This is a genomic window from Thermorudis peleae (genome assembly GCF_000744775.1).
GTDB classification, from domain to species: Bacteria; Chloroflexota; Chloroflexia; order Thermomicrobiales; family Thermomicrobiaceae; genus Thermorudis; species Thermorudis peleae.
In genome coordinates this window covers 517,872-633,214 of sequence record NZ_JQMP01000001.1, presented here as the reverse complement: position 1 = coordinate 633,214, position 115,343 = coordinate 517,872, and the positions used below count along the sequence as shown (strand labels likewise).

Annotated in this window: 95 protein-coding genes and 1 tRNA gene (1 of these 96 only partly in view); 65 read left to right on the top strand and 31 right to left on the bottom strand. The window is 59.4% G+C overall.

Features of this window, described 5'->3' with window-relative positions:
- The 6 genes from N675_RS02855 to fdh all read right to left on the bottom strand — a co-directional run.
- Positions 1–224, bottom strand: the 5' portion of a protein-coding gene (locus N675_RS02855; protein ID WP_197066254.1) for a type III secretion fhipep protein. It extends 196 nt beyond the left edge of the window; 224 of the gene's 420 nt are visible here — the first part of the coding sequence; the start codon lies at positions 222–224; its stop codon lies beyond the left edge, outside the window.
- An 18-nt stretch (positions 225–242) separates the two neighbouring features.
- Entirely contained in the window at positions 243–1,103 is an 861-nt protein-coding gene (locus tag N675_RS02850) for a formate dehydrogenase accessory protein FdhE (protein WP_038037755.1), read from the bottom strand.
- Positions 1,100–1,327, bottom strand: coding sequence for a hypothetical protein (locus N675_RS02845; RefSeq protein ID WP_038037754.1), 228 nt, complete (start codon positions 1,325–1,327; stop codon positions 1,100–1,102). The genes N675_RS02850 and N675_RS02845 overlap by 4 nt, the downstream gene beginning before the upstream one ends.
- A 2-nt stretch (positions 1,328–1,329) precedes the next feature.
- Positions 1,330–2,211, bottom strand: coding sequence for an NrfD/PsrC family molybdoenzyme membrane anchor subunit (gene nrfD, locus N675_RS02840; protein WP_038037753.1), 882 nt, complete (start codon positions 2,209–2,211; stop codon positions 1,330–1,332).
- Positions 2,201–3,034 carry a 4Fe-4S dicluster domain-containing protein gene (locus tag N675_RS02835; protein ID WP_038037752.1) on the bottom strand — a complete coding sequence of 278 codons (834 nt, stop codon included), beginning with the start codon at positions 3,032–3,034 and terminating at the stop codon, positions 2,201–2,203. The genes nrfD and N675_RS02835 overlap by 11 nt, the downstream gene beginning before the upstream one ends.
- Positions 3,035–3,096: 62 nt before the next feature.
- A complete protein-coding gene (gene fdh, locus N675_RS02830; protein ID WP_081886791.1) occupies positions 3,097–6,279 on the bottom strand; it encodes a formate dehydrogenase in 3,183 nt (1,060 codons plus the stop codon).
- A 219-nt stretch (positions 6,280–6,498) separates the two neighbouring features.
- On the opposite strand from fdh, the gene N675_RS02820 reads away from it, so the two are divergent.
- Both N675_RS02820 and N675_RS02815 read left to right on the top strand, forming a co-directional pair.
- A complete protein-coding gene (locus N675_RS02820; protein WP_038037748.1) occupies positions 6,499–6,984 on the top strand; it encodes a nuclear transport factor 2 family protein in 486 nt (161 codons plus the stop codon).
- A 38-nt stretch (positions 6,985–7,022) separates the two neighbouring features.
- The gene (locus N675_RS02815) at positions 7,023–7,511 is read left to right on the top strand and encodes an NUDIX domain-containing protein (protein ID WP_051913939.1); all 489 of its coding nucleotides are present in this window, start codon (positions 7,023–7,025) and stop codon (positions 7,509–7,511) included.
- Positions 7,512–7,690: 179 nt separating this feature from the next.
- On the opposite strand, the gene N675_RS02810 is transcribed toward N675_RS02815, so the two are convergent.
- Positions 7,691–9,301 (bottom strand): thiamine pyrophosphate-binding protein, encoded by a 1,611-nt coding sequence (locus tag N675_RS02810; RefSeq protein ID WP_038037747.1) that lies wholly within the window; start codon positions 9,299–9,301, stop codon positions 7,691–7,693.
- 334 nt (positions 9,302–9,635) lie between these two features.
- Here N675_RS02810 and N675_RS02805 point away from each other — a divergent pair, with 334 nt between their 5' ends.
- From N675_RS02805 to N675_RS02765, 9 genes are all read left to right on the top strand, one after another.
- Positions 9,636–10,295: a MarR family winged helix-turn-helix transcriptional regulator gene (locus tag N675_RS02805; protein WP_038037746.1), complete on the top strand. Its 660-nt coding sequence runs from the start codon at positions 9,636–9,638 to the stop codon at positions 10,293–10,295.
- A 103-nt stretch (positions 10,296–10,398) separates the two neighbouring features.
- Positions 10,399–10,989 carry a protoglobin domain-containing protein gene (locus tag N675_RS02800; RefSeq protein WP_038037745.1) on the top strand — a complete coding sequence of 197 codons (591 nt, stop codon included), beginning with the start codon at positions 10,399–10,401 and terminating at the stop codon, positions 10,987–10,989.
- Positions 10,990–11,107: 118 nt separating this feature from the next.
- The gene (locus N675_RS02795; RefSeq protein ID WP_038037744.1) at positions 11,108–11,998 is read left to right on the top strand and encodes an NAD(P)-dependent oxidoreductase; all 891 of its coding nucleotides are present in this window, start codon (positions 11,108–11,110) and stop codon (positions 11,996–11,998) included.
- Between the two features lie 131 nt (positions 11,999–12,129).
- Entirely contained in the window at positions 12,130–13,431 is a 1,302-nt protein-coding gene (locus N675_RS02790; RefSeq protein WP_038037743.1) for an MFS transporter, read from the top strand.
- A gap of 33 nt (positions 13,432–13,464) precedes the next feature.
- Positions 13,465–14,742, top strand: a complete 1,278-nt coding sequence (locus N675_RS02785) for a hydroxyacid-oxoacid transhydrogenase (RefSeq protein WP_038037741.1) — start codon at positions 13,465–13,467, stop codon at positions 14,740–14,742.
- A 312-nt stretch (positions 14,743–15,054) separates the two neighbouring features.
- Positions 15,055–15,798, top strand: coding sequence for a response regulator transcription factor (locus tag N675_RS02780; protein WP_051913937.1), 744 nt, complete (start codon positions 15,055–15,057; stop codon positions 15,796–15,798).
- Entirely contained in the window at positions 15,788–16,918 is a 1,131-nt protein-coding gene (locus N675_RS02775) for a sensor histidine kinase (protein ID WP_038037739.1), read from the top strand. The genes N675_RS02780 and N675_RS02775 overlap by 11 nt, the downstream gene beginning before the upstream one ends.
- Before the next feature lie 138 nt (positions 16,919–17,056).
- Positions 17,057–17,818 (top strand): ABC transporter ATP-binding protein, encoded by a 762-nt coding sequence (locus N675_RS02770; protein WP_038037738.1) that lies wholly within the window; start codon positions 17,057–17,059, stop codon positions 17,816–17,818.
- Positions 17,815–20,037 carry an FtsX-like permease family protein gene (locus N675_RS02765; protein ID WP_038037737.1) on the top strand — a complete coding sequence of 741 codons (2,223 nt, stop codon included), beginning with the start codon at positions 17,815–17,817 and terminating at the stop codon, positions 20,035–20,037. Before N675_RS02770 ends, N675_RS02765 begins: the two co-directional genes overlap by 4 nt.
- A gap of 116 nt (positions 20,038–20,153) precedes the next feature.
- Here N675_RS02765 and N675_RS13440 read toward each other — a convergent pair whose 3' ends face one another.
- Positions 20,154–20,651 (bottom strand): DUF6917 domain-containing protein, encoded by a 498-nt coding sequence (locus N675_RS13440; RefSeq protein WP_051913935.1) that lies wholly within the window; start codon positions 20,649–20,651, stop codon positions 20,154–20,156.
- Between the two features lie 122 nt (positions 20,652–20,773).
- Here N675_RS13440 and N675_RS02755 point away from each other — a divergent pair, with 122 nt between their 5' ends.
- The 4 genes from N675_RS02755 (at position 20,774) to N675_RS02740 (ending at position 27,308) form a co-directional block, all read left to right on the top strand.
- Entirely contained in the window at positions 20,774–21,817 is a 1,044-nt protein-coding gene (locus N675_RS02755; RefSeq protein ID WP_038037736.1) for a proline racemase family protein, read from the top strand.
- Positions 21,818–22,299: 482 nt separating this feature from the next.
- Complete coding sequence (locus N675_RS13435; RefSeq protein WP_051913933.1) at positions 22,300–24,819, top strand: response regulator; 2,520 nt, start codon at positions 22,300–22,302, stop codon at positions 24,817–24,819.
- Positions 24,820–24,861: 42 nt separating this feature from the next.
- Positions 24,862–26,304 carry an alanine racemase gene (gene alr / locus N675_RS02745; protein ID WP_051913931.1) on the top strand — a complete coding sequence of 481 codons (1,443 nt, stop codon included), beginning with the start codon at positions 24,862–24,864 and terminating at the stop codon, positions 26,302–26,304.
- 239 nt (positions 26,305–26,543) lie between these two features.
- On the top strand, positions 26,544–27,308 hold the full coding sequence (locus tag N675_RS02740) for a FadR/GntR family transcriptional regulator (protein WP_051913929.1): 765 nt from the start codon (positions 26,544–26,546) through the stop codon (positions 27,306–27,308).
- Positions 27,309–27,366: 58 nt separating this feature from the next.
- Here N675_RS02740 and N675_RS02735 read toward each other — a convergent pair whose 3' ends face one another.
- The 4 genes from N675_RS02735 to N675_RS02720 all read right to left on the bottom strand — a co-directional run bounded on the left by N675_RS02735 (position 27,367) and on the right by N675_RS02720 (position 30,837).
- Complete coding sequence (locus tag N675_RS02735) at positions 27,367–27,852, bottom strand: DinB family protein (protein ID WP_038037735.1); 486 nt, start codon at positions 27,850–27,852, stop codon at positions 27,367–27,369.
- Between the two features lie 24 nt (positions 27,853–27,876).
- Complete coding sequence (gene rsgA, locus N675_RS02730; protein ID WP_051914000.1) at positions 27,877–28,848, bottom strand: ribosome small subunit-dependent GTPase A; 972 nt, start codon at positions 28,846–28,848, stop codon at positions 27,877–27,879.
- A 193-nt stretch (positions 28,849–29,041) separates the two neighbouring features.
- On the bottom strand, positions 29,042–30,025 hold the full coding sequence (locus N675_RS02725; RefSeq protein ID WP_051913928.1) for a COX15/CtaA family protein: 984 nt from the start codon (positions 30,023–30,025) through the stop codon (positions 29,042–29,044).
- 89 nt (positions 30,026–30,114) lie between these two features.
- On the bottom strand, positions 30,115–30,837 hold the full coding sequence (locus tag N675_RS02720) for a helix-turn-helix domain-containing protein (protein ID WP_038037734.1): 723 nt from the start codon (positions 30,835–30,837) through the stop codon (positions 30,115–30,117).
- Positions 30,838–31,344: 507 nt separating this feature from the next.
- Between N675_RS02720 and N675_RS02715 the strand changes: the two genes are divergently transcribed.
- Positions 31,345–33,399, top strand: a complete 2,055-nt coding sequence (locus tag N675_RS02715) for a DnaA N-terminal domain-containing protein (RefSeq protein ID WP_038037733.1) — start codon at positions 31,345–31,347, stop codon at positions 33,397–33,399.
- Positions 33,400–33,482: 83 nt separating this feature from the next.
- On the opposite strand, the gene N675_RS02710 is transcribed toward N675_RS02715, so the two are convergent.
- On the bottom strand, positions 33,483–34,730 hold the full coding sequence (locus N675_RS02710) for an MFS transporter (RefSeq protein WP_038037732.1): 1,248 nt from the start codon (positions 34,728–34,730) through the stop codon (positions 33,483–33,485).
- A 304-nt stretch (positions 34,731–35,034) separates the two neighbouring features.
- Here N675_RS02710 and N675_RS02705 point away from each other — a divergent pair, with 304 nt between their 5' ends.
- Positions 35,035–37,035: a S8 family serine peptidase gene (locus tag N675_RS02705; RefSeq protein WP_156100785.1), complete on the top strand. Its 2,001-nt coding sequence runs from the start codon at positions 35,035–35,037 to the stop codon at positions 37,033–37,035.
- Between the two features lie 18 nt (positions 37,036–37,053).
- On the opposite strand, the gene upp is transcribed toward N675_RS02705, so the two are convergent.
- Positions 37,054–37,773 (bottom strand): uracil phosphoribosyltransferase, encoded by a 720-nt coding sequence (upp, locus tag N675_RS02700; RefSeq protein ID WP_231577901.1) that lies wholly within the window; start codon positions 37,771–37,773, stop codon positions 37,054–37,056.
- A gap of 173 nt (positions 37,774–37,946) precedes the next feature.
- Here upp and N675_RS02695 point away from each other — a divergent pair, with 173 nt between their 5' ends.
- The 4 genes from N675_RS02695 (at position 37,947) to N675_RS02680 (ending at position 44,486) form a co-directional block, all read left to right on the top strand.
- A complete protein-coding gene (locus tag N675_RS02695; protein ID WP_038037731.1) occupies positions 37,947–38,939 on the top strand; it encodes a hypothetical protein in 993 nt (330 codons plus the stop codon).
- A complete protein-coding gene (locus tag N675_RS02690) occupies positions 38,936–42,442 on the top strand; it encodes an ATP-dependent helicase (protein WP_038037730.1) in 3,507 nt (1,168 codons plus the stop codon). The genes N675_RS02695 and N675_RS02690 overlap by 4 nt, the downstream gene beginning before the upstream one ends.
- The gene (locus N675_RS02685; RefSeq protein WP_038037729.1) at positions 42,439–43,062 is read left to right on the top strand and encodes a hypothetical protein; all 624 of its coding nucleotides are present in this window, start codon (positions 42,439–42,441) and stop codon (positions 43,060–43,062) included. The genes N675_RS02690 and N675_RS02685 overlap by 4 nt, the downstream gene beginning before the upstream one ends.
- 98 nt (positions 43,063–43,160) lie before the next feature.
- Complete coding sequence (locus N675_RS02680; protein ID WP_038037727.1) at positions 43,161–44,486, top strand: L-fuconate dehydratase; 1,326 nt, start codon at positions 43,161–43,163, stop codon at positions 44,484–44,486.
- On the opposite strand, the gene N675_RS02675 is transcribed toward N675_RS02680, so the two are convergent.
- Positions 44,487–45,281, bottom strand: coding sequence for a PhzF family phenazine biosynthesis protein (locus tag N675_RS02675; RefSeq protein ID WP_038037726.1), 795 nt, complete (start codon positions 45,279–45,281; stop codon positions 44,487–44,489).
- Between the two features lie 138 nt (positions 45,282–45,419).
- Here N675_RS02675 and N675_RS02670 point away from each other — a divergent pair, with 138 nt between their 5' ends.
- The 3 genes from N675_RS02670 to N675_RS13430 all read left to right on the top strand — a co-directional run bounded on the left by N675_RS02670 (position 45,420) and on the right by N675_RS13430 (position 47,863).
- Complete coding sequence (locus N675_RS02670; RefSeq protein WP_038037725.1) at positions 45,420–46,625, top strand: EAL and HDOD domain-containing protein; 1,206 nt, start codon at positions 45,420–45,422, stop codon at positions 46,623–46,625.
- A 62-nt stretch (positions 46,626–46,687) separates the two neighbouring features.
- Complete coding sequence (locus N675_RS02665) at positions 46,688–47,173, top strand: flavin reductase family protein (RefSeq protein WP_038037723.1); 486 nt, start codon at positions 46,688–46,690, stop codon at positions 47,171–47,173.
- A gap of 66 nt (positions 47,174–47,239) precedes the next feature.
- Complete coding sequence (locus tag N675_RS13430; protein ID WP_051913925.1) at positions 47,240–47,863, top strand: peroxiredoxin family protein; 624 nt, start codon at positions 47,240–47,242, stop codon at positions 47,861–47,863.
- Between the two features lie 11 nt (positions 47,864–47,874).
- On the opposite strand, the gene solA is transcribed toward N675_RS13430, so the two are convergent.
- Positions 47,875–49,020, bottom strand: coding sequence for an N-methyl-L-tryptophan oxidase (solA, locus tag N675_RS02655; RefSeq protein WP_038037722.1), 1,146 nt, complete (start codon positions 49,018–49,020; stop codon positions 47,875–47,877).
- Positions 49,021–49,030: 10 nt separating this feature from the next.
- Complete coding sequence (locus N675_RS02650) at positions 49,031–49,633, bottom strand: O-methyltransferase (protein ID WP_038037721.1); 603 nt, start codon at positions 49,631–49,633, stop codon at positions 49,031–49,033.
- A gap of 112 nt (positions 49,634–49,745) precedes the next feature.
- Between N675_RS02650 and N675_RS02645 the strand changes: the two genes are divergently transcribed.
- Entirely contained in the window at positions 49,746–51,284 is a 1,539-nt protein-coding gene (locus tag N675_RS02645; protein ID WP_051913922.1) for an MDR family MFS transporter, read from the top strand.
- Here the strand turns inward: N675_RS02645 and N675_RS02640 are convergent.
- Complete coding sequence (locus N675_RS02640; RefSeq protein WP_051913920.1) at positions 51,268–52,521, bottom strand: alkaline phosphatase family protein; 1,254 nt, start codon at positions 52,519–52,521, stop codon at positions 51,268–51,270. The genes N675_RS02645 and N675_RS02640 overlap by 17 nt on opposite strands.
- Positions 52,522–52,674: 153 nt before the next feature.
- Here N675_RS02640 and N675_RS02635 point away from each other — a divergent pair, with 153 nt between their 5' ends.
- From N675_RS02635 to N675_RS13425, 6 genes are all read left to right on the top strand, one after another.
- Positions 52,675–53,037 carry a hypothetical protein gene (locus N675_RS02635; RefSeq protein ID WP_156100784.1) on the top strand — a complete coding sequence of 121 codons (363 nt, stop codon included), beginning with the start codon at positions 52,675–52,677 and terminating at the stop codon, positions 53,035–53,037.
- Between the two features lie 156 nt (positions 53,038–53,193).
- Complete coding sequence (locus N675_RS02630) at positions 53,194–53,766, top strand: Lrp/AsnC family transcriptional regulator (RefSeq protein WP_081886786.1); 573 nt, start codon at positions 53,194–53,196, stop codon at positions 53,764–53,766.
- Positions 53,759–55,069, top strand: a complete 1,311-nt coding sequence (locus tag N675_RS02625) for an aspartate aminotransferase family protein (RefSeq protein WP_038037718.1) — start codon at positions 53,759–53,761, stop codon at positions 55,067–55,069. The genes N675_RS02630 and N675_RS02625 overlap by 8 nt, the downstream gene beginning before the upstream one ends.
- Before the next feature lie 119 nt (positions 55,070–55,188).
- Positions 55,189–56,214 (top strand): zinc-binding dehydrogenase, encoded by a 1,026-nt coding sequence (locus tag N675_RS02620; RefSeq protein ID WP_051913918.1) that lies wholly within the window; start codon positions 55,189–55,191, stop codon positions 56,212–56,214.
- 78 nt (positions 56,215–56,292) lie between these two features.
- Positions 56,293–57,075 carry a ParA family protein gene (locus N675_RS02615; protein ID WP_038037716.1) on the top strand — a complete coding sequence of 261 codons (783 nt, stop codon included), beginning with the start codon at positions 56,293–56,295 and terminating at the stop codon, positions 57,073–57,075.
- Positions 57,068–58,102 (top strand): ParB/RepB/Spo0J family partition protein, encoded by a 1,035-nt coding sequence (locus N675_RS13425; protein ID WP_051913916.1) that lies wholly within the window; start codon positions 57,068–57,070, stop codon positions 58,100–58,102. The genes N675_RS02615 and N675_RS13425 overlap by 8 nt, the downstream gene beginning before the upstream one ends.
- Here the strand turns inward: N675_RS13425 and N675_RS02605 are convergent.
- Positions 58,099–58,698: a biotin transporter BioY gene (locus N675_RS02605; RefSeq protein ID WP_038037714.1), complete on the bottom strand. Its 600-nt coding sequence runs from the start codon at positions 58,696–58,698 to the stop codon at positions 58,099–58,101. The two genes, N675_RS13425 and N675_RS02605, sit on opposite strands and share 4 nt — an antisense overlap.
- Positions 58,699–58,793: 95 nt before the next feature.
- On the bottom strand, positions 58,794–59,027 hold the full coding sequence (locus tag N675_RS02600) for an Lrp/AsnC ligand binding domain-containing protein (RefSeq protein WP_038037713.1): 234 nt from the start codon (positions 59,025–59,027) through the stop codon (positions 58,794–58,796).
- A 148-nt stretch (positions 59,028–59,175) separates the two neighbouring features.
- On the opposite strand from N675_RS02600, the gene N675_RS02595 reads away from it, so the two are divergent.
- The 8 genes from N675_RS02595 to N675_RS02560 all read left to right on the top strand — a co-directional run bounded on the left by N675_RS02595 (position 59,176) and on the right by N675_RS02560 (position 68,513).
- The gene (locus tag N675_RS02595) at positions 59,176–59,988 is read left to right on the top strand and encodes a sortase (protein ID WP_081886785.1); all 813 of its coding nucleotides are present in this window, start codon (positions 59,176–59,178) and stop codon (positions 59,986–59,988) included.
- A 38-nt stretch (positions 59,989–60,026) separates the two neighbouring features.
- Positions 60,027–60,944, top strand: coding sequence for a Rossmann-like and DUF2520 domain-containing protein (locus N675_RS02590; protein ID WP_081886784.1), 918 nt, complete (start codon positions 60,027–60,029; stop codon positions 60,942–60,944).
- Complete coding sequence (gene panB / locus N675_RS02585) at positions 60,925–61,818, top strand: 3-methyl-2-oxobutanoate hydroxymethyltransferase (RefSeq protein WP_051913913.1); 894 nt, start codon at positions 60,925–60,927, stop codon at positions 61,816–61,818. Before N675_RS02590 ends, panB begins: the two co-directional genes overlap by 20 nt.
- Positions 61,805–62,659 carry a pantoate--beta-alanine ligase gene (panC, locus tag N675_RS02580; RefSeq protein ID WP_038037711.1) on the top strand — a complete coding sequence of 285 codons (855 nt, stop codon included), beginning with the start codon at positions 61,805–61,807 and terminating at the stop codon, positions 62,657–62,659. The genes panB and panC overlap by 14 nt, the downstream gene beginning before the upstream one ends.
- A gap of 85 nt (positions 62,660–62,744) precedes the next feature.
- Positions 62,745–64,439, top strand: a complete 1,695-nt coding sequence (locus tag N675_RS13420) for a serine/threonine-protein kinase (RefSeq protein WP_051913910.1) — start codon at positions 62,745–62,747, stop codon at positions 64,437–64,439.
- A 38-nt stretch (positions 64,440–64,477) separates the two neighbouring features.
- Positions 64,478–65,287, top strand: a complete 810-nt coding sequence (gene lgt, locus N675_RS02570) for a prolipoprotein diacylglyceryl transferase (protein WP_038037710.1) — start codon at positions 64,478–64,480, stop codon at positions 65,285–65,287.
- Positions 65,288–65,618: 331 nt separating this feature from the next.
- A complete protein-coding gene (locus tag N675_RS02565; RefSeq protein ID WP_038037709.1) occupies positions 65,619–67,253 on the top strand; it encodes a thiamine pyrophosphate-requiring protein in 1,635 nt (544 codons plus the stop codon).
- Positions 67,254–67,271: 18 nt separating this feature from the next.
- The gene (locus N675_RS02560) at positions 67,272–68,513 is read left to right on the top strand and encodes an enolase C-terminal domain-like protein (protein WP_038037708.1); all 1,242 of its coding nucleotides are present in this window, start codon (positions 67,272–67,274) and stop codon (positions 68,511–68,513) included.
- An 857-nt stretch (positions 68,514–69,370) separates the two neighbouring features.
- Here N675_RS02560 and N675_RS02555 read toward each other — a convergent pair.
- Positions 69,371–69,446, bottom strand: a tRNA-Lys gene (locus N675_RS02555).
- A 354-nt stretch (positions 69,447–69,800) separates the two neighbouring features.
- Between N675_RS02555 and N675_RS02550 the strand changes: the two genes are divergently transcribed.
- On the top strand, positions 69,801–70,058 hold the full coding sequence (locus N675_RS02550) for a hypothetical protein (RefSeq protein ID WP_038037707.1): 258 nt from the start codon (positions 69,801–69,803) through the stop codon (positions 70,056–70,058).
- 3 nt (positions 70,059–70,061) lie between these two features.
- Positions 70,062–70,949 carry a DUF92 domain-containing protein gene (locus N675_RS02545; RefSeq protein WP_081886783.1) on the top strand — a complete coding sequence of 296 codons (888 nt, stop codon included), beginning with the start codon at positions 70,062–70,064 and terminating at the stop codon, positions 70,947–70,949.
- Here the strand turns inward: N675_RS02545 and N675_RS02540 are convergent.
- The 4 genes from N675_RS02540 to N675_RS02525 form a co-directional block, all read right to left on the bottom strand.
- Positions 70,946–71,614: a chlorite dismutase family protein gene (locus N675_RS02540; protein WP_038037705.1), complete on the bottom strand. Its 669-nt coding sequence runs from the start codon at positions 71,612–71,614 to the stop codon at positions 70,946–70,948. The two genes, N675_RS02545 and N675_RS02540, sit on opposite strands and share 4 nt — an antisense overlap.
- Positions 71,615–71,723: 109 nt before the next feature.
- A complete protein-coding gene (locus N675_RS02535) occupies positions 71,724–74,393 on the bottom strand; it encodes a M16 family metallopeptidase (RefSeq protein WP_038037703.1) in 2,670 nt (889 codons plus the stop codon).
- Positions 74,394–74,459: 66 nt separating this feature from the next.
- Complete coding sequence (gene acnA / locus N675_RS02530; RefSeq protein ID WP_038037702.1) at positions 74,460–77,252, bottom strand: aconitate hydratase AcnA; 2,793 nt, start codon at positions 77,250–77,252, stop codon at positions 74,460–74,462.
- 455 nt (positions 77,253–77,707) lie between these two features.
- The gene (locus tag N675_RS02525; protein WP_051913905.1) at positions 77,708–78,418 is read right to left on the bottom strand and encodes a YjbE family putative metal transport protein; all 711 of its coding nucleotides are present in this window, start codon (positions 78,416–78,418) and stop codon (positions 77,708–77,710) included.
- Between the two features lie 138 nt (positions 78,419–78,556).
- Here N675_RS02525 and N675_RS02520 point away from each other — a divergent pair, with 138 nt between their 5' ends.
- The 4 genes from N675_RS02520 (at position 78,557) to N675_RS02505 (ending at position 82,692) form a co-directional block, all read left to right on the top strand.
- Positions 78,557–79,249 carry an LmeA family phospholipid-binding protein gene (locus N675_RS02520; protein WP_156100783.1) on the top strand — a complete coding sequence of 231 codons (693 nt, stop codon included), beginning with the start codon at positions 78,557–78,559 and terminating at the stop codon, positions 79,247–79,249.
- A gap of 3 nt (positions 79,250–79,252) precedes the next feature.
- Positions 79,253–79,663 (top strand): nuclear transport factor 2 family protein, encoded by a 411-nt coding sequence (locus tag N675_RS02515; protein ID WP_038037699.1) that lies wholly within the window; start codon positions 79,253–79,255, stop codon positions 79,661–79,663.
- Between the two features lie 292 nt (positions 79,664–79,955).
- Positions 79,956–81,965, top strand: a complete 2,010-nt coding sequence (gene ftsH, locus N675_RS02510; protein ID WP_231577900.1) for an ATP-dependent zinc metalloprotease FtsH — start codon at positions 79,956–79,958, stop codon at positions 81,963–81,965.
- Positions 81,955–82,692 (top strand): queuosine precursor transporter, encoded by a 738-nt coding sequence (locus N675_RS02505; RefSeq protein WP_081886782.1) that lies wholly within the window; start codon positions 81,955–81,957, stop codon positions 82,690–82,692. Before ftsH ends, N675_RS02505 begins: the two co-directional genes overlap by 11 nt.
- A gap of 381 nt (positions 82,693–83,073) precedes the next feature.
- On the opposite strand, the gene N675_RS02500 is transcribed toward N675_RS02505, so the two are convergent.
- The gene (locus N675_RS02500; protein ID WP_038037698.1) at positions 83,074–83,394 is read right to left on the bottom strand and encodes a hypothetical protein; all 321 of its coding nucleotides are present in this window, start codon (positions 83,392–83,394) and stop codon (positions 83,074–83,076) included.
- 639 nt (positions 83,395–84,033) lie between these two features.
- Here N675_RS02500 and fabD point away from each other — a divergent pair.
- Together fabD and fabF are read left to right on the top strand one after the other, a co-directional pair.
- Positions 84,034–85,044 (top strand): ACP S-malonyltransferase, encoded by a 1,011-nt coding sequence (gene fabD, locus N675_RS02495; protein ID WP_081886781.1) that lies wholly within the window; start codon positions 84,034–84,036, stop codon positions 85,042–85,044.
- A 24-nt stretch (positions 85,045–85,068) separates the two neighbouring features.
- Positions 85,069–86,307, top strand: coding sequence for a beta-ketoacyl-ACP synthase II (gene fabF, locus N675_RS02490; protein ID WP_038037697.1), 1,239 nt, complete (start codon positions 85,069–85,071; stop codon positions 86,305–86,307).
- An 867-nt stretch (positions 86,308–87,174) separates the two neighbouring features.
- Here the strand turns inward: fabF and N675_RS14210 are convergent.
- Positions 87,175–87,726 carry a hypothetical protein gene (locus tag N675_RS14210; RefSeq protein WP_156100782.1) on the bottom strand — a complete coding sequence of 184 codons (552 nt, stop codon included), beginning with the start codon at positions 87,724–87,726 and terminating at the stop codon, positions 87,175–87,177.
- 721 nt (positions 87,727–88,447) lie between these two features.
- Entirely contained in the window at positions 88,448–89,359 is a 912-nt protein-coding gene (locus tag N675_RS02485) for an alpha/beta hydrolase (protein WP_038037696.1), read from the bottom strand.
- 566 nt (positions 89,360–89,925) lie between these two features.
- Between N675_RS02485 and N675_RS02480 the strand changes: the two genes are divergently transcribed.
- The 7 genes from N675_RS02480 to N675_RS02450 all read left to right on the top strand — a co-directional run bounded on the left by N675_RS02480 (position 89,926) and on the right by N675_RS02450 (position 99,187).
- Positions 89,926–91,125, top strand: coding sequence for an ABC transporter substrate-binding protein (locus N675_RS02480; protein ID WP_038037695.1), 1,200 nt, complete (start codon positions 89,926–89,928; stop codon positions 91,123–91,125).
- A gap of 25 nt (positions 91,126–91,150) precedes the next feature.
- The gene (locus N675_RS02475) at positions 91,151–92,476 is read left to right on the top strand and encodes an FAD-dependent oxidoreductase (protein ID WP_038037694.1); all 1,326 of its coding nucleotides are present in this window, start codon (positions 91,151–91,153) and stop codon (positions 92,474–92,476) included.
- Positions 92,477–93,003: 527 nt separating this feature from the next.
- Positions 93,004–93,879, top strand: a complete 876-nt coding sequence (locus N675_RS02470; protein ID WP_038037693.1) for an FAD binding domain-containing protein — start codon at positions 93,004–93,006, stop codon at positions 93,877–93,879.
- Between the two features lie 4 nt (positions 93,880–93,883).
- A complete protein-coding gene (locus N675_RS02465; RefSeq protein ID WP_038037692.1) occupies positions 93,884–94,369 on the top strand; it encodes a (2Fe-2S)-binding protein in 486 nt (161 codons plus the stop codon).
- A 9-nt stretch (positions 94,370–94,378) separates the two neighbouring features.
- Positions 94,379–96,814: a xanthine dehydrogenase family protein molybdopterin-binding subunit gene (locus tag N675_RS02460; RefSeq protein ID WP_038037691.1), complete on the top strand. Its 2,436-nt coding sequence runs from the start codon at positions 94,379–94,381 to the stop codon at positions 96,812–96,814.
- 21 nt (positions 96,815–96,835) lie between these two features.
- Complete coding sequence (locus N675_RS02455; protein WP_038037690.1) at positions 96,836–97,990, top strand: M24 family metallopeptidase; 1,155 nt, start codon at positions 96,836–96,838, stop codon at positions 97,988–97,990.
- 15 nt (positions 97,991–98,005) lie between these two features.
- Positions 98,006–99,187: an FAD binding domain-containing protein gene (locus N675_RS02450; protein WP_038037689.1), complete on the top strand. Its 1,182-nt coding sequence runs from the start codon at positions 98,006–98,008 to the stop codon at positions 99,185–99,187.
- A 236-nt stretch (positions 99,188–99,423) separates the two neighbouring features.
- On the opposite strand, the gene N675_RS14205 is transcribed toward N675_RS02450, so the two are convergent.
- On the bottom strand, positions 99,424–100,209 hold the full coding sequence (locus N675_RS14205; protein WP_051913903.1) for a FadR/GntR family transcriptional regulator: 786 nt from the start codon (positions 100,207–100,209) through the stop codon (positions 99,424–99,426).
- A 163-nt stretch (positions 100,210–100,372) separates the two neighbouring features.
- Between N675_RS14205 and N675_RS02440 the strand changes: the two genes are divergently transcribed.
- Positions 100,373–101,572: a mandelate racemase/muconate lactonizing enzyme family protein gene (locus N675_RS02440; protein WP_038037688.1), complete on the top strand. Its 1,200-nt coding sequence runs from the start codon at positions 100,373–100,375 to the stop codon at positions 101,570–101,572.
- Between the two features lie 249 nt (positions 101,573–101,821).
- On the top strand, positions 101,822–102,229 hold the full coding sequence (locus N675_RS02435) for a (R)-mandelonitrile lyase (protein WP_038037687.1): 408 nt from the start codon (positions 101,822–101,824) through the stop codon (positions 102,227–102,229).
- Positions 102,230–102,665: 436 nt separating this feature from the next.
- Here the strand turns inward: N675_RS02435 and N675_RS13415 are convergent, their stop codons facing one another.
- Complete coding sequence (locus N675_RS13415) at positions 102,666–104,000, bottom strand: hypothetical protein (protein WP_051913901.1); 1,335 nt, start codon at positions 103,998–104,000, stop codon at positions 102,666–102,668.
- A gap of 381 nt (positions 104,001–104,381) precedes the next feature.
- Between N675_RS13415 and N675_RS02420 the strand changes: the two genes are divergently transcribed.
- From N675_RS02420 to N675_RS02410, 3 genes are all read left to right on the top strand, one after another.
- Positions 104,382–105,116 carry an SDR family NAD(P)-dependent oxidoreductase gene (locus N675_RS02420; RefSeq protein WP_038037685.1) on the top strand — a complete coding sequence of 245 codons (735 nt, stop codon included), beginning with the start codon at positions 104,382–104,384 and terminating at the stop codon, positions 105,114–105,116.
- Positions 105,117–105,475: 359 nt separating this feature from the next.
- The gene (locus N675_RS02415; RefSeq protein ID WP_038037683.1) at positions 105,476–107,713 is read left to right on the top strand and encodes an amylo-alpha-1,6-glucosidase; all 2,238 of its coding nucleotides are present in this window, start codon (positions 105,476–105,478) and stop codon (positions 107,711–107,713) included.
- On the top strand, positions 107,703–108,419 hold the full coding sequence (locus N675_RS02410) for a hypothetical protein (protein WP_038037681.1): 717 nt from the start codon (positions 107,703–107,705) through the stop codon (positions 108,417–108,419). The genes N675_RS02415 and N675_RS02410 overlap by 11 nt, the downstream gene beginning before the upstream one ends.
- Before the next feature lie 11 nt (positions 108,420–108,430).
- Here the strand turns inward: N675_RS02410 and N675_RS02405 are convergent, their stop codons facing one another.
- The gene (locus N675_RS02405; protein ID WP_051913899.1) at positions 108,431–108,694 is read right to left on the bottom strand and encodes a hypothetical protein; all 264 of its coding nucleotides are present in this window, start codon (positions 108,692–108,694) and stop codon (positions 108,431–108,433) included.
- 262 nt (positions 108,695–108,956) lie between these two features.
- Between N675_RS02405 and cofD the strand changes: the two genes are divergently transcribed.
- The 6 genes from cofD (at position 108,957) to N675_RS02375 (ending at position 115,210) form a co-directional block, all read left to right on the top strand.
- Complete coding sequence (gene cofD / locus N675_RS02400) at positions 108,957–109,937, top strand: 2-phospho-L-lactate transferase (RefSeq protein WP_038037680.1); 981 nt, start codon at positions 108,957–108,959, stop codon at positions 109,935–109,937.
- 2 nt (positions 109,938–109,939) lie between these two features.
- Positions 109,940–110,554: a 2-phospho-L-lactate guanylyltransferase gene (gene cofC / locus N675_RS02395; RefSeq protein WP_051913897.1), complete on the top strand. Its 615-nt coding sequence runs from the start codon at positions 109,940–109,942 to the stop codon at positions 110,552–110,554.
- A gap of 96 nt (positions 110,555–110,650) precedes the next feature.
- Entirely contained in the window at positions 110,651–111,601 is a 951-nt protein-coding gene (locus N675_RS02390) for a DMT family transporter (RefSeq protein WP_051913895.1), read from the top strand.
- 8 nt (positions 111,602–111,609) lie between these two features.
- Positions 111,610–112,254, top strand: a complete 645-nt coding sequence (locus N675_RS02385; RefSeq protein ID WP_051913893.1) for a nitroreductase family protein — start codon at positions 111,610–111,612, stop codon at positions 112,252–112,254.
- 25 nt (positions 112,255–112,279) lie between these two features.
- The gene (locus N675_RS13410) at positions 112,280–113,275 is read left to right on the top strand and encodes a thermonuclease family protein (protein WP_051913892.1); all 996 of its coding nucleotides are present in this window, start codon (positions 112,280–112,282) and stop codon (positions 113,273–113,275) included.
- A gap of 171 nt (positions 113,276–113,446) precedes the next feature.
- Complete coding sequence (locus N675_RS02375) at positions 113,447–115,210, top strand: thiamine pyrophosphate-requiring protein (protein WP_051913890.1); 1,764 nt, start codon at positions 113,447–113,449, stop codon at positions 115,208–115,210.
- The last annotated feature ends 133 nt before the right edge of the window (positions 115,211–115,343 follow it).

Here is a 115,343-nt window from a genome sequence, read left to right as displayed (position 1 = left end):
TGCAAGACAAGATCAAGCAACCACGCCTCAAACGCCTCAGGCTCGGGATCTTCAGCGATAATCTTCTCAAGCACATCACGCTTGAGGCTCAGACCAATGCTATCAGGCGTCTGATCCCGCTTGCGACGCCGGCGACGCCCCTCGGAAGCATCGAGGGCATGGAGCAAGGCTCGGCTAAACTCAGCGGGCCGAATGAGCGATGCAACCGGATTTTGCAAGGACATGGGTAACCCTCCTGCGCGTCAATCCCGCGCGACCAGATGCACAACGAGAGGAAATCCGAGGACGCGCGTTCGCTGATACTGCTGGTCAAGCGCCGCGAGATCAAGCTCAAGTGTTGTAAGATCGCGTACAAGTACCGCCTCATGGGAGAGTGCACCGAGCGTAGCAACTGTCTTGAGATAGCCACGACACCGCTGACAGCATTCAGCACGTAGCGCGTCTTGCTGTCCTTCCGGCGCAAGGTAATGAAGCGAGCGGAAGTCGTCATTGCCGCAGAACACACAGCGCTGATGGGGAAACTTCCAGGCACTGCCACAACGACCACACCGCAGCCAGCGCTCGCGCTCCAGCCCGCGAAGCTCAGCAAGTGCCGGCCAGGCACCACAGACCGGGCAATAGCCAACCGCCCAGTCACGCGTTGCAGCGCGTGAAGCGAGCATTTCGCCACAGGCATGGAGAAGCGGGAGCGCAAGCACTTGCCCAAGCGTTGTCAGGAGTTCAGGTGCAACCGCAGCGCGCCGGGCAAGCCGAGTCAACTGGGGCGAATCGACGACCACGCCGGCCTGGAGGAGTGCGAGCGGATCAAACGCGCCAGTGTGCAGCGCATCACGTACTGCCAGGACCTCGCCGATCTCAGCCTGGATCGCAACGTCAAGCAGCGCATGCAGGGCGGCAACAACCATATGTGAGTCAAGCGCGAGACGCTGACGATGGAGCAAGGGCTCGTCAGGGATAGCTAGCACCTGTTCGGGCGAGAGAGCCTGACTCCACTGGGGATCCAGAGCGATCTGCAATGCCTCAGCCTGGAGACGCGCGAGCGGCGCCACAACGGCGTCCGCCCGCGCAAGCGCTTCAAGACGGTCAACTTGTGCGCCACTCATTGAATCGTCAGCCCTGCAACATGCGATGCTGTTCCTTGCATCGGCGTTTCAAAGTAAATTGTCCGAGGTCCAGTCGGGTGCAACTCAACCGTTGCACCATGATTGCCAATGTCAGCTCCAGGGCCGCCGCCGCGGGTACGCTTCGCCTCGGGGCTGCACGCAACGGTTGCAGCCAGGAGTAGGCCAGCGAGAACATACCGCACTGCTTTCCCTTGCCACCGCACGGCTAGACCGCCTCCGATGCGAACAAGATGACGATCCGCAGCAAGAATCCGCCAATCAAGACCAGCACTGCCGCACTTGGCACACTAATCCGGCCAAGAAGCGGCCGCCAGCGTAGGGCGAGCGGGAGCAAAATACCGGCGAGGACAACGAGGCCAAGCAACACCCCCCAGACGTTGAAAAGCACGAGGCGCGTGACGGTTGTGCCAAGTGAGAGCACGGTGATTACAAGGACGACAAGTTCAAGCACCAATGCCACTGTATCGATTTGCTCGACCCAGTGGAGGGTACTGGGCTGCGCCCGCCAGCCCAAGAGCAGGAGCAACGCGCCAGCAGTCGAGAACCCGGAGAGTAAGAAGAGCAGCCCAAGCCACACGGTGTCGCTCCAGAGCGGACGATTTGTCACCGCCAAGAGCACGCCGGTATAGCCAGCAAGGAAGAAACCAGCAAGCATGCCAATGATGTTGACAACCCAGCCAAGCGGGCCATTGACCAGGGCGTGCAGCCCGCGTGGGAGATAGCCTGCCTCGGCTAGCGTGCCAACCGTTGCCAGGAAGGAGAAGAGGCCAAACGTTAAGAGGCCCCATGAACCAAAGGACATCGGCGACCAATACTTGAATGCCGGGAGAAACGTCTTGGACTGGATCAACATGTGCCAAAAGCGCAACGGTTGACGCAAATCAATCGTTAAGATGAGGCCGCTGAGCACGCTGCCAAGAAAACCGATGATGTATCCCGCACGCACTAACGGGCGGTCGGCGCGATTGCCAAAGAGTTGCAGCAATGCCGCGATGACGAAACTTCCGCCAGCAATGCCACCGACGAAGAAATAGATGGCGATCCACCAGAGCCATTCAGGTGCTTTTGTGACAAAGCTATCGGGCATCGCCGTTCTCCTCCTGGCCGTTGTTGCGCCGCGCCTCAGCCGCTAGTTGATCCATCCGCCGTTTGCGCAAGCTGACGAGGCCAATGACTCCCATAGCAATCGCGCCAGCCGTCGAGAGCCCGGCCGCTGCCGGCAAATTCCGCGAGGGAAGCTTGGGATTCCTCGGCAGGCCGTAGACCTCTGGATCATCAAGCAGGAGATAGAAAGAGTTGAGCCCGCCAAGGATCGATTCGTCAGCGCCGTAAAGTTGCGCCTTGGTCTCACCCTGCGCTTGCAACTGCTGAAGCCGGGCTTGAGCGCGCTGACGTAACTCGGAGATCGGTCCAAACTGGATCGACTGCGTTGGGCACGCCTGGGCACAAGCTGGCACCATACCGGCCTGCAATCGGTCATAGCAGAGCGTGCACTTCATTGCTGTGTTTGTCTCAGGGTTGATGTCGATAACGCCGAAGGGGCAAGCAGCAATGCAGGCACGGCAGCCGTTGCAGACGTCTTGCTGGATCACGACCGTATCGAATTCGGTTCGGATAATCGCTCCAGTCGGACAGACCTCAAGGCATGCAGCCTGCACGCAGTGCTTGCAAACATCGCTCATCATCAACCAGCGCGCCTGCTTGCGGTCAGGGCTAAACTGCTCGATGAACTTGACATGACGCCAGTTCATGCCATCGAGCTTGGTCGTGTTGTCATAGCTATTCCCACTGAGGACGTTAGCCCCGCCGTTAATCGCCGGGAGCTGATTCCATTCCTTGCACGCAACTTGACAAGCCTTACAGCCGATACAAACGGATGTGTCGGTGAAGAACCCCATCGGTTCCGGCATAGTTTGGCTCCTCCGTGCCAATCCCGCGGGGGATGGTTACCCCGCGGGACACTCCGCTCTTCCTACGCCTTCTTGATATTGCAGACCAACGCCTTACTTTCGTGAATTGACACGTTCGGATCGCCGACCATAGCGGTGAGGTCGTTGACCACATCGCCGGTCACGATACCCATGAACCCCCAGTGCCACGGCATGCCAATTTGATGCACCACCTGACCATTGACCATCAGCGGGCGCAGGCGTGGGGTCACCAAGGCCTTTGCACGGATCGTGCCACGCTTCGTCGAAATCTCAACAACGTCGAGATTCTTGATCCCCTTCTCCTGCGCCAGCTCGGGACTGAGTTCGACGAAGAGTTCCGGCTGGAGCTCAGCTAACCAAGGTAGCCAGCGGCTCATCACGCCCGAGAGGTGGTGCTCAGTCAAGCGATAGGTCGTCAGCACGATCGGGAAGTTGGGATCAAGATCAGCCAGTTGGTTCCGCTCGTGCTGCCAGTACTTGGCGATCGGGTTCTTGGGCCACTTCGGATAGAGCAGATTGACAACCGGCGATTCCATAGGCTCATAGTGCGTCGGGAGCGGGCCATCGACAAGACCAGTTGGCACGAAGAGCCAGCCCTTGCCGTCAGGCATCATGATGAACGGGCTCTTCCCGTCATGTGCATCAAGGCCGGTTGCACCAGGCTTGGCTGGCGTGTCCGGCGCCTTCGTCACGGCAAAGTCAGGGACATCATAGCCTGTCCACTGCTTCTTCTCGGGATCCCACCAGACCCACTTCTTGCGTTCACTCCAGGGCTGGCCATCAGGACGCGCCGAGGCGCGGTTGTAGAGAATACGCCGGTTCGCTGGCCAGGCAAAGCCCCAGCCAAGATTGCTCCCAGGCTTGTTGTCAGGATCAGGGTTACGGCTCGCCGCGCGATTTTGTCCTTCCTTCGGATAGATGCCGCTGTAAATCCAGGATGCGCAGGTGGTTGAGCCGTCATCCTTAAGGTCAGCAAAGCCAGAGAGCAATTCCTTGGTGTCAGTCTTGTAGCCGTTGATTTCGCGCAAGATCTTCAGCGGATCAGGCTCACCCTGAATGCGTGTATTCGTTGGATACTTGCCTGGATCGTAGTCGAAGTCCCAGAGCAAGTTCTTGATTCCCTGATCACGCGGCAGCGTGCTGTCGGCATAGAGCTTCTTGAGGCGCAGGGCTAGCTGGTGCGTGAACCAGGCGTCTGAGCGGCAATCGCCAGGCGGATCAACCGCTTTCTCATGCCATTGCACAAGTCGCTGGGTATTGGTGAAACTGCCCTCAGTCTCAGCGACCTGTGCCGACGGGAAGAGGAAGACTTCTGTCTTAATCTGCTCCGGCTTAATCTCGCCGCTCTTCACTTCTGGTGCGGTGTACCAGAAGGACGCCGTCTCAGTCTCAAAGTTGTCTTTGACAACCAGCCAATCAAGTTGCATTAAGGCACGCCGCTGCAAGCTGCCGTTGATTGAGGTGGCGGGATTCTGGCCAAAGATCAAGGCGCCTTTCACCTTGCCATTGGCCATGTCGACCATCGTGGCCATGTGGGAGTAATCGCCAGCGATCTTGGGGTGCCAGTCGTAGCCAAAGTCATTCTCCGGCTTGGCGGCATCGCCGTACATTGACTTGAGATAGCTGACCATGAACTTGGGCAAGTTCGCCCAATACCCGGTCGGCTTTGTCTCCGTCAGGATGTAGTCCTTCAGCGTATCGTGCGCCTTGCGCGCATCAGGATGGGACATGTAGCCATGGATGGAGTGGTAAAGCGTAGGAATATCTGTCGACCCTTGGATCGTGGCGTGGCCACGCAAGGCCATAATGCCACCACCGGGCCGCCCCATATTCCCCATAAGGAGCTGAAGGAGGGCGGTGCAGCTAATCGTCTGTACGCCATAGGTATGCTGCGTCCAGCCCATAGCGTAAACGAAGCTGGTCGTCCGATCGGGGCCAGAATTTTCGGCAATCATCTCAGCAACTTTGAGGAAGAGGTCTTGCGGGCAGCCCGTGATCCGCTCGACCATCTCCGGCGTGTACCGCGAGAAATGGCGCCGAACGATCTGGAATACACAGCGTGGATCTTGGAGCGTCGGATCCTTGGCAGCTGGCGGCGGTACCATCTTCTGGATCATCTCGGCAAAGGTTGCTGCCTTGAGCGCCTCCTGACGCGCCTGGTTCGCGTCCCAGGGAGCGGTGCGCTTGTACTGCCAGCTTGTGTTGTCATAGACATACTTCTGATCGCCGCCTGGGGGCGCCTCCTTCAGTCCAGAGAAGACCCCTTCGAGATCTTCGGTGTCTTTGTAGTCATCGCTGATAATTGTCGGCGCGTTTGTGTAGTTGACAACGTACTCTTTGAAGTACTTCTCATTTTCGATCATATAGCGGATAAGGCCACCAATGAAGGCGATATCAGTGCCGGAGCGGATCGGCACATAGAGGTCGGCCATCGCCGAGGTGCGCGTAAAGCGCGGGTCGACGTGGATGAGTTTCGCGCCCTTCAGCTTTGCCTGAGCCACCCAGCGGAAGGCCACGGGGTGGTTCTCAGCCATGTTCGATCCCATGATCACAATGCAATCGGCATCAGCCAGGCTGCCGGGATAGAGCGTAGCACCACCACGCCCGAGCCGCGCCCCCAGACCGGGGACGGTCGAGCTGTGTCATATCCGGGCCTGGTTTTCGATGCGGACAACCCCCAGGCCGCGCATCAACTTTTGCTGGAGATGGTTCCACTCGTTATCAATCGTCGCCCCACCGAGTGAGAAAATCGCCGTGGTATGCATGACCTTCTTGCCATTGGGCAAGGTCTCAACGAACGTCTCATCGCGCGTCTGCTTGACCAGCTGAGCCACGCGATCCATCGCCCACTCGAGATCGACGACTTCCCACTGCGTGCTATATGGCTTGCGGTGGAGCACCTTAGTCAATCGGTTTGGATTCACATGCAACTGGTAGGTTGCCGCCCCCTTTGGGCAAAGGTTGCCCATGTTGATCGGACTCTTCGGGTTCCCCTCAATATTGACGATTTTGCCGTCGACAACGTGGACGAGCGTTCCACAGCCGACGGCACAGTAGGGACAAATGCTGGGGAATACCTGCGCGTTTTTAATGCGCAACTCCTGCGCCCGTGCTTGTTTCGGGCGAAGATCGACACCGAGACCAAGCAATGCGCCTGCTGCTGTCCCGGCAGCTGCTGCACCGCCAATCTTGAGCAACTGCCGCCGCGAGACCGTGAGACTCATCCCATCCGCTCCTTCACGGTGCCCTGTCGCCAAAGATCCTCCGATTGACGTAGCAAGGTCGGATACAGTTGTTACCATAGAATAATCGGAACAGTTTAAGATCGTCAAGAGTATCCCAGGAGCGCAATATTTTTGCCATTTCGGCATTATCTGACAGGTCTGGCTCGTTGTACACTCGTGTCATCTGACCATCTGCACCGAAAGCGAGGGAAACACGGAATGAAGCCGCCAACGTGCCGCCGACAATCGATGCTCGTCGCTCTCTTTGCGCTGGCTCTCGTCCTGAGCAGTTGCCGGCTGAACCTGCATCTGTTCAGCCAAGGGCAAGCGGCAACACCACCAACAGCGACTGTCTCGGCGCAGAGCAAAGCAATCCAAGACACCGTCCGGCGCTATCTTGATGCTATCTACCACGGTCGAGCTGGCGAGGCGTGGCTCATGCACTCCGATGAGACCAACCTCGGAGAATCGTTTGACGACTTTATGGAAGCCGTTCAAGTCGCAGCAACATTAGGCAACCGCATTACGATTGAGCGGATCGGCGTGCCGAAGATCGAGGGTAATCACGCGACGGTCGATGTAACCCAGCGCCTCGACGATCGTGTGTCAACTTACACGTTTACTCTGATCTATGAGAAGGGGCAGTGGAAAATTCACAACCCACGGCTCTTCGCCCCGAATCCCTTGGCAACGCCATCACGTTGAATGATGGTGCCTCCGTGTGCAGTGAGAGGAGCACGAGCATGGGCCAGACAGCGCAGCACGTTGTTGCCGTTGGCGGCATTGTCGTCCGTGATCAGGCGGTCTTGCTTGTTCGCCAAACGTATGGACCAGCACGCGGGCGATATCTCTTCCCAGGTGGACACGTCGACCCAGGAGAAACACTCGACCAGGCTGTCATCCGAGAAGTACACGAAGAGACCGGACTAGCAACGCGCGTCCTTGGCCTCGTCGGTATTCGTACACGCTGTGACGGCACGCGTGCTGACACCTACGTGATGTTCTTGCTCGAGCCGTTGGGCGGGACGCTCCAGCCTGACGGCCACGAACATGACGACGCGCGCTTCTTTACCAGAGAAGAGTTAGGAGACCCCGCAACACCAATCACCGACCTCTCACGCTACGTCGCGCTACGAATCGTCGACGGTCGCTTTTGCCTACAGCCATTGGCCGAGGACTTCGACTACGCTGCCGCTGGACGCGATCCACAGTATTGGCGCCTGTTCTGCTAGGACTTGTCTGCCGAACCTGATGAATCATAGGGTACCGTAGAGAGCGTATCGGCTATGCCGACCAAGCATGACATCGCATCTCCGCGTCCTCGACCCAGTGCGAGGCGGCTAGTCCATGACAAGCAGAGCAGCTACGACACCAAAGAACACCGTGCCCCACCAGCCTCGCGATTCTCTATCTAGACAATTGGCCGATATGCTTCTGGATCAAGTGGGACTTCGATGACATACGGGACGGCCATGTCAAGCGCCCGCCGGGCAGCCGCACTGATGGCCTCAGGCGTGGCCGCGCGTTCGCCATCGCCACCGCAGGCACGTGCCACCGCAACGCTGTCGATTGGGCCAAAATCGACGCCATAGCGGGGAAGACCCCGGTTGCTCTGGCTGATCTGGATAAGTGAGTAGGACTGGTCGGCAATAACGACAACGATGACCGGCGCACCGAGCCGCCGCGCCGTCTCGAGTTCCTGGCCGTTCATGGCGAATCCGCCATCGCCAACGACCGCAAGCACTGGCGCATCTGGTCGAGCAAGTTTGGCACCAATCGCTGCAGGCAGTCCGTAGCCCATCCCAGAGAGCCCGTTGCTCATCCAAAAGGTTTGGGGGAAGCGACTAGGCCAGAATTGACCGAACAGGTATTTATGTGAGCCGACGTCCGTGGTGACAATGGTCTCGGGCGGGAGAACACGGGCCAGCGCTTGCACCAGCGCGACTGGAGCAAGCCCATGTTGTGGCACTCGGCTGTGCCCTGCGGCAATCGCCTGGCGCTCGGCCTGAACAGCGGCAAAGGGACGGCCGAAGGTACGAGGCGGCTCTAGTGCCACTAACCGCTCGAGCACCTGGCCATGATCGCAATAGTAGGCGTTGGAACGGGGCAGCTGACCGGTTGCCTGGGCCGACTCTAATACCCAGAGAATCGGCAGGCGAGCATGCCAGCTTTTGTCAACCTCGACCGGGTCAAAGCCAAACCCGATGAGGCAGTCGGCTGCCTCAAGAGCCTGAAGCATCAAATCATCGATAGCCATGCCACCAATGACACCGACGAAGTACGGGGCAGTCTCGTCAACGATTCCCTTTACTTTCGGCGTGACCGCGACCGGCAGCCCCCACGTATCAAGCCAACGGCGAAGCAGCGTCGCTCTGGTCGGACGCACCCCAAGCCCAACGAGCACCAGCGGTCGCTCGGCCTGGGCTAACGCGGCGACGATTGCCTGGGCAGCAGCATCAGGATCGCCCAACTGGCTGGCCTCAGGTTGGGGCGCTGCAGCCTGGCCATCGGGCAACTGTTCTGCCGCTGGCAACTGTGCGTCTTCAGCCGAGAGCGTCAGGTAGCTTGGTCCCAGCGGCTCGGTACAACAGGCTGCAAGCGCCCGACGCACGGCACTCGCAGCGTTCAGCGGCGTAACCGCTTCCGCATGCTTAGTAATAGGGCGGTAGAGCTCGAGGAGTGGGAGCCGCTGATGCGTGTGGCTCGGGGGCCAACTGGTTGGCAGATCAGCCGTGATGGCCAGCAGCGGCTCACGGTCGAGCCAGGCGGTGGCGAGGGCGAGCATCAGGTTGGCTGCTCCTGGGCCAAGCGTGGCGACGGCGACACCCGCCGTACCACGCAGCTTTCCATAGACGCTGGCCATGATGCCGGCACTCGCTTCATGACGACAGAGGGCAAACGGCACGCCAGCCTGACGCAGGGCATCGATGAGATAGAGCACTTCACCCCCTGGCAAACCAAACGCTCGGTCAATTCCTGCCCGCCGTAGTTCGCTTGCAACTGCCTGCGCAACCGTTACCATCAGTGTCCCCCTTGACCGTGCTCACATCGGGCGGATTGTAAGGGCAGCGCTGAGAGCAGGCAAGCATTGGCCTCCTGGCATTCCCGTACCCAGCAGGTCGTGTTACCCTGCACTGCCCTCATCCCCTACTGCCGCCGAGCATGGCCTGGTACTCCACCGTAGTGGGGGCTGTCCAGAATAGGCAGCATTGTCTGCACGCTTTACACGGAGCACCGGTCCAGTACGACACGTTGCGCATGCACCACAGCACGTGTGCCGTATGACAGCGCTTGACAGCAGCAGTCTGGGCCATTATCATGTACTTAGGAGTTCTAAGTAAATCGAAAGGGACACCATGGATCCAAGCGGCTGGAATGCGCAGGATGAACCGCTTCCTGAGCGGATTGCCCACGGTCTGGCTCGCATCAGCATTGCCTTGCGGCACCGAGCCTGGCAGGAGGGCAACCAGCAGGGACTGACGCCGACGCAGGGACAAGTGCTGGCTTTTCTGCGATTTCGGCCAGGAAATATGGCAAGCGTCGCAGCGATTGCCGACGCCCTCGCGGTAACGCTGCCGACAGCCAGCGACGTGGTGAGCGCACTCGAGGCGAAAGGACTCATCACACGCAGGCGGTCAACGACTGATCGCCGCCAGCGCATTGTCGCCCTCACACCAGCGGGCCAGCAGGCTGCCGAAGTAGTTGCCAGCTGGCCCGATTTCCTCAGCACCGCGATTACTGAACTCGCACCAGACGAGCAGCAGGTACTCTGGCGCCTGCTGCTGAAGGTGATTCGCACGCTACAAGAACGCGGTGAAATCCCAGTCGCGCAGATGTGTTTGACCTGCCGCTACTTCCACCCGTTCGTTCACGCCGATCCGAAACGGCCCCACCACTGTGCCTATGTTGACGCCCCGTTTGGCGACGGCTCGCTTCGGCTTGACTGCCCTGATTACCAGCGGGCCGATCCCGATCTGGCTGAACTGAACTGGCAGACCTTTAGTCGAAGGAGGTGAAACACGCCAGGTTGTTACACACATTGAGGCCCCCTTGGGTTTTGGCTGTTGCGGTATCCAGCGCTGCCTCCTGTTTGGTCGTTCGCCATCCGGAAGGAGTGACATGATGAGCCAGATCCCGGGATACACCTATGGCACGACAGCCGTACCTCGATCCCCGATCAGCCTCGAGGAGTTCGAACTGCTCAAGAAGACGGTGCTCTTTACGGATGAGGACATCGCGGCCTTGCGTCAGGCTCACGACGTGCTTGCTGATCAGGTCGACGCAATCCTCGACGTCTGGTATGGCTTCGTTGGAGCGAACCCACACCTACTCTACTATTTCACCCGCCGAAGCGACGGCCAGCCTGACACCACTTACCTTGATCGAGTCCGGCAACGCTTTGGCCAGTGGATCCGCGACCTGACGGCAGCCAACTACAACCAGGCCTGGCTGGACTACCAGTATGAGATTGGCCTGCGCCATCACCGCAGCAAGAAGAACCAGACCGACCACGTCGAAGCGCCTGAACACATCCCGTTGCGTTACGTGCTCGCACTGACTTATCCGATCTACGCAACAATCAAGCCATTCCTCGCCAAGAAGGGGCATAGCGCCGAGGAAGTCGAGCGCATGCATCAGGCTTGGCTCAAGGCCGTGCTGCTGTCGGTCATCCTCTGGAGCCAACCCTACGTCCGTGATGGCGACTTTTAGGCCGTAGACGTAGATTCAGCCCGCCGCCCAGCACCCTGTCCGGCCTGGTCTAACGGTGCTAGAGTTAGGGCAGCGGCATCATTCAGCGTATGGGTAGGACAGCAGCCGGAGGTGTGCCATGGCCACGATAGGGTTCATCGGCCTGGGTAACATGGGATTCCCCATGAGCCGCAACCTGCTGCGCGGCGGGCATCGCGTCATTGGCTATGACATTGCGCCGAGTGCCCGCGAACGTTTCGCCAATGCGGGTGGCGAAGTGCGCAACAGCGTAGCCGACGTTGTGCGAGAAGCCGAGGTGCTCTGCACCAGCTTGCCCGGCCCTGCAGAAGTCGAGCAGGTGTACCTGGGATCGGGCGGCATTGCTGAGCATGGCCACGAAGGGCAATTAGCAATCGAGCTGAGCACTATCGGTCCCACGCTCGGCCGCAAGGTCGCAGCAGCGCTGGCGGAGCGCGGCATCGGCTTCATCGGCGCGCCGGTCTCGGGCGGGGTGGAAGGTGCAGAAGTCGCCACGTTGACAGTCATGGCTGGCGGGAGAACGGCTGATTTCGAGCGCGCCAAACCATTCTTTGACCTCATCGGCAAGAACATCTTCCACGTCGACGAAGATCCAGGATCTGGCTACATTGTCAAGTTGATCAATAACTTTTTTATTGGCTTCTATACTGAAGCGGTCGCCGAAGCGATGACGCTTGCTGATCTCGTCGGTTTTGACAAAGCCAAACTCTTCCCGATCTTGAACGTCAGCTACGGTCGGAGCGGCATCTACCAGCGCAACTATGAGCTCTTCATCGCGAAGGACCGCTATGATCCAGGATTTGCCCTAGGTCTTCTGCTCAAAGACCTCACACTGGCGAAAGCGATGGCTGATGAGCACCGGGCACGTTTGCCGATCTTCGAACAGCTGCTCGAGGTCTATCACCAGGCAGCTGAGGCAAGTTTCGCACCGAAAGACATGGCTGCCCAATACCTCTTCATTAAAGGGCTACAGTCGGGCAGCACAAGCTGAGGGGATCAGCAGCTGAGTTAGTCGAAAGAAAGGAGGCGAGACGGCAAGCCTTGAGCTTGACACGTGCGTAGCGTCACTGCCCAGCGCTACGGGATATGCGGGAAGGCACAGAGCGAGATGGAGGTGACACCATGGCTGAAGCGGGATTTGCGCTGCCAGCGGAAGAATATGCACGCCAACTCCGGCGTGCCGCAATCGCGAGTGTGATCGGCACGACAATTGAGTGGTACGACTTCTTCCTTTACGGCACCATGGCCGCTCTGATCTTCCCAAAGCTGCTGTTCCCCAAAGAAGATCCGTACGTTGCACTTCTTCAGTCCTTTGCTACCTACGCTGTTGGCTTCGTCGCTCGCCCCATTGGTGGCGCTCTCTTCGGGCATTTTGGCGACCGCCTCGGACGTAAAGCGACGCTGATTACGACGCTCTTGCTTATGGGTATTGGCACAGCGGTTATTGGGCTATTGCCGCCCTACAGTGTCATTGGCATTTGGGCAGCGGTACTGGCGACGCTCATGCGCATCCTGCAGGGACTTGGCGTCGGCGGTGAATGGGGCGGCGCGATTCTGCTGGCAATGGAGTGGAGCAAGCGCGAACAGCGTGGCTTTATCACCAGTCTGCCACAACTCGGCGTCCCATTCGGCCTGATCTTGTCTTCGTTGGTCACAACGTTGTTCATCAATATCTCAGGGAACGGATTCGAGAGTTGGGGATGGCGTGTTCCATTCCTGCTTAGTCTCATCCTGGTTGCCATTGGCCTCTATGTACGACTGACCGTCTTTGAGACACCGCTTTTCCAGCAGGCACTGGAGCGAGGCGAACTTGCCCGAGCGCCACTGGTTGAGGTCTTCCGCACGCATCTTGGCCCGATGATTTGGTCAATGCTCGCGCGTGTTGTTGAGAACGGCGGCTACTATATCATTTCCACCTTCTTGATCGCCTATGGCACAACGTTCTTGAAACTGGATCGCAGCCTTCTGGTCAACGCCACGATACCTGGGGCACTAGCTGGGATCGTTGGGGTATTCATTGGCGGGTACCTTGCTGACCGAATTGGCCGCAAGCGTGTCTACCTCGTTGCAACAGTACTCATGGCCCTCTACGCTTTCCCCTACTACGCCCTGCTCAATACCAAGCAGTCAGCGCTAATCGTACTGGCTGTGATGATCGGCTTATTTATCTGGGGGCTTCTCTATGGACCACAGGCGGCATTCATTGCCGAAAACTTTCCGACTCGCGTGCGCTATAGCGGCGCCTCACTCGGCTACCAGCTGACCGCAATCATCGCCGGTGGACCAGCCCCATACATCAGCACAGCGCTGCTCTCGCGTTACAAGAACTCGACGCCGCTTTCGCTCTATATCATTCTCATGGCCGTGGTGTCATTCATTGGAGCATTCTTCTTGCACGACCGAACGGGCGAAGAGCTTGGCTAACCGCACCGTCAGCCACACACGAGAGGAGCATGTATGCCATTCGAGTACGCGTTTACGATGGATACTTCAAGTATTAAGTTCGGTGTCGGCGCAACACGTGAGGTCGGCTATGACATGCGCCAGCTTGGCGCACGACGGGTGATGGTCCTGACCGATCCCCGGCTAGCGCACAGCGCACCGGTCGAAACGGTCATGGAAAACTTGCGCCACCATGGCATCGATGCCGTGTTATACGACCAGGTTCAGGTTGAGCCAACCGACCAATCTTTTAAAGACGCAAGCCGCTTTGCCAGCGAGGGCAAGTTCGACGGTTTCGTCGCTGTTGGCGGCGGATCAACAATGGACACGGCCAAAGCTGCCAACCTCTACGCGACCTATCCCGCCGACTTTCTTGATTATGTCAATCCTCCTATCGGAAAAGGGAAGCCGGTTCCTGGTCCGCTCAAGCCCTTGATTGCGATCCCCACGACGGCCGGAACCGGCAGTGAGACAACCGGCGTTGCGATCTTCGACTTTGTCGAAATGGGAGCGAAAACTGGGATTCGCCATCGGGCTCTTCGTCCAACGATGGGGATCCTCGACCCGGAAAATACCCGGACGATGCCGCCGATGGTTGCCGCATGTACCGGACTCGACGTGCTTAGTCATGCCATCGAGTCATTTACGGCGCTACCGTATCACCGACGGGAAGCACCGCCCGAACCAGGACTACGCCCCGCCTATCAGGGATCGAACCCGATCAGCGATATCTGGGCAGCTGAGGCGATCCGGCGTGTAGCGATGTACCTTGTCCGCGAGGTCGAGGATCCGGAAGATGAAGAAGCCCGCAGTCAGATGCTTCTTGCAGCCTCGATGGCTGGAGTCGGTTTTGGCAACGCTGGTGTCCACCTGCCACACGGTATGTCCTACGCTGTCTCAGGCCTCGTTCGCACCTATCGTGCTGAGGGCTATCCAGCCGATCACCCGCTGATCCCACACGGGATGTCGGTGATTTTGAACGCACCGGCGGTATTCCGCTGGACAGCCCAGGCAGCACCGGAACGCCACCTGAAAGCAGCGGAACTGCTGGGGGCAGACGTCCGAGGAGCAGGGCCTGAGGATGCTGGTGAGATCCTGGCGAACGCGCTGATCGCCCTCATGCGGCGATTGAACATCCCCAATGGTCTAAGCGGGGTCGGCTATAGTGAGGCAGACCTCGATGCTCTTGTTGCTGGCACGCTGCCTCAGAAGGCCGTCATTGGGTTGTCGCCGCGGCCAGTGACAGCCGAAGACTTGCGCGAATTGTTCCGTTCAGCGTTACGCTACTGGTAGATAACTGACCGGCGGCGAGATGTTCAATCATCTCGCCGCCTTGCATACCCAGTTCAGCCCTAGATGTTGCCGACGTGCTGAGATCGGCGCAGTGTGTCACCTCTCCACCAACGGCCTATCATGTAATATCCGTCACGAGAGCATGGTAGGCGACCGATGCCATCACATCGCTCATCGCCGGAACCCACTCGCAAGGACATGCCCCCGAATGGTTCCCTGCCAGAGCCAAACGTACGCTGATGAACGCAGGAGAGACTGCTTCTCGTACACTTGCAACCAGATGACAGGCAGGAGGCGTTTTGGTTCAGCGATATGTACGTGCTTTATCTCGTCGAAGACGATGTCGCCCTGCGGACCTTGCTTAGCCAAGCATTGCAACGCTATGGATTCACTGTCCATGTCGCTGACGGTAGCGCGTTTCACGACCTTGCACGCGATATCGCCACGCTGCAACCGCATCTGATTCTGCTCGACATTAACCTTCCGGCCTACGACGGCTTCTTTTGGGCCCGGCGCATCCGGACGCTCACCAAAGCGCCGATTCTGTTCATTTCAGCACGTGGTGAACCTCTTGACCTTATTCGCGGCCTTGAGCAAGGCGGCGACGATTACCTCGTTAAGCCGTTTCACCTCGAGGTACTTATCGCCAAAGTCCAAGCGCTCCTTCGCCGCGCCTACGGCGAACTCGCTGGCACGGATGCAACCCTACCAACCTACGCTGGACTTTGTGCTGACCTCACGCGCAGCGAGCTACGGTACGGTGAGCAGCATGTCGCTGTCACCCCAACTGAGCTGCGGCTCGCTGTGGCCTTAATTGAAGCCCGAGGAAAGCCCGTGACACGCGAAACGTTGCAGACTGTTGGCTGGCATAGTGACGCCTTTCTCGATGACAACACTCTCACCGTCACCATGGCACGGCTGCGGCGAAAGCTCGCCGCTCTTGGTCTCGCCAGCGCCATTGAAACGGTTCGTGGCGTTGGCTATCGGCTTGCCCTTGACGACAGTGCATTTATCTCACCCCGCAATCACGACGAAGGAGCGCCAGATGCATCGTGACGATGCCCTGAAGTCCTGGCCTCGCTACCTCAGCAACTACGCGCTTGACCACTGGCGACTGTTGCTTGGTGCGCTTACCGGCCTTGGCTTGGCGATCGTAACGCTTTGGCTTGCCGGCATGGTCAGTGGCTATGCCGTTCATGGCGCTGATCTTGCCTATGCCTTTGGCCTCGGTGTTGGCGCACTCATACTTGGCCTCTTCTGGGATGGTTTGATTCGGCGGGAATCGTGGACAACGATCCACCGCCTTTCAGTCATCCCCAGCACTGAACGGCTAACGTTTACCACCCCAGACGACGCGCCGACTGCCGACGCTCGCGCGTGCTTTTCTGCACTCCGCGCCCTTGAAACAGCATGGCGTGATCATCAAGCGCGGACGGAAGAAAAAGTCCTCTTCTACATTGCCTTGACAACGCGACTTGTTCACCACATGAAAACGCCGCTGCAAGCCCTGTGGCTACTCATGCAGCTGGCTGACCAAGCAGCAAAAGATGGGGCAATTGGGCAGCGGTGGCCCGAGATTTCCCGACACTACTGGGCTGAGCTCCGCCGTCTTGATAGCTTAGTGCGGCAAGCCCTACAAACCGTGCGCCTGGAAGACCTTTCGCGCGACTTTCGTCCCCAACGCGTCTCACTGCCTTCACTGGTACGCGCTATTATCGCCGACTATCACAACGACTGGACAATTCGCATGATGACGCCACAAATTGTGGTTGAGGGGGACGAAGTAGATTACGTTGCATTCACAGACGAACCCTGGCTGCGGCTGTTGATCGAGCAAATCGTGAAGAATGCACTGCAGTACGGCCGCTCAACGTTGACCATTACCTTTCGACACGACGTCTCGACAATTACCCTCGATTTCCGCGACGATGGCGAAGGGATGACCGCCGAAGACCAAGCCCGTGCTTTTGAGCCTTTCTACACCGGCCAGGCTGGTCGCAAAGCGGCGACTGCCACTGGATTAGGGCTCTACCTCGCGCACCAGATCGCTCAACGCCTTGGCTACCAACTCACCCTTGCCTCCGAGCCAGGCCAGGGGACAACGGTGACACTCCGGATCCCGCGAGCAACCTTCCTTGCCCCAGCCCAGCACCACGGAGAACAGAACCGTAAGTGACAGGATTGTAAGCATTCGCTGCCAAACTGTCACCCGCAGTTAAGGCAAGCTCCTGCGTTGATTCGGCACAGTGAGAGTAGGCAGCGCTGCCTGGGCGCCTAGGACAGTGACCGATCAACGAACTGAAAGGGGCAGGACATGACTACGCTTGTTCACGTCGATCATTTACAGAAGATCTATCATGCACGCGGTGGTGTTGCGCACACCGCACTTGCTGGCGTGAGCTTCACGCTTGACGCTGGGACTTTCGTGGCAGTTATGGGGCCATCTGGGTGTGGCAAGACTACCCTGCTGAACCTGATTGCCGGTCTTGATACTCCAACAGCTGGGAGCATCACACTCAAAGGGCAACGACTCGACACTCTGTCAGAAGCAGCACGTGCCCAGCTACGCCGGACAGTACTTGGCTTTGTCTTTCAAGACTACAACCTGTTAGATCCACTGACCGTCGAAGAGAATGTGCTGCTGCCATTGACACTCGAGCATACAGTTGGCAAAGCCGACCTCGCGCGTGTCCATGAGGTCTTGACGCAGCTCGGATTGTTCGAGTATCGCCAGCGTTTTCCCTTCGAACTCTCCGGCGGCCAGCAACAGCGCGTCGCTATTGCCCGGGCGATTGTGCATCGCCCCCTGTTGTTGTTAGCGGATGAGCCTACTGGCAACCTCGACTCAGGCTCGAGCCGGATGGTTCTCGAAACATTTGCAGGTCTGCACGCGACCGAACAGACGACAGTTTTCATGGTCACCCACGATCCATTTGCCGCGAGCTATGCCGAGCGCGTGCTGCTCATGAAAGACGGCCAACTCTACGCTGAGCTGCGGCGTGGGACAGACGAACGCGCGGTCTTTTACCAACGAGTGATCGATGCCTTGTCATCGTTGGAAGGAGCACTGGCATGACATGGCGACGACTCTGGTTTCAACTGATTCGGCGAACGTTTAGTGCCTATCTTGGCTATCCACTTGTCGTGGCGATTTCCACTGCGATCTTTCTGATGAGCCTCGCACTGATGCAAGGGGTGAAAACGCAGTTGAGCGTGTACTCCCAGCGCATCCACTCGAACTTCGATAACTTCATCCCAAACGTCCTCTTTGTCCTCCTCGGCATCATCCTTGTCTTCGCATTCTTTTTCATCGTCTACTTCCACCGGCTGCTCCTACGACGCGAGAGTCCAGCACTTGGCCTGCTCAGCACCCTTGGGATGGCACCTTCTTCACGCTACGCGCTCGTCTGTTGGGAAAGCGTGTGGCTGGGAGGAATCGGCATTGCGCTTGGCCTTGCACTTGGTATTGTGCTCTTGCCTTTGTTCCTGATGATCGCGAGCGTTATGCTGCTTCTCCCAGAGCGGGTGACTATCTCATTGCATGCCTCTACGCTCGTCACAACGGCGATGCTCTTTGGAATCCTCATTCTGCTTGAAGGGATCTTCTCGGCATGGCAAGTTGGACGACGCTGGCCCCGGCAGCTACTTGCAGCAACCCGAACCGTTGAGGTTGTACGTCGTCCGCAAGCGAAGCAAGCAATCCTTGGCATCCTCTCACTGGTGATTGCGTATAGCCTTGCAGGGCTCATTCACCCGTGGGTGCTGCACCATATCGCACCTTCGCTGGCCGTTATCCTCTGGCCTGCGCTTATGGCAGCCATTGTGGTGCTGTGCTGTCTTGGCACCTATTGGCTCATTGCTGAAAGCCTGCGATGGTGGATTCGACGGAACACGACGGCAAGAGGATACGACGCCGTAGGTTTGGTAAGCCGTGCCCGGCTGGCTGCTCGGCTTCAGAGTCATGCAGGTTCCGGCACCTTGATCGCCGCGCTGGTAGCCGCGGTCGTTGGCACCGCGAGCATGCTGGTAAGCACCCAGGTGCAAGCGTTCACCCAGGCCTTGCAACAAAACCCGGTTACCGTTGAATTTGTTACGCAAGGAATCGACAGTCAGAAACTTGACCAGGTTACCAACCAGTTTGTTGCGATGCTCCAGCAAAAGGGGTTTGGGCCAGTCCGGAGCATACGCTACCAGACCGTGCTTGCCGCCGCGCCGCTCCAAGGCATTGATGAACGTGGACTTGCCGCCTACCAAGAAGATGGAGGCTGGTATGGTGACCGCATTCGTGGGGTAACGTTGATGTCACGGAGTGCTTATCTGGCACTGGTTCAGGAAATCCAGCGCACGCACGGTCGACGTGCCGGCATATTCCCCATGGTACCAGTATTGCGACCTGGCCAGACGTTTGCCATTCGCACCGATATGGGGACCAAGGCTACAGTCCCACTAAGCACGCAGGATCTTGAACGCTCTGAGACGACACGATGGCTTACACCTGGCCACACCTATCCAGTGTATCCAGTCGATCTCACAGAACCGGCCCCAGAGCCTTCCGTTCTCGCCAACCTGCCCGCGCTGCAACTCTCAATTGTCGGTGCAGGAGCTACACCCGGAGCCATTGTTGACTCGTTCGGCGTTAACCAAACCTTCTTCATCGTCGATGATCAAACGTTCGCCACTTTCGCCACGCAGGCGGCGACGATCTCACCCGCGCTCGTCGCGACCTACAACGGGCTCTTCTACGACCGCTGGCAGCAAAGCGCACCGGTGATCATGCGTTGGCTTGATCAACAAGAGCCGCCGGTTGGTGCAAACCTGGGGTTCTCATCCTTACCAACACAAATCCAAGAGATCACGCGCTATATTAGCGCACTGCTCTTCACGCTTGGACTGTTCGCAATCCTTTCGCTACTGGCTGCCGGCGCGGTCATCGTGTTCAAGCTAACTGAGCACGTGTCGGCCGACACCCGGCAGGTCGCAACGTTGCGCCAGCTTGGCATTGGGGTTAGAGACATCCAACGGATCTTGCGCCGCGAAGCGTTCACCTTGCTGCTCGCGCCATTTGTGCCCGGGTTATTGCACGCCACATTCGCGCTCCTCGACTGGTTCGGCACCATGAGATCAGTCGGCGCTGATCCTGATCAACTGACCCAACTGACCGCCGCCGAAGTTATTGGTGCGATCGGCTTGGCAATGCTCGTGATCGTGTTTGTGTTGAGCAGTATCGTAACCCATCATTATGGGCGACGGCTCTGGGTCAACGCGCAACGACGCGGGTTACAACTCACTGGGTAACCACGCAAATGAACGAAGCAGGCAGGGGTGCATCCGCCTTGCGCGGACTCCCCCTGCCCTCCTGCCTCTAGACCTGTGATGCTGTCGCCTGGCGTCCCAGAGACGTGGTAGCAGGTTCATCCTCCTCCTGCATGCGTTGTCGAACCAAACGTCAGCAAGAAAGCCACACGGTGACCAAGCTGCACTCCACGCTCAGCGCCATGCTGCAATGATCCACGGACGACAATGCTGTAGTGATTTGGCTCGTGGCTCGCATCGAAGCCGACGACTGGTCCGAGCGGCTGGCCAGCAAGCACACACCGCTCACCAACAACGACGACACCACCCCGGCTAATACGCAGGAAGCCAAGATAGGCGGCTTGCCGAACACGCACGCCCGGCCGTGCCTCGGGCTCGTCAGTTACGACAAGCTCGGCGATCGCCCCCTCAGGAAACGCCCGCGAGCCATAGTGCTCGAGCTGGAGATTTCGCTCTGGAATTGTGACCTGCATGACGGCAACAAACTCACCCTCAACCGGAGCAACGGCAGCAAACGGTTGTGGTGGCACCACGCCACGGGCATACGGATCACGCGGCACTACGGCCCGTACATCTGCTTCTTCCTGAAACGCCATCGCGTCTCCTCCCGCAATCGACGTCACCTCTTGGGCAGGCTACTGTGCACGGCAGAACATGACAAGCATTGCACTGTTACGACAGCTGGCATACGATCCGGCCCGAGGAAAGGGAGGAATCGATGTTTGGCCACGCACGACATGTACTGCATGTGTGGGACTATCACCACGGGCAAGCGACGCGAGTTGTCGTCGCTGGCTGCCCACCCTTGCCTGGGCGCACCATGGCAGAGAAACAGGCATACCTCGCTGAACATTATGACAACCTACGCGCGCTCGTCTGCCGCGAACCGCGTGGGCATCGCAACATGCTTGGCGCATTCGTTACTGATCCGGTGACACCTGGCAGCCACGCCGGCGTGATCTTCATTCATCCTGATGGCTATTTCGACGCATGTGGCGACTCAACGTTTAGTGTCGCAGTTGCGCTCGTTGAAAGTGGCCTGGTACCGCGGGAGATCGAGGATGGAGATCTGACGCTACGGCTTGACACGGTGCTTGGGGTAGTGCCCGTGCGAGTAACGCTCGGTAGCGGCCGCGTTCGTGCTGTCACAATGGAAAGCGGGCGGACATTTGCGCTTGGCCAGGCCTCTCTTCAGGCCGAAGCATTCGGTAATCTTGCCGTCGAATTGGCCTGGGGTGGGTTGCTCTATGCCTTCGTGCCCGCCGCTGCGCTCGGCATCGCCCTTCACCCACTTGACGATCCAACAACACGACAGCAGCTGCTCGACGCTGGCACAGCGCTGTGGCAAGCTGCACGTCGCCAATTGCGAGCTGACATTCCCGGCATTGAACAAGGACGACCAGTTGACCTCGTCACGATCTTCGAGGACGTTGACGCGCATGGCCAGCCACTACCACCCAATGCTACAACCCCGCCAGCAGGAGCACGGGTCGCGAACTTCTACGCCCCACAGACAATGGGACGGACGCCTTCCGGGACTGGCACTGCAGCCCACGTTGCGCTCTTGACAACAAAGGGCCAGCTGCCACTTGGAACCCCGTACTATCACGAGAGCCCGCTCGGTTTGCGCTTTACTGCGCGCGCGATTGCAGCTGGCGATGACGGCGTTGTCTCCGAAATTTCGACGATGTCCTACTGTATGGGCATCGGCACGCTCGTCTTGCGCGATGACGACCCGTTTCCCGCTGGTTTTACGCTCTAGCGCTCTCTTCCTGCCGACGACTGCGCGTTGTGGAGCCACCTGCCCTGGCCACCGATCGGGCGAGCGCCGGTACCGGATGGACACTCAAGGGACTTCTACTGTCTGTGACGCTGAGCATGCTCGACCTCGTAGCATGGAACACTACTGGGGGACTGACCAGAGCCGCTGTGGCTCATACGCTCACTCCGATGCGGTGGCCCAAGGCTCTAGTCATGAGACAACACCCTCTTCTGGCCAACCCAGTGCGATTGTGCAGTTGGCCTAGCCTATGGAGCGGCAGCAAACGCTGCCTACGGTTTTCCAGTTTATATTTTGCTCCTGTCATCGATGAGGCATGACGGGGTCTGGGCGACCTAGGATGTTCACTCCTCTGCCCTCGCTTGCCCCTGCCCAGGATCAACAGGACATGCGAGAATACACGGTACCCAGTACCTGAGAGGGCCGCTACGTGAGGCATATCCTCCTGGCTAGGCTGAGGAACCATGGCGAGCAACCAGCAGACTCTAGCGCACCAGCACCAATCCGCGCCTCCTGACCCGAATGACCGGCGGATTCGTGTTCTTATCGTCGATGACCACGACCTGTTCCGCGAAGGATTGCGCCAACTGCTCCAGTCTGATCACCGGCTCGAAGTCGTTGGTGAGGCAGCCACCGGGCAGGAAGCACTTAGCCAGGTACGGGTGCTTCAGCCCGATGTCGTCCTGATGGACATTACCATGCCAGGAATGGATGGCATACGGGCAACAGAGCAGATTCATGAACTCTTTCCGTCCGTCCACGTCATCATGTTGACGATGCATGACAATGCTTTCTTGGAACGCCAGGCACGAGACGCAGGAGCACGGAACTATTTCGTCAAACATGCCCGCTCTGAGGAGCTCTTTCAAGCAATTCACCATGCCGCCGCCGATGGCTCCGCGCTGCCTTCGTCTCCGCCAATAACCGATGAGCCTGTACCTCCGAATAACGCAACACTGCATTCCCCTAGCAAGCTCCCAGAGCCTGCAAATTCTTCTCTTGATTCGGTTACCCAACCGATGGTTTCAGCACCAACACCGCCTGCGATCACGTTCCACCAGACCGACAACACGTTGCCGCTCCTCACGCTAACCGAGCAGGAAATTGAGCAAATGCTCAATGAGCAACTTCAGTTGCTCGAAGTCCAACTCGAGCGTGTGCTCGCAAAGCGCGGGCTTCTCGGGAGCGGGCCCAATAACAGCGCGCCAACGGCAGCCGTTGAAGCACTCTCCTCACCAAGCCAGGCCATCGAGTCTATGCAATCCCCACCGGTTTCAGGAATCCGTGACATGGCATCGCGAGGAGTTGCTTCTCCGCATGCACGCTCCGAGCAGCTACGGCACTGGATAACGTGGGTGCGCTGGATCGACTTGCTCTTCGTGGCCCTAGCAGGCGGAATGCTGGGAATAGCATTGGGGTGGCCAGCGATTCCCCCGCTGACGCAACTCGCACTCGGGCTTACGGCTGCCGGGTTGGTACTCGCCGGTGGCATTGCGACAGCATCCGTGCATCGGGCGATGCGGAGCACGGTAGAAATCGCACTTGGCTTGCTTGTTGGGGCAGCATGGGTCGCTACTGGCATGCGCTTGACAGGGCTCCTCCTACCAGCAACTGGACTGCTCCTCCTCTGGGGATTTGCCGCTCTTGCGCTTAGCACTGGTCTCTGGAAAAACCACGAGCCCCTTGCTGGCGCTGGACTTGCTGCACTGCTGCTCACTCCGGCAACCCTTCCAGGTCCACCCCTGAGCGTGCTTGCACTCGCAGCACTGTTTGGAGCGCTGGTGATTGGCATCCTGATAAGCTGGCGTCGGCGATGGTCATGGGTTGGGCTCCTCGCCTTGCTCGCTATTGTTTCCCAACTGAGCTGGGCAACATACACTGGACAGGCGGCAAAGCATGTGCTGGCAGTCCTCGCTGCATTTTGGCTTACAGAAGCCCTCGTTATCCTCGGCAGCAGCTCGACAGCACCGCAACGCAATGCTGCGAGCACGCTGCTGGTTAGCGTTGCCACTCCACTTTTGGTTGCGCTGATCGGGATGACAGCACTTGTCAACAACCCAACTGCTGCCCGCGGCACGTTCCTTGCTGTCCTCGGGCTTGCCCAATGCGGACTTTGCGGCATGCTCATTCGACACGAAGACTTGGCGAGCTCCCGTACCATACTTCCCGGCGCACTCGGTATTGGCATGCTCGCCTTCAGTTTTGCGCTCGCTGTTCCTGGACCGTTGGCCACCATCGGTTGGGCAGCCTTAGCGGTGCTCTTAGCCTGGAACTATGGCACATATCACCACCGGCCGAGCGGTTGGGGAAGCCTTGTTCTCGGGGCTCTTGCACTCGGGCATTTGCTTCTCTTTGACCTGTCGCACGTTCTCCTGACCGGCACACCCGCTTCATCACTCGTTCTTGCTGAAGGGGTCGCGATCATCGCCGCGCTCTGCACAGTGAGCCTCCTCGTGGATGCCGCCAACATCCAGGCCGCAACAGCGACGCTCGCATTTTTCGTCGCAATTTTGGTGTCATCTACCGCCTTAAATGGTCTCTCGCTGCTCGCCGTGCGAGCTGGGCTTGCCTTCCTCGCTACTGCCGTAGCCTGCCGGAGTTGGTTAGGAAGAGCGGCTTGGCCATTAGGACGCAGACGCCTTGTTCGCATCTCATCATTGTGGATTCCAGCAGCCCTTGCAGGTGGACTGGCGCTTGTCCAAGCGTTTCGCACTGTACTCGCCCCTACACAGCTTGGCCTGACGCTCTTGCCCGCACACGTGGCAGTGAGTGACCCCTCAATCGCAGCGGCAATCCTGGCTACCACAGTACTCGCAATTGGTCGGATAACGGGTAGCGCACGGGGGCGCCAGGCAGCCATCATCGTGGCAACGCTCATCATTGCCTACACTGCAGCAGGTGAATTACCAAATGCGCCCATCGTTCTCGGCTGGTGTGCGCTGGTTATCGCACTCCTCGCACTCTTCCGGCCAACGCGCGCATAATGGCACGCAGGAACAGGGCCAGGGGAAGGGGAGAAGCAGCTTGTGGATGAATTGACCCCGGAGGCACGCGTGGCTGCCGCGAGAACTGGCACGCATGCGGTCATCGATCTTGATCGTCTTGCAGCAAACGCTGCTACGTTCCGCGCTCGCCTTCCAGCCGATACCGCACTGATGGCCGTCGTTAAGGCGAATGCCTATGGGCACGGACTGGTGCCATGTGCACGAGCGTTTCTCGATGGTGGGGCAACCTGGCTCGGTGTCGCGCGGATCGAAGAGGGCTTGGTGCTCCGTGAAGCGGGAATCACAGCGCCCATTGTCGTCCTCGGTCCGCCAAACTATGCCCGGGTTGCATCAGCGCTCCAGGCCAATGTGCAGCTCGCTGTCGGATCGCTTGAAGACGTGCACGTCGTGCAAGCTGCTGCGCGACAGGTAGGCCGGCAAGCTGCGGTCCACCTCAAAGTTGACACGGGAATGCATCGCTTTGGCGTGGAACCTGCCATCGCCCTTGATGTTGCGCATGCTATCGTTTCCACGCCAGAGACAAGACTGGCCGGGCTCTTTACGCATTTTGCGTCAGCCGATGCCCCTGGCTCGTCGTTACTCCGCAAACAAGTCGAGCGATTCAGGACTGTCCGGCAGCAACTTGCTGATGCTGGCATTGTGCCTGAGACGGTTCACCAAGCAAATAGTGCCGCAACGATCCAGGGATTACTTGGCGATGCAAGTCTGCCAGGACAACGACTAGCTCGCTGCGGTATAGCACTTTATGGCTTGTCGCCGTCACCTGACGTCCCCGTGCCAGAGGGCGTGCGTCCAGCGCTGCAGCTTTGGAGTCGTGTTGCCCGTGTATTCCGCGTGCAACCAGGAGAAGGGATTTCCTACGGTCCAGCATTCATCGCTGATCGGCCGATGTTATGTGCACTTGTCCCAATCGGCTATGGTGACGGACTACTCCGGGCGCTCTCAAATCGTGGCTGGATGGCAACCCATGGGCAACGCTGCCCCATCCGCGGCCGCATCTGCATGGACCAGACGATTATTGAGCTGCCTGCTCCCTTGCAGCACCTGGACGATTTGGATACAGCTGGTTCCCTTGCGTTTGAGGCAACCCAGCACGCAACACGACTGCCTCAGTCTTCGGCCCCACACCCAGACCGCAACGAGAGCGTGTCACAAGACATGCCGGAACCTGAACGTAGCCACGCATCACGAGACGGGAAGCAGGGTCCGGCACAGGCTATGACAGCAGCATGTGGTGTACGGATTGGCGACGACGTACTCGTCCTCGGGGATGGCAGAGCAGGAGCAATGACAGCCGAGGACGCAGCTATCCTGGCTGACACGATTCCGTACGAAATCGTCACCGCGCTCGCAGCACGAGTTCCCCGCCTCTTTATCCGTAATGGCCTCGTCGTTGCCCTCAGCGATATGCATGGCACTGTTGCATTCACTGCTGATCCAGTACCGCTTCCCCCATCGTCATAGCAAGTCAACGCAGTCAGCGTTTCGTCATTGAGCGCAGAGGCCAGACCGAAGCGCAACGGACATCGCTTGCCTCCGTGGCCCCTAATACGTATCATGCTCTCCTGATGACCATATCAATGGCGTAGCAGCTTCGCACTCTGCACGCCGTCCACGATTTCGGACGCCCTCAGGCATACTCTCAGAGAGGCTTTCCCGAATTTTGGCCAGCGGGAACCAGTGGAGAGATGGAGGTACAACTGATGGAACTGACATCGTCGGGCACGGTGCGTCCAGTTCGCCAGCAGCGTCTGCACGAGCGTGTTGTCCAGCAACTCACACAGCTTATCACTAGCGGCACACTCCCACCGGGGACAAGCCTGCCAACGGAGCCAGAGTTGGCTCGCCAGTTCGGTGTAAGCCGAACGGTGATCCGCGAAGCGGTGCGAGTGCTCGCGGCCAAGCGGCTCGTTACAGTGCGTCATGGTAGCGGTATGTGGATTCAACCTCCTGAGCAATGGGACTACCTCGACCCCCTTGTCCTGTTCGAGTCGCTTCGCGCAGGGCAAGGTCGCGAGGTCCTGCAAGAAATTCTCGAGCTTCGTCGCATTCTAGAAACCAACGCCGCAGAACTTGCCGCGCTCCGCCGTGATGAGCACGACCAACAGACGCTCACTGAGCTCATTACTGCCATGCGGCAAGCGTTGGACAACGCTGCACAGTATATCGAGCTCGACCTTGCCTTTCATGAGGCAATCATGCAGGCTGCGCACAATCGCCTCTTACGTGAAGCTCGCCGCCCTCTTGTCGCTGTCCTCCGTCACGGCTGGCAACTCACCAGTCAGATCCCCAATCGTGGCCGACTTTCCCATCGTGGTCATGAGGATGTGTACGCTGCCATCATGGCTGGCGACCCGGTAGCGGCACGAGAGGCGATGAGCAGACATCTCGAGCGCTTTGAGACTGATGTCCGTGAGCTCTTCTTTACGATGCCGCCGGAATCACTCGACGAAGCTGCGTCCAGTTGAGTGACACCAGCGTGAGCGACCTCAATACAGAGCACGCCGGTAGCACTGTCCGATGTGCTTATTCGGATCGTGCCGCAGCGTGCTGTTCGTAAAGCTGACGGGTCAGGAGCGCTTGACCAATATGCTCACGGTTGTGCTCAACTGCGCGCAACGCCCACCACACGCCCTGCCCGCGACGGCCGAGTCGGTCTGCCGCTGGGGCGCGCTCCGCGACCAGGTCATCCTCGCTCAACCGATCGATCAGGGACAAAACTGTCGCTTCTCCCTGATCGATCATGGCACGGAGTGCAGCAGCATCTGGTGCACGATACTGAAACGCTGCCTCTCGGTCGCGGGGATACTCTTCACCGCACGCCGTCGAAAGTAAGAATCGCTCAGCTTCCAGGAGATGAGCACAGAGGACCGACAGGGAATTGGTCATTGGCCCCGGTGTCCAGTTGAGCGCGTCGCTATCCAAGCCGTCAATGACCTCACGGAGCGCTTGGTGCTGATCCTGTAAGATGCGCCGCAACGCCGCCCGAAACGCTTCAACGCTCGTGCTCATCTTCCACCATCCCTCTCTCACACGCTACCGTGCACGCCAGCTAACTCGCTCTGTCTCTGTTAGCTCATCAAGCACATCGAGATAACGCGTATAGCGGCCCCGGTCAATTTTCCCTGCCTCGACCGCCTCACGAACAGCACAACCAGGTTCAGCCCGGTGCCGACAGTCAGGATAGTAACACGCCTCACGATACGGGCGAAACTCCGGAAAGCACCGGTCAAGCTCAGCTGCACGCACGCCCCACAAGCCAAGCGTGCCAATACCAGGAGTATCGGCGATGAACGTCTCGTCATCAAGCTGAATCAGTGTCGTTGTGGTCGTGGTGTGCCGACCGCGGCCCGTAACTTCACTGACGGCACCGATTCGAATCGTCAAGTCAGGGCGAAAGACTTTGACCAAGCTCGACTTCCCGACTCCCGATGGCCCGGCAAAAGCCGACAGCTTGCCACGGAGCATGGACCAGAGCACATCAGTACCCTGACCCGTTTGCGCGCTCGTCTCAACAATCGGATAGCCCGCCGTTCTATACGGCGCAAAGAGGCGTCGCCGCGTACCATCTGGATCGAGATCGATTTTGTTGAGGCAGATCATCGCTGGGATATCCTGTGCCTCAGCAATGATCAGGAAGCGATCAAGTATGCCCAGGACAGGATCAGGCTGCGCCACAGCAAAGACGGCAACCAACTGATCGATGTTTGCGACGATAACCTGTTCTGCATCATCGCTCCCACGAGCCCGTCGAGATAAGACGCGCTGACGTGGCGCAACCGCCTCAATCACCCCTTCACCAGGCGCTACTTGACGAACAACAACACGGTCACCGACGGCGACAAGGTCAGTTCGAGCACGGGTGCGTTTGAGACTGCCGCGAACAACGCACCGCACAATTCCACTCGGCGTCAACACGTCAAAGTACGGCCCGTGTTGCGCAAGCACCAGGTTCGGTGGCCAACACTGATCATCAGATGCGACCTGATGGCGCGTCTTCGACGACAAGCGCACTCCCTCCCTGCTTCTGGACATTTTGACTGAGCGTTTTGACACGACTACCACACCACGCCGGCATCGGCGTAGACAGTTGGGAAGCCCTTAGCCAGAGTCTACCGGAAACTGCAGCAGCTTGACAGCACCAGGGAGAAGCACATTGTTTGCACGGACAACGTTACCGCGCCTACACTGCGCACACTTGCTACGGCTCGCCCCCCGCTGCAGGCGCCACCACGTGCTGGAGCGTCCGCTCCATTCGGGACACCGCTGGACGCGGTAGCGTATGAAGAAGCAAGTAGGACAGGAATCCAAAGAGCAGCGTCACAATTGCGCTGTGGGATAACGTCGAGAACAGTTGCATACGCGAGAAGACGACAAACGCCCCACTCGCCGACTGAGCGAGGATGCTGATCAACGCAAGCAGGCTGCCAAGCCAGATATCAGGCCGCGTCGTCCGCAAGCGCCATGCCCACGCAACCATTAGCGCAATCAGAATCGTATCGATAAACGCCGCCCCGCGGTGGAGCACCACCGCACCGACTGCGCCGTGCAAGCTGGGCAACAGCGAGCCGTGACAAAGCGGCCAATCGAGGCAGGCGAGGCTCGCGTTACTATGCCGGACATACGCACCGAGATAGACGACCAGATATGTGAAGAGGAAGACACCCCAGATAAGCGCCGTCATACCTGAAGGGAGCGGGCGATCGCGATACGCATCTCCACTCACCTGATCCCACAATACGACAGACAGCAGGAGCACGCTTGCGAACGCTGTGAGCGAAACACCGAAGTGCAATGCCATCACCAGCGGGTGCTGGGGGCGCAACACTGCCCAGGCTCCGAGGCCAGACTGCAAGACCAAGGTGAACAGCGTTAGCGGAACGAGCACTTGCACTTCCCGACGCTGCCGAGCTACGAGAAGTGCACCAACAGAGAGCACGAGAAGCAGAATTCCCTCAATTCCCGTGACAAAGCGATGACTAAACTCAATCAACGTCGCCACGGCAAACGTGGGGATAAAACGCCCATGACAAAGCGGCCATGAGCGGCCACATCCTTCGCCTGATCCGGTATTCGTCACGGTTGCCCCCATGACGATAACGAGGAACATGCCAATGGTAGCTGCAAGGGCAAGATACCGCACCCATCGTAGTCGCCGCTCACGTGCTGCCGTCTGATTCGACATATCAGAGCCTCCTCGCTCGGTGGGCACCGTACGCACAACAGCGCCCACGTTACAAGCATAGCGAAGAGCCTTTTCGTCCAACAGCGGCACTAGCGCAAAGGCAGCAACCCCACCATGCGCAGAAACGCCTCGATCTTCTCCAGTTCCCAGGTGCTCATATCGACGGTAATCGTAAGTGCAATCGGCGAACTGCCAGGAAGCATGATCGCTGGAGAGAGCATCGGCTGTTCTGGCTTCTCAGCTTGGTCGGCGCGTGCTGTGGTCGCCGAGGACTCCGCCAGCAACTCCCGGGCAGCGGCAAGCTGGTCAGCAAAGTCAGGAGAAAGAACGAGACGGGAGGGTTGCCCACGCACACCACGACGGAACGTGCCAAACCCGGCCTCCTCAGCGAGACGGAAGAAGAGGGTGCGCGCTTCCTCCACACGGTTGCGTGGCTGACCAAGGCGCAAGTCAACTTGCCAGATCCGTTCAAGCCAAGCCGACTCAATCGCCGACCATCCTTCTGCTGCAGCGCGTTCAAGTGGCACGCCATACGGGGGATAGCGAAGCAACACAGCGCGAAGCTTGCGCTGTCGTTCCTCGGGGCTTTCGGCATAAGCCAACCGGTTACCAGCATCGGTCAAGCGAATTTCTGCGCCATCGCCACGTTCAATGAGTCCGAGTTGCTCCAGAGCATTCAACGCCTCACGCAACGCCTCACCGCTTCCAAGGCGAGCCTCAAGCGTATCACGATCAACCCCTTTCCCCTTGGCATACTCCAGCACTTGCCACAAGAGCCGCGGCTCAGTTCGGTAAGGCAAGACAATAGCCACTTCTCCACCCCCACAAAGCTAATAGCATCACGCCCGTCTTTCTCCAAATATACCCCACGGAAATGATCAAGCAAAATTATCACGTGATACTTCAACCAATTCTATACTCGATATTCCACTTTTCACCCTGCACGAAGAACGGCTTTTGGCGCCCTTACGTTTTCGAGAGCTTCTCGCGCCAAAATAGACCTGCAGCCACGAAAGCGAGCAAAACGACAGGGCGTACAAACCACCGAGAAACACACAAAGCAGCGCCGACACCGCTGCAAGCCACGCCCCGCACGGACCGTAACACCTCCTCATGAGGGCACCACTCCACGACAACTCCAACAGCCGGCACAACAGGGCAACCTCAAAGCATGCCAATTCATCACATTATTTTCCACAATAAACATTGAACAAATTGATTCACTTTCTTCCGTCATCGTATTGACGAGATCACGAAAACCCGCTACACTGCAGAGCAGCGGACGGCAATGGGCCCAGCCGCCCGAAGGGAGTGCCAGGGTGCGCGCACCGCACGAATCTGGTTCACCGCAAGCTCGCGAGCCTGAGCAGTCGCGATCGTCACCTGTCCGGACAGGTGACGATCAGCGCCGGCGCGGTTGGTTTTGGCACTGGAACACCATCATTACGCAATTTGCCCCACTCATCGGCTTAAAAGGGGTGGGGTTGCTGAATTCCTATACCGTCTGGACCGATCAGCGTGCTGACTCGCCTTATCGAGGCTACGCTTTTCCAAGCCAGCAGGCGGAAGCTGCCTTCTACGGCGAAGATCGAGCGGAACTCATCACCATCAATAAGCTCTTGGTTGCCCTCGACCTCATCGAGATTCGCAAAGAGATGATAACGCGCGTCGATGAGGCTGGACGGCGTTGGCGTGTGCCACACAACTTTTACCGGGTCAAAGATCGTGGCGAGGGTTTTACCCTCACCATCGACGCGGTTATCCGTGTATTAGAACTTGCGGCTACTGACGAAGCAGTCTATCGCTACATTCGGCATATTTTCTCGCCCCGCTTTGCACCGATCGACCGTGATAACGTCTGGCATCGGCTCTTACCAGCGCTTCGCACTCATCCGCTATGGCAGCAGTTAGCTGCACGTGCCGCCGCAGACGAGGCGCGCACCTCGGCGCGAACCAAAGCTGGCCATCACCGTCGACGCAACGGGACAACACGAACGGCAGCGGAGGACCCCCGTGCCCTGCCAGCGCCAGACCGAGACAGGCACGACTCGCCGATCGATGACCAAGCCCAACCAAGCAGTGTTGACCAATGCAACAACGCTTCAGAGACCGTTGTTGCTCAATACAACAGTGCAGCGTCGACCACTGTTGCTCCATACAACCATGGTTTACCGCTGACACAGCCACCCATTGTTGCTTCTGCCAACAGCGAAGAGGCAACCATTGTTGCTCCCGAGAACAGAACGTATGAACAATACCCGGTAACAACAACGAGGAGTAAAGGGGTGACAAACTATGATCAAAAGGCTACGGCATTGGATGGATTGGGTGGCAAATTGGACGAGGCCGTCGGTATGGAATCCTCGGCACATAAAGTCTTCACGGCATGGGATGGGCAAGCGGAAGAGACAACAGTGGAACCTGCGTTGTCAAGCAGTCTCACCGACCCAGTTGCCTCACAGGACGACCATGACGCATCGAATGGTGAACCGGCGGTGTCCTTCGACGCGGTCGTGGCGTGTTACGAGGCAGCGAATGGTCGGGCTGCCACGCCACTCGAGCGTGAACTGCTGGCAGAGTTGGTCGAATTCTTCTCCCCAGCGGCATTGGCCATCGGTGAATCTGGTGAACGCTGGGTCATCGCGGCGATCCGTGAAGCAGTCAGCAGTGGCTCAGCATTTGTGGCGCCTAAACGAATTCGTGAAATCCTTAACCGCTGGTCAGCGCGGAGGAGCTCGCCCATTCGGCCGGGCGCTGCGTCGTCCGTAGGCGGACGTGGACGGGGAGCAACTGATCGTGGTAGACGGCAGCAGGCAAGTGGGTGGACACCAGCGATGGCTGAACATGAGCAAACGCCTGCCTGGCCTGAGGGGGCTGCTCCCGGACAGCATTTCGCTGCTGATGAGTTAGCGGCTCGTCTGAGCGCTGCCCTTTCAGCAGCTCTTGGCACTCCGCTACGGGTGACGCTTGGCCAGGCTGATGACCCCGCGGCCGAAGATGACGTACGTGCCCGGGCTTCGCCAGCGCCTCCTGTAACCCCAACCCCTGCAACATTCGCGGACCGCGCTCCTGATCCACCGCCACGGGTTCCTGAGGGGTTGACACTGCCACAATTGTGGGCGATGGCGCTTGAGGTGCTGCGCGATCGCCTTTCGCCGCTTCAGTTCGATGTGCTGATTCGTCCTGCCGCGCTAATCGGGATCGAGTCCGATGGCACGCTGGTGCTTGGTGCGCCGAACCAAGTGCTCTGCCGGAGGTTGCAGCAGCAGGCGGTGAAGGTTGTTCAGGCGGTTCTCGAAGAGTTGCTTGGTCGCCCCGTGGCGTTAAGGGTAGTTGTAGCGCAAGAGTGGCGAGAACGCCGTGCAGGACACTAACCTCATTTCCCTTCGTACACGTTCGTGTAACCTCACGTATACTCTTGGAATTCTATGCTGATCCCCCTCATTCAACCGTGTTCTTAGGGTGATGATCGCGTCTGCTTTCTCGCCTCAGCTGGGGCTAGGTCAGCTGTGCGGGGCAAGGCAAGTGCGAGCCAGAGGCTCGTGGCAAGTAAGAGTGATCCGATACTGAGGAACATTGCACGAAGACTGATTGTGGCGGCGAGTGTCGTCCCTGCGAGCGGACCAATAAAGCCGCCGAGCGCTGTTGCTGTTGTTGTGAACCCGTAGATCGCGCCGCGGCGCTCTGGAGGGGTGAGTTGGGCGATGAGGGCGTTGGCAGTTGGCAAGATACCACCAAGAGCAATCCCGAATATCCCTTGGAGCACGACAAGGTGCGTGATTGAGGTAGTGAATGCTAAGGGGAGGTAGCTCAAGCCGCCAAGGATGCTAGCGCCAAGCAAGAGCGGACGAGGGCCGATTCGGTCGCCCGTTCGGCCGAGCACGACTGAGGCAATGGCGCTCGTGAGTCCGGCAATCCCAAGCGTTAGACCGGCGATGGTGTTCACCGCGTGAGCATTTGGTGTCAAGATCGCGATGAAGATGGGCAGGATTGGTTGAAGAGCAGTATTGGCGCAGCGGGCAACGAAGAGGACTCCGACCAGCGCACCCATCGTCGCGTTCATGAGAAGTTGGAGTGTTGCCTGCGAATTCTCACGGGCGGTGCTTTGGACGGCACTTTCTGGGTGGAAATCTTCATGAACAAGGAACAAAACGATCCCTGCGGAGAGCAACAGGAGTGAACCGGCAAGCGCGAAGCTTAACCGGTATCCCACCGTATCGGCCAGTGCACCACCAATGAGCGGGCCAATAGCGCTGCCTGAGAAAACTGCCATTTGCATGAGCCCGAGGCTAAACCCGAGACGCTCGCGCGGTGAGATGCTCGCTGCAAGGGTCGTTGATGCGGTAACGGTGCCAGTAAATGCCCCTTCAATCAGGCGCAGGACAAAGAGTTGCCAAGGGGCTGTAGCAAGTGCCATGAGGGTGATCGTGATTGATCCAGCGGCCATGGCACGGAGCACCATGAGCTTCCTCCCATGGCGGTCGGCGAGTGTACCCCAGATTGGGGCTGCAACAGCCATGATGGCTGCGCCCCCCGCGTTAATTGCCCCAGCCCAGAGTTCTTGTTCTCGGAGATCGGTTGCGCCAAGCTGGGCGAGAAAGAGTGGAAGAAAAGGTGTGCGCAAATTGAAGCCGATAATTGTCAACGTCTGCGCGAACCAGAGAGCGTAAAGCGTACGTTGCCAAGGAGCGAGGCGGCGTAACATCCAAGGAAATTCCTTTCCGTCACGGTTGCCTACGAGTTGCTCCCCGTATTGTCTTAGGTGCAGTCTAGACGAAGACAGACAAGGGTGACGAGAGGGAGCGTGAGCAAGTCGGTATCCGGTGGTATCCTCTCCCGACGTGAGGCAGTGATTTGACGGTGGGTCGTTCCGTGCAAGGGCAGATCATCAGGAGTGACAAGGAGGACTGGCTGGGGTGAGGGGGTGCCAGGAGGGTCGATACCTGGGGCAGTCTGTTGTGTGGCTGCGTTGTGCGTGGCTTGTTGCTGTGTGGTGCCTTGTGTTCGGCATGATTGCATCCGTACCGCCGGCCGCAGCGCAACAGGCGAATGCGACGGGGGTACAACCAGTCCATTGGATTGTCTGGCTTGCCTCACCGACGCATCATACTGCTGCCCAGCGGTCACCCTCTAACCCATTCCTCTCTTTTGCACAGGTGGACGATCCGCTTTCGCAGTTGCGTGCCCATGCACAGGTTCAGCCAATTACGCCACATGGCGACCAGCTCTCCATCACATTTGCTTCGCCCGCACAAGCCGCTGATGCCGTAAGCCGCCTTTGGCAATCGCCCGATGTGGCGTACGTCGAACCAGATGTCCTGCTCCACTGGCTGTATACGCCGAATGATCCGCTACTGAGCCAGCAAACATGGGCGACAACGGTTCATGCGCCGCAAGCCTGGGATTTGACAACCGGACGGCCGGATATTGTCGTCGCGGTCATCGATTCGGGGGTAGCACTTAATCATCCGGACCTCGCCAACCGGTTGTTGCCTGGCTACGACTTCCTGCGTGGCGATGCAACTCCCGAAGATGAAGTTGGGCATGGCACTGAAGTAGCAGGAATTATTGCTGCCGAAGGGAACAATCACCTGGGGATTGCTGGGATCGCGATGGACACGAAAATCTTGCCCTACAAGGTAGGAGATGCCAATGGTGCCTTCTCCAGCACAATCGCCCGGGCGATCTATGCTGCCGTCGATGCAGGAGCGGCTGTCATCAATTTGAGCCTTGGTGCTGATGGGCCGAGCGCTACCCTCTCGCAAGCAATTGATTATGCCTATGCTCATCAGGTTGTTGTCGTTGCTGCTGCGGGAAACACACCCGATTCGGTGACGTTCCCTGCGACATCGCCTCATGTCATTTCTGTTGGCGGCACGACGGCTGATGGGAGCAAGCTGGCGAGCTTTACCTCGCGGGTAACGCGTGTGGATGTCGTCGCGCCAGCTGTCGATAATCTGACGACAACATGGGATGGACACGCGGTAAGTTGGGGAACAGCGTCAGGAACGTCGTTTGCCGCGCCAATTGTCTCAGGAATTGTGGCCCTGATGCGTTCCGTCCAGCCAACGCTGACGGTTGAACAAGTCCGTGCAATCTTGACGCAGACAGCTCATCCGCTTTCACCCCCGCAGCAACCAGGCGCTGGCGCAGGGGTTGTTGATGCCCAAGCAGCAGTGATCCAAGCGATGCTGCTGAGCTTCCTGCGGACATGGCAGACAGCGGATCAACCAGTTGAGAATGGCCAGGTGCAGCGGACCTGGCTCTGGGGGCCGACGCTCTTCTTCGCCACCGAGGAGTCGTACGCTGACGCACCGCACGGTGTTCGCCTCGTGGCCTATTTCGACAAGGCGCGGATGGAGATTACCCGGCCAACGGCAGATCAGTCCAGCCCCTGGTATGTGACCACCGGCCTCCTCGCAAAGGAACTGATTACTGGCCTCGAGCAAACTGGTGATGCAACATTCGAGGCGCGCGTGCCAGCGCAGATTCCCGTTGCCGGTGATCCAGACGATCCGATTGGGCCAACGTATGCGAGTTTCCGCGGTGTACTGACTGCTCCGCCTCTTGGTGAGGGTGCACCAGTCACGCAGACGCTGTCACGCGATGCCACGGTTGGCAATGATCCGCGTCTGGCATCCTATGGCGTAACAGCCGGTCCGCTGATCACAGAGACGGGGCATCGTGTCGCCAGCGTTTTTTGGTCATATCTCAACAGTCAAGGGTTGCTTGACCAGAATGGACGGCTCGTCAACGGTCCGCTCTTCTCTCCGCTGTTCTACGCGACCGGCCTGCCGATTACCGAGCCCTACTGGGTGCGGGCTACGGTTGGCGGCCAAGTGAAAGATGTCCTTATCCAGTGCTTTGAGCGACGGTGTCTGACCTACACGCCGAGTAACCCGGCTGGCTGGCAGGTGGAGATGGGCAACGTTGGCCAGCACTACGCTCGCTGGCGGTATGGACAAGTGCCGTATCAGCCGGTCTCCTTTGATCAACTCCCTACTGGATAGTGGCGCCTCGCTGAGGCGCTAAATGGGAATCGTTGCGAAGAGCCGGTCACCAGCGTCGCCGAGCCCTGGAAGGATGAAGCCCTGGTCGTTAAGTCGATCGTCGAGTGCGGCAAGCACGATACGAACAGTCGCGTCGGCATTCAAGACCTGTTGGACGCCATAGGGTGCTCCGATAATTCCGAGATAGGTGATAGCGCCACTGAAAGCCTGACGAAGATGTCGCAGCGCTGCAACGGCTGAGCCTCCAGTAGCGAGCATTGGATCGAGGAGCAAAATATGCCGGAGTCCTTGATAAGACGGCGGTAGGCTCGTAAAGAGAATCGTTGGCTCGAGCGTCTGTTCATCTCGATGAGCACCGATGATGTAGAAAGGTGCCTCTGGGAGCAGCGCACGGGCCGCGACAAGCATGCCAAGTCCTGCTCGTGCAATGGCCACCAGGGCGAGGCCGTTAGCCAGCCGACCGCCTGGCGCCTCAAGTCCGGTTGGTGAGGGAACACGGACAGTCTCAAGAGGTTCGTTCGCAAGCGCTGCCCAGAGCGTGAAGCGGGTAAGCTCGTTCAACGCATGAGCAAACGCGTCGGCTGGAGTCGCTTGATGGCGGAGAGTCGTGAGCAGCGTTGTCACTAGCGGGTGGTCAAGAACAGTTAGGCGTGGGTTATGCACCACGGCATCGCGTGGCGGCTGTTCGCGTCCGGCCATCGGCCTAGGTCGTTCGTGCCCTTGCTGCACTACCATCATGTCGCTATCCCTTCCGCTCCCGGCATGTCGCGGCAACTCTGGCCGCGGATTATAACCCGGCCTCAGCACGCTGGAACTCTCTTGATGTTCCCGAGTACCCCGATGGCGCGGTATAGTGAGACTGTCGTACGGACGATGTAAGGCGTGGGGGATCCCGCAGTGAGGCGAAACGTATGACAATGCCGACCTCGGAGACGCAGGGACTCGGACCTGGCAACGATGTCTTTGCTCATGAGGAGGAAACGTGGCGCGTCCTCGAACTGGTCCGTGAGCGTGTCCAGGCATTGAACGCGGCACGGTTTAGCGGCGAGGATCCGGTTGTCAGGCCGAAGGGGCGTGGTGGGCCGATCGAAGTCGCGGTCGCGACGCTCGCCGCCGAGCGGTCTCGTGGCCTGTTAGAGCTGAAAGGGAGCGTTATTAGTCCAACGGAAGACTTGGCGATTGCTGCCCTCGATGCTGGGCTACGAGCGCTGACGACCTGGGATGTAACAGAGGCAAACTGGTACTTAGCCACTGCCGTTCAGTATGCTCGCTTGCCTGAAACCCAGCAGCGCGTTGGGCTTGCCCAGGAACTCTCCCTCTTTCTCGCGAGTCTGCTCGATACGGATCCGGAAAAACTCTCAAGTCGCCCACCCGTTGAACGCCGGGTGCTTGCTCTGCTTGACACGCTCGATCGCCTTCCGGAAGAAGAGCGACTCTTCTATCGTGTGGAGGTTCAGCGACTTGTCGATCTCTGGTGGAGCATCCGCGCCGGAAGCAGCCAAGACAGCGCTGATCGTGAGGCAGCTATCGCGTGGACTGCGTGGCAGTTCCTGCAAGCGCGGCTTGCCATCCGCAATGGTGCGCGACTCGATGCGCTGGTCACGTTACTCCGCATTGCTCAGCGCCACCTGCATATCATTGGGACGTCCGAGTACGTCGTCGATCTCATTAACCGGGTGCGGCAGTTCATCCAATTGCTGCTGTTCCCATTCTTCCCGGAAGCGCAACCCCAAAGCGGGCATTCTGAGGAAGGAGCAGTGTATCCGGGTGAATTGCAGGAGGCGTTGCTGACGCTGTTGAGCCAGTATTACGAGCGTGACCTGACGATGCAGATCAACCGGTTCTCACTAGCGCTCTACCAGCGTAGCGATCTCGGACGCTGGAGGCAGGGAGAGACACGATGACCATGGCGGCGATGTCCGACCGCTGTGCAGTGCTTAGCGAGCGTGCTCGGCAGGCGTGGGCGCGCTTGCACGATTCACCTGGCGTTCCGCAGTGGCTCGATGTCCCCGTCCTGGTAACGCTGGATGGCGAGCTTCCCGATAGGGGCGGTATCCCCCTGACGGTGAAGGCCGAAGATGGAACAACCCTCGGTCGGGCTATGGTCTATACTCACGAGTGGTATCCGAGCTGCCAGCAGCAATCGCCATTCTCTCACTACTATCCAACACTGCGTGCTGTTCTTCGTGCTCGCCAACTTCGGGCTGCGCAAGGGGATGAGACGATGAAGGAACCGCTACGCTTGCAGTTGTTGCAAGCGGTCGCTGCCGATACCCCGCGTGGCCAGCGTATCGTTGTGCTGCTCAAATTCATTATTGCTCCAGAGTACACCCTTACTGGACGACAACTGGAAACAGTCTATTCTTGCCCGCTCCAAATGCTCTTCACAAACTTCTTGGGCGTGAGCCATGATACGCGAAAGGCGCGCTCGGCCAGTAACCAAGTGCGAGGGCAGGTTATCCACGAGGCTTATCGTCGCGTCGCGGCTGCCCTGATCGATGGTGCTGACCCTGATGGTATCGATGCGATATACCATGTTGCTCTCTTTCGGGAACTCGCCGAACAGCTCGTCTTGCTCTGCAACCCGCTAGCGAATGTGCCCGAGGCAGACCTGCGGCATGCCTTTAATGCTCGCTCGACAGTCATTGAGCATTGCCAGACAGCCTGGCAGGACGACAAGAAGCCTCGGCGGTTGTATCTGGAGCGCCTACTATACTCACCATCACGCGGGATTTCAGGTCGGGTGGATCGGATTGAGGAGCCTGCGAGCGAGGGGCATCCCTGGTGTGTTGTTGAAGTCAAGACGACAAATCTGAGTGCGCAGCGTGACCCGACGTCCGGTGAGCGCCACCCAGGTGGACTCCAGGCAATGGCGTACTGGGAGATTCTGCGCAGTCTGGGTGTGCAGCCAGCGGATGCGCGAGTCGAGCTCATCGAGTCAAGTGGGGCCGTTCGGCCGTTTTCATTGGCACAGCATGCGCTGACCATTCGCGCCAAGATCTCCTGGGGAAAGTCTGACGATCCACACAGTATTGACCTCATCGCCCAAGCGCGCAACATCGGCTATTGCATCGCCAGTGGACTGTTCACCGGATATGACCGGCAACGGCTTGACCGTGTGATGGCTGGCGAAGGCGCCGGCTTTCGTCTACGGGAGCTGCAAGGTCGTTTCGATTTGATGGCCGATGCCCCTCCCTGTTCGATTTGTCCAGCACGATCGCGTGGCCTTTGCGGCCGTGGCTGGAAGGCGACCAACTTCACTGAGGCTGAAGTGCCACCACTGCGCAACCTTTTCTCAACAGTGCCAGACCGTCTCTTTCGCTACTGGTCGTGGTTCCATCGTCAGCTCAAGGAAGAAGAGCGTCAGAGCCGTGAGGCGCTGTTCCATCTCATCGCGACGCCAGCGACCACGCTTGAACTACAGGACGGTATTACCCTTCAGGGGCTGCGCATCGCGGATCGCACTGAGCATCTTGTATGTTTCGAGCGCGAGCAGCCGCTTGATACGCGCATTCGCGAGGATGACACAGTGCTTGTTACCCCAGAGCAGTATTTGCCGGGCCAACTCCTGTCCGTCGAGGGACACGTCCGGGCAGTAGAAGAGCGTCGCATTACGGTTGTGCTTGAGGATGACCGGTTGCCAGAGGATGCCCACACCTTCCGCCTTGACCTGATTACTGGGCATGATATGCGTCAGTGGCAGCTTGAAGGACTCACTGATTTCTTGCTGATGACCATGGAAAGCGCTCCTGTGCGCGGGCGGAAGCTGCTTCTCTCGGAATTGCCAGCGCTCGCTCAAACCTTGCTCGGCGTCCGTCCACCAGTAACGCCCGCCACGGTCGAGACCAAGGCGTTGCCCCCGACGCTTATTGCTGGCTTGAATGACGAGCAACGGACAATCCTTGCGACTGCTCTCGCGATGAAGCCGGGAGATCTGTTGCTGATTCAAGGGCCACCAGGTACAGGTAAGACGCAACTGATTGCGGCGATTGCTCGCGCAGTATTCATGCAGCAACTGTTTCAGCCCGTATCCGATCGTCGGCCAGTGCTGGTGCTTGCCAATACCCATCGCGCGGCAAACGAAGTCGTCTTAAAGCTCCGTCGTCTCGATGCCAGGCTTTCGCCATTCCTCGTGCGCTTTGGGGCGGGTCGACAGAGTCGTCTAGAAGAAGGAGTCAAAGAACATGTTCTCTCGGAGCGTCTCCAGCTTACCCAGGTGCTGGAACAGATCGCGCGGTCGCTGAATGGTCAGGAGCATGACACGGCGGCAGTCAATATGGCAGTCCGACAGCTATGGGAGACGATTCGTCGAGGGCAGACGATCCTTGAGCATGCTGGGATTTTTGTCGGTACGCTCGGCTCAGCGGCATCAGCCGAGGTGCGTGGACTCAGCTTCGACACGGTGATTGTCGATGAGGCAGGGCAGGCGACTGAGCCAGCGATGCTGCAAGCGCTCCGCCGTTTGCCGCCTGGCTACCAGGGGCGGTTAATCTTGGTAGGCGACCATTTCCAGTTGCCACCAGTCGTAACACAGGAGATTAAGCCACCGCCATATCCAGGGCTCGCAGTACTGGGTCTGCGCGATACTGATTCTCTCCGGACCTCGGCTTTTGAGCGCCTTGCTCGCCTCTATCCTGATGCGCTGCAGACATTGCACAAGCAATACCGCATGAATGCGCCAATTTGCCAGCTGGTCAGTGAAACGTTCTACGCTGGGCAACTGGTTCCAGGTACGGAGCAGGTTGCACGTCAACGGTTAGCCGACTGGCTGAGAATGAACGGTCTTTCGCCAGTACCTGGTCTGCTGAGTGGTGATCCGCCAATCATTCTCATTGAGACGACAGATGATCCAACTGCTCGCGATACTGGTGCAGGGGCAAGTGGGCTGCGTGAAGAATCGTGGGCGAATCCCCGCGAGGCAGAGATTATCGCTCGACTCCTCAGTGATTGGATTGCAGCGTTTCCCGAGGACGCTCGGCCAATGCTGGTACAGGGAATTGGTGTGATTTCACCCTATCGTCGGCAGAACGCCCTGATCCGCTACACGCTTGCCCAGCGTGATCCGGCGCTCAAGCATGTGCGCGTCGATACCGTTGACCGCTTTCAAGGTGGTGAGCGGCCAATCATCGTGCTGAGCCTGGTCAACAGCAACCCGCAACACAATATCGGCTCATTGCATGCTGATTGGCGGCGGATGAACGTTGCGCTTTCCCGTGCGCAATATCTGCTTGTCATCGTTGGGGATCCAGCAACGTTTACTGCTGAGCCTTCCGAGCAGGCATCGGCCGAGGAACGCGAGGCGCGCCAGCGCTATCGTGCGCTGTTCGCTTGCTTGCGGCGCTTGGCTGCTGCGAACCACGCGCGTATTGTGCCGAGCCTGTCGCTTACGGCAGAGGACATGCGATGAGCGCTGATGCACGGATTGCCATGGTCTTGCAACAGATTGGTGAAGACGTTGCCTGTATCCATTATTGGGAGCCGCAGCAGGTTTCGCTCTTGCTCCTGATGCGGCTTGGCCTTCTCTCGCCAATAAGACAGCGAATTCCGTCGTGCTCGGCGCATCACTGTCCGCGTTGTGGACAGTGTGCATACCAAGCGGACTTTGAGCGGGATGAGACTGGGAATTTCCAGCGTGACGGTGTCTCGCGCGGATATCGCAAGTTTAAGCTGAGTGACAACGGCAAGCGATTCTTGGCACAACGTCTCAAGCTTGAGCGCCTGGTTCGCGATCACCCTCTCTTCCCTCTCATTGCGAGTGTGTTTCGGCAGAGCGGTGGTCAGCAAGCGAGCACGCTCGCGTTGGCTGAAGCGGTGCTCAATGCAGCATTAGCATGGTCATCGAGTGCCAATGGTCGTACAGAGCCGCCGCCGTATACGCGCTTTGAGCTTGGTGCTTACCTCCAGGTGCTTGAGGACCTCGGCTGGCTTACCCGCTCAGATGACGGCTTCACGCTGTCGTGGCATGCCCCGCTAGCATTGCTTCAGGAACGGTTCGGTGCTCCAGCAGTGACCCCTTCGACAGCGTAACGTTCGCCGTTCCCTCTTGTCAGCAGGCGCCATGAGCGGCAGAGTAGTGGCGCTGAGGCGTTTTAGGCTGGACATCGCATGCTGAGAGGAGAAGCGCAATGTCGCTAACGATTACGGGGGTAACAGTTGAGGACATCCGTTTCCCAACGTCGCGCACCCTGACTGGATCTGATGCGATGCATCCCGATCCAGATTACTCTGCTGCCTACGTTGTGCTGTCGACTAATCAGCCGGGACTGGAAGGGCATGGTCTCACCTTCACGATCGGACGAGGCAATGAACTCTGCGTCGCTGCTGTGCAGAGTCTGGCTCCGCTGGTGATTGGAACACAGCTCGAGGCGATTACCCGCGACTTTGCCCGTTTCTGGTATCGCTTAACCTCTGATGGTCAGCTGCGCTGGGTTGGGCCCGAGAAGGGTGTCATTCACCTAGCAACGGCGGCAATTGTGAATGCAATCTGGGATCTATGGGCGAAGGCGGAGGGGAAGCCGCTTTGGAAGCTCTTGGTCGACCTTTCACCGGAGGAACTGGTTGCATGTATTCCCTTCCGCCACATTACTGATGCCCTGACACCAGAGGAAGCGCTTGATCTCTTGCGGCGCCAGCAACCAGGTCGGGCAGAGCGAGAACAGCACGTGCGGGCTGAGGGCTATCCAGCCTACACCACTTCGGCTGGCTGGCTCGGCTATTCAGACGAGCAAGTTGTGGCACTCACGCGTGAGGCACTGGCTCAGGGCTTCACTGCCATCAAGATGAAAGTCGGTGATGACCTCGAAGCTGATCGGCGGCGTGCCGCGCTGATCCGTTCAGTTATTGGCCCGGAACGCAAGCTGATGATGGATGCGAACCAGCGCTGGGACGTACCTGAGGCGATTGCGTGGATGCGCGAGCTGGCAGCATTCGAGCCATGGTGGATTGAGGAGCCAACGCACCCCGACGATGTTCTCGGTCATGCCGCAATTGCACGAGCCCTGGCTCCGATTCGCGTTGCGACAGGTGAGCACTGTGCCAACCGGATTCTGTTCAAGCAATATTTGCAAGCCCAGGGGCTACAGATCTGTCAGATCGATGCGTGCCGGCTTGGTGGGGTCAACGAAGTGCTCGCGGTGCTGCTCCTCGCGGCCAAGTTTGGCGTACCCGTGTGTCCGCATGCTGGTGGTGTTGGTTTGTGTGAGTATGTGCAGCACCTCTCTATCTTCGACTTCATCGCTGTCAGTGGCAGCATGGAGGACCGCGTGATCGAGTATGTCGATCACCTGCACGAGCATTTCGTTGACCCGGTGGTTGTACGCAATGCGCGCTATCAGGTTCCGGAGCGTCCTGGGTACAGCATTGAGATGAAGCCCGAGTCTCGAGCACAGTATCGCTTCCCAGATGGTCCCGTCTGGCGTGAGCTCGTAGCTGCGCAAGCCGAAGGACGGTAGCTATGCCAGGAGTTCACCGAGCAGCACGGTCACAGCTTGGCCGCTAAGGAAGACCCGCGAGTCAGTGACCTGGACCCGGAGTAGACCACCTCGTGGCGAGGCTTGGTAGGCCGTGATGGTGTTGCGGCCGAGCCGTGCACTCCAAAACGGGCCGAGACAGCAATGTGCCGAGCCCGTTACAGGGTCTTCCGGAATCCCAAGCTGGGGTGCGAAGAAGCGCGAGACGATGTCGTAGTCGCGACCGGGCTCAGCCCGACTCGTCACGATAACCCCACGAACTGGTAGCGCAGCGACTTGTTCCATCGCTGGTGCAAGCGTGCGGACTGTTGCTTCATCGGCGAGTTCAACGAGGTAGTCAAAGCAGCTTTGGCCGACGAAGCGCGGCTCAACACCGAGTGCTGCGACAAGGGCGAGTGGAGTTGCAATTGGTTGCGCAGGTGTCGCCGGGAAGTCGAGTGTGATCCAGCCGTCACGGTACTCCGCAGTCAAGAGTCCACTGCGGGTTTGAAAGCGGGCTGGGGCGTCGAGGGGGAGAAGTCCTACTTCCCAGAGAACATGGGCGCTGGCAAGCGTGGCATGTCCACAGAGATCAACTTCCGTGGTTGGGGTGAACCAGCGGAGCTGGAAGCCATCGCTATCCGGCAGGAGAAACGCGGTTTCGGAGCAGCGCAGTTCTGCGGCAAGGTGTTGGAGCCATGTGTCGGGACGCGGTGTAGCGAGCAGGCAAACCGCGGCTGGATTGCCTGTAAAAGGACGGTTGGTAAACGCGTCGACCCAGAAGATTCGTGTAGCCATGGCTTATCCTTCCCTGTGAATAAGGCAAGGCCCAGGTAGCATCTCCTGGCGCTAGGAACTCTGTCCTGAGAGAATATTCCCATAAAGGGCCCTCACACTGCGTGCCGATGATGAAGAAAGAGCGGAGGGAGCGCCTGCGTGCGTGACCTGTTTCTGCGCCGCCAAGCGATCTTCGATCGGCGCCTTGAGGTCGTTGGCTATGCGCTGAGTGCTGAGCCATCGGGTGCCCTCTCGGCGCGACTGGCTGACCCCGAAGGCGCAGCCCGCTTGCTCGTTGATGTCTTCATTGAAGTCGGATTTGAGACCTTGGTGGGTGATCGGCTCGCATTTTTGGCTTTGCCTCAGCAGTTCCTCGTCAGCGAACTTGAATCATTGGCCACGATTCTACCGCGTGACCGGCTTGTGCTCGAAGTTCGTGCTCCAGTAACTGACCCAGCGGTTTTTGACGCCTTACGCACGCTGGCGATGCGAGGATGCTGGGTGTTGGCCGATGTGCCAGCGTTACCAACCCCTGGCGACCCGGTGCTCGAGTGGGCCGATATGGCGCGGATTGATCTTGCCCAAGAAGATATCCTGGCGCTCCCTGAGCGTGTTGCGGGGCTCCGCCAGGCTGGCTTACGGCTCCTCGTTGCCAACGTCAGCGACTACACGACATTCACACGATGCCGTGATCTCGGCGTCGATTATTTCCAGGGGCCGTTCTTGCATGCGCCTGACGCGCTTGGAGGACGGCGGAGTCCGACGAGTCGCTCAACGTTGCTCCTTCTCGCCCGACTGCATGATCCAGAAATCGAGTTCTCGGAACTCGAGTCGTTGATCTCGCTTGATGTGAGCCTGACCTATAAGCTGCTACGGTTAGTCAATTCAGCGTGGTATGGTCGCCGCAAGCGGGTGTCGTCAGTGCGGGAAGCGCTGTTATTGCTGGGGACTCGCCTAATTGCTGCCTGGGTGAGCTTGATCGTGCTAGCGGGTGTGACCGACAAACCACGTGAGCTCATGGTTACGGCTGTGGTCCGGGCGCGGATGTGCGAGTTGATCGCTGGCATGCTTGGCCGACCAAACCGCGAAACGTATTTCCTCGTCGGACTCCTCTCTGTGCTCGATGTGCTGCTTGACACGCCAATGGATGAACTCCTCGCCTCGCTGCCGCTGACCGAAGAGGTCAGTCGCGCTTTGCTCGCTCACGAAGGCGAGTTTGGCGAGGTGCTCGAGAGTGTCCTCGCCTACGAGCGCGGCGAGTGGGATCGTGTTCGGTTGCCCGAGATTCGGGCAAGCTTGCTAGCAGAAGCGTTCGTTGATGCTATAACCTTCGCGCGTGAAGTCGAACTTGCGCTAGCGGCCTAATGACACGTGACGCCAATGTCACTGCCCCGAGCACTCCCTGATGGTAGAGAGCGAGGACGTCGATGATCGATCCGATGGCGTTCCGCGATGTTCTTGCGCGGTTTGCCAGTGGAGTGACCGTGGTAACGGCAAAGCGATCACAGGGCTACCACGGCGTGACCGTCACCGCCTTTTGTTCGCTCTCCCTCAATCCACCGCTTGTGCTGATTTGTCTTGACAAGGAGATTCAGAGTCACGATATCGTTGCCGCATCGCCGGGTTTTGTCGTCAACATCTTGGCACGTGAGCAAGAGTTTCTCGCCGAGCAATTTTCAGGACGTGCACCGTTAGCCGACCCGCAGTTCAGCCGAGTGCCTCATCGCCTTGGTGCCCTCGGCATTCCGCTCATCGACGGCTGCCTCGCGTGGATCGAATGCCGACATTGGGCTCAGTATGAGGGCGGTGACCATACGATCTTCGTTGGTGAAGTCGTTGCACTCGAGCGTGGTCGAGCTGACGATCCGCTCGTGTACTTTGACCGGCAGTTCCATGACCTTGCCTGGGACTAGGCGCCTATACTTGCAAGCTGGGAGAGGCGGTGAATGACGCACTGCTCCCCAGGAGGCTTGAGTAGTATGACGACCTCTGGCGTCTCGTCGTCTCCAACACCAGCGCGTCCGTTCCCACTCTGGCTGCGTGTGCTTCTGATAATCCTTGGCCTCGCTCTCGGTGGCATGCTTGGTAGTGGCGCCATGGTGCTCTGGCATGCGCACCAGACGCGGTCGGCTACGCAGAGCGATCCTGCGTACGCAGCCTTGCCAGTCGGCAGCACTGCGCCCGACTTCACGCTAACCGGACTGGATGGTCAGCCAGTGCGCCTTTCTGCTTATCGAGGCCATGTGGTGCTCGTCAACTTTTGGTCGTCAGGTTGTCCGCCCTGCGTAGCTGAGATGCCGACGCTTGAGTCGTTGCTGACGCGCTATCGGGATGCTGGGCTCGTCGTTCTCGGCGTGAATCAACTTGAGCCAGCAGATCAAGTGCGAGTGTTTGTCCAGCAACATGGACTACACTGGGTGACGGCACTTGATCAGGACGGAACCGTTAGCCGTCAGTGGCGCGTCTATGCTATCCCACGGAGTTACCTCATCGCCCCCGATGGACGGATTGTACAGACATGGCTTGGAGCGCTCGATCCTACAGCAGTTGACCGAGCGCTCCAAGCTCTGGGGCTCACCCCGCACGATGCGAACGCATCCTGATGCGACGAACACTAGGCGTTGGCGCCGATGCCTAAGCGCGCTGCAGCGAAGAGCGCAATGTCGTGCGATGTTGTGCCTTCGGTCGCAAGGTCGGCGAGAATTTCCCCAATAGCACTTGCAAATTTAAAACCATGGCCTGAACAGGGGCTCGCGTAGATGACCTGCGGGTATGCAGGGTGTCGGTCAATGATGAAGTGGTGGTCAGGCGTCATGGTATAGAGACAGGTCAGCGACCAGAGCACCGAGCCGCCTGCGCCGGGAAGGTAACGGTTGAGTTGGTAACGCAGGTCGTCAACTTCTTCGTCAGTGACGGTGCGGCGTACGGTCTCAGCAGTGCAAGGCTCGCCGGTATCATGGCGGCCAAATTTGACGCCTTGCCCGGGCAAGGCTGGGAACGCGCTGTAGATACCGCTATCGTCTTGCCAGAGGACAAAGGGCAGATGGCCAGCATCGAACCGCCCATCGTCGCCTTCGGGCGCAAAATGGACGTGGAGGATGCGCCAGATCGTCAGGGGCAAGCCGAGTTCAGCAAGCAGGTGGCCGATCCATGCTCCGGCTGTGAGCACTAGCCGGTCGGCCGAGTACTGCCCTTGAGCGGTTTCGACACGGATACCTGCACCATCAGCTTGCCAGCGGAATACAGGTTCGTTGAACCGGAGGGTCGCGCCGTGCTGGGCAGCGCAATCGAGCAGCGCGCCAACGCATTCATCGGCGTAGAGCAGGCCAGCGTCCGGCTCGTAGAGCCCGACCATTTCGTACGGAACGCGCAAAGCGGGAAAACGTGCCATCAGTTCCTGGGCATCGAGTAATTCGTGGGCAATACCGTGTGTTTCGGCGCTCTGTCGCGAGCCAGCGACGAGTTCGCTGGCTGGCTGGCCGAGATAGAGTCCGCCGGTTCGCAGGAAGAGTGGCTTACCAGCTTCGGCGGCCAGCTCATTCCAAAGAGTAAAGGCTCGTCGCACGAGCGGGACATATGCCGGAGACTCATAATAGGCAGCGCGGATGATCCGAGTTCGTCCGTGTGACGAGCCTCGGTCGTGGCCGCGGGTAAACTGCTCGAGTCCGAGAACGCGTCGACCACGCTTGGCCAGCTGCCAGGCTGTGGCAGCACCCATTACGCCGAGCCCAACGACGATGACATCATAGCGTTCGCTCATCGTCTGCTCCTTACCACTGCTTGACAGTCCACTCGATGCCGCGCTCAACAGCAAGCGTGATCGTATGGACGTCGGAGCGGGATCGCAGCAGATCTTGATAGGCGCGGCAGTCGTGCGAGATAACGTTGTCCGCAAGAATTAACCCGCCAGGACGCACGACGTCGATAACAGCGAGGAAGAGCCGGCTGTAGTCGTCTTTTTCCGCGTCGATGAAGACGAGATCGATTGGCGTGTTGAGCTGGCGCGCAATCTCGGCGGCGTCCCCTGCCTCAACGCGAGCCCAATCGGCAAGACCAGCTTCGGCTAAGTTAGCGTTGGCACGCGCCACTCGCTCGGGGCGAATCTCCGTGCCGATGACCTGGCCACCATAGGTACGAGCAGCCAAAGCAAACCAGATCGTTGAGTAGGCATGGGACGAGCCCATCTCGAAGACCAGCTTAGGACGAAGCGCAAGCGTGACGGCGTAGAGGAAAGCGCCAGTGGCAGGCGTCGCCGCGCGGATGCGCTCTTCAGTCGGCAGGCCAGCGGCACGCTCTGCGGCGTCTTCAGCATGAAGCCGATCGAGGACTAAACGTGCTTGGTCGTCAGCAATAGCATGCTCGGGAACAGACATCGGCATACTCCTCTCTGTGCAATGGCACCCCTGCTTCTCGGGCGCTGCCGCTGGCACTATACTTCAACTCCCAGCACAAGCAAGCTGGGGAAAGTGCGAAAGCGGGGCTGGCGTGGGTATTGAAGTCGAGCCGGAAGTGCAGGCGCGGGCAAGTCGAGCTGGCAAAACGGCAATTTTGATCGGGGTCATGATGGGGACAGCGCTTGCTGCGCTTGACTCAAGCATCGTTGGGACAGCAATGCCCACGATCGTCGGCCAGCTTGGCGGCTTGGCGCTCTATCCCTGGGTCTTCTCAGGATACTTGTTGACCTCAACGACGACTGTACCGCTCTACGGTCGCCTCGCTGACCTCTATGGCCGCAAGCGTGTCTTTTTTGTGTCAGCTGTTCTCTTCGTCATCGGCTCGGCACTCTGTGGGTTGGCGCAGTCGATGCCACAACTGGTGGCGTTCCGTGCCCTCCAGGGATTGGGGGCGGGAGGTATCGTTCCGGTGACGCTCACAATTCTTGGCGATATTTACGAGTTGGAAGAGCGTGCGCGAGTCCAGGGCTATACCAGCGCAGTCTGGGGTGTGTCGGCCGTGGCAGGACCGGCAGTGGGTGGTTTTATCACGGACTGGTTGAACTGGCGCTGGATCTTCTACATCAACGTGCCCTTTGGTGTCGCAGCCGTCTTGCTGATTGGACTGACACTGCACGAACGGATCACGCGCCGCCCTCACCAGATCGACTACCTTGGTGCGCTAGTGCTGACAGCTGGCGTGACGCTCGCGCTCCTTGGTCTCTTGCAAGCTGGTGAGACAAGCTGGCGGTCGCCTGTTGTGGTCGGCGGGTTGCTCAGTGGCATTGTGTTGCTGATCTTGTTTGTTGTCATCGAAGCGCGGATGCCGGAGCCGATCCTGCCGCTAGCTCTCTTTCGGCGTCGGTTAGTGAGCACGGTCTTTTGGGGGAGCATTTTCATCGGCGCGGGGATGTTCGCGGTGAGCTCCTATCTGCCACTCTATGTCCAGGGCGTGCTGAGCGGCACCGCGATTACAGCCGCGCTCGTTGTCGCACCGTATTCCATTGGCTGGTCGGTGGCTGCACCAACGGCTGGTCGCGTAATCTTGCGCTTTGGGTTCCGTGCCTCTGTTGTCGCGGGGATGGTAGCCCTCCTGGTGGCTGGCCTTGTGCTCCAGTTGGTGCCACTGACCCGCGCGCTCGCTCTCGCGGTCGCCGCTGCGGCACTGTTTGGTATTGGCATGGGACTGAGTTCGACTGCCTTCATTATTGCTGTGCAAAATGCGGTGGGTTGGGAAGAACGCGGGATCGTTACCGCACTTGTCGGCTTCTCTCGAACGATTGGCGGGGCTGTTGGTGTCGCAGCGTTGGGGACGGTATTAACCACAACCATGGCCCGGCGGCTTACCGGCCTGCAACTTAACCATGTATCGGCCAATGCCTTGCTTGATCCGTCCCTTCGGGCGGCGTTGAGCCCGGGTCAGCTCGCTGCCCTGCGTGATGCTCTCTCGGCTGGTCTTGCCGGTGTCTATCTCGGGATCCTCGGCCTCGTCGTTGTAGCCGTTGTGCTGGTCCTCGCTGGCTTTCCGCGTCACCCACTGCCTGCTCAGCCGGCGGAACAGCGTGATGTGACGATCATGGACGCCAGATAAGGCATGGCACAAGTTGCTCTTCAGCCTCGAGGCCGGCATGGGCACCGTAGGTCGGCCTAGTGGTGATGCCGGGAGGATCATAGGGGAAACTCGCTGGCCCACGGGCAATGATGGCGATGTCCCCGACGCGCCAGGGTGTCTCTGGATGGTGCGGCGGCGGCCCGAAGAGTCCCTCCTGGAGCAAATGCGTTGTCGAAACAACCCAGCCGTCCTCACCAACGAGATGGGCTAAAGCCTCAGTAAGGGTAGCTTCTTCACCAGGAGCAGCATAACAGTAAACAGCGCGGCGCTCGCCGCCTGGTGGCATTCGCATCTGCCTGAGCAGGGGCGAGTTTGTCAGCGAGTGCTCATGCGCCCGGTCAAGTTGCACCATGCCGTGGTCGGCAGTGAGGATGACGAGGAGATCACGGCGAGGCAAGCGAGTGAGCAGGCGGTCGGCGAAGATCGTATCAAGAAGTTGGAGTTCCTCCTCAAGTGCACCACTTGCTGGGTCGCTGAAATGGCCGAGATGATCGATTGAATCCCAGTATGCAGAGACAAGTTGGCGCCCAGGCTGAGCGAGCGCTGCATGGATGTGGCTCACAAACTCGCCGGGCGTCCGGTAGCCGAGGAAGTGGGCACCGCTCGCATGCATTTTCGTCAGCGGCGTATCGCGGAAGGTGATGGGGCTAACGACGGTCACGGTGACGCCGGCATCCTGAGCTCGTTCGGCGATCGTGTGGACAGGCAAGAAATCGCGTGGATCGAGTCCTTGGCTGGCGAACGATGGGAAGCGACCGATTGGGGCCCAGAAGAGGAGGTTGCTCAGCATGCCGAATTCACGCAGGAACGCAGTAAAGCCGACCAGTCCGTGACGTGCTGGTGGCTCGCCAGTCGCTAGCGTCGTGAGGGCCGCCGCTGTCGTCGAGGGAAAGACAGAGGTCAGAGGAAAGAGAACGGATTGTTGGGCAAGCCGTGCCATCCCTGGCATGAGTCCATCGGCAATTGCTTGCTGCAGGCGGAGGTAACCAAGCCCGTCAATGATGAGGAGAAGAATTGCTCCAATGCCAGTACCTGCATTCGGCCAGAGTCGAGTATCGATTGGCTGACCAGCGAGCGGAACGTCAAGGGTGTTGAGGATCGACCACGGCAAGTTCGTGATGCCCAGTCCGTCATAACTCGGCCGCACCCACGTTGGGGCGGTTGGCCCGAAGGCAGTATGGGCGCGCACCAATTCCTCAGCTTGCTCACGATCCATTCGTTCCTCCCTGTCTGTGTCCAACTGTGTACGATAGCATGTAGGAGGAGATTAGATGCTGGGGATTCTCACATATTGACAGCATGAGAACGCCTCGGCAGAATGAACCTGCCGTGTCCGGCTGAGCTGGTTGAGGATCAGACGGGAGGAGACGTGCGTCGGCCTGGTCACGAGAATGAGCGGCCGCCGGCGGAAACGCCGCCATATTCCGGTAAAGTGCTGATCATTGGGACAGCCTTTCTGGTGACAGCAGCGGCATGGGGATTGATGGCATATTACACGTTTTTGATGGGGCGGCCGACATTGGCCGACATTGACCTTGGACTGATGCTTCTCCATGCGATCGCCTCGCCCTTCATCTACCGCCGTTCCCCTGGGGGATGGCCGCTGGGCATGGCGATCGTGGCCCTGGGATTACTCGGCGCGATCCCGCATCACTACCCTTTCATCTTGCTGCCTGATCTCGGAACTGGTGTGTTCCTGATTCTCGGGCGATCAGAGTTCGGATCCCAATAATGACGTGGGCTTGCGTGTGCCGGAATTTCCCCGTATCCTGCACATAGCAGCTTCACTGAGACATGGGACGAGGAGTTGGATGCCGTTTCGATGACAGCCGAGGGTGGAGGTAAGTGCCTAGTGGGCTGCAAAGCCCTAGAGTGAGGAGCGCCTGAAATGGCTCGCGCGCTCGACGAGCTCGACCGCCGGATCATTACGCTCCTACAGCAGGATAGCCGCATGCCAAGCGCGGAGATTGCCCGCAAACTCGGCGTCGCTGAGCGCACCGTGCGTGCGCGTATCAGTCGCTTGGTTGACGAGGGAGTCGTGCGGCTGGTTGCTGTCCTTAATCCGGCGGCGATCGGTTATGAGGTCACCGCGGATATCTTCCTTGAGGTTGAACCAAGCCGGCTGCAAGAGGTTGCACAGCAGCTCGTTGCTTTGCCTGAGGTCAGTTACGTCGGCATTACCACGGGTGACCGTGACATTAGCATCCAGGTCTATGTTCCATCAGTCGATGCACTCTATCACTTCATCACTGAGAAGCTAACAGCCATCCCTGGCGTTCTCGGCACGAAAACCTACATCGTCCCCCGGATTCTCAAGTCCCTCACTATGTGGTCCTTACCGGAACACGCTGTTGTACGGACGGCTGGCGGGCGACGCCGGAGCCGCGCAAGCGCTGGTGATCGTCCACGGACGCGTCGGCGACGGACAACAGCGATGGCTGAAGAGCCGGCCCATGACTGAGCAACGATCCACCCAGCACGCATCCTGGCTCGTGCGTGCCGATCGTGCGCTTGGTGGCGCGCTCAATCGTTTCACTCTGCCATCGACGCATGCGTTTGTCATCGCTGAAGGCCGCGGTAGCCGTGTCTACGACGTCGATGGCCGAGCGTATATTGATTATGTCCTCGGTTCTGGTCCGTTGTTGCTTGGTCATGCGCATCCTGCCGTAGTCGAGGCTGTCTGCCGGCAAGCCAGCCGTGGGTCGACATTCTATTGGCTGAACGAGCCGATCATCCAGCTTGCGGAAGTGCTCATTGAGGCAGTGCCATGCGCTGAGCGCGTGAAGTTTGTTTCCACAGGCACGGAAGCGACGATGCATGCCATACGAATTGCCCGGGCCTATACCGGGCGTGCCCGCATTCTCAAATTCGAGGGCGGCTTCCATGGCGTCCACGACTACGCGCTTCAGAGTGCTGTCAGCCCAACAGTAGCCGACTATCCAGCGCCACGAGCTGATGCCGCTGGTATTCCCGAGCCAGTGAGCGAGACGGTATTGGTCAGCCAATGGAATGACCTCGCTTTAACGGAGCAACTCATATGTGCGTATGCTGACGAGCTTGCCGCAGTGATCTGCGAGCCGCTGCAACGCGCGTTGCCTCCCGAACCGGGGTTCTTGGAAGGACTGCGTGCACTCACTGCCCGGTATGGCATTGTGTTAATCTTCGACGAAATCGTCACCGGCTTTCGCTTGGCATATGGTGGCGCGCAAGAGCGATATGGCGTGGTGCCCGATTTAGCCACGTTCGGCAAGGCACTGGGTGGGGGCTATCCGATTGCAGCCATTGCTGGACGAGCTGAGCTCATGGAGCTGACGGATCCACGTCGGCGTGCTCGTGGTTTACCGGAGGCGCATCTGAGTGGCACGTTTAACGGCAATCCAATTGCTGCGGCTGCCGGACTAGCGACGTTGCAGGTCTTGCGCCAGCCAGGAGTCTATGACCAGCTCTATCGCGTGACTGACCGCCTCACGAGTGGATTGCGTGCACTGGCGGCTGAGCGGAGGCTGCCGCTCCAGGTGATCGGCGAAGGGCCGCTCTTTCAGGTCGTTTTTGCCGAACGTCCTCCACGCAATTATGCCGATATTGTGGCGAGTGACCGCGAGCGTGCACGCCGGTTTGGCTTGGCATGTTTAGAGCAAGGGTTATTCGTCGTGCCAGGTGAAAAATACTACGTTTCGCTCGCTCACACTGACGCTGACGTCGATGAGACGCTCGCGGCATTTGCTCGCGCGCTCGATGTCATCACTGCTCAGCCCGCCGGATAATCATCGACAGGCTCGTCTCTTAGGGTAGGTGCATCCTACCCTAAAGGGTGTTGCAGTGAACAGTACGGCCAGTACGCTTGCCATGGTAGGCGTATGTTTGCAAGGCAGAGGAGGATGCCATGGCAACGATACCAGCCGTTATGCGCGCTGCACGTTACTTTGGCCCCAGAGAATTTCGCGTCGTTGAAGTCTCTCGTCCTGATCCCGGGCCTGCCGAGTCCCTCGTGCGTGTTCGGGCAGCGGGTCTCTGCCATTCTGACTTACACATTATCTTCGATGAGCTTGGTGGATATCCAATTCCCACCCCACTCACGCTTGGTCACGAGATTGCCGGTGACGTTGTCGCAGTCGGCGACGCTGTTGATCCATCACTGATTGGCCAGCGAGTTGCCGTCTTTGGTCCAGCGGGCTGTGGACAATGTCGCTACTGCCGCGAGGGACGTGACCACCTCTGTATTGCGTCACGGCCACTGGGGCTGGCGCGTGACGGGGGCTATGCCGATTACGTCGTGGTGCCGGCACACGCGCTTGTTCCTGTCCCGAACGGGGTGAGTGATGCAGAGGCGGCAGTCGCAACTGACGCGGTGCTGACGCCGTTCCATGCACTGACCCGGGTTGGGCAACTCCGGCCAGGTGAAACGGTCGCGATCATCGGGGTTGGTGGACTGGGGCTCAACGCAGTGCAAATTGCCAAAGCACTTGGCGCGTTTGTCATCGCCGTCGACGTCGTACCGGCGAAGCTTGAGCTGGCCAAGCAATATGGCGCAGATCGCGTCGTAGATAGTCGCCAGCTCGACCCTGCACATCCGCCGGTCGATCGGCCGATCACGCTTGTCGCTGACTTCGTCGGCGCGGAGGCAACCAAGTTGCTCGCGCAACAGCTTGTTGCCCGTGGTGGGCGTGTAGTGATGGTAGGGCTGGCTACTCCCGGCGGGACTATGCTTGGGCTGCGCCTCATCGCCGACGAAGTGGCAGTGTTGGGGAGCTTCTGGGGAACGCGTCAAGAGTTGGCGACTGTGCTTGACCTGATTGCACGCGGTCTCATTCGCCCTCAGGTGGAGACCCATCCACTTGATGAAATTGGGCAGTGGGTCGAGCGTCTGCGCGCGGGCGAGGTCACAAGTCGGGTCGCGCTGGTACCCTAAGGCTGTGCCACCTCGACACAGGCGTCATCCTCTGGTACCCTACAGATGGCATGATGTACGTACAGGAGGGCGCCGGGGATGACGCCGCGCGTTGCGCTCTTCAACCAGAAAGGCGGCACGGCTAAAACCACGAGCACGCTGAACCTTGGCGCGGCACTTGCCGAGCAGGGGTTGCGGGCGCTTGCGCTTGATCTCGACCCGCAAGCAAGTCTGACAATGGCGCTGGGTGTCGATGTGCAGCACCTCGAATCTTCGGTCTACGACTTGCTGGTCGACGAGCCTCTTCCGCTGAGTGCGGTTGTCCAACCGACGACGGTCGCAGGCCTCGAACTCGTTCCGAGCCATCCCGACTTGGCGGCTGCTGAGCTGGAGTTACTCAGCGCGCTTGAGCGGGAGCGCCGGTTGCGTCACGCGCTCGATGCCGCTGAGCCGCTGCCATATGACATTGTTCTGATTGACAGTCCTCCAGCATTAAATATTCTCAGCATCAATATTTTGGTCGCTGTCCATGCGCTGTTAATTCCGATCGAACCACATCCGCTTGCCTTGATGGTGCTGCGACGCTTGTTCGAGACCGTGAATCGTGTGCGGCGGCTGAACCCGGCGCTGACGGTACTCGGCTTCTTGCCAACGAAGGTGCATCATTCCTCACGACTCGTCGCTGATATGCTCGCGACGCTTCAAGAGCAGTTTCCAGAATTGCCGCTCTTTCCCGCCATTCCGCTTTCCGTCAAAGGGGCCGAGGCAGTCGCCGAGCACACGTCGATCCTCCAGTACCAGCCGCGCTCGTCGCTGGCAGCTGCCTACCGCCAGGCGGCGGCTGAGTTGTGGCGTTGTGTGGGGAGGGTCAGCCATGTCTAACGGGAATACACAAGCCGTCCAATCGTCCGCAATGAATACGCGTCGGCGCCGTTTCACGGTCGATGCGCTCTTTGCCGATACGTCGCCACGTGCCGTGGGAACGCGTGACCTACCGACAGCCAAGGAGATTCGGCTCGACCGGATTGAGCCTGACCCAGACCAACCTCGCCGCTCATTCGATCCAGAACGATTGGAAGAGCTCGCTGCGTCGATCCGACGCGAAGGTGTGCTCCAGCCGATCGCTGTCTATTACGACGCTGCTCGCGATCGCTATGTCATCATCCACGGCGAGCGGCGCTGGCGAGCGGCACAGTTGGCGGGGCTGGAGACAATTCCCGCTCTCGTACGGGACGTGCGTGACGAGCAGCGATTGATCCAGCAGTTGATGGAAAACATCCTGCGAGAAGACCTCAACGCGCTGGATCGCGCTGCGGCTTTACGCCGTCTCAAGCAACAACTCGGCGATGTGCCGTGGGAACAGGTCGCTGAAGCTGTTGGCATTAAGCGAAGCCGGTTGTTCCAGTTGCTCAGCACGGAAAAGTTGCCGCCGCCGGTGCAAGAAGCGATTCGCGCGGGGCAGCTCTCCGAGAAGCAAACGCGGCCGCTCCACGGCTTGCCAGAGCCAGCGCAGGTCGCTTTGGCCCAGCTCACTGTCGAGGAGCAGCTTGAGCAGCGGGAGATCGAGCAACTTGCTCGTGCGTTACGTGAGGAGTCAAGCCTTGCCTTGCATACGCCGGAGTCGCTGCAGACACAGCTACGCACGCTTCGCGACCGGCTCCGCACTCAACCGCCATCAGCTGCGCCTGCGCGCACGGCACGCCACCGGGCAAATGGGCGTACCGAAGTTGGTACGGAGCCAGCGGCAGCGGTTGCGGCGTTGGCTGCTGAACTTCGCCAGGTTGCCGAGCGCCTGGCGGCACTCGACCCGGCAACACTTCATCCGGACGGCCGCGAGCAACTCAGCACTGCGCTTGCAATGCTCGCGGCCGCCGTTGAACAGGCCCAGGCGCGACTGGCAGCGAGCTAGCGTTCCCGCGGCAGCCCAGCGAGGGCCACTACATGCCAGGCACTCGGCAGCAGCGCCGTAGCAAGGGCGATCTTGAGTGCGTCTCCCGGCAGGAATGGCAGCACGCCAAGGGTCAAGGCTTTCGCCAGGCCGGTGAATGTAGCAAGCCAGGTTGCCCCAAAGAGGTAGATGGTGAGGTTGCCGAGCACCATCGCGCATGCTGCGGTGAGCACGCGTCGATCCCAACCTCGCTCCGCGAGCCATCCAGTCACAAACGCAGCAGCGATGAAGCCGACGAGGTAGCCACCAGTCGGGCCGAGCAATGCCGCTGGCCCAGCCTTGCCGCCGGCAAAGACTGGCATCCCTGCGAGCCCTTCAGCAAGGTAGAGGAGTTGACTAGCTGCCCCACGACGGCTGCCGAGAGCTGCGCCGACGAGGAGAACTGCGAAAGTCTGCCCGGTAATCGGTACTGGCGTGAAGGGCAGTGGGATGGTCACTTGCGCTGCTAGTGCTGTGAGGAGGCTAGCAGCAACGACGAGGACAACGCTGCTCACCGTTTGGAGTGCTGGTGTAGCACGCCATCCGCGAGGGACAAGCGCATCGGCCAGGACCACCATCTCCTCCTTTCTATTCGGTTCCTCCTATTGGCCTGACGACTGGCCGCTTCGCCCATTTTACGGTACTGCGCCTGCCCCGGTTTCGGCAAGGATCATTACCCAACGACCACGTGCGTGCTGGTTGCGGCAACACCGGGAACGCCGTGAATTTGTTCCATGACCAGCCGGCCAAGTTCCTCTGGTGTGGCCTGCTCGATGGCGACGATCAGGTCGTAGTCGCCTGTCACAATGTCGGCGGCAGCGACACCGGGCAGTCGCTGGAGTGCCTCTTTGACGGCTTTGGCTTTGCCAACCTCGGTGCGGACGAGAACGTATGCCCGTGCAGCCATGGCCGTCCCTCCCACTTGTACTTGTGCGTGTGCTGGCTCGAGTATCGCATCCGACTGTGGGCTGAGGCAAGTGCTCCGCCAGATGCCACAGCGGCGTATACTCTACAACTAGCGAGCGAACATACTGGATGCTGAAAGCGAGGATGTCATGCAGCCAGCCCCGTCGAGCCGTCAAGTAAGCCTGAGCACGATTCTGATCATGCTCGGCTTGATGGTGCTCGGCGCAGCCTTTGCGATTGCTGCAACGCAGCCGCGGCGGGCTGTGGCCCCGCCTGACCAAGTGCTGGCCAGTCCAACGATACTGTCCACCGCAACGTCAACCTCTCCAGCCCCAGCTGCCGAGCCGCCAGCACCGCTACAAGCATTGGGGTCTGAAGCGACGCCGAGTCCAACGACTGTTGCCCTGATACCGTCGCCAGGCGTAACGACGCCTACAGTGACACCAGCGCCACCGTCGCCAACTCCAACAGTTGCGCCAGCTACGCCGACGCCGAAACCCAAGATGCCACCACCAACGCATATTCAGATTCCTTCAGTCAGAATCGATGCGCCGGTCGTCGAGGTTGGCTATGACGTCGTGACGATCGATGGGCAGCAAGTGATCCAATGGCGCGTGGCTGACTATGCTGCTGGACACAATAACACGTCAGCGAATCCTGGCGAGGGTGGCAACATCGTCATCACGGGGCATGACGACTGGAAGGGCGAGGTCTTCCGCAATCTCGAGCATGTGAAAATCGGCGATCTGGTGATTCTGACCAATGCCAGTGGCCAGCAGTTTACGTACCGGGTGGAGGAGATTCACTACCGTAAGGAGGTCGGGGTACCGTTGCAAGAGCGCCTTGCGACGGGGATGTTCCTAGCCCCGATGCCGGAAGAACGCGTTACACTGGTCACCTGTTGGCCCTATGGTATCGACGACCATCGACTCATCGTTGTTGCTAAGCCGGTTCGTCAATAGGCTAGTCTCGGTAAACCCGGGGTGAACCAGGGGAAACGATGGAGGGGGAGCGTGCGTCCAGGTTGCCAGTCATCGGGATGATCGGCGCAGGTGCTGTTGCATCGGCGCTAGCGCCCGCATTGGCAGCCGCAGGATACCCAGTACGCGCTGTCTGGAGTCGGCATGCTGAGCGAGCAGCAGCGCTTGTGGCGTGCCTGCCTAGCTGTCATGCGGTAGATACGCCACAAGCAGTCGTCGACCAGGCTGCAGTCGTTTTTCTCGCAGTGCCTGACGACGCGATTGAGCTAGTATGCACAGCGTTGCGCTGGACGCCAGCTCACGCCGTCGTGCATTGTAGTGGCGCGTTGGGCCGGGCTCCCCTCGCTGCTGCTGAAGCCGCTGGTGCACAGACCGGTGTCTTTCACCCATTGCAGTCCTTTGCTGGTGGCTCCGTGCCACTGGCTGGCGTTTCTATTGCAATTGAAGCGCCTGAGCCGCTAGCGACAACGCTTGTGCAAATGGCCCAGGCGATTGGTGGTCAGCCGCTCCGGCTAACGTCTGCTGACTGGCCGCGCTATCATGTTGCCGCGGTCTTCGCCTCGAATTATGTCGTGTCGTCAGTGGCAATTGCGGTTCAGCTCTTGCAGCACGTGGGCCTCTCGCCAGACGAATCCCTTGCGCGTCTCTTGCCGCTCCTGCGCAGCACCGTAGACAATCTGGCACGGATCGGCCTCCCCGATGCACTGACCGGTCCGATTGCTCGAGGTGATCAACAGACATTGAGGCGGCATCTCGCGGTGCTGGCAGATGAGCCATTGGCACGCGAGGCCTATCTCGCGTTGGCAAAGGCGACTATTCCCGTGGCCGAGGCGCGAGCGACGGGACAGCCAGAGCGATTAGCGGCCGTGGCCGCAGTGCGAGCATTTCTGGAGGCGGCAGCGAGAGAGGAGCAAGCAGATGCGGGTGACCGTCGCTGAAATTCAAGCGATGAAGCGGCGTGGCGAGCGTATTCCCATGCTGACAGCCTATGACTACGCAACGGCACGGTTGGCTGACCAGGCTGGTGTACCGATGCTGCTGGTTGGCGATTCGCTTGGTATGACCATCCTCGGTTTCGCGACGACGTTACCGGTCACGCTTGAGATGATCCTGCACCACACGCAGGCAGTCGTTCGCGGCAGTGAACGGGCGCTAGTTGTTGCTGATATGCCCTTCCTGACCTATCAGGTTACGCCCGAGGATGCGCTGCGTAACGCGGGACGGCTGATTCAGGAAGGTGGCGCCCAGGCGGTGAAGCTCGAAGGGGGTACAGCCATTGCCCCCACTGTAGCGCGGCTCGTGCAGGCGGGCATCCCCGTCATGGGACATCTTGGGCTGACACCCCAATCGGTCAACCAGCTTGGCGGCTTTCGCCTCCAGGCCAAGACGCCCACCGCAATTCGCCAGCTTTTCCGCGACGCGCTCGCATTGCAAGACGCTGGTGTGTTCGCTCTTGTCCTCGAGCTTATTCCCGCACCAGTTGCCCGGGCGCTGACACACATGCTTACGGTGCCAACGATTGGGATTGGTGCTGGGCCAGACTGCGATGGTCAAGTGCAGGTCGTCACCGATCTGCTGCATCTGCTGCCGGGGTCATTGCCACGGCATGCCAAGCCCTACGCCGAACTCGCCGATGTGATCACTGATGCCTTCCGCCGTTATGCAGAGGACGTGCGGGCGGGCACATTCCCAACAGCCGAGCAGAGCTTCGGCTTGCCGCGCGATGTCGACGAAGCGCAGCTGGCAGCGCTCGTTGCCGAGGTGCAGGCCGAGCATGTCCAGCGAGGGGAGTTGCCTGATGGAGGTCGCTGAGACGGTTGCCGCTGTCCGTGCCTGGCGGCAACAGCACCATCTCAAGGCAGTCGGTTTTGTGCCGACGATGGGCTATTTACATGAGGGGCACCTTGCGTTAGTGCGCCGCGCTCGGGCAGAGAATCCGGTCGTAGCAGTGAGCATTTTTGTCAATCCAACCCAGTTCGGCCCACAGGAAGATTATGCCCGCTATCCGCGTGATATTCCCCGTGATCTCGCGTTGCTGGCCCGTGAAGGCGTCGATTTGGTCTTCACGCCAAGTGTGGAGGAGATGTATCCGCCTGGGTTTGCGAGCTTCATCGCTGTGGGGCCAATCGGTGAGCGATTGGAAGGTGCTGCACGACCGGGGCATTTCCGTGGCGTCGCGACCGTCGTGGCCAAGTTGTTCAATATCGTTCAGCCAACACGCGCGTACTTTGGGCAAAAAGATGCCCAGCAGGTATTAGTAATCCGTCGTATGGTCGCTGACCTGAATGTACCAGTAACGATTGTTCCCGTGGCGACAGTACGTGAGCCGGACGGGCTAGCAATGAGCAGTCGCAACGTGTATCTCTCACCGACTGAACGGGAGATTGCTGCAGCGATCCCCCAAGCACTCTTCGCTGCCGAAGCGCGCTACCACGCGGGAGAGCGAGACGCAGAGGCGCTGCGTGCACTCGTACGTGCCCACCTGGCGGCGACTCCTGGCATTCAGCTTGAGTATGTAAGCGTAGCTGATGCTAAGACACTGGACGAATTAGACACGGTTGACCGACCGGCGCTGCTCTCGCTGGCTGCCAGGGTGGGGACAACCCGTCTGATCGACAACGTCCTTTTGGGCATCAGTGTCGAGGAGTGGTAAGCGGAGAGTTGGGCCGGGCGGCGCTTGACGCGTACAATCCCCCTGGGCAGTCAGGGCGAGATGCTCGCTGTGATGGAGTTGGCACATGCATGTTGAAAGCCCCCAGGTGCTCGCCGGTCGCTATCGTCTCCTCCAGCGGCTGGGGGCAGGCAGCACCGCAACAACCTACGTAGCTGAAGACTTGGCCCTGGGCCGCCGCGTCGCAATTAAGCTCTTCCATCCTGCTGCACTAACGGATCCGGCTGACCTTGCCCGCTTTGAGCGCGAAGCCCGGGCTGCAGCTGCTGTTACCCATCCGAATGTGGTCCGGGTATATGACGCTGGCGTTGACAAGGACCGGCGTTTCCTGGTGATGGAATGGGTCGATGGCATTGACCTCAAGCAATTTATCCGGCAACGTGGCCGTTTGCCACTTGAAGAAGCAGCGCGGATTATGGGCGATCTGCTTCAGGGGCTCGCAGCGATCCATCAGGCAGGAATTGTGCACCGTGACGTCAAACCACAGAATGTCCTGATCGACCGCGCAGGACGGGCGAAACTCACGGACTTTGGTATCGCTCGCGTGGTCCGCGATCCTGGTGCGACTGAGACAGGAACAATCCTTGGCTCGGCGGCCTACATGGCACCGGAACAAGCACTCGGGAAACCCGTGACGCCAGCTGCTGACCTTTATGCTGCCGGCATTATCCTCTACGAATTATTGACGGGGCAGCTGCCGTTCACTAGCCAATCGCCGGTCGAGGTCATGTATCAGCATGTACATGCCCAGCCGCTGCCGCCGCGTCGACTCAACCCAGCAATCCCCCCAGCCGTGGAGGCCGTCATTCTCCGTGCGCTGGCCAAAGCTCCTGAGGAGCGCTACCGTTCAGCAGAGGCGATGGCCGCGGCGCTTGAGGCGGCCGTGCAGGGGCGGCTCCGTTGGCCGACAAGTGGCTGGGTGCGAACACGCCGTGTTCGATCGCGGAATCGCTGGCGCTCGTTCTTGCTCGCTGGTGGTGTTGCCTTCCTCGTACTGGTAATGCTGCTCGCATTTGCCGTGGCTGCTGATAGCGATCGCCTAAGCCCAACGCCGACTCCTGTCGGAACGCCACGTTCTGCCCAGGCTGGGGTGATCCCAACCGTGAAACCGACTACGCCTCAGCCGACTGCGACCGCGCAGCCAACGGCGCGGCCAGCACCGACGGCAACACCGACGCCACCCCCACCGACGCCCACACCCATGCCGCCGAGCCCGACACCGACGCCTCCGCCACCGCCAACGCCGACACCTGCGCCGCCTCCCTCGTTGGCTGTACCAGTTCCAGGCATCGTGCCTGGCATCGATACCATCCTTCCTGGCCGGGGGTTGCCTGGATTCAAGAAAATTGATGTGAAGCCAACCCAGCTTGGTGCGTATGTTCCCGCGCGGGATGGTGCGTTGCCAGGTATCCCGAAGTCTTTACAGGATGCAGCTTTTCTCTTTGGGGCCGGTTCGGGACAGAACAGCGCACGCCTGCCCCTCCCTACGGAAAACGTGCCGCGGGTTCTCGCGATTGAGCTGACCGGGCTGGCTAGCCAGCCTGGTATACCGTTACAACTCGTCGTGAATAACCAGGTGGTGTGGCAAGGGACGCCGCTGAGCAATGAGAAGAGCGATCGCGTGAGTTGGGTCCTGACGTTCCCAGCCGGCAGCGAAGGCCAAGCTGTTGCGATTGAGCTTCGCAACGCTGCACCGGGTGGGAGAACGGGGCAGCCGCCATGGATTGCAATCGAGAGCGTCACGCTCTATACTCCGGGCTAGATCAGTCTTGAGACTTAGTCTCAGAAAGGAAAGGCCTCGTGAATATTCGTATTGGTATCGATCCGGATATTGCTAAGATCGGCCCGCTGTTGCTGACATGGCATGGCCTATTCACTGCCCTTGGAATTCTGGTGGCAGTGTGGCTGACAGCACGGGAGTTGCGACGTCGCGGGATCGCTTTGCCCAATTACGACACGTGGGCATTGGTGACCGTGATCGGTGGCATTATCGGTGCCCGGTTGTTCTTTGTCCTCGACCACATCGACTACTTCATTGGCCATCCGCTCGAAGCACTCGCGGTCAATGAAGGAGGGCTGGCGATCTACGGCGCAGTCTTTGGTGGCTTTGTGGCTATCGTGATGCTGAGCCGAATCTTTCGGCAGCCACTGGCGCCCCTGCTTGATTCCGTCGTCCCGGGATTGCTCCTGGCACAGGCGATTGGCCGGCTTGGCTGCACGGTGAATGGCGATGCCTGGGGTGGGCCCTGCCTGCATGGCTGCCCGATCACGTTTACCTATACGAATCCCAAGGATCTTTTGCCTGCTGATCTCCTCGGTGTGCCGACACATCCCTACCCGCTCTACGATATTGTGGTGAACCTGATGGTCTTTGCGGTCATCTGGCGACTACGGCGACGGCCAGTGCCGGCTGGCACCTTGGCGGCAACCTACGCAGTGCTCTACTCGTTTGGCCGCTTCTTCATCAGCTTTGTACGGCAGGAGCGGATCTGGTTCTGGGGGCTGCAGGAAGCGCAGGTGGTGGCCGTGCTCGCGTTTGTCGCCGGACTAGTTGCCTTGGCAGTACTCTTCCGCGGCCAGCGCCAGGTGCCAACTCCTGTTGAGGCGTAACGCTCTGGAGTCGCCGGCACAATGTTAGAGGGGCTCTGACACTTCCCGCTTGTGTGATCCGCCGTGCCACGCGTCACACTGCCGAACTTCTCCATGCAACAGTCCGTTGCCGTTGTTTAGGTGCGGGGCAATCTGGCATCCATTTCTGAGCACATGTGCTCAGGTTGGGGAGCTATAAGGCGCGCGCTGCGCCTTGGCTGCCTTTGTGTTAAACACGCCCGATCCAGTTCTGCTGCACTAAAAGTACGGGCAAGCATGGACACGGAAAACCGCTCCAGTGCTACAATGCCCCGGCAACCAGCAGTTAGTGGTTGAGCGACAAGGAGGGGCAATGCGGGTCGCCGAGGTTGTCGCCGAGATTCTGAAGCGCGAAGGGGTACGCTGGCTCTTCGCTTATCCAGTCAATGAGTTGATCGAAGCAGCAGCACAAGCTGATATCCGCACCGTGATTGTGCGGCAAGAGCGCGTGGGTGTGCACATGGCCGACGCTGTCAGCCGGGTGAGCTCGGGACAGCAGATTGGTGTCTTCGCCATGCAACGTGGGCCAGGAACTGAAAACGCCTTTGGTGCAGTGGCACAGGCATATTCGGAGTCTGTGCCAATTGTCGTCTTCCCGCAAGGGTTTCCGCGCCATCTTGCTGAAGTCCCGCCGAACTTCAATGCCTTCTTAAATTATCAGCATATTACGAAGTGGGCTGAACAGGTCATCGTGCCGACCGCTGCGCCCAGTGTCCTGCGGCGAGCGTTCACGCAGGTAAAGAATGGCCGTCCACGACCGGTGCTTGTTGAAATTCCCCGCGATGTCATGGACGAAGACGTGCCCGCCGGCTGGGACTACCAGCCACCAGTGCGCTTCCGCTATGGCCCGGACTTGCAGGATGTCGACCGCGTCGCTGCGCAACTGGTCGCAGCGGAGCGGCCGGTAATCTACGCTGGACAAGGTATTCACTACGCCCAGGCCTGGGGTGAGTTGCAGGCGCTGGCTGAGTTGCTCGAGGCACCAGTGATGACGAGTTTGCCCGGCAAGAGTGCATTCCCAGAAGACCATCCGCTTGCACTTGGCGCTGGTGGACGTGCCTACCCAGCAACGGTCAGTCACTTTCTGCGACAGGCAGATCTCATCTTCGGTATCGGATGTAGCTTCTCTGAAACAGAGTATGGCGTGCGGCTACCCGGCGGTAAGCGGGTGATCCAGGCAACGCTTGACCCGGCTGACCTGAACAAGGACGTACCACTTGCTGACGCGTTAGTTGGCGATGCGAAGTTAACGCTACAGGCCTTGCTTGAGGCAGTCGGTGATCGATTGGGTGGCAAGCCGCGTGGGCGATTTGAGACTGTTGCTGATGAAGTGCGGCGGGTGCGTGAGGCGTGGCTGGCACAATGGATGCCGAAGCTTACCAGTGATGAGACGCCACTTTCGCCATACCGTGTTATCTGGGATCTGCTCCAGACCATTGGTGAGCTGGACGTGATCATCACCCATGACGCTGGCAACCCACGTGATCAGTTAACACCGTTCTGGGTAAGCCGGACGCCGCTCAGCTACTTAGGCTGGGGCAAAACGACCCAGCTAGGGTATGGCCTCGGGTTAGTCATGGGAGCCAAGCTCGCGCGTCCCGAAAAGCTCTGCGTCAACGTTTGGGGGGATGCGGCGATCGGCATGACTGGCATGGACTTTGAGACAGCGGTACGCGAGCGGATCCCGATCCTCTCAGTGCTGCTCAACAACGCTGCAATGGCGACTGAGATCCCGATCATGCCAGTCTCGACCGAGAAATACCGGGCGACGGACATCAGCGGCAACTATGCTGACTTTGCTCGGGCAATGGGTGGGTATGGAGAGCGCGTGACGGAGCCGGGGGACATTGTGCCAGCGATTCGACGAGCCCTTCGAGCCGTTGAGGACGGCATACCAGCGTTGCTGGAGTTTGTGACAGCCAAAGAGACAGCGTTATCAAAGCCATGAAGTGAAGAAGGGGAGGCCATGCGAATTCGTTCTGTCACAACAACGGTTATTGCAGTTCCGGATTTGCCGCTGCGGAACGTTGTTGGCTGCCACCAGCCCTACGCCTTGCGAACGATCATCCAGCTCGAGACGGACGATGGCCTGGTGGGGCTTGGGGAAATGCCTGGGGGCAAGCGGTTTCAGCAAGAACTCGAGACCGCAGCAGCGGAAGTGTGCGGCCTCGATCCGTTTCACCTCGAGCAACTACGTCTGCGGTTTGCTGACCGGCCGAGAATCTTGAGCGCCTTTGAGGTTCCGTGCCTCGACATCATCGGCAAGGCAACGGGCCGGTCAGTCGCCGAAATTCTTGGGGGCCCAGTACGGCAGCGTGTGCCGTTCTCGGCCTATCTGTTCTACAAATTTGCAACGCCGGACGACTGGCTTGAGACTCCCGTTGGACAACCGAAGCCGACCGGTCCACTTGGCTTGTTTGCCTGGTCAGATGCTGTCTTAACGCCAGAGGCCATGGTTGCTGAAGCGGAGCAATTCGTCACGCGGTATGGCTTTCGTGTGCTAAAGCTCAAAGGCGGCGTCTTATCGCCGGAATTGGAGGTGGAGACGCTGCGGCTACTGCGCGAGCGATTTGGTCCAACGGTGCAGTTACGGATTGATCCAAACGGTGGCTGGTCAGTCGAAACAGCGATTCGGCTGGCGCCGGTGTTGGAGGAGCTTGGGCTTGAGTACTACGAGGATCCGGTTGCTGGGATGGACGCGATGGCCGAAGTTGCACGGCAGACGCGTCTGCCACTGGCGACGAACATGTGTGTGACAGCCTTTGCCCATCTACCGGAAGCGATTGCCAAGCGAGCAGTGCAGATTATTCTCGCTGACCATCATGCCTGGGGCGGGCTTCGTGCCTCAGTTCAGCTGGGGTGGATTTGCGACGTATTTGGCCTAGGGCTTTCCCAGCATTCAAACACCCATCTTGGCATCTCCTTCGCCGCGATGGTGCATCTTGCAGCGGCGCTGCCGCAGCTGACCTTTGCCAGTGATACCCATTATCCCTGGCAAGAGGGCTGGGATATTGTGAACGAACGGTTTGTGTTCGAGGATGGTGCCGTGACAGTGCCCAGTGGGCCGGGACTGGGGGTAACGCTCAATCCTGATGCCTTAGCACAGCTAGCAGCCATCGCCGAAGCAGTGTCGTGGGAAGAGCGAGATGATCGAGCGATAATGCGTCGCTGGTTCCCGGAGTGGAGCCCTTCCTATCAGCCGTGGTAGCGCTGGCCTTGCACACTATCCCTCTGCTGTGATGTGGAGTCATGCTGCGCTTGCAGCGAGGCGCACGCTCTCTTGCTTAATAGCGGCCATGGGTGTCAAGAATATCAATGTCTCCGCAGTGATGCATATCACATTGTCTTTTGTCCGGGAAATTCTATGGAGGCAAGCGGTGGTGACGGATGGAGTCAGCCACCGCTTGCCTCTCTTCTTTGGACATTCAGCGAGCGTGGTTCTGCTGAGCCTTTCCTGACGAGGTGCCGGTCAGCCTAGTTTTGCTCAGAAGCCTCAACGGAGCGGCGGGAATTGCAGCAAGGAAATTCGACCAGACGGGCTATGGGAAAATTCCTTCCCCGCATGGCACCGTTGCAAGCGCTTGAACTGCAATACAGCTTGCTTGTTTTGCGTGCTCAACTGCTCTCTGAGACTTCAGCAACATGCTTCCTAATTATCCTCATGATGGTTCGTGCGAGGACATGCCATCGTTGATGGCGAGTGACAATGGCTGCCTGTTCCCCGGATGATGGCTAACGCATTAAGCCGGCCGTACGATGGCATGCGAGTCCTGCAGTACGCTCGTATTCCGCTTCATTATCCAGCTTCGTGCCTGGAAGTTAGCTGAAGCTGAGAAGAAAATTGCCTCAGAAGTATTCCTAAGGTAACTTCTCTCATCCTACTGTACTGTTTCCCTTTGCCAGTCAGACGCGAAACGCGCCCAGGTTTACTGAGCGAGTTTCCTTGTCCTGCTGGCGTGGGAGAGCAACCACGAAGCGCGCACTCGGGAAGTCGGTTGGTCGTCAGAATGGTCGTCAAACGCAATCGTCCCGGGATGGCCCTAGGACGATTTCCTTGATTGCTTGTGGTAGGCCGGGTGGGACTCGAACCCACAACCCGCGGATTAAAAGTCCGCTGCTCTACCAGTTGAGCTACCAGCCCATCTTGCACACCCTGTGTAGTTTACACCACGCATTGTGGTTGGTTAGCACGCTGGCGCAGCGCTTCGTCCGTCGTCATCAAGTGTTCGCATGCTAAACGCTGCTCGGGCTGTGCCTGCGTGATTGTTCACGACGCTTACTGCCCTTGCCCTGAGCCGTTCGATGTATACGAGCCTTGTTCTCGATCATCGACACGCCAAAGCTCACCAGGGGCAGCACACAGCCCCTCGTTCGGGCGTGCTATATCTATTGTACCGCAGCGTTGACCTGTTCGCACGAATGCCGACAACTGCATGGTGTCGCTGGCTGTGGCAGACTCTCGATTGGGTGCAGTGCCCAGCGGAAGGAGAAGACAATGCCCCTGGACGAGGCAACAGCGCGCCGACTGGCTGAGCAGGCGGTTGAGATGGCTGGCGGCACTCGCCATGTTCACGATAACCCGCGCCATCCCTTCGCTCCTCAAGCCAGTCGCACCTTTACGCTTGAGGGGGAACGCGTTACTGTGCACTTCGGCGAGATTAGTAGTCCAGCATATGTTGAAGTCGCCGGGTATGTCTTCGAAATCTTGCCTGACGAATTACGACTCCTCTTCTCTCCGCCGACAACGAGATGAGGAATGCTAATGTTCGGCTGTGCCGTGCGCCGTTCAGTGGTCCCTCCTCACGCCTTGCTCACGGCGCCGCGGCTCTGGCCACGCACTGCTCGCTGGCGTTTTGCTACTGGCCTCGTGTTAAGTAGCCTGATCGCAAGCGTGAGTGTCCGCCGCCGCACACTCACGCGGGATGGTGCCCTGGCAGCGATCGGCGTGGGGACAAGTGTGACCGTTGGCGGCGGTGTCGGCTGGGCAGTGCCAATGGTTGGCTTCTTTGTTGCCTCAAGTGCGCTCTCCGCGCTCGGACGGCAGCGAAAAGTGGCGCTTATGGATATCGTCGAACGCGGAGCCGAGCGCAATTGGACACAGGTGCTAGCCAACGGTGGCGTGGCAAGCGGACTTGCACTGCTGTCCGCAGTCCAACCGCGCCGTGCTAGGACCCTTGCCCTGGCCGCATTCGGCAGCATTGCCGCTGCAGCAGCAGATACATGGGCAACTGAACTTGGCGTTCTTAGTCCCCGTCCTCCACGACTGATCACGACTGGCCAGCTGGTACCGCCTGGCACCTCTGGTGGGGTCACACGCGTCGGCATGCTTGGTGGGCTTGCTGGTGCAGGCTGGGTCGCGCTGCTCGCTGCACCAGTACTCCCTCGCCCGCGCGCTCACTCGCTGTTGGTACTAACCATCGCCGGGTGGGCCGGGATGATGGTCGATAGCTTGCTTGGCGCTACGCTTCAGGTGGTACGTTGGTGCCCTCGCTGCCAACGCCCAACCGAGCGGCGTATCCACCGCTGTGGCACTCCAACGCACTATCAGCGCGGCTTGCCTTGGCTTGACAACGATCTTGTGAACCTCGTCGCAACAGCGACCGGTGCGCTTGTTGCCGTGTTGGCGGGCCTCCGAGCACGCTAGAGTAATGCGGCGAGCGCGGATTCGAGTTCCTTACGTACACCAAGGAAGATTGGTGTGTCAACCTTGGTGTACTTGCGCACTTCAGCTGCCCGAAGCCGCTGTACCATCGCAACCAGCGTTGCGACATCATCATCCTCAAGCGCGACAATGAACTCTTGGTCTTGCACACCGAACGAGTTAACAGTATTTGTCAAGACTGTTGGGAACTCGTCACCCAACCGTCCGTGCTCGATCATCATGTCGCGGCGTGCCTCATAGGGCAGCAGGTACCATTCCGGCGTCTTGATGAATGGGTAGACGCTCAAGTAACGCTTGGGCGGCACGCCCTTGAGAAAAGCTGGGCCGTGCGTTGGGTCATACTGGGATGTCGCTGCGACACCAAGGTAGGCATACCGCTGCTCAACACCACGGGGGGCGAGTACACGTTGGAGCGCAATAGCAACGTCGTGTAGTGCATCGACATCCTGGCTATAGAGCCAGAGGATAAGGTCAACATCCGGACGGAAGCCAATGCTGGAATATGCCCCACGGAGCGACACTGGTCCAGCACTAGCCAGCAGGTCAGTGACCTGACGCTGCGCACGCGCACGTTCTTCCACGGGAAGTTGGAACCACGGTGTCGTCGCCTTATAGAGCCAGAAGACAGTGTAGACGCTCTCCGCCATTCCCTGCTGCTCCTTCATACTGGCGGTGAGCACCTGCACAAGTGCTTGCTCACCGCGACCTGCTCGGTGGCCCCTGCGTCAAGAGCAGGGGCTCGCGTTTCCATCTGGATTATGCCACTGGTGGATTTGGCGGGTTTGTCTCACTGTCAGGTGGTCCAACGACGACAATTGCCATCCGTGTTGGATCAAGATATCGCTCGGCAACAGCGCGCACATCCTCTGGCGTGAATGCGGCGAGCATCTCCGGTAGGCGCTCCAGGTAATCCAGGCCGAGACCGTAGAACATCAGGTCAAGTGCCAAGCCCGCGATCGCACCGCTGGTTTCAAGCGCAAGCAGCGCTCCGCCAACCAGCGACGTGCGTACATCGTCAAGTTCGGTGCTGCTCGGCGGCTCGGCCCGGAGACGGGAAACTTCATCGAGGATTGCCTCGAGCGCTTGTTCGACATTGGCTGGGTTGACACCCGCAGCTGCATGCCATAGGCCTGGGCCGAGTGCGGCATCAAGGCTACTGCTCGCGTAATAGGCGAGTCCTAGTTGCTCGCGCACGCGCTGGCCGATTCGCCCCATCATGCCAAGGCGCCCGAGCACGGCATTAGCCAGCCGGAGCGGTTCAAAGTCCGGATGTGACCGAGGAATAACGGGCAGACCAATCGCCAGGTCGGCCTGGCTTTTACCCGGCAGATACTCGTGCCGTCGCAGCATCTCGACCGGTGGAGTAACCGGTGGAATGCTCAGCGGTGTCACCGTTCCCTGCCAATCGCCGAAATGACGCTCGATCAGTTGCAGTGCTGTCGCAGCCGAGAGCCCTCCTGCAACAGCCAAAATGCCTCCGGCAGGTCGATACATGCGCTCGTGGAATGCAACAAGCGCTTCTCGGTCGAGTTGGCGCAACGTCTCAGCGGTACCGATGACCCGGTGGTGGTATGGGTGTCCCGGTGGGTAGACGCTCGCTCGGAGGAGAGCGTCGGCTTGTGCGCGCGTATTCTGCTCGGCGAGGCGCAGTTGGGTGAGCACCTGGGTGCGCACCCGTTCAAGTTGGTCTTCCGGGAATGTTGGGGTGCGGACGACAGCCGCAAGCAGTTCAACGAGCGCAGCTGCATCACGGCGCAGGCCGCTTGCAACAATATCGACGGCATCACGGCCAACGCCGACACTCAGCGCAGCCCCCAGTTGGTCAAGGCGCTCGTTCAATGCGGCTTCGTCCCACTGGGCGGTACCACGGGCCAAGAGCTGGCCGGTCAGGTGGGCGAGTCCGGGCTGTTCACCATCTCGTGCAGCGCCAGCAGGCAAGCGTAAGGCCAACACAACCAGCTCGCTTTGCGGGTCATAGTGGTTGACAACTGTCAAACCATTGGAAAGCGACTGGCTCGTGAGTGATAGGTGTGCCGCCGGGAGAACGACGCTGGGCGAAGTGCCACCAGTGTACCACTGTGCAGGTACGGGACCGCCGACTTCCATGCTCGATGATGGCGATGCACCATTGTGGTACGGCGCCGGCCTATCAGCCGGCTCGAGCCAACCGGCAGTGCAACGCTCCGGCCGAAGGTGCGTGTCGGCGACGCGCTGGATATCCTCAGGTGTCACGCGGAGTAAGGCGTCGCGCCACTGTTCAGGGGTCCAGCCTGGAGCCACTGTCGCGAGCATACCACGGAAGTAGGCCATCGTCGTTGTCTGTTCAGCCGCTTGCGCAAACTGGCTTTCCAGCTGGCGCTGGGCTCGTTCCAGCTCAGCGGCGCTGACTGGTTCCTGACGCAGCTTCTCTAACTCATTCCACACGATCTCTTCGACACGGGCCAGCTCAGCGGCTGGGGTGAGCGTGGCTGAGACCGTGAACAGGAATGGATCAATGGAGAGCGCCACGCTCGACCCTGCCTGGCTGCACAATCCGCTGGCAACGAGCGCACGGTAGAGCCGCGAGCTACGTCCCATGCCACCGCCACCGCTAAATCCCAGCGGTGCTGCGCCAGAGAGCACCAGATCGAGCATCGCCATTGCTGGCGTGTCTGGATGCGTCGCTTCCGGCGCCCGCCAGGCAAGCAACAGGATCGGCGCTGGTGCTGGCCGCCGCACACGCACCCGTCGCTCGCCAAGTTGCTCTGGCTCGCGTACACGCAGCGGTGGCGGAGGCGTTCCAGAAGGGATGTCACCAAACCGCTGGGCAACGCGCTCGAGTACATCCGCAGGGTCGACGTCGCCGACAAGCACAAGCGTGGCATTTCCTGGTGTGTAGTAGGTTCGGTAATGCTGGTAAAGGTCATCGCGGGTGAGCGCAAGCAGGTCTTCGCGATAGCCGATCACTGGATGACCATAGGGGTGGGCGCGGAATGCGGCGGCAACGACTTCTTCTCGCAATGCCGTTGCAGGCTGGTTCTCGTTTCCCTCGCGTTCTGAAAGGATAACTGTTCGCTCGCGCTCGACCTCAGCTGGATCGAAGACAGCGTGCTGCATGCGGTCGGCTTCGACGGTGAGCGGTAGATCGAGAGCAGGCACGGGCACCGTCGCGAAGTAGGCCGTGTAATCAATCCATGTGAAGCCGTTGAGCATGCCGCCCCACCGTTGCACCTCTCGGAAGATGCTACCCGGTGGAAACCGTGGCGTGCCCTTAAAGAGCATGTGTTCAACCCAGTGAGAGATGCCAGTTTTACCGGGCAGCTCGTTGCGGCTGCCCACGCGATACCAGATCCAACATGACACCACCGGTACCCGCCGCAGTGGCTGGACGATAACCGTTAGCCCGTTGGCGAGCTGGCTCGTGTGCGCCTGGAGTTGTAGCTGCATTGTGCTGTCCTCTCATCGGCAGCGGTGACTGCTCGCACTCACCTGCCGCCGGGCTATGGCCAAGCTCTAGGCCTGGACCGTGGCCTTGAGCAAACGACGGAGCACGAAAGGCATGATACCGCCGTGCCGGTAGTACTCGATTTCCGTTGGGCTGTTGAGACGCGCGATGACGGCAAACTCGCGGGCGGTGCCGTCGTCACGCACGGCGCGCACAATCAACCGCTTATTGGGCTCGAGTCCCTCGGCGATGCCCGTAATAGTGTAGGTTTCGGTGCCATCGAGCCCGAGTGATTCCGCATTCTCCCCAGGCAGGAACTGGAGCGGCAACACCCCCATGCCCACCAGGTTGCTGCGGTGAATGCGTTCGAAGCTTTCGGCAAGTACTGCACGCACACCGAGCAGCATCGTGCCTTTAGCAGCCCAGTCACGAGAGCTACCGCTGCCATACTCCTTGCCGGCTACGACGAGCAACGGCACACCTTCTGCCTGATAGCGCATGGCCGCGTCATAGATTGTCGTGAGCTCGCCATCGGGGAAGTGGCGCGTCCAGCCGCCCTCTTGTCCACCAGCTAGCTTATTGCGGAGCCGGATATTCGCAAATGTGCCACGGATCATCACTTCATGGTTGCCACGGCGCGCACCGTAGCTGTTGAACTCCTTCGGTGGCACGCCCCGACCGACTAAGTACTGTCCGGCTGGACTGTTAACGGGGATCGAGCCAGCCGGCGAGATATGGTCCGTCGTCACTGAATCACCAAGATAGGCGAGCACCCGTGCCCCAACGATGTCAGTGAGCGGCTGTGGTTCAAGCGGGAGGTTCTGGAAGAATGGCGGCTCCTGGATATACGTCGATTGCGGATCCCATTCGTAGAGCGCACCCGTGGGGACTGGCAGGTTGCGCCAGCGCTCATCGCCCGCAAAGACGTTGCGGTAGCGCTCGACGAACAACTCGGGAGCGATAGCTTGCAACATCGCCTCGCGGATTTCTTCCGGCGTTGGCCAGAGGTCACGGAGATAGACCGGCTCGCCGTTCGGATCGTGTGCGAGCGGCTCCCGAGTCAGGTCGATATCAACGCGGCCTGCTAATGCGAAGGCCACCACGAGCGGCGGCGACGCCAAGTAGGCTGCGCGCACGAGCGGGTGGATGCGCCCTTCAAAGTTGCGGTTGCCGCTCAGGACTGCAGCGACCACAAGCTCATTCTCTTGAATGGCTTGCGCTACCGGTTCTGGGAGCGGGCCGCTGTTGCCAATGCAGGTCGTGCAGCCGTAGCCAACGAGGTGGAAACGCAACGCCTCAAGATACGGCAACAACCCAGCCCGCTCCAGGTAGGCCGTTACCACGCCAGAACCAGGGGCCAAGCTCGTCTTAATCGCTGGGCTGACGCTCAGCCCTCGTTCAACCGCCTTCTTGGCTAAGATACCAGCACCCAGCATTACTGCAGGATTTGAGGTATTGGTGCAGCTGGTGATCGCTGCAATCACCACCGAACCATGACGCAGTTCGGCATGCTGCCCGTCAAGCCGCACGTCGACGACCTTCGGGCGGGGGTCAGCCGGTACCAAGGGCGCGCTTGGCGCTTCGGCCTCGTTCACCGCGCCGCCCTCCCAGTCAAAGCGCTGGGGCGCGTTTGCCGCTTCTTCAGGGAACTGATCAGGGAATGCTGCGCGTAGACTCTGGCGCAATTCGGATAGCCGTACACGATCGTGCGGGCGCCGTGGGCCAGCCAGGCTCGGCTCGAGCGTCGAGAGGTCGAGTTCAACAACTTGGTCGAAGACTGGCTCAACCCCTTCTTCGCGGAACAGCCCCTGCTCCCGAGCATATGTCTCAACGAGTTGCACGTGCGCTTCGCTCCGGCCAGTCAGCCGCAGGTAGCCGAGCGTCTCTTCATCGATTGGGAACATGACGGCTGTGGCGCCCATTTCTGGCGCCATGTTCGAGATTGTCGCCCGATCGGGCAGGCTCAGGTAGCGCAGCCCTGGCCCGAAGACTTCGACAAAGGTATCAACGACGCCGACCTTGCGCAGGAGCTGCGTCACTGTCAGCACCAAGTCCGTTGCGGTAATGCCACCTGGAGGCTGGCCGATGAGCCGCAGCCCGATTACGCGCGGCAGCAGCAGCGTAATCGGCTGGCCGAGCATTGCCGCCTCAGCCTCAATGCCGCCGACACCCCACCCCAGCACGCCTAAGGCATTGACCATCGTCGTGTGCGAGTCAGTGCCGACGAGTGTGTCGGGGAACGCAACTGGCGTGCCGTCTTCATCCCGAACTGTCACAACTGAGGCCAGGTATTCAATGTTCACCTGGTGAACAATGCCTGTGCCCGGCGGCACAACGCGGAAGTTGCGGAAGGCTTGTTGCGCCCAGCGGAGGAAGGCATAGCGCTCGCGGTTTCGCTCATACTCGCGCTCGACGTTGCGCTGAAAGGCAATGGTAGTGCCGAACGCGTCAACTTGCACGGAGTGGTCGATCACCAGGTCAACAGGAACCAGGGGGTTGATGATCTGCGGATCTCCGCCAGCGCGAGCCACCGCGGCACGCATGGCCGCGAGATCGGCAATGGCTGGCACGCCCGTGAAGTCCTGGAGCAACACTCGGCTTGGTAAGAAGGGTATCTCGCGAGCAGGTTTCGGGCCGGGTTGCCAACCAGCGACAAGCTCGACATCTTCAGTCGTAAATGGACCATTGCCGGCCAAACGGAGAACGTTTTCCAGCAGCACTTTGACGGTATATGGCAGTCGCTCCAGGCCGATGGTGATATGATCGGCCAGTGCAGCGAGCCGGTAATACGTCACGCGTCCTTCGGGTGTCTCAAGCGTGGCTCGGGCCCCAAAGGGATCACGACGTGCTTCATCTTGCATCGGAATGCACCCCTCTCCAACTGTGGCACACAGGCATGGAACAACTGCCCATGCCCGTGGGCATGTTGACAGCAGAATTGTACCGCGTGCCGCCATTGACTGTTTCGTATGCTGCAATGGCCGAAATCGGCAAGAAGTTGGAACTGTCTGACTTTTCCCGACAGACAACAGATGACGATGTCGCTACACTAAACATTGCGCATTGGGATCAGCGACGCTTTAGGCAGATGCTGTTTCCCCAGTGCTCTGGCCCAGACATTACCTCTCCTGGGTCAGCAACTGCCTCAGACGACCTCTTCTTTCCCCCTCTCTACCCCCGTATCGGGGCGGGCCGGAACCCCGGTCCTGCCCCGCCCTCTTGCTACCCTGCTGCGTAGGTGTGGGCGGCCGGCTTGCGCCAGCTAAACATACCCGCTGTGACCTGCCGTGCACCTGTCAGCGTGTTGCCGATGCGTTTAGTCGTGGCTCGGCGCTTGATGGCTTATGGCCCTCGTTGCCGTCCGCCGCTGACGCCACCAGCGCCAAATTGCAGGGACAAAGGCTAATGCCGTTAGCCCCACCGCTACCCCAATCAAGAACGGTGTCGCAAGGGGATCTGGCACGCGAGCGGCAACGAGCGGGTCGTTGGCGACCATCCGTGCACCCGTAATTGTTAAGAGGATGGCTCCAACGGCGACCAACCAGGGCAGACGGTTGAGCAGCCGCGCTAGTACATCGCTGCCGATCAGAATTGGTGGCATGGAGAGCAACAGCCCCAACCCCAGCAAGAGCAAGCTCCCTTGCGCCGCTCCCGCTACGGCTAGCATATTGTCTAGACTCATCACGACGTCAGCCAGCGTTATTGTCTGCACAGCGCTCAGGAATGAGCCAGCCGTATCGACGACTTGCGTCCCTTCTTCCTCGCGCAACAGCTTTGCTGCAATGCCGGTCAAAACGAGCCCACCGCCAGCTTCCAGCAGCGGGATCGTGAGCAGCAGTGCTGCCAGCGCTGTGAACAGCACCCGCAGGATGATCGCTGCTGCGCCACCTGCGATCATCGCCCAGCGCCGCTGTCGTGGCGGCAGTCCGCGCGCTGCCATCGCGATGACCAACGCGTTGTCGCCGCTGAGTACGATATTGACCAGCACCACGCTGGCAAGTCCAGCCCAAAATCGTATGCCTGTCATCAATCTCCATGCTCCAGGTTGGCCGCATGCTACGGCTATCCTCGTTCTATCCTACTCCTGAGCAACCCAATTCGGTTTATGGTCTACCAGGTGGTGGGGGTATCCTTAGCCACAAGAGAAGTTGACCCACTAGGGGGTATGATGCTCTGCCCGTTTTGTGGCACTGAGCAGCCGATTGCTTCACACTGCCGCGCCTGTGGTGCGCCACTAGTCACGACTGCCCGCCCTGCTCACCCGGTCGCGCGGCGGTGGGAGCGTCAATCCCGAGCCGGACAACGTGTGATCGGCTGCTTAGCAACGCTTGTCACTGCGGCGATCCTGCTGCTCGCTCTTGCTGCTTTGCTCAGCGGGCGCTTTCTCCCGCCGCCAGCGACAGCGACCCCAGCTACCACTGCTGTCGCCGGTGCTCGCACGCCAACGATGGCAACGCCTCGTGCGGCGTCAGTGGCTGCATCCGCTACGCCTGTGCCGGGTGTGAGTCAAGTTGTGATTACGGAAGCTCAGCTCAACCAAGCACTCGCTGCCCACGCCGATAGGCTTGGTCCAGCACGCTCTCCCCATGCTGTCATTGATCCAAGCGGCGTAACGATCTCTTTCACGTTTTCAGGGCTGGGAGCCCGTTTCCACGCTCGCCCCATTGCCCAAGATGGTTCAATTGTCCTGGTTGACAGCAGTCTGAGTGGCCCGCTTGGCCTTGCAGTGGATGCTGATGCCATTGCTCAGATGCTTGCGGATGCTCTCCAGCAGGAGTTAGCCGCTCGTCAGCTCCGTGTTGACGATGTGGTCTGTCAGCCTGGCCAGATAGTCGTGACTGTTTCACCTGCGAGGTAGCCGATGGACTGCTGCGCTCCTCAGTCGCCCCGTGAAGTCGTTCACGCTGTGCTGGCCGCACTCAACCGCGGTGATATTGAGGAAGCCTTGCGCTACTGTGCTGAGGACATTGTCCTCTGGTCGCCCGGCCCGGAATTGACTGGACAAGAAGTGCATGGCAAGGCGCAGCTCCGGGCCCTGCTCGAAGCAAATGAACGCTACTGGCCCGACACCTGGTGTGCGATTCAGACCTTCATCGCTGACGGTGAGCACGTTGCGGTTGAACTGATGACCGTCGCAACCCACAATGGTCGGCGTGTCATCCAGCCAATGGCCGCCTTCTTTACTGTTCGTGACGGCCTTATTGTCCGTCAAGCCAATTATTTTGATCTCGCCGCGCTCATCGCTACTCTCACGGATGCTTCAAATCCCTAACCGCAGTTTCCTTGCCTGTTCTAGCCGTACAGTCCTCTTTGCCCTCCCCTAACCGTCACCTGGACAGCGCCTGCTCGCTGTGGCATACTAGCAGGTGCCGGGGGAATCTCCCCCGCCCCAACGGTGCACACCAGTCTCATCTCCTCCTCACGTGCGAGGCAGCCGGCATTTCCGCGGCTGCCTCGTGCGTTCCGTGCTTCAACGTCTGGCCGCGTCGCCAAGTACAATTCATCACGAAATGTTCTCCGCTCGTGGCCGATGCCACGAGGCGGGGCGAATGAGGGATAGTGCAATGCAAGATCCTGAACGCCCACGGCGGCCAAACCGCCCGGGTAAATCGACATTCTGGCAGCGCCTTGTGAGCAGCCCCTTTGGTCTGCTCTGGCTTATTCTAGGCCTGATCTTGGTCTGGAACGTCTATGCCCTCATTGGGCCACGTTCTGGTGATAGCCCCCAGCCAACAATTACCTACTCAGCCTTCACGCAGGCCGTTGACCAGGGGCTTGTTAAGAGCGTCACCATTAGCGGTGACACAATCACTGGAATGTTTACTCGCACTGTTGAAATTGTGAACGGCACAATTCACCAGCCAAGCACGCCGTTGCCGGAGGGTGCGAGTCAATCTGATGTTATTCGAACCGATCGCTTCCGTACCGTGCTACCACCAGGGGTTGAGAGTCAAGTTGTCACCTTGCTGCAAAATCATAACGTTCAGATTCAAGCCGAGAATGCGAACCGTTCGACGGCGTTGCTGAATGTATTGCTCAACTTCGTCGTGCCAGTCGTGCTCGTCGTTGGCTTTCTCGTCTTCCTCGGCCGTAGCTTGTCACGAGGGCAGCAAAACGTCTTCAGCTTTGGCCGCTCCCGTGCCCGTGTCTACGATGTTGAGCGCCCACGTGTGACCTTCGCTGATGTCGCAGGCGAGGAAGAGGCGAAGGCTGAGCTTGCCCAGGTGGTTGACTTTCTCAAGAACCCGGCCAAGTATCACCGGATTGGCGCGCGCCTGCCGCGCGGTGTGCTGCTTATCGGCCCGCCAGGAACTGGCAAGACGCTGCTGGCGCGGGCAGTCGCTGGTGAGGCCGGCGTACCATTCTTTAGCGTCAGCGCCTCAGAGTTTGTCGAGATGTTCGTTGGTGTCGGCGCAAGCCGTGTCCGTGATCTTTTCGACCGAGCCAAGGCCGCTGCACCATCGATCATCTTCATTGATGAGCTGGACGCTGTTGGCCGCCAACGCTTCGCTGGCCTCGGTGTCGGCAACGACGAGCGTGAGCAGACGCTCAACCAATTGCTCGTCGAGATGGACGGCTTTGAGGCGCATCAAGACGTCGTGGTCATAGCAGCAACGAACCGCCCGGACGTACTTGACCCGGCGCTGCTTCGTCCCGGCCGCTTTGACCGCCAGGTGACCGTTGGCCTGCCTGACCGCCGTGGCCGCGCGGCCATCTTGCGCATCCATGCTCGCGGCTTACCGATCGCCCCGGACGTTGATCTTGACGCACTTGCCGCTGCTACGCCGGGTTTTTCTGGCGCTGATCTCGCAAACCTCGTCAACGAGGCGGCCTTGATTGCTGCGCGCAAGAATAAGGAGCAGGTCGACCGCAGCGATTTTGATGAGGCGCTTGACAAGATCATCCTTGGCACCACCCGTTCGATGATCATGAGCGAGGAAGAGCGCCGCGCTGTGGCTTACCACGAGGCTGGACACGCAGTCGTCGCCTACTTCACGCCGGGTGCTGATCCGCTGCGCAAAATCAGCATTGTGCCACGTGGCCATGCCCTTGGCGTTACCGTGCAGACGCCAGAGGAGGATCGCTTCAACTATACCCGCACACAACTCATGGGGCGCTTGGCGGTTCTGTTGGGTGGCCGAGCTGCTGAGGAACTGGTCTTCCACGAAGTCTCAACCGGCGCCCAGAACGACTTGAAGGAGGCAACCCAGCTCGCTCGACGCATGGTTGGCCTTTGGGGTATGAGCGACGAGCTTGGGCTTGTCTATCTCGGTCTTGGCGAACAGCATGTCTTCCTTGGGCGTGAGATTGTTCAAGATCATGCAATTGGCGCGCAGACGCTCGATCGCGCTGATGCTGCTGTTCAGCGCATCCTCAACCAGGCTCGTGACCAGGCTGTTGCTATCTTGACCGCGCACCGCGCTGAGCTCGACCGGCTGGCCGAGCAGCTTGTTGCTGAGGAAACGCTCGGCCCCGAGCAAATCCGTGCCATCCTTGGTGCGCCACCTGAGCCAGTTGGGGTCTGGCGTACGCCACGTGAGCCTGTAGAGACACCTGCCGCCGATGGTGCGTGAACGTGACCTTGTGACTGAACCAGGTGTCCGGATTGTGCCAGGCAGTGAACGTCTGCCTGGCTACAGTCGCTGGTTCGTCATTTTAGCTGGGGCCTTCGTCGCCACGCTTATTACGTCAAATATTGTTGCTGTCAAACTTGTGGCTCTTGGGCCACTCGTCGTGCCAGCTGGCACGGTGACCGTCTTCCCGCTCAGCTATATCTTCGGCGATGTGCTCACGGAAGTCTATGGCTACCGACGCTCACGACTGATCATCTGGTTAGGTTTTGCATGCAACCTGCTCGCCGTGGTTGCGATCACCGCCACGCAGGTGTTGCCACCGGCGCCTTTTTGGGACGGTCAAGCTGCCTACGAGCGCATCCTGGGCTACACACCCCGGCTTCTCCTTGGCTCTTTCCTCGCTTACCTTGTCGGTGAGTTCGCCAACGCCGCTGTGTTGTCACGCCTCAAGCTGTTCACGCGCGGTCGCTGGCTCTGGAGCCGCACTGTCAGTTCAACCTTGGTTGGTCAGGCTTTTGACTCGCTCGTCTTCGTTACCATAGCCTTTGTTGGGACGATCCCGGCGAGCAGCCTGCTGCAGACGATCATAACGACCTGGCTTACGAAGTCGGCCTACGAGGTGATCGCCACGCCATTGACCTACCTCGTCGTCCATGCGCTCAAGCGTGCTGAGGGGATCGACGTCTTTGACGAAGGGGTGAGCCTCTCGCCCTTCCGTCTAGATTAGCCTGGTTGGTCTCATCGCGATCATGTGCGCACAGCTGGCTGCTGGCCCCACCTCGTAACAAAGGTACACGAAACGTCTGAGACTTGGCTTCACCGCGGATGTTCCCACGAGCGGCTGGTATCTCAGAACGGTAGTCCCAACCTGCTCTTGGAATGAACCCGGTGCCTGGAAGATAAATGCCTGCCGATCCATCGCCTAGCTGTAAGTCATCCTGTAGCGTATGCACCATGGGGCAGTGCCCTCTTATGACTCCAGGCAACTGCTCGAGGCGAGCCGCTTGGGCGTGACGAAGCTGAACTCCGCCCAAAACTGCCAATACCGCAAGCGCCGTTTGAAGTAACCAGGCGAGTGTTGCTCTTTCACTCGCTGGTGCCTATCTTGCTATCGCCCCCACCCTCGGAGGATGGCGAGACCAGCACCGAGTGGGAAGAGTGAGATCACGAGTAAGACTGTTCCCACAAAGATGCCAATGGCATGGATCCAGCTTCCGATCTTCTGGAGGAGCGGGCCAAGGACGATTCCCATCAGAGCCTGGACGATCGGCTGGGCCTGTGGTGGTAAGGGCTGCGAGAGCACCTGTTGCGGATATCCCTGCAACCAGTTCCCCCAGCTCGGTACAACCAGCAGCACGACACTGCCGACGGTAAACACAATGAGACCGAGGAGAATGACTGCAACGCCTGGAGATCGACGAGATGTCATCTCTCACCTCCGCTAAAGTAAGTAACCACTTTCATTCAGAGTATACCGTAGTCCGCTATCATGTGTCAATATCCCTGTATTACTGCCTTTCGGTGTCTCCGGAGTCGGCATCCGATGCGATCCTGATCGGTGATCTGGTCAATACGCTCGCCAGATAATGCTGCGCGATGCGGCATTGATCGTTCATTCGAGAAGGTAATGTCGACGGAACGCTGCGTTCGTCGGTGGTCTGGTAAACCGGCCAAGCAGCGTTGGCCGTCGATCGAACTGCAAGCGGCAGGCAGAGTGTTTGCCGCAGGACGGCTGTGGCGATCCAGCGATACACGACACGTGGCGTGCGATAAGCCGGAAAGATGTGGAGAGAGGGCATGATTGCCTTGCGGACTGACATCCATAATGCGGCCTGGGCAACGTTCTCACTCCACCCCGATGGGTGGACAGCGCAAAGCAGGTGTGCGAGGATACCGTTGAGTTCTCCGTGCAGGCCATTCTGGCGAGCACCACTATGACGAGCAGTGGGATGCTAGTCTGCCGGAACGGCCAGGGTTCGGTAGAATTCGGCGCGGAGGTTATGCCCTCGCATGGGCGCGGCTTCACGCTGGTCTGGAGGAGCGCGAAGCCTGAAGGGGAGGGGCGGCGATGGATCTCACCACACTTACTGGCAAACGGCTGGCACTGATCTTTCCTGGGCAGGGGAGCCAGCACGTGGGTATGGGGAAGCGCATCCAACAACTCTCAGCGGCGGCCCGGCGCGTCTTCGCTCAGGCTGATGAAGTGCTTGGCTTTTCTCTCTCTCGCCTCTGCTTCGAGGGACCGGAAGCTGAACTGAACGACACGATCAATGCCCAGCCGGCAATCCTGACCGTCAGCCTGGCCTATCTTGAGGCCCTACGCGAACGGCTGCGTGCCCTAGGCACGACGATTCAGCCGGCGCTCGTTGCTGGCCATAGCTTAGGTGAGTTCTCAGCTCTTGTCGCCGCTGGCACCCTAAGTTTCGAAGATGCCCTACGGATCGTACGCGAGCGTGGCCGGCTCATGAAGGAAAGTGCGCAGGAGCGACCTGGTGGGATGGCTGCAATCCTTGGCCTTGCTCGGGACGCGGTCGAGGACGTCTGCAAAGAGGCGAGCGTGCTAGGCCTCATCGTTGTCGCAAACGACAATAGCCCTGGCCAGCTCGTCATTTCGGGTGAAGAAGCTGCATTGCAGCAGGCAATGGAACTCGCTCGGGCACGCGGAGCACGGCGTGTTGTTCGCCTCAACGTGACGGTCCCTTCGCACTCGCCACTGATGGAGCGCGTAGCTCAGGCATTGAGCGATCTCCTGAGCCGCGTGCCGCTCCGTGAGCCAGACGTGCCCCTCGTTTCGAATGTCACTGGTCGCGTTGTCTCGCGCGTAGAGGAATTGCGCCAGGCGCTGGCGCAGCAGGTGGCCCAGCCGGTACAGTGGACGACGGTGGTTCGTGCCATTGCTGACCAGGGTGTGACAACATTTCTGGAAGTTGGACCAGGTCAGGTGCTCACTGGTCTTGTGCGCAAGATTCGGGCCGATCTCGAGGCTCTCTCCGTGCACGAGCTTGCTCTTGAAGCGCCAGGGGCTGGAGCCTTGGACCACGACGTGAGTAACGAACGGCGACGTGGAGCCAACGGATAATGTTGTTGGGAAGGCTGTGAGACCGTGCACCGTGTTGTCGTGACTGGACTGGGAGCAATCACGCCGCTCGGGTTGAACGTGGAGACATTTTGGCGTCGGCTACTTGCTGGCGAATCAGGGATCGACCGCATTCAGGCGTTTGATCCAAGCAACCTTGATGTCCAGATTGCCGCTGAAGTCAAAGGCTTTGACCCGCGTGACTTCATGGACGTCAAAGCGGCTCGACGGATGGATCGGTTCGCTCAGTTCGCCGTCGCCGCTGCGGGGGAAGCCATCCGCGATGCCGGGCTTGAGATTACCCCAGCCAACGCTGATCGCATTGGCGTCATGATGAACACTGGCGGTGGTGGCATCCATGCGATGGTGCGCGAAGTGTTGACCTTTGAGCACCGCGGCCCAGGACGAGTCAGCCCATTTTTCATTCCAATCTTCGCGCCGAATATGGGCGCATGCCAGGTCTCGATCATCTACGGCATCACCGGTCCGGTCATGGCCTCCGTTGCCGCCTGTGCTGCAGGCACCCAAGCCTTCGTCGATGCGTTGCGAATGCTGCGCAATGGCGAAGTTGATGTCATGATCGCTGGTGGTACCGAAGCTGGCCTGGAACCGGTTGCCATTGCTGCCTTTGCCAACATGGGTGCACTCTCGCGCCGCAATGAGGAGCCGCAGAAGGCGAGCCGGCCGTTCGACCGCGATCGCGATGGGTTTGTCTTCGGTGAAGGCTGTGCAGTGATGGTTCTCGAGACAGAGGAGCATGCTCGCCGACGTGGGGCCCGCATCTACTGCGAGCTGGCTGGTGGCGCGCTTACTGCTGATGCCTATCACGTCAGTGCGCCTGCTCCGAATGGTGCTGGGTCAGCAAAGGCGATGGCACAGGCGCTCGAGTGTGCCGGCTTGCGCCCCGAAGATGTCGATTACATCTGCGCCCATGGCACATCCACGCCCCTCAACGACGTCTCTGAGACGGTGGCAATCAAGGCAGTCTTTGGTGAGCATGCCTATCGCGTGGCCGTTAGCTCACCAAAGAGCATGATCGGTCACCTTGTTGGGGCGGCTGGGGCTGTGTCCGGCGTCGTCTGCGCACTCGCGATCCGCGACAACGTTGTGCCGCCGACAATTAACTTAGACAATCCTGATCCCGAGTGCGACCTCGACTACGTGCCTCACGTTGCCCGCCCCATGGCTGTTAACGTTGCGATGGCCAATGCCTTCGGCTTTGGCGGACAGAACGCGGTCGCCGTCTTCAAGCGCTACGAGGGATAAAGCATCGTGTCAACGGCGGCATTTGCCCGTGAATTCTCGTGGAGTTGCTTGGTTTCATGATCTAGAGCGGTCTTAGCGTGTTGAAAGGCTCGCCAGGTCCGTAAGGCTTGGTTTACTGTCGTAATCGCGCGTTCACTCATGTAGTCATGAAAATCCTGCCCTTCAACTCGGTTAGCATACCCGACTGGACCGTTATTGCTCGGGACGGGCCAGAAGGACAACATACTTGCTGCCCGGCCCTCTCCAGACGGCCGCAAACGCGGCTATGAACTCGCTGCCTCCATCCCCTTGAATCATCCTTGGGTGTTAGCACTTGGATAGGCCTCTCCTGCAACTTCACTGCGCCACAGTATCCTGAGGACGTAAAGCGCTTCAATCCGAAACCAGGAAGCAGCCCTGATATCCAGGATATCGAGCTCAATGAGATCTCCAGGCGCCTCAGTCCGGCAAGCGCTGCGTTTGCACTCGGCACGGGGCCGTTACGCTATCTGCGACGGACGCATACTCATTGCTGGGCGGCTCCGAAACTGTCCCAATGCTTAGGATAACTGCGGATGCGGCCCGCGGTGAATTTTGAGATTCAACAGCCGATCTGTTCAAACAAGTCCTGTGCGTTATCTTGTTCCAGCCGGTGAGTTATTCCCCAGGTTTTTGATAGTCGGCATAAGCTAGGATTTCTCAGGCAGGTTTTCTCGTGGTCATGGCCCTCGTTCAGATTATGATGTTCATCCGCCTCAGAACTCACAAGGTAGCTCTCCAATCCCACTCCTGGATGCGAGCTTTACGTCTGAAGGAAGGCGAGTTGGCAATGTGCTCCTCAGGCGCACCAGATGTGGTGAGGAGTCAACTGCAGTGGCGTGTAGGGGACTATTCGTTAACGGATGTATTACTCGCTAACCACCGTGCTAAGCTTGTTGTTTTTCGGCTTGCGTACCAAATAAATGCTATTCCTGCTACAACTACTGCTGCCAGGTAATATCTCCACACCCAATAATCGTCTCCATAGGCAAGTGGTTCGTAATTTGTTGTGAATGGACTTGTACCTAAATTGATAATTGTCCATGCATACGTTGCCAGAACGATTTGAATAGGGGCAACAAGAAGAAAGAAACGCAATATGCGATAGTACCGCAGCGGATTCATTTTGTTGGGGTAAATGCCTGCCCGTTCATAATTGAAGACCCAGACAGTTGGTGTCCATAATATCAGCAAGAGAATTTCCGAGAGTTTATGAGTGAATATAGGCCCTGTAATATATCCGATTATTCCAGAGCTGGGAATATCTTTCCTGGCGGAGAGATAGAAATCCTTTAGAAGGAAAAAGGAGCCAATTGCTAGAATAACGAACAGGACTTTATCATTCTTGCGCAGTTGCTCTGGAGTCATCGGCGTGAATATTCGGAATCGCCTCTTTTGCATATGCAAACCTCCCCGCAGTACGACGATTGTCTCTGAATTCAGCGAGCGATCTTGGGTTCAGTTCCTGGGGCCGGGACAATGTGGCCACCGAGCGAGTAGGCGGGGAAAGTGACTGGTTAGGCGCCTGCTTCGGTTGTACTTCACTGGATTCCCCTTCCGCTCCGTGGGCTGGATCGTTAATGCGTGCAAGTTGCGAACGTTGACAACCAGGATGAACGTGCTTGATTTTATCGACCCCAAGAACCTGGGGATAACCTGAGTGAACTTTGCCTGGAAGCGGATCAACCAATGATTGGTCCGAGTAGTCTAGCAAACCCCCTGACGCTTTATACTTCAAGCGTTGATGTGAAGATAGCCCAATCCATATCTTCGTTCCGATGCGCGAGAGCGAGAGGTGAGTTCTTGCTTGGTACCGATAGAGAGTCTGGGACGAGCATTGAGAAGAAGAGCTACTGTCAAGTTCAGCGCAGCTAAGCGGAACACAATGTAATACGCGGATGTGCTGCGGGCGAGTCCTCCAACTGGGAAATCTGCTGTGTAGCAAGAATAGATCCAAAAATCCTTTCTCTTCCCTAGCAAACTCGGTCATGCTTGATTTGTTTGCATGAAGGTCAAGTGATTGGAGGCCAGAATGATACTGCCCTTCGTTAAGAAGGTTAGCTGAGGCCAGCACGTGGGAACTCGCGTAGATGTTGGATATCGGTTCTGACACGAGTTGGTGCTAGCCTGTTGGTTGCGCTGCTGGTGCTAGATGTCGCAGGAGGAACGAGGCAATCGCCTGCAATGATGCCTGCGCTTGTGGCAGTTCGAGTGTGAGTTGCCAGACGTGCCACATTTGGGGAAAGATTGTCAACTCGACCGCAACTCCAGCAGCCTGAGCCGCGGCAGCCATGCGCTCAGCATCATCCCGCAGGATCTCATCTCCGCCAGCGTGAAAGAGCAATGGTGGGAGCCCATGCCAATCGCCGTAGACTGGCGAGATCAGTGGATGGCGCGGGTCATGTCCATTAACATAGGAACGATCAAAGCGAGCCATTGCACGCGGATGCAAAACCGGGTCATCAGTCCGATGCTGCCGTGTTTTGCCGGCAGCTAAGTCGCCGACTGGTGATAAACATGCAGCGGCCGCTGGCAGCTCAGTGCCTTCGTCGCGTAGCTTCATCAATGATGCAATTGTCAGGTTCCCACCGGCTGAATCCCCAGCGATCGCGATCTCTGTTGGATGAATGCCATGACGTAGCAGCCATCGGTAGGCTGTCACACAATCCTCGAGTGCAGCCGGAAACGGGTGTTGGGGAGCGAGCCGGTAATCCACAAGCAATGCCCGCGCTTCGAGAAGTTGTGCGAGAACCGTAACCATGTGCAGGTGCTGGGGACTGAGTCCAAGGACGAATCCTCCACCATGGAGATACAACAAGACACGTCCAGGGACATGCCGTGCCGGGATAAGCCATTCGCTGCGCACACCGTCAGCATCAACGGGTTCACGCCGGACTGTTGATGGCAGGCGGACACGCTGTCGAGCTTGAGCAAGCAATCGGTTTGCCAAGCTGAACGGGAGATAAGCTGACATAAAACGAGCAAGTCGAAGCTGTGCGCGGGCGTGTTGCTCCACGTCTGAGTTCGTCGGCATCTACTCCCCTCCTTCTCTGGATAGTACTGAGAAATCGTTTGACATCGCGGCCGATGCCACGTAACGACTTGCTCCGCGACCAGCGTCCTTTGGTTCTTTCCCCAATTTATCCTCCGGTAAGGTCCGCCAAGTGACCCATTTCTCGTTCCTTCTCTGCGAATGATTGGTTATTCTTATCTCACTGAACTTATCACAGTATACGGCAATGCTCCTCCATCAGCAACCAGCATAGGCTCGATACATGATCGTACCGGCCGAGCACGTTCGGGGATATGCAAGCTAATTGTGCTCGCTTGGTTATCAGCGGCGGCTGCTTTATCGCCATGATTCCCATCAAGCTGATCTGGACTCCAAGAATCTTGGGAAGAAATTAGCCTGCACTGATGGCACTCTCAGTCTCATTGGCCTTCAATGGGACAGGCTCAAAGAGCAGTTACCGCGAGAGAACGTGGGAACGCCACGGCTAGCGGACAGGGCGAATGCTCGGCTACACTGCGCAGGTATGAGCGCTAGCTGGGGCTTTGGGCGCTGGAGAGAGTATGAGTAGAGAAGGAGGGACGACGCATATGGTGATGACTCGTCGGGCGTGGCTTCGAGCCGTTGCCGGGCTGGCGCTTATGCCGGTAAGCGCGCTCCTGGCAAGTTGTGGCGGCCAGCAGACGACACCGACGTCCACCACACCAGTGTCGGCGGCGACTGCAAGCATGACCACCCGAGTTGCGGCCGTTACGCCGAGTTCGACAACAACGCCCGCGAACGTGGCAACGCCGTCCAGTAGAGCGACGCCAGCAAGTACTGCCAAGCCGGCAGGTCAGCAGGCGAGCACCATCAAAGCTCGCATCGCCCTCACCGCGAGCGATGCAGCATTGCTCATTGCCATCGATAAGGGGATGTTCCGTGACGTTGGCATTTCCGTCGATCTCGTTACAGCAACGCTTGACCCCGGGCAGGCGATCTCCTTGCTAGGCGCGCAGCAGCTTGACATTGTCGGGGGTGGGCTCAGTGGAGCCCTCGTGAATGGCGTCAAGCAAGGCGTCCCGCTCAAGATTACTGTTACTGAGACAGTCATTACTGCTAACTTCGGTGGCTATCACGTGATCGGCGTCCCGAAATCACTCAGTGACTCCGGGCAGATCCGCTCAGTTGAAGATCTGCGTGGCAAGACGGTTGCACTTGTGACAAGCGGTGGCGGCGATGTGCTCGAAATGAAGAAGGTGCTCGAGCAGCATCACCTGACGCTCAAAGACGTACAGGTGCAGACGCTGCGGGCACCAGATGTACCCGCAGCGCTGCAAAATGCTGCTGTCGCTGCAGGATTCCTGATTGAGCCATATGTGACAATCGCGCTGAAGCAGCTCAAAGCTGCAACAGCGCTGGTGCCAGGACAAGATATTGCTCAGGCATCAGGCATCGGCTTGCCACTGAATGTCCTCACGTTCGGTCCACGACTCCTTAACGATCGACCACTCGCGGTAGCGTTCCTGGTCGCTTACCTCCGTGGTGTTGCGTGGTACTTCGAGCGGGTAGGAAATGATGCTGGGAAGCAAGAGATTGCGGCTGTCCTCAAGCAGTACACGCCGCTAAAAGACGACCAACTGTATGCTCAGATGACCTGGCCGCCGATTGCTCGGGACGGGCGCTTTGCGACCAGCTTCCTTGACGAGTATCAGGCACTCTGGCGTGACTTGGGTCAAATTCAGGCAATGATTCCGGCAAGCGATCTCGTGGACTTTTCATATCTTGATGAGGCGGCGCGGCAAGTCTAGAAGTAGGCGGGCCAGGAGGTACGGTATGGCTGGGCAACTCGGAATGACGATAGTGCGGCGTGATGCGGCAACTCGGTGGGAATGTGACGTCGACCTGTGCGTTGTTGGTGCGGGTATGAGCGGCGTCACGTGCGCAATCACCGCAGCACGGCTTGGTCTCCGTGTCCTCCTGGCCGATGCGTGCCCCTGGGTTGGAGGGCAAGCAGTCGGGGTTCCGATTGGCACGATTGCTGGTCTGTTCAGCTGTGGTCCTGCAGAAACACAAGGCCTGTTGACACCGTTGCTAGCAACAGAGCTACTCAAGACGCTCCGAGAGCGCGAGGCCAGCTGGGCACTCTACTCACGCCGGGCACGAACGACCATCATCGTTTACGATGAGGCAGAACTGGAGCGAGTCTTCGAACACATGCTTAACGCCTGTCGGGTCGTGCTACTTTTGGGAGCGGTCGCCGATGTTGTCCAACGAGACGGTGCGCGCATCACACGAGTACGCTTTGCTACGCGCTTTGGCGCGTGCGATGTCCAGGCGCCGTTCTTTATCGATGCCTCAGGCGATGCTGCGCTAACCTGGCTGGCCGGCGCTGCGTGTCGGGTGAGCGCGCAGCCGATCTATGGTACCCAAATGGCAGTGGTCGGGCCAGTGGCGTTCCCCGCACGGGAAAACCCAGCTGATGTTGCCCGGCGAGCAGAGGAACTGCTGCGGGAGCACGGCCCGCGCTATGGGCTAACGCGCGAAGAGTGCCGAATCTTCCCCCTGCCGCCACGGGGATTGGCTGTACTGAATGCTACGCATCTGCGCACCCCACTTGATCCTCTCGGGTTTTGGCAAGAGGCACGTGCAGCGCGTGTTGAGGTCGAACGAGCGCTCGAGCTCTTGCGGCGAGAATATCCGGCTGTATTTGGAGAAGCACGGGCGCGTCGACTTGGTTTACCAGGAATCCGGCAGACACGGACAATCGTGGGCCGGGCCATGCTTACCCTTGAGGATGTCCAGACAGGGCGATGCTTCCCCGACGCGATTGCTCGGGCGGCCTGGCCGGTTGAGTTGCATGATAGCCAGGCTCACTATCAATGGCAGCCTTTGCCCGATGGGCATTACTACACCATCCCTTACCGCGCGCTCCTTCCGGCCGAACTCGACAACGTGCTCGCTATTGGCCGTTGCATCGATGCTGATCCTTTAGCGCTCTCAAGTGCTCGGGTGATGGGACCATGTGTGGGAATGGGTGTCGCTGCAGCCCATGCTGTTTCGCTCGCATACACCGCTGGCTGCCAACTTCCAGCGATTGACCTAGCGTCCTTACAAACGCATCTTGCTCCAAATCTAGAGGGCATTTATCCCTACGCTTAACTTGCTCTCTGTCTATACCCGCAATGCCGCTACCGTCTCCTCTCTTCTCCATGTTCCTCTTCTCTCGCCGTTACCGTCTGTGGCGCCTTGCTTCCCAGCGAGTGCTTTCTTGCTTTCTGTGCTCAGCTTTCCGAAGATCGTTCGAGGTTGAAGGTGAAACCTGCTGAGACTGAGCACCTGTAGACGCGATGATGCACGGGAGTGAGCGACATGCAGACGACTGCCGAGAGCTGAGAGTGATATGGCATCTACTGGTCTCGTTCACGAAGGGCTCTGGAAGCACGAGAATGCAATGGAGAGCTAAGTGCCGTAATGACATACACCGGCTACGTAATCGTGTGCATGGTGAGGGCAGATGTGCTCTTGTTGTATGGCCATTCCTCCCTTGACAGGGTTGCTCTGCCCGACTAAGGTTGTCTGGTAGCGATATCCCCGCACAACTGAGGGTGGAAGGAGGTATTTCGACTGGCCGTGATCTCCCACCACTATTGAGCAACTAGCATGTCAGAGACTGAGGAGGATCTGCCGTGAAACCTGCTGCTTTCTCCTATTTTGCCCCGCGTGACCTTGATGAAGCGCTCCACCTCCTTGCACACCATGCCCCAGATGCAAAGCCACTCGCCGGTGGGCAGAGCTTGGTGCCAATGATGAATTTTCGTCTTGCCCAGCCACGCGTCCTCATCGATCTCAACCGGGTGGCAGCTCTATCGTTTGTCAACGATGCAAATGGAGTCCTTGTTCTCGGGGCAATGCTACGCCAGGCGGCGGCCGAACGTGATCATCGGCTCAGTGCTGCTGTCCCGCTCCTTGCTGATGCCCTACCACTTGTTGGTCATGAAACAATCCGCCATCGGGGGACAATTGGCGGCACGCTTGCCCATGCAGACCCTGCAGCTGAGATTCCGGCTGTCGCCTTGGCTTTGGGAGCTGAGCTCGTTGTGCGGAGCACGCGTGGAGAGCGCGTCATCTCAGCTGATCAATTTTTCCTTGGTCCATTGATGACTGCTCTTGAGCCAGATGAGATGTTGATTGCAGTACGTATTCCTCGCATGCCGCCGCACACGGGCACGGCATTTCTCGAATTGTCACGCCGGCACGGTGATTTCGCAATTGTTGGCGTTGCTGCCCAAGTGACGCTTGACGAGAGTGAACGGATTGTGCAGGCAGCGCTTGCGCTTTGCGGCGTTGGGCCAACACCAGTACGGGCACGCCAAGCTGAAGCGGCGCTTGCTGGCGCGGAGCCGACCGACGAGCAGTTCCGCGCGGCTGGGGCTCTTGCCGCACAGGAGATCGATCCAGCTTCGGATATCCATGCCTCGGCTGACTACCGTCGACGCATTGCTGCTGTGCTTGTACGGCGTGCATTAAGCCAAGCAGCACAGCGTGCTCAGGGGAGGAGCTAGTGCCATGGCTGATCGACATCATATCACCGTGACAGTCAATGGGACCCCGTATGAAGCGACAGTTGAGTCACGGCTCTTGCTTGCTGATTTTCTGCGCGACCACCTTGGCTATGTTGGCGTTCATGTGGGGTGTGAGCATGGGGTTTGTGGTGCATGCACGGTGTTCCTTGATGGCCAGACAGTGCGGTCATGCTTGCTCTTTGCTGTCCAGGCAGATGGTTGTCAGATTATGACCGTTGAGGGACTTGCGCGCGATAGCAACCTGCACCCCCTCCAAGAAGCATTTCGTGAAAAGCAGGCCATTCAGTGTGGCTTCTGTACGCCTGGTATGCTGCTGCGTGCCTATGAGCTATTGCAGCAAAATCCGCATCCAACACGGGATGAAATCCGGGAAGCGATTGCCGGCAACCTCTGTCGCTGCACTGGTTACCAGTTCATCGTTGAGGCAATCCAAGCGGCTGCTGAACGCCTGGCTGTGACATCGCGATAGGAGGGACCAATGACAGCTCAAGCACCAGCACGAAAGTGGATCGGGCAGAGCATTCCGCGTGTTGAAGACCCACGTCTGCTCGTCGGGCGCGGCGGCTATGTCACTGACCTTGCTCTGCCAGGAATAGTCCATGCAGCGGTGCTGCGCAGCCCGTTGGCGCACGCGCGCATCATCTCAATTGATACGAGCAGGGCGAAGGCATTGCCCGGTGTCCTCGCCGTCGTCACGGGGAAAGACGTTACCGCGTTGACAAACCCGATGCCAGACTTTGGCCCTGACCCCTCGAAGCACACCTGGTGGGTATTGGCAGTCGACAAAGTGCGCTATGTCGGTGAGCCGGTTGCTGCTGTGGTCGCTACCGACCGCTACATCGCTGAAGATGCCTGTGAGCTAATCGATGTTCAGTATGAGCCACTTCCACCAGTGGTTGATCCGATTGCTGCGATGCAGCCAGGAGCGCCGCTTGTGCATGACGCGCTCGGCAGTAATGTGGTGTATCACCGAGTTTTCACCTTTGGTGATGTCGAACGCGATTTTGCTGAAGCGGACATTGTTGTGCGTGATCAACTGCGCTGGCACCGCTCCGGCGCGCAGCCACTTGAGACAGTCGGAGCAGTTGCGCAGTACAATCCCGCCACTGGCATGATGACGATCTACTGCAATTCCGTGACCTTTACCTTCCTGCTCTTTTTGGTTGCCAACACCCTCAAGATTCCATCAAACAAGCTTGATATGGTGCCGTGTCCAGCTGGCGGCAGCTTTGGCTCGAAGTTCTGGGCAGTGCGCGTGCCGATTCTGGCTGGGATGTTGGCGAAGCTGACCGGACGCCCAGTGAAATTCGTTGAAGATCGTCTCGATAACATCATGACCTCTGATCACCATGGCTCCGATCGTATCTATGAGGTCGAAATGGCCGCTATGCGCGATGGAACGCTGCGGAGTTTGCGCATTAATGTCATCGATGACTATGGAGCGTATATCCAATTTGGTGTTGGTACGCATGGCAACTCATTGGCACAAGTCGTTGGACCGTACAAGATCCAAAGCGTCCAATACGAGTTGACTGCCGTTCTGACAAATAAATGTCAGCAAGGGGCGTACCGCGGATTCGGCTCTGAAGTGACCAACTGGGTCGTTGAACGGATGGTCGATCTTGTTGCTCGTGAATTGCGCATGGATCCGGCTGAGATCCGGCGTAAGAACTTTATTCAGCCACACGAGTTCCCCTACACGATTCCGACTGGCAACATGTATGACAGTGGTAACTATGCTGGGGTGTTAGACAAAGCGCTTGCCCTCGCCGATTATGATGGTCTCCGTGCAATGCAGCGCAAGGCTCGTGAAGAGGGGCGCTACGTGGGTATCGGGCTGATTACTGCCCAGGAGCGGAGTGTCTTCAGCGCGACCGAGTTCTGGTTCTGGTTTGACCAGCCAACGGGTATCACCTCCAGCCCGGAGAGTGCAACGGTGCGGGTAGATCCGGCTGGCAGCATCACAGTTACGCTCTATTCCCAAGCTTTCTGGGGGCAGAGTCCGGAGACCGTCGTTGCCCAAGTTGTGGCTGAAGAGTTCGGCGTCGATCCCAGTCAGGTGAGCGTGATCTATGGAAGCTCAGCGCGTGGTTTGCCGGCGACCGGTCCGGGTGGCAGCCGCTTCACCATTATGGTAACGGGAGCGGTACGTGGCGCGGCCCAACGTGTTAAGGATAAGATGCGCAAGATTGCCAGTCATCAGCTTGAAGCTGCTCCGGAAGATCTTGAATTCGTTGATGGCATGATTCGCGTACGCGGTGCGCCAGAGAAAGCCGTCTCACTTCAAGATGTGGCAACACTGGCATACCTTTTCAAGCTCGACTTGCCACCCGATATTGAAGAGAGTGGATTACAAGCCGACTACACGTTTGATCATCCCTACACAACCAAGCCGTCACCTGATCGTAAGAGCCTCGGTGTCTTCTATCCCTTCGTCGGTCACGCCTGTCATATCGCTGCCATTGAGGTGGACGTTGAGACCGGGCAGCATCGCTTCCTAAAGTACGTTGCGGTCCATGATGCTGGCACTGTTGTCAATCCACGCTCACTTGACGGCCAGATCATTGGTGGCGTGGCACAAGGGCTTGGGACAGCAATGTATGAACAGTACGTCTATGGGCCGGATGGCCAACTCTTGACCGGCAGTTATGCTGACTACCTGATTCCCACAGCTATGGAAGTACCATGGGTTGAGATTGACCATCAGGAGACACCGTCGCCGTTTACTCCCTACGGTATCAAGGGTGCTGGCGAAGGTGGTCGAATGATGACGCCAGCGGTTGTCTGTGCAGCTCTGGAGGATGCCCTTGCTCCCTTTGGTGTGCGGATCAATGAGGTGCCGGTCACACCAGAAAAGCTACTACGCTGGATCGATGAAGCCCAAGCGCGACGACAAGCCCGAACCGGTGATTGAACCGAGCGTGGAGGTGAAGCGATGTATCCGTTTATGGCAGAACGGCTGGAACGCGAATTGTACGAGGCGGGCATAGACCTGTTACTTGCTACCAGCCGGCACAATGTTCGCTATCTTACCGGTGGATACTACTTGCCAACCTTTCAGCGCCTTGAGCCAATCGGGCTGTCGCATTACGTGCCGATGCTGGTGATGCCCCGCCGCAATTTTGCCCAGAGCGTTTACATCGGAGTCTCCGTTCCAGATGTCGATGAGGTTCAGGCGCTAGAAGCCTTTGGCCCAATGTGGGTGGAGCAGCGCGTCTGGGTGCCCGAGTTGCGGCGTAGCGTTGCCGGGCTAGTAGCACGCGAGGCAGCGCGGCAGATTCGCGGGTTGGGACTGAGTGGCGGGACAATCGGCGTGGAGAAAGCCTTCTTGCCCCTTGAAGCGTTCGAGGTGCTACGGACAGAGTTGCCGGAAGCGACGTTCGTTGATGCCACGCTTGCCCTTGCTCGGACACGGGCAGTCAAGACGACGCGAGAGCTCGCGCTGATGCGTGAGGTTCATGAGCGGACGGCGCGAGCGATTCGAGCGACGCTTGAGGCTGGGCGTGTAGGAGAGACCTCTCGCGCGGTTGAGCAACGCCTGGAACGGGCGATGGTCGAGGAAGGAGTGCATCGCATCTTTACCTTCGCGGGGATTGGCCCAAGCTATAACCGGTTTCCGCGAGATATACCCTGGGAGCGAGGGCACATCCTGCAAGTGGATACGGTGGCAGAATACGATGGCTACCTGGCGGATTTAGCACGGATGGCCTCACTTGGCGAGGCACCAGCTGTGGCGCAGGAACTCTTTGCTGCTTGCCTGGCGGTGCAGGAGCGGGTACGAGGTTCACTTGGCCCAGGCGTGCGTGGACAGGAGATCCATCGATTAGGCTGGGAAGCGATCCGGTCCTGTCGCTGGGCTGATGGTGGAAACTTCATTGCTCATGGACTTGGGCTCGTCAGTAATGAACTGCCGATCTTCAACGCTGAAGCTGTTGATGCGCTCGAGCCAGGGATGGTGGTGTCGATTGAGGCAGAGTATCGTCATCCCGAGGTAGGGCATGTCAAGCTTGAGGACACAGTCATCGTAACGGCGACGGGATGTGAGGGGATTGGCGACTTCGGGCGCGAGTGGTGCACTGTCGCCGAGTAGCTGAGAGAGCGATTGATGCGGATCCTGATTGTTGGTGGTTCGCTGGGCGGCCTCAATGCGGCAGTCTGGCTGAGCCGAGCTGGTCATGATGTCACGGTCTTTGAGCGGTCTGCTACGCTGCTGGAAGATCGTGGTGCTGGCATTGTCCTGCACCCGGCTACTGTGCGTCCCTTTGGTGGGAGCGATCCTACTGTGCTTCGCATGCTCGGCGTGCCGTTACGACGCGTACAGTATTTGAATGCAGGTGGACGGCTCGTTGCTACACGACCAACGAGCTGGTGGGCGACATCGTATGCCACGCTCTATCGACGTCTCCTCCAACTCATCGACGCTAGCGGTTATCAGCTCGATGCTACCTGTGTTGGTGTGATGCAAGACGAGTACCGGGTGAAGCTGCGTTTTGCCAATGGAACTGAAGCTGAAGGAGATCTCGTCGTGTTTGCTGATGGGGTCTCTTCTTTTGGGCGCACGGTGATTGCTCCGGGGAATACGCCGCAGCATGCTGGGTATATTGCCTGGCGTGGCGTAGTGCCGGTGTGCCGCCTGAGTCCTCAAACACGGAGTTTATTTGAGGAGGCGATCACCTATGTCCTGCTACCCACGAGTCACGTGGTCGCTTACCCAGTGCCTGATCGCGACGGGAGAGTTGAACCAGCGGCGCGACTGCTCAATTGGTTGTGGTATCGCTCTGTGTCTCCCGAGCAACTGGATGACCTGCTACTGGGCCGTGATGGGCGACGCTTTGCACTTTCCGTACCAACTGGCTTCGTGGCCCATGAGCACATTGTGCGTCTGCACGTAGATGCGCAAGCCATGCTTCCACCTCCACTGGCCGAATGTGTTGCCCTGACGGACGAGCCGTTTATCGATGGCATTGCTGATGTCGCAGTACCGCGTATGGTGCGGGGACGATGTTGCCTGCTCGGTGATGCGGCGTTCCGGCCGCGCCCACATGTAGCAGCTGGTACGGCTAAGGCGGCCGAGGACGCCTTCCAACTGGCTCAGTCTCTGCAAGCGCATTCGGTCGGACTAGCGCAGGCCCTTGACGTATGGGAACAGCGCCAGCGACCACTTGGCCAGTCAGTCGTCGAGCGGGCGCGCTGGGCGGGTGCGCTGCTGCAATCGGGGCGCTGGCCACTGGGTGCGCTGCCACCCTTCGGGCTAGCACGCATAAGCGATAGTGCCCTTCCTATCTGATTCTTTGCTTCGCTACCCTTCTCGTCGCAGGTGCTTTCGCTGCTCTGCTGCGTCGGAACTGGTTGCGTTATCGCTTCTTGCCTGGGGGTCCAGTGTGCTCTGCCCGGTACGCGGGATGGATTGGGAATGCCAACACGAGGTGAGGTAGGGACGCCTGACCTGCCTCAGTATGCGCGAGAGGGAAAGGCTCTCGGGTTGAAGAAGCGCGATCAGTTCGTATGCAAGGTGCGCGTTCGCTATCTGTGCAGAAACTCCGGCAGGGCCGATGGTGATACATGGCGCAGTGCTTCGCGGATGTCGTCTTCGAATTGCTGCACGTGCTGTGCCATCGCCTGGCGTGCAGCGGTGACGTCCTGAGCGACAATCGCGGCAGCGATCTGTTCGTGACCGCGTTGCGATGCCTCCATACGCCCCGGCAGACGATCGGTCAGTTCCCAGGCGCGTACCAGCACTTGCCCCAGGGGCCGACGTGCCACAGCGATAAGCTGGTTGTGAGCTGCCTCAACAATCGCCTCATGGAAGGCAGCATCGTGTTGAGCGTACGCCAGCGGATCGTTGAGCGACCGGCGCATTGCCCGTAATGCCTGCTCGAGGACAGAGAGGTCGTCTAGCGTGCGGCGTTGAGCAGCGAGCTCCGCAGCGGTGATGTCAAGCACGGCGCGCAATTCGAGCAGGTCACGCAGCAGTGTCTCGTCTTTGCCGGTTCGAATCCGCTCGAATAACACGGCGGGATCGAGCTGATTCCATTCGCTGGGTAACCGTACCCGTGTGCCAATCCCATGGCGGACTTCGACAAGCCCCTTCTCGGCCAGTGCCCGGACTGCCTCACGAACGAGGGCTCGGCTGACGCCAAGCGTGTGTGCGAGTTCGGTCTCGGTGGGGAAAGTGCTGCCAGGCGGATAATAGCCACCGACAATATGCCGGACGAGGCGGGCAACCACCTGCTCACGCAGATGCGGCAGGCGTGCCAATGGCGGCTGAGCGGTCTGCTGCTCAGTTTGTCGCTTAGAGCGTGTACGCACTGCCCAACCTCCTTCAGTCTCGAGTCCTCTATCAATCAAGGACGTGCGCCGAAACGTCTCTTTCAAGCAGGAGAGCGTTGGCGGGTTGACCCCTGTGCTGTCATGAAGTATATTCCTGTCAGACATCTGACGACTGGCGGTGTGGAGTATAGGCAGGGCAGCGGTGAAGATTACGGCGATTGAGACGCTCCGGCTGGCAGAATACCCGAACCTCTGCTGGGTACTCGTCCATACTGACGAGGGCATTGTCGGGCTGGGGGAAACCTTCTTCGGTGCTGCGGCCGTCAGCGCTTACATCCATGAGACCGCTGCACCTCTGCTGTTGGGGCAGGATCCACGGCAGATTGACCGGCTGCGGCGCGTCCTCAGCCCTTACGTCGGCTATGCTGGCACCGGCGTTGAGATGCGGGGGAACTCCGCGATCGACATTGCGCTCTGGGATATTGTGGGCCAGATGACGGGCCAGCCACTCTACCAGTTGCTCGGCGGACTGACCCGCGAGGCGATCTGGGTCTACAATACCTGCGCTGGTTCCCGTTACATCCGAACTCGGCCAATTCAGCGTTCCGATAACTGGGGACTTACGCCTGAGCCGGTCGGTCCCTATGAAGACCTCGATGCCTTTCTCCACCGAGCCGATGACCTGGCCCGCAGCCTGCTGGAGCAGGGTATCACGGGGATGAAGATCTGGCCGTTCGATCCAGCCGCCGAGGCTAGTTTCGGCCAGCACATCAGTGCTCGTGACCTTGATCAGGCGCTCGAGCCGTTCCGCAAGATCCGAGCTGCTGTCGGCAATCGAATGGAGATCATGGTCGAGTTGCATGGACTGTGGTCGCTCCCGATGGCCAAGCGGATTGCTCAAGCGCTCGAGCCGTTTGCCCCCTTCTGGCTGGAAGACCCGATCCGTCCCGATGACTTGGGGGCGCTGGCCGAACTCGCCCGTGCCACGCGCATCCCGCTGACACTCAGTGAGACACTGGCGACGCGCTGGGGCTTTCGGGAGCTCCTGGAGCGGAGGATTCCGGGAGTGGTCATGTTGGACGTGAGCTGGTGTGGCGGACTCTCGGAGGCACGGCGGATTGCGGCGATGGCCGAGGCCTACCAGCTACCGGTGGCACCTCATGACTGCACTGGGCCGGTCGTCTTCACGGCCTCGGTGCATTTGGCAGTGAGTGTGCCGAATGCGCTGACCCAAGAGGTGGTGCGCGCGTTTTACTGGGGGTGGTACCGCGAACTGGTGACTGAGCTCCCGCCACTGGAGCAGGGGCAGGTGCGTCCGCTGCAGCATCCCGGGCTCGGTACCCGGCTGCGCCCTGAACTATTCGACCGCCCTGACGCCATCCGGCAGTATACTGCCCTGTAAACCAGGCACTGTTATGCCACACCGGGGTGTGTCACCGCGGCTGACGACACAAGCGTTCAGCGTGCAAGGATGGCCATGTGGCATATCCGCGTGCTCGCTTATAAGGGTGGCGTGTTAAAGCCGCAAAGGCTTCTGGGACGGCGATAGGCTCTCGTCGCTGGGGCTGCTGTGTTATCCTGCGCATTGTTCGGGGCGTTGGGGACTGTGCTAGCGGGTAACTTCGTAGATGACGCAGGAAGGAGTACGGTGATGGAGATCCTGCGTGTTGGCTCTCGCCCCTCACGCAAAGGCCCGGCTGAATCGTTTACCGGTAATGTTCGCATTGATCCGGTCTTTGATGCCACGCCACCTGCCCGTGTCCATATCGCGCGGGTGACATTCGAGCCCGGAGCTCGCACTGCCTGGCACACTCACCCGCTTGGCCAAGTGCTCGTCATTCTCGATGGCTGTGGCTGGGTCCAGCGTGAGGGTGGGGCAGTGGAAACGGTGTATCCCGGTGACGTCGTCTGGTTCGCCCCAGGTGAAAAGCACTGGCATGGTGCAACCGCAACGACGGGGATGACGCACCTGGCCATTCAAGAGGATCAGGATGGGCAGACTGTGACCTGGCTTGAGCATGTTCCTGATGACCAGTACTATGGCCATCAGGCCGAGTAGCCGCGCAGATAACGCGGCTCCGCGTGCCAGCCGCTGCGTAGCAAGGTCTCTTTGCTGCTCTCTGTGTGGTAGCCCTGCCAGTCCTCCTCGCCGCTGAAGGCATGGTATGGCAGTCCCTATGCCTTCGCCATCCGGTGCCCGGCGGGCCAATTCGCTAGAAGCGCAAAGAGAAACCAACTGTTTGATCATTCATCGTGCCACGCGAGCTGTGATCCAGGACGTACGTCGACACCACACCGCAAGCCGCCTGCCGTGGCCAGTGTTCCTACAATGATTCCCTTGTCAGAGTGTTGTATGGCGCCGTGCAGATGCTACCTGGTCCTTGGTAATCCTCTCAAGCTCTTGCTGCCAGACGCAGTCAGGATCCCCTACCCAATGCAACTGTCTCTCTACCCGCGGTATGGTGGCAGGAAGAGCCTCTGGCCCTGCCAGCGTCTTAGTTTGCGGGCTGGTAGACCTGCCACCAGGGGAAGACCCACTCCCCCTGAGCCCGTGCTGCCCCATAGCGCCAGGCGACATAGTGCCGCCCTGTGTTGGCAAACTCCACCCGCCACTCTAGCGGGTTCTCCGGCGTGTAGGTCAGGCAGCGGCGCTCAAAGCACTGCACCAGCACCCAGCGCTCCACTCCAGCGACCTTGGCCCGCGTCCAGGAGGGCTCAGTCAAGGGCCAGCCGACCAGCCACAGCCAGGGCCAGGAGTGATCATCACTGAGCGTGAATTCGAGCCCCAACTCTCCTGTCCAATGTGGTATATATGAAAGTCGCCAGACATCGATGACCTCGGCCTGGCTGCGCTGCCACTGGAAGAACTTCCAGAAGACACTGGCAACCGTGTGCTGGGTGGGGGCTCCAATGTCCAGCGTGGTCACGAGGTAACGACCCAGGCTGGGATCAACCCCGACCTTGCCCTGGCTATCGATGGTCTGGACTACCGTCGAGCCTGCGGAAGACGGCTTATACCCTATGAGCCTCCCTAGGGCAGCGTAGGTCACCCCGCCGCCATCGGCATCTCCAGCAACAGGGATAGCCGCAGGTTCCCGCGGGATGAAGGTGGTGTCCCCCACCTGGAGCTGTCCCGTGAGGAGTTCCTTGGCCAGCAATCCCGAGGTGATGGCCCAGGGTGCCTCGTGCCAGCGAGAGGCAAAACGGGCCAGGCTATGCTCCTCCAATTTGGCTGGATAGTCGAGAGTTCGCCAGACTGCAGCATCTTGTGACAAAGGCGAGGCAGAGCCAGTGGTGATCTCTAACCTCCCCTTCTCGAAGTACAGCACATAGCGAGCCCCCAGGAGCTTGGAGGGGTCATCCGCCCTTCGGTAGGGCCAGTTGTTGGGGTAGCCGTAATCAAAATAGTCTTTGATCACTCCCTCCAGGTAGGGCTCAACAAAGAGTTCGTCGGCTGGCGAGGAGGAGGACTCGACGCTGTACCTGCTCAGAAGTGCGCCGAAGAACCAGGAGTTCTCCCTGCGAGCAGCCACTGGCACATCGAAGACCAGTGCGGGGAGCCCCACGGTTATGAGCTGGGCCCTTCCTGGATCAGGTTGCAGCCATCCACACCCGGCGGCGTGGCAGGCTTGAGCGAGTGTCATTCCCAGTCCGATCAGGTCGAGTACCCCCTGGAAGCCTGGGGGCACCGGCTGATTCGGTTGTAGGCTGGCTGGAGGGCTTCCTGGGGCTGGCTGGGCTGCTGCTGGTGGCGGCAGGAGAGCAAGGTTCCCTAGCAGGAAACAGAGGGTAACGAAGCGTGCCAGCCGCTGGATCTGGGGGCGAGCCATCCCACTGCTCCTCTCCTGATGAAGAACCAACTTCCCTTTCAGCAGGAAGTGACGATACCACAGAAGACGTTAGATTGGCAACCAGGGACTGGACACGGCGAGAGTCGTCACAGGGGGGATCTCAGGCATGTGAGATACCAGTTCCGGATACTCCAGGGCTGGGTGTACCTGCAGGCTACCACGCGCATGGGAGCCACGGAAAAGATGGATGCATCGTTGTTGGGTTGCATCTCTGGCGTTGGCTGAGGCATCGGTGCCAGAATGGGTAGTGCCGGGAATGTGACCCGGCTGGCGGTTCTCTGCCACGCTGCTGGGCTGAGCTTGCCTGCAGGAGCAGAGCAGCACTGCATTTTCCAGCAATGATCATGAAGGGTTTGTTCCATGCCGTATCGGATCTTCATCACGGGTTCATCCGACGGCCTCGGCTTATGGGCTGCCCAGCGACTCATCCGGTTCGGCCACCAGGTCGTTCTCCATGCCCGTAACGCTGCACGTGCTCACGAGACAGCAGCCAAAGTACCCCAAGCTGAGCGGGTGCTGGTGGCTGATCTAGCCAAGCTCGACGAAGTGAAGCGACTCGCTGAAGAAGCCAACGCCACTGGCCCTTTTGAGGCAGTGATCCATAATGCTGCAGTCTACCGGGACCCAGGGCCAGAAGTGCTGGCAGTGAATGTCCTTGCGCCCTATGTTCTCACATGCCTGATGCATCGCCCCGCTCGGCTGATCTACATAAGCTCAAGCCTGCACCTCCAGGGGCGGTTCGACCCGGCTGCGTTCGCCGCTGGTGCTGTCAGCTATGCCGACTCGAAGCTCGCTCTCGTGCTTCTGGCTAAGGCCGTCGCCCGCCGGTGGCCTGATGTTGCCGTCAATGCTGTTGACCCTGGGTGGGTGCCAACGAAAATGGGTGGTCCCTATGCTCCAGATGATCCGAAAGACGGTATCAGGACACAGGTCTGGTTAGCGGTCTGTGATGCACCGGGGGCGAAGGTCAGTGGATACCTCTTTCATCGCCTCCAGCCAGCGTGCGTTCACCCGCAGGCCGAGGATATTGCGTTGCAGGATGCGCTTCTCGACCTCTGCGCAACGCTCACCGGCATCCCCTTCCCAACCAGGTAGCCCTAGGCCCACGATGCTTCTGCGTCTTGTTCGGGCATGGGCAGGTGACTGTCGGTGGCGTGCCGATGCGGCGAACGTCCCCCGGGAGCGCACACCGCATCTGTCCTCAAACGTGTGCCTCGGTTATGTCGTAACGTCGGCTTAGCATCTGGCACCATGTGTAGTGCAGCTTGGAGCGGCCGGGCGTTGCCGCGTATCAGGGGCGACAGAACTGACCGGACTGCACCGGCTGGCCAGCAGTACCATGCTGAGTGGCCATTGCCCACCAGTGCTCGTACACTTGCGCTAGGCGCAGGACGGTCGTGCCGTTCCAGTCGCGGCAACGGGCGCGGCACGCATATGATGGAGCAGGACAACGCATGGGATTGGCCCGCGAGAGCCGGACGCTCAAGCACGGTGAGATCTTCATTCTGAGTGACCAGCGCGGTGATGTGCGTCGCTCACTGCCCGGCGCTGGCATGTACTTCCGTGATACCCGCTTTCTCAGTGAGTACTGGTTGCTGCTCAACGGCGCTGAGCCGGAATTGCTTGATTCCTCGGCTGATCTTGTGACCGACGGCATCTTCGTCTTCAGTAACCCGGTCTTCCGTACCGAGGACGGCCACGATGTCGCCCCGCACACGATCACGCTCCAGCGTTGCCGCTCGATTGGTCAAGCGTTACGCGACACGTTTCTCGTTCAGAACTTTAACGCGTTTCCGGTTACGCTCGAACTCACGCTGGTCTTCGCCGCTGACTTCTTGGATATCTTTGAGGTTCGTGGCTGGCCCCGTGAGCGTCCCCGTGGACTGCAGCAGTTGCCGCAGCAGGACGGCTCGATGGTGCACTTGAGTTACCGCGCACCTGATGGCCTTGTCCTGGAAACGGAAATCGCGTTTAGTCAGCCACCTGACATTACTACCGTCGAGCCCGGCAGCGCTGAAGTGCGCCTGGCTGTGCCGCCGCGGCTGCTCTTGCCTGGCCATGATGTTCTCGTGCGGGCGCCGGGTGCGCTACGACCGCCGCGTGTCTTCACAACGTTTCGGCTGGCGTTGCCCGCGCGAGGCACTGCGGAACTGGGTGTGCGGATTACACCACGGCAACTGCTGCAGCACCAGCAACGACGGCGCATTCCGGACGTAGCGGCGACGGCCGAGGCACCGACAAAGGCGACGCTGCCCTTTGCCCAGGTGCAAACCGACCATGAGCTATTCAACCGCGTGCTTGACCGAAGTCTCCGCGACATTGAGGCGTTGATGACGCCCTTCCCCGGTGGGCCGCTCGTCGCCGCCGGCATCCCCTGGTTCGTGGCTCCCTTTGGTCGCGATAGCCTGATCGTCGCCCTGCAACTGCTGCTTTTCACCCCTGAGTTGGCAGCTGATGTGCTCCGCTTTCTGGCCCGCTATCAAGGGAAGCAGGTCAACGCCTGGACAGAAGAGGAGCCCGGCAAAATCCTCCACGAACTGCGCTTCGGCGAGATGACCCGCTTGGGCGAGACGCCGCACACGCCGTACTACGGCACGGTCGATGCGACGCCGCTCTTCATCGTCCTCTTCTGTGAACTGATGGACTGGGTGGGCTCGCCCTCGCTGTTCGAAGAGTTCTGGCCAGCGATCGAGGCTGCGCTCGGCTGGATTACTCGCTATGGCGACCGCGATCATGATGGCTTCGTCGACTATGGGAAGCAGTCGCCTCGGGGACTTGTCCACCAGAACTGGAAGGACAGCGCGAACTCGCTGCAGTTTCCCGACGGTGTGACCGAAGTTGCGATCCCGATCGCCCCGGTCGAGGTTCAGGGTTATGTCTACCAGGCGAAGCGTGGGCTGGCCGCCGTGCTCCAGCGCTATGGTAACGCTGCCCATCACGCGCTGGCTGCCCGCTTACGAGCTGAAGCTGAACAGCTGCGTCAGCGCTTTGAGCAGCGCTTTTGGAGCGAGGCAGACCAGTTCTATGGCCAGGCAATTGACGGCAAAGGGCGGCTGGTCAATGCAATCAGCTCCAATCCCGGGCATTGCCTTTTCAGCGGCATTGTTAGTCCGGAACGAGCGGCCCTGGTAGCACGCCGGCTGCTTGCTTCAGATCTCTATTCCGGCTGGGGTATCCGTACACTCAGCCGTACCATGCCGCACTACAACCCCATGAGCTACCACAATGGCAGCGTCTGGCCCCATGACAACGCACTGGCGATTGCTGGACTGCGACGCTACGGCTTTGATCAAGAGGCCTGTACCGTTATTACCGACCTCTTGAGTGCCGCCGAGCAATTCCCCTCCTATCGCCTGCCAGAGCTGTTCTGCGGTTTTGGCCGCGACGAGACTCCCTGTGCTCTCCCGGTCTCTTACCCGGTCAGCTGCAGTCCGCAGGCTTGGGCTGCTGGGACTATGCCTTTCCTCCTGCGAGTGATGCTCGGTGTTGAGCCACGCGCAGCTGAGCGCCGGCTGGTGCTGCGTCCGGCATTTCCTGACTGGCTGCATGAAGTAGAGGTGCGCGGTATGCGTTTTGCTGGGCGGACGCTCGATCTACGGGTCAGCCGCACTGACCGGCGCTATACGCTGGAGTGGCAGGGCGCTAGCGATGTGCAGGTGTTGATCGCAACAGGAGGCGGCGATGGTTCCTGAACATGGCAACGGCTACCGTGGAGATGGCCTTCATTGGGGGCCACTGCCTCGCTGGCGCTGGGTGTTCTTTGTGCGGTCAGTGCTGTCGGACGTTGGAAACCCTGCTTGCTCTGTGCTGCGGGCGTTCGGTGAGGCACTTGTCGCCGCTGGGCAGGAGGTGCTGTTCCTCGAGGAACGGGGAAATCCGGCGGTCGTGGCATTGCTGCGCCAGCAGGGCGCCCGCGCGCTGACTGCTTTCGCGCACGATCACCCACAGCTGCGCTACCACACGTACGAGCGTCGGTTTGGCGCGGACTTGGTTGAGTGGCTGGGACGAACGCTTGCCACGGCCGACATCGCGGTCGTTGAGCTGGGCGTTGATGCGACGCTTGCTGGCTGGGTCGGTGCCCTCACCCGGCCGCATTTGCAAACCTACCTCCTGGACATTGTCGACTCACCAGAGGCGGCCGTGTGGCGAGCGCGCCTTATCGCTGGGCCAGTGTCGAATACACCAGGAGCACTCGATCCAGCGGCTTTCTCGGCCATCGTCTGTGCTAATGCCTGGGCTCCCGCGTATGTTGCCCGTCTTCCGGAGGAGCAGGTGCTGCGGCTCTCGACTCCAGTCCAAGCGGTGATGCCTGCTGACACCGCGACTGCGCTGGCTCGGCAGCTAGCAACGCTCCTCCTGGCGCGAGTAGCAGCTGCACCGCCGCGACGCGAAGCCTGATGCACTGGTGATTAGGCTGGGCCGTAGCCGATACGGCGGACGATGTTGCTCCAGTCTTCAGCCAGGGCCACGCCACATGCCTGACGTTCCCGGCTACGTTGGAGCAGGAGAGCGAGTTCGTCTTCGGTCAGCGTGAAGGCTTGGCCGCAATCGGGGCAGGTGACGACGAAGACGCAGTCTGCGCGCGTCTCACACCACTCAGTGACGTCGCCATAGACCCCCTTGGCGCAGAGGTGAGCAAGAATCGTCTCAACGACATGGTTGGCATCACCCATGGGGATCTCCTTTGACTGGTCTGGGAACGGTGTAGGACTATTGTCGGAAATCTTCCCCCTTCTGTCAACCCCTCCTGCACTGCTCTGTGTTCACCGAGCTTCCACGTCGTTGCTACTGGCAGGCAGACTGCTGAACGACACTCGCGGTGGAAGCGGTTGCCGCAGCAACGGGCGGCGGAGTAGCATCGCCTGATGATGCGGCGGGATGACTCGATCCTGAAGATGTTATGACGAGGGCGAGCGGGCAGCAGAAAGGGAGAACATGGAGACAGTGGCGGCAACTGGCAGCGGGCTTGTCGTCGCACTGGCTGGCGGCGTTGGTGGCGCAAAGCTCTCTCATGGTCTGGCGTTGAATGGGCTTGAGGAACGCTTGTGTGTCATTGTCAATACCGGCGACGACTTTACGCTTTACGGCCTGCATATCTCTCCTGACCTCGATACCGTGCTCTACACTCTAGCCGGGATCGCCAATCCGCAGACCGGCTGGGGGATCCTGGGCGACACCGACCACACACTGCGGATGATTGGCCGATATGGCCGGGAAACCTGGTTCTGGCTGGGCGACCGTGACCTCGCAACCCACATCCTCCGCACGGAACGCCTCCGCGCAGGCGCTCGGCTGACCGATGTGACGGCTGAGCTTGCCGCTGCGCTCGGAGTGCGCGCCCGTATTCTGCCAATGTGCGATGAGGCTGTCCCGACGATCGTCGAGACGCCTACTGGTTCCCTGCCGTTTCAGGACTACTTCGTACGCCGCCGCCAGAAGGACACTGTGGTAGGTGTACGCTTCGGCGGCATTGAACGGGCCCGACCGACGCCTGAGGTGCTGGCCGCACTCGATGCTGCCGCGGTGGTTGTGCTCTGCCCGTCGAACCCCATCGTAAGTATCGGGCCGATCGTGGCCGTGCCGGGCCTACGCGAACGCTTGCGAGCACTCCATGTCCCAATCGTCGCAGTAAGCCCGATCGTCGCGGGCCAGGCGCTCAAGGGCCCGGCAGATCGCATGCTGGCGACCCTCGGTCATGAGGTCTCACCTCGGGGCGTTGCCCGACTCTACGCCGATTTCCTCGATGGTATTGTCATCGACAACCAGGATGCAGCGCTCGCACCAGTAATCGAGGAGCTTGGCATAGCGGTGTATGTGACTGATACAGTGATGCGCTCCGAGGCCGATCGGCAACGGCTGGCGGCTGAGACACTGGCGTTTGCCGAACGGCTGGGTAAGCGTGTGGAGCAGGGTTGACAATGCCTGCTCTGGCCATTGTGCCGGTGCAGCACCTGAACCGAGCCAAGAGCCGGCTTGCTCCGGCATTCGATCCGGCTGCCCGGCAAGCGCTTGTCCAGATGTTGCTTGCGCACGTTGTGACGGTATTGCAGGCCACGCCGGGCGTCGGCACAGTCGTTGTCGTCACGCCTGACCAAACGGTTCTTGCGCTAGCAGAACAATACGGGACGCGTGGATTATGGCAGGCGGCTGGTGGATTGAATGAGGCAGTACAGCAAGGACAGGCGCTGGCCCAGGCTGAGGGATGGGGGACACTGCTGGTCGTGCTCGGCGACCTACCGCACTTGACCGTTGCCAACGTCACAGCCCTGCTTGCCTTAGCTGATGCCGCGACAGCAGTACTGGCCCCAGATCGCCACGGGCAAGGCACGAACCTGCTCGCGTGGCCAGCAGCAAAACCGCTCGATCCCCAGTTCGGACCAGGGAGTCGCTGGAGGCATCGGCGTGTGGCTGCTCAGGCTGGGTTATGCATTCGAGAATATTGGGCGTGGGGTACGGCTGCTGACTGCGATACACCGGATGATGCGGCACAGCTGGGGCTACTGCCAACAACGGCTGTTGCTTGGGACGAGTGACGAGCGCTGACCACTGGGAATAGGGCGATAGCGCGGAACGTTGCACACTAACGCGGCTAAATGGCCCCGGTGACCGACAGGATGGGAGGGACGGCAATGACGGACAAGGATCGGGTGACGCGCTGGGGCGTGGTGCTGGTGGCGCTCGGCGCCTCGCTCTGGGCAGTGGATGCGCCGATCCGCAAGCCACTGACCAACGAACTGCCAGCAACCGCGATCGTGCTCTGTGAGCACCTTTTCCTTGCCCTCTATGCGTTGCCGGTTGTCTGGATGGCGCGCCGCATCTTCGCCCAGTTGAGTGGACGCGGCTGGCTGGCACTGCTGGCCATCGGCTGGGGTGGCTCAGGACTTGCCACCGTGCTCTTCACCGAGGCGTTCAAGATCGGCAACCCAACGACGGTTATCCTGCTGCAGAAGCTGCAGCCGTTGATCGCTGTGGCATTAGCCGGGTTGCTCCTCCGTGAACGATTGCCCCGGCTGTACTGGCCCTGCTTCGCTGTCGCGCTTGTTGGTGCTTACCTTGTCTCCTTTGGCACCCTCGAGCCGTTCTGGCAGTTACCGCGCGATCGCCTGCTGACAGCAGCGCTGGCGATCGGTGCGGCAACACTGTGGGGCGCAGCGACTGTCTTTGGCCGCTACTTGCTAACGATCGCTGATCTGGACTTCCCGACGCTGACGGCTGGGCGCTTCCTCTCAGCGTTGCCATTCCTCGCAGTACTCGCTGTATTCGACGGCGCGTTTGTACCAGCGGTTCGCACTGGCTTGGGACATGAACCACTACGTCTCTTCTTCCTCGCGCTTGTGCCTGGCCTGGCTGGCATGCTCATCTACTATGCTGGGTTGAGTCGTACCCGCGCGTCCTACGCTACGCTCGCCGAGCTGGCCTACCCAGCTGCAGCTGTTATCGTGAACTGGATCTTCCTCGGGGCACGCATTAACGGCACGCAGCTTGTCGGCTTCGTCATCCTCTGGCTGGCGATCACGGCGTTGACCGGCATCCCGGCGCCGCAGCCAGCTGAAGCTGAGCCGCGCGCTGCCGCCTCATGAATCTGCCGATGGAACGCGCGCGGGCACTGCACCTGCCAGGTGAACGGGCGCTCGACCTACCGGAGCTAATCCGTGGGCGGCGCTCCGTGCGCCGAATGCGGAGCGACCCGATACCACCTGAGGTCGTCGAGGCGGTGCTGGAAGCTGCAGCCTGGGCTCCTTCGCCTCACGGCACGCAGCCGTGGCGATTCGTCGTGATTACCGAGCCGGCACGCAAGGAGCAGCTCGCCCAAGCCATGGCTGACACCTGGGTCAGGCAGCTCGCCCTCGATGGCGAGGCCCCCGAGCGGATCGCCCAGCGTGTCGCCGGCTCGCAGCGTCGGCTGCGCGAGGCACCGGTGTTGCTGCTCTTCTGCCTCTTCCTTGGCGACCTCGATCGTTACCCCGATTCCGAGCGGCAGGCTGCTGAAGAGATTATGGCGATCCAGAGCCTCGGAGCGGCGGTGCAAAATGCCCTCCTGATGTCCTATCGCCTTGGTCTTGACACCGGATGGATGTGTGCGCCACTCTTTTGCCCAGCAACCGTCAGACAGGTGCTCGGCTTGCCGGAGGAGCTTATCCCCCATGCGCTCGTGACGCTTGGCTATGCTGCTGCTGATCCCCAACGCCGGCCACGTCGTCCGCTTGCCGAGCTGATTGTCCGCTGGGAGTAGCGGTGCATCGCCAAGGAGCCCACTGATGCAACGGCGATGGCTTTGGATCGTTGTTCTGCTCGTACTGTTAATGGCCTGTACTGCCCCGACGAAGACGCCTAATGTGCAGCCGGCAGCGACGACGAGCCCCACGTCACCACCGCGCTCAGCTGCGACATTGGCGGCAACTCCGACCGCTTGGCTTGCAACGCAGCCTACCCAATCTGCTCAGCCCTCGGTGATGGCCACACCGGCGTCAACGTCGAGCGGCCCGGTGCTTGACGGCCCGTATCCCGTCACCGAGGTGGTTGATGGCGACACCATCAAAGTGAGCCTCAACGGTCGTATCGTCAGCATCCGGTTGATCGGTATGGATGCACCGGAACTACGTGATCCTCGGAAGCCGGTGCAGTGCTACGCTGCTGAGGCTGCGCGATTCACTCAGGACATGATTGCTCGGGCTGACAACCGCGTGTTGCTTGAACGTGATGTCAGCGAGACTGATCAGTACGGCCGGCTCTTGCGCTACGTCTGGCTTGACCAGCCAGATGGGCGACGGATGCTGAATTATGAACTCGTCGCACAAGGCTATGCCCAAGTGCTCACCATCCCGCCTGATGTCAAGTACGCTGAATGGTTTCGCCAGGCACAGGTACAGGCCCAAGCCCAGCGGCGTGGGCTGTGGGGCGCATGCCCGGCCTTCGGCGCGCCAGCAGCGACCCCAACGCCGATGGCCTCGTCAGCTTCGCCCGCCACAACGGCTGCAGCAAGCGGCGTCGTCTTCGTGAGTGTTACTGGCGGTCCGCCAGGCAGTACAGCCTCGGTTGTTGTCCAGACTCGGCCGGGTGCGCACTGTACGATCCAGTATCGAACACCGGCGGGCACAGCCAGCCAGGCTCAGGGACTCGTTCCGCGTGACGCTGGTGCTGATGGCCGAGTGAGTTGGTCATGGAAGATCGGTACAAGCACCCGCCCAGGGACCGGCACAGTTACCGTGACCTGCGACGGCGTTTCGGCCAGTCACCCTATCACCATTGGCTAGGCTGGCCTTCCACACTGCCTGTATCACGGCCGTACGGCGTCATTGGCTGCTGCGTCTGTTCAGCTATGCCAACCAGCAGGCTTGACCAACCTGTGCAAGGTCCCTAGCCTAGCCACTAGGAGCATTGTCATCACTCGCGTATCATGCGTGCACGCGAAAGGAGCATCGTCGATGGTCGAGCCAGCTACTGCCCACGTGACAGCCACGCCGCCTGCCGAGCCTGTTGATGCCGCCGATGCCTATGTCGCTGCGCTCCTTGCCCAGGGCGTCAGCCACCTCTTCCTTAATCCCGGCACTGACACTTTCCCTGTCCAAGAAGCGATCGCCCGACGCCAGGCACTCGGCCTACCCGCGCCGACCGTCGTCCTCTGCCCATTCGAAGTCGTAGCCTTAGCCGCAGCTCACGGCTTCTATGCAGCGAGCGGCCGCCCCCAGGCTGTGCTCGTCCACGTTGACGTCGGCACGCAGAATCTCGGCGCGATGCTCCATAATGCTCAGCGCGGACGCGCCGCCGTCTTCATCAGCGCCGGCCGTGCTCCTTACACAACTGACCCAACCATTCGCGGTACCCGTGATACATACATCCACTGGCTTCAGGAGCAGCGAGATCAGCACGGTATTGTCCGCAATTATGTTAAATGGGAGTACGAGGTCCGTCGTCCTGACCAGCTTGGCGAAGCGATTGCCCGTGCCTTCCAAGTTGCCTGCTCTGACCCTCCTGGACCGGTCTACCTGACGCTCCCCCGTGAGGTGCTGATGGCGCCAGATGTCGGCCAGCAGCCGCAGCCCAACCGTTTTGCCCCAGCTCGTCTCGGGGCAGGCGACCCGGCTGCGCTGGAGCGCATTGCCGACTGGCTCGTCCAGGCTGAGCGACCGCTTGTGCTGACGTCAGCGGTTGGGCGGACGTCGGCGGGCTGGAACGGCCTGTTACAGCTGGCTGATCTGCTCGCTCTCCCGGTCATCGAGTGGCGCAGCCGGGCGAACTTCCCGTCGACGCATCCGCTTCACCTTGGCTACAACTACGGGCTGGAAACCGGTCTGGAGGAAGCCGATCTCGTGCTTGTGCTCGACCACGACGTGCCGTACATTCCGACGCGCCGTCACCCCCACCCCGACGCCCGCGTCGTTGCGCTTGGCCTTGATCCTGTCAACGTCACAATCCCGCTCTGGAGCTTCCCGGTCGATCTCGTGGTGCCCTGTGATACGGCCCAGGCGCTGCCGCTGCTGGCTGAGATGGTAGCCGAGCGTTTGCGTCCGGCTGACCACGAACGGCTCGCGAAGCGGCGCGCAGCATGTGCAGCTCAGCACGCGGCCTTGCGTGCCCAGTGGGAGAAGGATGCTCGGGCGCAGGCGAACATGCAGCCAATTGGCGTCAGCTGGCTTGGTACGTGCCTTGAGCAGCTGCGCCAGGAGCATCCCGACCTGATTGTCGTCGACGAGGCTGTCACGAGCCAGGTGCCGCTCTACTGCCAGATGCAGGTTGAGCGACCGGGCAGCTGGTTCCAGAGTGGTGGCTCAGGCCTGGGCTGGGGACTAGGCGCGGCTCTCGGTGTGAAGCTCGCGCTGCCTGATCGCCCGGTTATGGCGCTTGTCGGTGACGGCTCGTTCCTCTTCGGCGCGCCTGAGGCAATGCTCTGGACAGCGAGCCAGGTTGGTGCACCGGTGCTCGTTGTCATCTGCAACAACGCCTGTTACAACGCGACGCTCCAGCCGCTGCGAGCAGCCTACCCCACTGGCTTCGCGGTGCAAACTGGCCAGTATCCGGGTATCACACTCACGCCGCCTCCCGACTTTGCCAAACTTGCCGAGGCTGCTGGCGCCTACGGCGAGCGCGTCGAGGATCCAGCTATGCTGTTGCCAGCGCTGCGACGTGGGATCGAGCGGGCACTGTCCGGCCAATCAGCCGTGCTCGACGTCATTCTTGCTCGTCCATAGCTCCCTGCATTGCCCTCTTCGGAAGAACGAAGAGGGAGTCGCCACGACTCCCTCTTCATCCTATGGCCTTCTCTGTTTTTATGCTTTGTGCAGATTAGGAATCTCTCAAACGGCTTGGGGTGTACCGCGTCCA

What these genes read in the sequence shown, in the direction of transcription:
- N675_RS02850 (WP_038037755.1), bottom strand. Translation starts at nt 1,103, where the DNA reads ATGAGTGGCGCACAAGTTGACCGTCTTGAAGCGCTTGCGCGGGCGGAC.
- nrfD (WP_038037753.1), bottom strand. Translation starts at nt 2,211, where the DNA reads ATGCCCGATAGCTTTGTCACAAAAGCACCTGAATGGCTCTGGTGGATC.
- N675_RS02835 (WP_038037752.1), bottom strand. Translation starts at nt 3,034, where the DNA reads ATGCCGGAACCGATGGGGTTCTTCACCGACACATCCGTTTGTATCGGC.
- N675_RS02820 (WP_038037748.1), top strand. Translation starts at nt 6,499, where the DNA reads ATGAAGCCGCCAACGTGCCGCCGACAATCGATGCTCGTCGCTCTCTTT.
- N675_RS02815 (WP_051913939.1), top strand. Translation starts at nt 7,023, where the DNA reads ATGGGCCAGACAGCGCAGCACGTTGTTGCCGTTGGCGGCATTGTCGTC.
- N675_RS02810 (WP_038037747.1), bottom strand. Translation starts at nt 9,301, where the DNA reads ATGGTAACGGTTGCGCAGGCAGTTGCAAGCGAACTACGGCGGGCAGGA.
- N675_RS02805 (WP_038037746.1), top strand. Translation starts at nt 9,636, where the DNA reads ATGGATCCAAGCGGCTGGAATGCGCAGGATGAACCGCTTCCTGAGCGG.
- N675_RS02800 (WP_038037745.1), top strand. Translation starts at nt 10,399, where the DNA reads ATGATGAGCCAGATCCCGGGATACACCTATGGCACGACAGCCGTACCT.
- N675_RS02795 (WP_038037744.1), top strand. Translation starts at nt 11,108, where the DNA reads ATGGCCACGATAGGGTTCATCGGCCTGGGTAACATGGGATTCCCCATG.
- N675_RS02790 (WP_038037743.1), top strand. Translation starts at nt 12,130, where the DNA reads ATGGCTGAAGCGGGATTTGCGCTGCCAGCGGAAGAATATGCACGCCAA.
- N675_RS02785 (WP_038037741.1), top strand. Translation starts at nt 13,465, where the DNA reads ATGCCATTCGAGTACGCGTTTACGATGGATACTTCAAGTATTAAGTTC.
- N675_RS02780 (WP_051913937.1), top strand. Translation starts at nt 15,055, where the DNA reads ATGTACGTGCTTTATCTCGTCGAAGACGATGTCGCCCTGCGGACCTTG.
- N675_RS02775 (WP_038037739.1), top strand. Translation starts at nt 15,788, where the DNA reads ATGCATCGTGACGATGCCCTGAAGTCCTGGCCTCGCTACCTCAGCAAC.
- N675_RS02770 (WP_038037738.1), top strand. Translation starts at nt 17,057, where the DNA reads ATGACTACGCTTGTTCACGTCGATCATTTACAGAAGATCTATCATGCA.
- N675_RS02765 (WP_038037737.1), top strand. Translation starts at nt 17,815, where the DNA reads ATGACATGGCGACGACTCTGGTTTCAACTGATTCGGCGAACGTTTAGT.
- N675_RS13440 (WP_051913935.1), bottom strand. Translation starts at nt 20,651, where the DNA reads ATGGCGTTTCAGGAAGAAGCAGATGTACGGGCCGTAGTGCCGCGTGAT.
- N675_RS02755 (WP_038037736.1), top strand. Translation starts at nt 20,774, where the DNA reads ATGTTTGGCCACGCACGACATGTACTGCATGTGTGGGACTATCACCAC.
- N675_RS13435 (WP_051913933.1), top strand. Translation starts at nt 22,300, where the DNA reads ATGGCGAGCAACCAGCAGACTCTAGCGCACCAGCACCAATCCGCGCCT.
- N675_RS02740 (WP_051913929.1), top strand. Translation starts at nt 26,544, where the DNA reads ATGGAACTGACATCGTCGGGCACGGTGCGTCCAGTTCGCCAGCAGCGT.
- N675_RS02735 (WP_038037735.1), bottom strand. Translation starts at nt 27,852, where the DNA reads ATGAGCACGAGCGTTGAAGCGTTTCGGGCGGCGTTGCGGCGCATCTTA.
- N675_RS02725 (WP_051913928.1), bottom strand. Translation starts at nt 30,025, where the DNA reads ATGTCGAATCAGACGGCAGCACGTGAGCGGCGACTACGATGGGTGCGG.
- N675_RS02710 (WP_038037732.1), bottom strand. Translation starts at nt 34,730, where the DNA reads ATGTTACGCCGCCTCGCTCCTTGGCAACGTACGCTTTACGCTCTCTGG.
- N675_RS02705 (WP_156100785.1), top strand. Translation starts at nt 35,035, where the DNA reads ATGATTGCATCCGTACCGCCGGCCGCAGCGCAACAGGCGAATGCGACG.
- upp (WP_231577901.1), bottom strand. Translation starts at nt 37,773, where the DNA reads ATGATGGTAGTGCAGCAAGGGCACGAACGACCTAGGCCGATGGCCGGA.
- N675_RS02695 (WP_038037731.1), top strand. Translation starts at nt 37,947, where the DNA reads ATGACAATGCCGACCTCGGAGACGCAGGGACTCGGACCTGGCAACGAT.
- N675_RS02690 (WP_038037730.1), top strand. Translation starts at nt 38,936, where the DNA reads ATGACCATGGCGGCGATGTCCGACCGCTGTGCAGTGCTTAGCGAGCGT.
- N675_RS02685 (WP_038037729.1), top strand. Translation starts at nt 42,439, where the DNA reads ATGAGCGCTGATGCACGGATTGCCATGGTCTTGCAACAGATTGGTGAA.
- N675_RS02680 (WP_038037727.1), top strand. Translation starts at nt 43,161, where the DNA reads ATGTCGCTAACGATTACGGGGGTAACAGTTGAGGACATCCGTTTCCCA.
- N675_RS02675 (WP_038037726.1), bottom strand. Translation starts at nt 45,281, where the DNA reads ATGGCTACACGAATCTTCTGGGTCGACGCGTTTACCAACCGTCCTTTT.
- N675_RS02665 (WP_038037723.1), top strand. Translation starts at nt 46,688, where the DNA reads ATGATCGATCCGATGGCGTTCCGCGATGTTCTTGCGCGGTTTGCCAGT.
- N675_RS13430 (WP_051913925.1), top strand. Translation starts at nt 47,240, where the DNA reads ATGACGACCTCTGGCGTCTCGTCGTCTCCAACACCAGCGCGTCCGTTC.
- solA (WP_038037722.1), bottom strand. Translation starts at nt 49,020, where the DNA reads ATGAGCGAACGCTATGATGTCATCGTCGTTGGGCTCGGCGTAATGGGT.
- N675_RS02650 (WP_038037721.1), bottom strand. Translation starts at nt 49,633, where the DNA reads ATGTCTGTTCCCGAGCATGCTATTGCTGACGACCAAGCACGTTTAGTC.
- N675_RS02640 (WP_051913920.1), bottom strand. Translation starts at nt 52,521, where the DNA reads ATGGATCGTGAGCAAGCTGAGGAATTGGTGCGCGCCCATACTGCCTTC.
- N675_RS02630 (WP_081886786.1), top strand. Translation starts at nt 53,194, where the DNA reads ATGGCTCGCGCGCTCGACGAGCTCGACCGCCGGATCATTACGCTCCTA.
- N675_RS02625 (WP_038037718.1), top strand. Translation starts at nt 53,759, where the DNA reads ATGACTGAGCAACGATCCACCCAGCACGCATCCTGGCTCGTGCGTGCC.
- N675_RS02620 (WP_051913918.1), top strand. Translation starts at nt 55,189, where the DNA reads ATGGCAACGATACCAGCCGTTATGCGCGCTGCACGTTACTTTGGCCCC.
- N675_RS02615 (WP_038037716.1), top strand. Translation starts at nt 56,293, where the DNA reads ATGACGCCGCGCGTTGCGCTCTTCAACCAGAAAGGCGGCACGGCTAAA.
- N675_RS13425 (WP_051913916.1), top strand. Translation starts at nt 57,068, where the DNA reads ATGTCTAACGGGAATACACAAGCCGTCCAATCGTCCGCAATGAATACG.
- N675_RS02605 (WP_038037714.1), bottom strand. Translation starts at nt 58,698, where the DNA reads ATGGTGGTCCTGGCCGATGCGCTTGTCCCTCGCGGATGGCGTGCTACA.
- N675_RS02600 (WP_038037713.1), bottom strand. Translation starts at nt 59,027, where the DNA reads ATGGCTGCACGGGCATACGTTCTCGTCCGCACCGAGGTTGGCAAAGCC.
- N675_RS02595 (WP_081886785.1), top strand. Translation starts at nt 59,176, where the DNA reads ATGCAGCCAGCCCCGTCGAGCCGTCAAGTAAGCCTGAGCACGATTCTG.
- N675_RS02590 (WP_081886784.1), top strand. Translation starts at nt 60,027, where the DNA reads ATGGAGGGGGAGCGTGCGTCCAGGTTGCCAGTCATCGGGATGATCGGC.
- panB (WP_051913913.1), top strand. Translation starts at nt 60,925, where the DNA reads ATGCGGGTGACCGTCGCTGAAATTCAAGCGATGAAGCGGCGTGGCGAG.
- panC (WP_038037711.1), top strand. Translation starts at nt 61,805, where the DNA reads ATGGAGGTCGCTGAGACGGTTGCCGCTGTCCGTGCCTGGCGGCAACAG.
- N675_RS13420 (WP_051913910.1), top strand. Translation starts at nt 62,745, where the DNA reads ATGCATGTTGAAAGCCCCCAGGTGCTCGCCGGTCGCTATCGTCTCCTC.
- N675_RS02565 (WP_038037709.1), top strand. Translation starts at nt 65,619, where the DNA reads ATGCGGGTCGCCGAGGTTGTCGCCGAGATTCTGAAGCGCGAAGGGGTA.
- N675_RS02560 (WP_038037708.1), top strand. Translation starts at nt 67,272, where the DNA reads ATGCGAATTCGTTCTGTCACAACAACGGTTATTGCAGTTCCGGATTTG.
- N675_RS02550 (WP_038037707.1), top strand. Translation starts at nt 69,801, where the DNA reads ATGCCCCTGGACGAGGCAACAGCGCGCCGACTGGCTGAGCAGGCGGTT.
- N675_RS02545 (WP_081886783.1), top strand. Translation starts at nt 70,062, where the DNA reads ATGCTAATGTTCGGCTGTGCCGTGCGCCGTTCAGTGGTCCCTCCTCAC.
- N675_RS02540 (WP_038037705.1), bottom strand. Translation starts at nt 71,614, where the DNA reads ATGGCGGAGAGCGTCTACACTGTCTTCTGGCTCTATAAGGCGACGACA.
- N675_RS02535 (WP_038037703.1), bottom strand. Translation starts at nt 74,393, where the DNA reads ATGCAGCTACAACTCCAGGCGCACACGAGCCAGCTCGCCAACGGGCTA.
- acnA (WP_038037702.1), bottom strand. Translation starts at nt 77,252, where the DNA reads ATGCAAGATGAAGCACGTCGTGATCCCTTTGGGGCCCGAGCCACGCTT.
- N675_RS02525 (WP_051913905.1), bottom strand. Translation starts at nt 78,418, where the DNA reads ATGACAGGCATACGATTTTGGGCTGGACTTGCCAGCGTGGTGCTGGTC.
- N675_RS02520 (WP_156100783.1), top strand. Translation starts at nt 78,557, where the DNA reads ATGATGCTCTGCCCGTTTTGTGGCACTGAGCAGCCGATTGCTTCACAC.
- N675_RS02515 (WP_038037699.1), top strand. Translation starts at nt 79,253, where the DNA reads ATGGACTGCTGCGCTCCTCAGTCGCCCCGTGAAGTCGTTCACGCTGTG.
- ftsH (WP_231577900.1), top strand. Translation starts at nt 79,956, where the DNA reads ATGCAAGATCCTGAACGCCCACGGCGGCCAAACCGCCCGGGTAAATCG.
- N675_RS02505 (WP_081886782.1), top strand. Translation starts at nt 81,955, where the DNA reads ATGGTGCGTGAACGTGACCTTGTGACTGAACCAGGTGTCCGGATTGTG.
- N675_RS02500 (WP_038037698.1), bottom strand. Translation starts at nt 83,394, where the DNA reads ATGACATCTCGTCGATCTCCAGGCGTTGCAGTCATTCTCCTCGGTCTC.
- fabD (WP_081886781.1), top strand. Translation starts at nt 84,034, where the DNA reads ATGGATCTCACCACACTTACTGGCAAACGGCTGGCACTGATCTTTCCT.
- N675_RS14210 (WP_156100782.1), bottom strand. Translation starts at nt 87,726, where the DNA reads ATGCAAAAGAGGCGATTCCGAATATTCACGCCGATGACTCCAGAGCAA.
- N675_RS02485 (WP_038037696.1), bottom strand. Translation starts at nt 89,359, where the DNA reads ATGCCGACGAACTCAGACGTGGAGCAACACGCCCGCGCACAGCTTCGA.
- N675_RS02480 (WP_038037695.1), top strand. Translation starts at nt 89,926, where the DNA reads ATGGTGATGACTCGTCGGGCGTGGCTTCGAGCCGTTGCCGGGCTGGCG.
- N675_RS02475 (WP_038037694.1), top strand. Translation starts at nt 91,151, where the DNA reads ATGGCTGGGCAACTCGGAATGACGATAGTGCGGCGTGATGCGGCAACT.
- N675_RS02465 (WP_038037692.1), top strand. Translation starts at nt 93,884, where the DNA reads ATGGCTGATCGACATCATATCACCGTGACAGTCAATGGGACCCCGTAT.
- N675_RS02460 (WP_038037691.1), top strand. Translation starts at nt 94,379, where the DNA reads ATGACAGCTCAAGCACCAGCACGAAAGTGGATCGGGCAGAGCATTCCG.
- N675_RS02455 (WP_038037690.1), top strand. Translation starts at nt 96,836, where the DNA reads ATGTATCCGTTTATGGCAGAACGGCTGGAACGCGAATTGTACGAGGCG.
- N675_RS02450 (WP_038037689.1), top strand. Translation starts at nt 98,006, where the DNA reads ATGCGGATCCTGATTGTTGGTGGTTCGCTGGGCGGCCTCAATGCGGCA.
- N675_RS02435 (WP_038037687.1), top strand. Translation starts at nt 101,822, where the DNA reads ATGGAGATCCTGCGTGTTGGCTCTCGCCCCTCACGCAAAGGCCCGGCT.
- N675_RS13415 (WP_051913901.1), bottom strand. Translation starts at nt 104,000, where the DNA reads ATGGCTCGCCCCCAGATCCAGCGGCTGGCACGCTTCGTTACCCTCTGT.
- N675_RS02420 (WP_038037685.1), top strand. Translation starts at nt 104,382, where the DNA reads ATGCCGTATCGGATCTTCATCACGGGTTCATCCGACGGCCTCGGCTTA.
- N675_RS02415 (WP_038037683.1), top strand. Translation starts at nt 105,476, where the DNA reads ATGGGATTGGCCCGCGAGAGCCGGACGCTCAAGCACGGTGAGATCTTC.
- N675_RS02410 (WP_038037681.1), top strand. Translation starts at nt 107,703, where the DNA reads ATGGTTCCTGAACATGGCAACGGCTACCGTGGAGATGGCCTTCATTGG.
- N675_RS02405 (WP_051913899.1), bottom strand. Translation starts at nt 108,694, where the DNA reads ATGGGTGATGCCAACCATGTCGTTGAGACGATTCTTGCTCACCTCTGC.
- cofD (WP_038037680.1), top strand. Translation starts at nt 108,957, where the DNA reads ATGGAGACAGTGGCGGCAACTGGCAGCGGGCTTGTCGTCGCACTGGCT.
- cofC (WP_051913897.1), top strand. Translation starts at nt 109,940, where the DNA reads ATGCCTGCTCTGGCCATTGTGCCGGTGCAGCACCTGAACCGAGCCAAG.
- N675_RS02390 (WP_051913895.1), top strand. Translation starts at nt 110,651, where the DNA reads ATGACGGACAAGGATCGGGTGACGCGCTGGGGCGTGGTGCTGGTGGCG.
- N675_RS02385 (WP_051913893.1), top strand. Translation starts at nt 111,610, where the DNA reads ATGGAACGCGCGCGGGCACTGCACCTGCCAGGTGAACGGGCGCTCGAC.
- N675_RS13410 (WP_051913892.1), top strand. Translation starts at nt 112,280, where the DNA reads ATGCAACGGCGATGGCTTTGGATCGTTGTTCTGCTCGTACTGTTAATG.
- N675_RS02375 (WP_051913890.1), top strand. Translation starts at nt 113,447, where the DNA reads ATGGTCGAGCCAGCTACTGCCCACGTGACAGCCACGCCGCCTGCCGAG.